Source organism: Streptomyces sp. NPDC045678, from assembly GCF_056432085.1.
Genome location: NZ_JBWKJS010000007.1, coordinates 246683 through 358716, shown reverse-complemented (window position 1 = coordinate 358716; position 112034 = coordinate 246683). Strand labels below are relative to the sequence as shown.

Here is a 112034-nt window from a genome sequence, read left to right as displayed (position 1 = left end):
GGGCAGCTCGACGTTGTCCTGCACGGTGCGCGAGGACAGCAGGTTGAAGTGCTGGAAGACCATGCCGATGCGGCTGCGGGCCCGGCGCAGTTCCTTGCCCGCGCGGGGGCCGCGGCCCGCAAGGGCGGTGAGGTCCTGGCCGGCGACGGTCACGGTGCCGGAGGTGGGGCGCTCCAGGAGGTTGACGCAGCGGATCAGGGAGGATTTGCCGGCGCCGGACTGGCCGATGACGCCGTACACCTCGCCCTCGCGGACGTGCAGGTCGACTCCGTCGAGAGCGGTTACTTCACGACCGCGTGAGCGGTAGACCTTGGTGAGGCCGGAAGTGGTGATCACAGGATTTCCGTCACTGTCGAGTGCGCGGCGCGGGGTGGCCGGGCACGGGGCATTCGTTCGGAACGCGGCACGGTTCTCGCGGTGGTGGTGCGGTGGAACCGGAGGACGTGTGCGCGGGGCAGGCTCGCTTCCTACGTCGACTTGTCGACTCCGTTGAGTACGACGGTTGTGTCGGTCAGGAGCGCGGCACAGCGGCTTCGCTTCGGGGCGCGAGGCTCTTCAGTGGTGCGGGGGCCCTCAGAAGGCGCACATTCGACACATACAACGAGCACCGGGCGTCGTGATCGCCTCGGTCGCAGGGGTGCGGCTGCTCGTCGTGGTCATGGGCCCAAGTAAAACACGCGTGTGGTCGCTGTCCACCATGGCTGTCCGGTATACGGACAGCGGTGGGACGGCCGCGGACGCCGGTGACGGGCGGTTCAGTCGGCGAGGACGATCTCCACGCCGCCCTCGGTGGCCTGCGCGGACACGGCGGAGAGGTCCTTGACGACGACGTCGGCGAGCTCGGCGGAGAGCTCGGACGCCCGGTGGGTTGTGGTCAACGCCACGGTCTTCATCCCGGCGGCCCTGCCTGCCTGCAGCCCCGCCGGGGCGTCCTCGAAGACGACGCAGCGGGCGGGGTCGACGCCGAGCTTGTCGGCGGCGAGGAGGAAGGGCTCCGGGTCGGGCTTGCCGCGCGTGATGTCGTCGGCGGCGATGACGAGGCCGGGGCGCAGGCCCACCTCGGCGAGCCGGGCCTCGCCCAGGGCGCGGGTCGCGGAGGTCACCACGGCCCAGCGGTCGGTGGGCAGGGACTCCAGGAGCTCGCGGGTGCCGGGCAGCAGGACGACACCGCCCGCGACGTCGGAGACCTCGAGCTCCTCGATGCGGGCGACGGCCTCGGCGATCTTCTCCGGCGGCAGCAGGTCGGCGGCGATCTCGGCGGCGGGCCGCCCGTGCAGCTCGACCGCGGCGAACTCCTCGGCGGTGATCCCGTACTCCTGCGCCCACCGCGACCAGCAGCGGTACACCGACTCCATGGAGGAGACGAGGGTGCCGTCGTTGTCGAACAGGAGCGCATCAGCATGGATCTTCATAGCCATCGAGCGTACGGGGCGCCTCCGGGGGCCGTGCAACGGGCCGAGGGCCGCGCGCACCGGGCCGAAGGCCCCGTAATAAAGTCACGGACATGCTTGTTGCCCTGACGATCGCGGTCTCCGTGGCCGCGCTCGCCCTCGCCGCATGGTGCGGTTTCGCCGCGTACCGCGACCAGCCGACCAAGGACTGGCACTTCATCGGGATGGGTGTCGTGACCCTCCTGGCCGCCGTCCAGCTGATCGCCGGCATCGTCCAGCTCGCGCGCGGCGAGCACGCGGACCAGGGCACGACGATCTTCGTGGCGTATCTGATCGGCGCGTTCGCCTGTGTGCCCGCCGCCGGCTTCATGTCCCTCGCCGAGCGCACCCGCTGGGGCTCCGTGACGGTCGCCGCGGGCGGCGTGGTCCTCGCCGTGCTCGAAGTGCGGCTCTACGACATCTGGGGAGGCTGAGGTGACGGTGACCGGAGAGAGCGAGTCCCCCGAAACCCGACAGAAGCTGATCACGGGCCCGGGCATCCTGCTGGTGTGGCTGTACGGCGTGATGGTGGTCGGCGCCGTGTCCCGCTCGGCCGTGCAGATCTCCACGGACTTCGACAAGGCCCCGCTCGCCTACTCGCTGTCCGCGGTCGCGGGCCTCGTCTACGGCTTCATCACGTACTCGCTGGTGCGCGGCGGGTCCACGGCCCGCACGGCGGCGCTGGTCTGCTGCGCCGCCGAGCTGGTGGGCGTGCTTGGCGTGGGCACGTGGACGCTGGTGGAGCCGTCCGCCTTCCCGGACGCCACGGTGTGGTCGGACTTCGGGATGGGCTACCTCTTCATTCCGGTGATCCTGCCGGTGACGGCGATCTTCTGGCTCAACAAGGCGCGGAAGGCTTCCCCGGGCGCTGGGCGCTAGGCGCTGGCCACATACGTTCCCGCGGCCGCCTCCTTCGCGAACGTCAGCACCGTGAGCCGGTCGTCCACGCGCCGGCTGCTCACGGCCGCGTACCCGTGCTTCCTGTAGAGCTGCAGGTTCTGCTCGCTGCGGTGCCCCGAGGACAGCTGGAAGCACTTGGCCGCGCCCTCGGCCCCGAGCCGGCCCTCGATCGCGTCGAGGAGACGGCCGCCCAGGCCGTGGCGCTGCATCCTGGGGTGGACGATGAGCTTGCCGATCCGCGCCGTGCCGTCGGCGCCGACCGTGCCGCGCACGGAGGCCACCACCTCGGTGCCGAGCCGGGCGACGAGGACGGTGCCCGCGGCCAGTTCCCCCCTGAGGGACTCCAGGGACTGCGTCAGGGGTTCGATCGAGTAGTCGCCGTAGATCTCGGCCTCGCTCTGGTAGCAGAGGTACTGCAGTTTGAGGATCTGCTCCGCGGCGTCCTGGTCGTCCGCCGCCGCCACCGAGATGGTCACGCTCATGCCCATGTGTGCATGCCTCCCGCTCACCTGCTCCACCGGTTGTCTAACGCTCCATTCCCCACGGTGCAGGAGCCGCAACCTCCGCCGCCAGCATTCTGCGCAGGCATCCCAGGCAACGGGAACGTTCAGGCCCCAGACTCCCCTGTGACATTCCCAACTCCCCTGCGATTTCGCGGTAGGTGAGGTCCTTGGGGGACAGCAGTGCGGCCATGAGGCCGGGGCAGCGTCCGGGCAGCCTGCGCACGGCGGCGTGCAGGGTCCGGTTCCGGTCGGCGGACAGGGCGCGCTCCTCGGGGCCGCGCTCGGTGTCGTCGGCGGGTTCGGTGGCGTACGCCGCTTCCTGACGGCTCGTGCGTTGGGTGAGGCGCGCCTCGGCCTGTACGGCGCCGCGCAGCCACAGCGCGGGGTCGGCGGGCGGCCCGTCGGATTCCAGGCGCTCCAGGAGGCGGAGCCAGACGGCCTGTTCGAGGTCTCCGGGGTCCGTGCCGGAGCCCAGCGCCTCGGCGGACGCCTCGGCGGCGAGGAGCGGGCGCAGGGTGGGGATGAGCGTGGGGACGGGGTCGTACGTCATGCACGGCGGGACGCGGCCGCTCCGGTACGAGGTTTCCGGAGCGGCCATGTCTCACCCCAACCGGGGCCGGGGCCTCACCGGTTGACGAAATCCGCGGCCGCGAGCAGGGCGGTGTCGCAGTTGTCGGAGAAGATCCCGTCGATGCCCGTCTCGAAGTACGCCTTGAAGGCGCCGAAGGCGTCGCCGTAGGCGTTCGGGTCGGTGCCCTTCCTGAAGTTCGCGGGCAGGAAGGTGTTCTCGTTGCGCATCGTGTACGGGTGCAGGATCAGGTCCGCGGCGTGCGCGTCCTCGACCAGGGTGGTCGGGGTGCCGAGGCTGCCGTCGGCCTTGCGCGGGATGACCAGGTCGAGGGTCGGGCCGATGCCCTGCGCGAAGCCGGCCATCCAGCGCAGGCCCTTGGGCGTGATCAGGTCGGCGACGGTGCGCGGGTCGCCCGCCTCGACGAAGTCCCAGGGGCGGGAGCTCGCGGTCGACAGGAGCACGACGCGCGGCGCGGAGACCAGCTTGGCCAGCCGCTGGATGCTGGAGGGCTCGAAGGACTGCAGGAAGTTCGCCGCGTTCTTCTTGTGACGGCCGTAGCGGCGCAGGAGCTTGGCGAGGGGCTCCTCCAGGCCGAGGCCCAGCTTGCGGAAGTAGGTGGGGTGCTTGGTCTCGATGTGCAGCCAGACGGGCCTGCCGCGCTTGCGGCCCTCCTTCTCGGCCCATCGGAGGACCTCTTCGAGGGTGGGCACGTCCCAGCGGCCGTCGTAGAGGGTGTTGCGCTGACGGGTGCCGGGGATGCGCTCCTTGGCGCGCAGCGTCTTCAGCTCGGCGAGCGTGAAGTCCTCCGTGAACCAGCCGGTGAGCGAGGTGCCGTCCACGGACTTGGTGGTCTTGCGGGACGCGAACTCGGGGTGCGCCGAGACGTCCGTCGTCGCGGTGATGTCGTTCTCGTGACGGCAGACGAGGTGCCCGTCCTTGGTGGGCACCACGTCCTGCTCGATGACGTGCGCGCCCATGTCGAGGGCGAGCTGGTACGAGCCGAGGGTGTGTTCCGGCCGATAGCCGCTGGTGCCGCGGTGCGCGACGACGGTCGGTACGGGCAGGGACGCATATCCGCCATGTCCGCCGTGCCCGCCGTGTCCACCGCCGTGCCGCTCGTCGGCTCTCGCCACGCCGGGCAGCCCGACGGCGGCGGCGCCCGCACCGGCGATCGCCGCTCCCAGTAGCGCTCGGCGCCCCCGGCTCGTCCCCGGCTGCTGCTGACCCGAATCCTGCGTCGCCATTGGCGCTCCTCCCGATGTCCCGCTGCCTTGCACCTGACAAAGCGGGACCGATCGTAGGTGGCCGGGAGTGACGTGTGGGAGACCCTGGAGGGAACGGCGGGATGACGTGGCGTGGCGAATGGGCGCACGATGGGGACGGGTGCCGGTGTTCGGGGGTCGCCACGCAGAGCGAAGGGCGCGCGTGACAAGGACCACTACTTCGGGCCACGCCCGCCCCTTGGGGATACGGTCGTCACACAGGCGACAACCCCGGGCAACACGGCACAGAATCAGGTCAACACTGTGTATCGGGTCCATGAACCCGATGTGCAAAGGGCGGTGGCCCACGAGTACCGTACTCACCTGCACTTACTCGTCGTCGACCCGTTGACACCGGAGGGCCTGTTGTCCCGTCTAGCGCTCATCAAGGCAGTGCTCGGACCGTTCTTGCGCCTGATGTTCCGCCCACGGGTAGAAGGCGCCGAGAACATCCCGGGGACCGGGCCCGTCATTCTGGCCGGAAACCACCTGACGTTCATCGACTCGATGATCCTGCCGCTCGTGACCAACCGGCCGGTGTTCTTCATCGGCAAGGACGAGTACGTCACCGGCAAGGGCTTCAAGGGCCGCCTCATGGCGTGGTTCTTCACGGGCGTCGGCATGATTCCCGTGGACCGCGACGGTGGGCGCGGTGGTGTCGCGGCGCTGATGACGGGGCGGCGCATCCTCGACGACGGCAAGATCTTCGGCATCTACCCCGAGGGCACGCGCTCCCCCGACGGGCGGCTGTACCGGGGCCGTACGGGCATCGCGCGGCTCACCCTGATGACGGGTGCGCCCGTCGTCCCCTTCGCGATGATCGGCACGGACAAGCTCCAGCCGGGCGGCAAGGGGCTTCCCCGGCCGGGGAAGGTGACGGTCCGCTTCGGCGAGGCGATGGAGTTCTCGCGGTACGACGGGATGGACCGTGACCGGTATGTGCTGCGGGCGGTGACGGACTCCGTGATGACGGAGGTCATGTTGCTGTCGGGGCAGGAGTATGTGGACATGTACGCCACGAAGGCGAAAGCGGCGTAGCCGCCCGTAGCTGGTCTTTTCGGTGCGCCCGCGCCGGGGCTGGGGTCATTCCCCGGCGCCGGGGCGGGCGTTCCTGTTTTCCTTGCTCGGCACGAGGGTGGCTATTTCGTCATCTGCGGACCGGTGGGGGCTGATCGCGCAGTTCCCCGCGCCCCTTAAAAACCCCCGCAGCACCCGGCGACGGACGGACCCCCTCAGCACCGCGGGGAACTGCGCGACCAGCCCACCGCGGCCCGCGGTCGACAGCGGCGGCCGGGTGTATCAGGGGCGCGGGGAACTGCGCGACCAGCCCCTACCGGCCCGCAGTAAAGGGGACCGGCTCCGCGTCAGCGGTTAGTGGTCGGGGCTTGGGCCGTCTTCCAGTTTCTGGTTCTTCAGGAGGAACCACGCTGCCGCCGCCGTGGCCAGGAGGACCGCCGCGCCCACTCCCGCCGCCAGGCGCAGGCCGTCGACGAAGGCCGACTGGGCGGACGAGAGGAGTACGTCCGCCTGGGCGGAGGGCAGGGACGCCGAGGATTCCACCGCGCCGCCCAGCGACTCGTGCGCCGCCGACGCCACGTCCGTCGGCGTGCCGGGCGGGGCCGTGAAGTCGCGGTAGACACCGGTGACGATGGAGCCGAGCAGGGCGATACCGAGGGCCGCGCCCAGCTCGTACGCCGTCTCCGAGACCGCGGAGGCCGCACCCGCCTGCTCCTTGGGGACGCTGGAGAGGATGACGTCGGCGGTGACGGTGAACGAGAAGCCCGCGCCGATGCCCACGACCAGGAGCGCCGCACCCAGGAGCGGATAGCCCGTGCTCTGGTCGAGTGCCGTGAGCGCGGCGAGGGAGAGGCCCACCGCCGCGAGGCCGCCGGCGACGACCATCCGTACGGAGAAACGGCGGGCCACCATGCCCGCGATCAGGCCCGCGCCCACCGCGCCCACCGCCGCGGGCAGTTCGGCCAGACCCGCCTCGAACGGCCGCCTCCCCTGCACGAGCTGCAGGAACTGGGAGAGGAAGAAGACCAGGCCGGAGAGGCCGAGGACGGTGAGCAGGTCGGCGAGGACCGCCCCGGAGAACCCGCGGTTGCGGAAGAGCCGCATGTCCAGGAGCGGCGCGGGAAGCGTCAGTTGGCGGCGTACGAACCAGACGAGCGCGGCGACGCCCACGACCGCCGTCGCGGCCACGTCCCAGCGCAGCCCGTGCGCGGCAGCCTCCTTGATGGCGTACACGACGGCGATCATGCCGATGAGGGAGAGCAGGACGCTGCCCAGGTCCCAGGGGCCCGGCGCCGGGTTCTTGGACTCGGGCAGGAACTTGATGCCGACGAGGACCAGCACGGCCATCACGGGCAGGTTGATCAGGAAGACCGAACCCCACCAGAAGTGTTCGAGCAGGAAGCCGCCGACGACGGGCCCGACCGCGGCGCCCGCGGACGCCATGGCGCCCCAGATGCCGACGGCGAGGCTGCGCTCGCGCGGGTCGTGGAAGATGTTGCGGATCAGCGCGAGCGTCGACGGCATCAGCGTCGCACCCGCGACACCGAGCAGCGCCCGGGCCACGATCATCATCTCGGGACTGGTGGCGTAGGAGTTCAGGACCGACACCGCGCCGAAGGCGACCGCTCCGGTGAGCAGCAGCTTCTTGCGGCCGATGCGGTCGCCGAGGCTGCCCATGGAGACGAGCAGACCGGCGATGACGAAGGAGTAGACGTCACCGATCCACAGCAGCTGCGTGCCGGACGGCTTGAGGTCCTCGCTGATGTACGGCGTCGCCAGGCCGAGCACGGTCGCGTCGACGGCGACGAGGAGCACGGCCAGCGCGAGTACGGCCAGGGCGAGCCAACGGCCCGGGCTGCGCTCGACCTCGGGCGCCGCGGCCTCCTTGTGGATGCTGCTCATGATTCCACTCTCCGCTGTGCGCCGCCGATCAGCAGCTCGGCGATCATGTACGAGAAGTCCTTGGCGGCCACTCGGCCGTCCTGGACGGCCCACGCGCCGGAGCCGATGAGGCCGTAGAGCGCCTCGGTGAGCCAGACGGGTGTCAGGTCGATACGGAACTCTCCGTTCTCCTGACCGCGCCGGAAGAGTGAGGCGAACCGCTCGTCGATGTGGGACCAGCCGTCGTGCTGCGCGTCGCCCTCGAAGAGCTGGTTCTCGGTGTAGAGGAACGCGAGCAGGCCCGCGGCGGGCTCGATCTCCTTCACCAGGCGCCGCAGCGCGTCACCGGCGCCGTCCTCGTCGAGCCGGGCCCGGACGAGGGCGGCCTCACACTCCTGGAGGCCGAGCTCTTCGAGGGCGCGCACGAGGGCGTCGCGGCCCGCGAAGTGGCGGTGGAGGGTCGCCCTGCTGATGCCCGCGGCACGGGCGACCTCGTCCATGGTGGAGGTGGCTTTGCGGGTGAGCAGGGCCGCGGCGCTGCGCAGGACCTGGTCGCGATCGACTGACATGAGACAAGCATAAGCAGTGTGAGACATCCACGTCTCACGGGTTCTTCACGGTGGCCCCTTCCGCTCGGGACCGCCCCGTCAGTTCCAGGGCAGCCGCGCGCGTCCCTCCCAGTACGCCGCCGGGTCCTGCACCAGCCCCACCAGCCGCTCCACCTGGCCGGCGTCGAGGTCGACGGCCGCGGCGTGCAGGTTGGAGACCAGCTGGACCGAGGTGGCCGCCCCGGAGAGGACCACGCCCGCCCACGGTTCGGCCAGCAGGACGGCGAGCGCCACCGCGTCGCAGCCCAGGCCCGTCTCCTCGGCGACCTCGCGCAGCGCGGTGGGCGCGTACGGACCGGCGAGGCGGCCGTTGGCCAGGCCTTCCTTGACGAGGACGGTGAGCCCCGCGTCGTGCGCCTCGGCGAGCGCGGGCCCCGCGGAGGTCTCCAGGATGTTGTACGTCGCCTGGACGGTGCGGAAGAGCGGCTCGCCGTCGACGGTCACCTCGAGGGCGGCGCGGATCGCCGCGGCCTGCTCGGGGCCGCTGACGGAGAGGCCGACGGTGACGCCCTCCGCCGCGAGCCCGGCGAGGCGGGCGTGGAGTTCCTTGTCGGTGAGCGCCGGGCTCTCGGGCGTCACGGAGTGCACCTGGTAGAGGTCGAGCCGGTCGCCGAGGAGCTCGGCGGTCTCGGCGCGCTGCCGGTCGTACGCCGCCGGGCTGTGGTCCTTGACCTCGTGCGGGCCCTCGGCGTCGGTGCGCCAGTCCGCCGTGTACGTGTAGCCCCACTTGCTGCCGATGACGACGTCGCGGACGTCCGGCCTGGACTTCAGCCAATCGCCGAGGAATTCCTCGGAGCGGCCGTACGAGCGGGCCGCGTCGATGTAGCGGACCCCCGACGCGTAGGCGGCGTCGAGGAGTTCGAGGGCGCGCGCCCGCAGGGCCTCGACGGTGCGCTCGTGCGGCAGGTCGGTGTCGCGGCCGAGCGTGATGTAGCCGGGCCTGCCGACGGCGGCGAGACCGAGCCCTATGTGCGCGGTCGGGGTCGTGGCTTCGGCCAGCCTGGCGAAGGGCATCGCGGGCTCCTCGTTGTTGGGGTTTCCCGGTTGTAGGGGGTTCCCGTCAACGTAACCCGCGATGCCCGTTTCTCACCTGCGGGCGCCCGCCCACTCCTTCTGGATCGACAGGTCCGCCTTGACGTCGGCGAGCTGGTCGGCGACGGCCGAGGGGGCGGTGCCGCCGCGGCCGTCGCGGGAGGCGAGCGCGCCCGGCACGTTCAGGACGGTGCGCACCTCGGGGGTGAGGTGCTCGGAGATCTTCGCGAACTGGTCGTCCGTGAGGTCGTCGAGCTCCTTGCCCTCGGCCTCGGCGACCTTCACGCACTCGCCCGCGACCTCGTGCGCGACGCGGAACGGCACGCCCTGCTTGACGAGCCACTCGGCGATGTCGGTGGCGAGCGAGAAGCCGGCCGGGGCCAGCTCCTCCATGCGCTCGCGGTGGACGGTGAGCGTCGCCATCATGCCGGTGAAGGCGGGCAGCAGGATCTCCAGCTGGTCGCAGGAGTCGAAGACCGGCTCCTTGTCCTCCTGGAGGTCGCGGTTGTACGCGAGCGGGAGGGCCTTGAGGGTCGCCATCAGGCCCGTCAGGTTGCCGATGAGGCGGCCGGACTTGCCCCGCGCCAGCTCGGCGATGTCCGGGTTCTTCTTCTGCGGCATGATCGACGAGCCGGTCGAGAAGGCGTCGTGGAGGGTGACGAAGGAGAACTCCTTCGTGTTCCAGATGATGATCTCCTCGGCGATCCGGGAGAGGTTCACGCCGATCATCGCGGTGATGAAGGCGAACTCCGCGACGAAGTCGCGGGAGGCCGTCCCGTCGATGGAGTTGGCCGACGAGCCGTGCTCGAACCCGAGGTCCTTGGCGACCGCCTGCGGGTCCAGGCCGAGCGAGGAGCCTGCCAGCGCGCCGGAGCCGTACGGCGACACGGCCGTCCGCGCGTCCCACTGCCGCAGCCGCTCCGCGTCCCGGGACAGGGACTGGACGTGCGCGAGGACGTGGTGCGCGAAGAGGACCGGCTGGGCGTGCTGCAGGTGTGTGCGGCCCGGCATGGCGACGTCGGGGTGCGCCTCGGCCAGCCCGACGAGCGCGCCCTGGAGGTCGGCGAGCAGGCCGCCGATGATCCGGGCGTGGTCGCGCAGGTACATCCGGAAGAGCGTCGCCACCTGGTCATTGCGGGACCGTCCGGCCCGCAGCTTGCCGCCGAGGTCCGGGCCGAGCCGCTCCAGCAGGCCGCGCTCCAGGGCGGTGTGCACGTCCTCGTCGGCGATGGTGCCGACGAACGAGCCGTCGGCGACGTCGGCCTCCAGGCGGTCGAGCCCGTCCAGCATGCCGGTGAGCTCGTCCTCGGTGAGCAGGCCCGCCGTGTGGAGCACGCGCGCGTGGGCGCGGGATCCCGCGATGTCGTACGGGGCGAGGCGCCAGTCAAAGTGGACCGATGCCGACAGCTTCGCGAGGGCCTCTGCGGGTCCGTCGGCGAACCGTCCGCCCCAGAGCCGGACGTCACCACCGTTGTTGCTGCTCACTGCACGTGCTCCTCAGGCTGTTGCTGAAAACTGTTACGGGAATTGCGGGTTGCGCCGTGCGGCGATCTTCGCGGAGAGGCCGAAGATCTCGATGAAGCCCTGCGCCTTGGACTGGTCGAACGTGTCGCCCGAGTCGTAGGTGGCGAGGTGGAAATCGTAGAGGGATTCGCTGGACCTGCGGCCTGTCACGACGGCGCGTCCCCCGTGCAGGGTCATCCGGATGTCGCCGGTGACGTACTGGTTCGCCTCGTTGACGAAGCCGTCCAGGGCCCGCTTGAGCGGGGAGAACCACAGGCCGTCGTAGACCAGCTCGCCCCAGCGCTGCTCGACCTGCCGCTTGTGGCGGGCGAGTTCGCGCTCGACGGTGACGTTCTCGAGCTCCTGGTGGGCGGTGATGAGGGCGAGGGCGCCCGGAGCCTCGTACACCTCGCGGGACTTGATGCCGACGAGGCGGTCCTCGACCATGTCGATCCGGCCGACGCCCTGCGCGCCCGCGCGCTCGTTGAGCCGCTGGATCGCCTGGAGGACGGTGACGGGTTCCCCGTCGACGGCGACCGGCACGCCGGCCTCGAAGGAGATGACGACCTCGTCGGGCTCGCGCGGCTCGGCCGGGTTCGCGGTGTACGCGTAGATGTCCTCGATCGGCGCGTTCCAGATGTCCTCCAGGAAACCCGTCTCGACGGCGCGTCCGAAGACGTTCTGGTCGATGGAGTACGGGGACTTCTTGGTGGTGGCGATCGGGAGCTGCTTCTCCTCGCAGAAGGCGATCGCCTTGTCCCTGGTCATCGCGTAGTCGCGGACGGGGGCGAGGCACTTGAGACCGGGGGCGAGGGCGACGATGCCGGCCTCGAACCGCACCTGGTCGTTGCCCTTGCCGGTGCAGCCGTGGGCGACGGTGCCGGCGCCGTGCTTCTCGGCGGCGGCGACCAGGTGCTTGACGATGGCGGGGCGCGAGAGGGCGGAGACCAGCGGGTAGCGGTCCATGTAGAGGGCGTTGGCCTTGATCGCCGGGAGGCAGTACTCCTCGGCGAACTCGTCCTTGGCGTCGGCGACCTCGGCCTCCACGGCTCCGCAGGCGAGCGCGCGCTTGCGGATGACGTCGAGGTCCTCGCCGCCCTGGCCGACGTCGACGGCGACGGCGATGACGTCGGCGCCCGTCTCCTCGGCGATCCAGCCGATGGCGACGGAGGTGTCCAGACCGCCCGAGTAGGCGAGTACGACGCGCTCGGCCATGGGGCCCTCCCTGCGTGTGGTGCGTATGCGTGCTCCGCTATGCATGAGTATGCAGTCCACCGTATGTTTCGTCAACGCGATGACTCGTGGTGAATCGCTCGCGGTGGATCGCTCGCGGCAGATCGTTAGACAGCCGAAGGACCTCTGGTCGATAATCCGCAGCCATGGGAAAGACTCACGAGCGCATAGACGGCAGGCTCCGCACGTTCATCGAGGAACAGCCGATGTTCTTCACGGCGACCGCGCCCCTCGCCGACGACGGCACGATCAACCTCTCCCCCAAGGGCCTCAAGGGCTCCTTCGCGGTCGTCGACGAACGGACGGTCGCCTACCTGGACTTCGCGGGCAGCAACGCCGAGACCGTCGCCCACCTGCGGGAGAACGGCCGCATCACGCTCATGTGGTGCGCCTTCCAGGGGCCGCCGAACATCGTGCGGGTGCACGGCCGCGGGGAGCCCGTCTTCCGCGACGACCCGCGCTTCGCGGAACTCCTCGGCCACTTCCCCGGCATCGACCCGACACCGCACGGGCTGCGCGCCGTCATCGTCGTGACGGCCGACCTCATCCGCGACAGCTGCGGATACGCGGTGCCCTTCATGACGTACGACGACGACCGCGACATCCACGGCAAGCGGTTCGCGCGCGAGGACGACGCGTCGCTCAGCGCGTACTTCACCAAGAAGGACCACATCGCCCAGAGCATCGACGGACTCCCCGGACTCCCCCTGCCGCTGCCGCCCACCCCCACCCCGGCCGAACCCGGGCGCATCCCCCCGACTCGGCCCACCGGCGTCCCGGGCGACGGCGTTCGAGGTGGGCACGGAGAACTCGGGGCGTATCGGGCGCGGCGGTCCGAGCGGTCCTGAGCCGGGGCAGCGCGTCAGGAACCGGGAACGCCCGTGTGCCACCTCCCGGCGGGAGGGTGCAACACGGGCTTCGACGTGTCCGAGGGCGCGGGGTCGGGGTTCTTCAACGGCTTGCGCAGCCAGTCCCCGTCGCGGCAGACCATGCTGCGCGGAGGGGTCCGGATGACCCACTCGTCCTCGTCGACACAGGGCTCGTCCTCGCTCGGGCCCGGTGGCCACACCCACTCGCGCTCGTCACCGTGCGGAGAGCACTTCAGCGGGGACCCGTGCCGGGTCACCCCCCAGCTGTCCCGCGGCGCGCAGGTCGGCCCTCCCCAGCCCTTCGACCGTTCGAAGCGGGGCGTCATGGTGACGGTGGGCGTCGGGGGCGGCGTGGGCCGCTCGCGGCAGCCCGTCGGGTGGCCGGCAGGCGGGGTGCCCTCGATGTCGGTGAAGGACCCGTAGCACTTCATCTCGAAGCGGCCGCCGTTGCCACCGGACGCGGAGGGCTCCGCGTCACCGGCACGGGCGGCGGGGGTGCCGCCGCCCGTGCCGCAAGAAGTGACCACCAGCAGCGCGGCACCGCAGGCGACGGTGAGGAGCGGCAAGGAACGCTGACGTCGTCCACTCATGCGGTGCACGGTAGGGCGTGGGGCGTACGGAACAGAAGGGTGTCACCGGCCGATGGCGCAGGGCGCGAACGGGCTTGGCCCTAGTGCTCGTTGGAGGCCAGCCGCAGCAAATGGTCCGCCAGCGCCTGGCCTCCCGCCGGTTCCCTGCTGATCAGCATCAACGTGTCGTCGCCCGCGATCGTGCCCAGGATGTCGTGGAGTTCGGCCTGGTCGATCGCGGAGGCCAGGAACTGGGCCGCGCCCGGTGGGGTGCGCAGGACGACGAGGTTGGCCGAGGCTTCCGCGGAGATCAAGAGTTCCGCGGAGAGGCGGCGCATCCGTTCCTCCTTGGCCGACTCGCCGAGCGGTGCGCGCGGGGTGCGGAAACCGCCCTCGCTCGGGACCGCGTAGATGAGGTCGCCCTCGGCGTTGCGGATCTTCACCGCGTTCAGCTCGTCCAGGTCGCGGGAGAGCGTCGCCTGGGTGACCGTCAGGCCGTCGTCGGCGAGCAGCTTCGCCAGCTGGCTCTGGGAGCGCACCGGCTGCCGGTTGAGGATGTCCACGATCCGGCGGTGACGTGCGGTGCGGGTCTGTGGCACGGCGGGACCCGCGTGGTCGGCATGCTCGTTGCCTTGCGCCTGGCTCATCGTCGTCTCATTCTCCGGATCGTTCGTCCCCGTCGGCTTCAAGAGCCTTGCCCAGGATGCCGGGCAGGGCCCCGAGGAACGCGTCCACCTCTTCGTCGCGCACGTTCAGCGGCGGCATCAGCCGTACGACATCGGGGGCGGGCGCGTTCACGAGGAAGCCGGCGTCCTGAGCCACCTGCTGCACCCTCGGCGCGAGCGGCTCGGTGAGCACGATACCGAGCAGGAGGCCCGAGCCCCTTACATGCCGTACGAGCGGGTGTCCCGGTGACTCGATTCCGTCGCGCAGCTTCTCGCCCGCGCGCTTGGTGTTGTCGAGGAGCCCCTCCGCCTCGATGGTGTCGATCACGGCGCGGCCCGCGGCGCACGCGACGGGGTTCCCGCCGAACGTCGTGCCGTGGTGACCGGGCTTGAAGAGCTCGGCGGCGGCGCCGAACGCGACGGTCGCGCCGAGCGGGAGACCGCCGCCCAGACCCTTCGCGAGCGTGACGACGTCCGGCTGTACGCCGTCGTGCGCCAGGTACTCGAACCAGTGGCCGGTGCGGCCGATTCCGGTCTGCACCTCGTCGAGGACGAGGAGCGTTCCGGTGGCCTCGGTGATCTCCCGGGCCGCCTTGAGGTAGCCCGCGGGCGGCACGACGACACCGTTCTCGCCCTGGATCGGCTCGATGATGACGAGGGCGGTGTCGGTGGTCACGGCTGCGCGGAGGGCGTCCACGTCGCCGTAGGGGACGTGCGTGACCTCTCCGGGCAGCGGTACGAACGGCTCCTGCTTGCCGGGCTGTCCGGTGAGGGCGAGCGCGCCCATCGTGCGGCCGTGGAAGCCGCCCCGGGTGGCGACCATGTGCGGGCGGCCGGTCAGCCTGCCGAGTTTGAACGCACCCTCGTTGGCCTCGGCGCCGGAGTTGCAGAAGTACACGCGGCCCTCGCGGCCGAAGAGCTGCAGCAGCTTCTCGGCGAGCGCGACGGGCGGCTCGGCGACGAAGAGGTTGGAGACGTGGCCGAGGGCGCCCATCTGGGCGCTCACGGCCTCGACGAGCGCCGGGTGCGCGTGGCCGAGCGCGTTGACCGCGATGCCGCCGACGAAGTCGAGGTACTCCTTGCCGTCGGCGTCCCACAGCCTGGTGCCCGCGCCGCGCACCAGCGGCAGCCTCGGCGTGCCGTAGTTGTCCATGAGTGCGTCCCGCCAGCGCGCGGTCAGCTCCTGGTTGCTCATGACTCCCCCTCCGTACCGGTGCCGGTGTCGTCGTCGTGGTCGGGCACGACCATCGTGCCGATGCCTTCGTCCGTGAAGATCTCCAGCAGGATCGAGTGCTGGACGCGCCCGTCGATCACGCGGGCCGTCTCGACGCCGTTGCGCACGGCGTGCAGGCAGCCCTCCATCTTGGGGACCATGCCGCTGGCCAGCTCGGGCAGGAGCTTCTCCAGCTCCTTCGCGGTGAGGCGGCTGATGACCTCGTCGGAGTTCGGCCAGTCCTCGTAGAGGCCCTCGACGTCGGTGAGGACCATCAGGGTCTCGGCACCAAGCGCCGCAGCGAGTGCCGAAGCCGCCGTATCAGCATTGACGTTGTAGACATGGTGATCGTCCTGGGAACGGGCGATCGAGGAGACGACCGGGATGCGGCCGTCGGCGAGCAGCGCCTCGATGGCGCCCGTGTCGATCTCGGTGATCTCGCCGACCCGGCCGATGTCGACCAGTTCGCCCTCGATGCGGGGCTGGTGCTTGGTGGCGGTGATGGTGTGGGCGTCCTCGCCGGTGAGGCCGACGGCGAGCGGGCCGTGCTGGTTGAGCAGGCCGACGAGCTCGCGCTGCACCTGTCCAGCGAGCACCATGCGGACGACGTCCATGGCGTCCTCGGTGGTGACGCGCAGGCCCGCCTTGAACTCGCTGACGATGCCGTGCCGGTCGAGGGCCTTGCTGATCTGCGGTCCGCCGCCGTGCACGACGACGGGCTTGAGGCCCGCGTGGTGCAGGAAGACGACGTCCTGGGCGAAGGCGGCCTTGAGCGCCTCGTCGACCATGGCGTTGCCGCCGAACTTGATGACGACGGTCTTGCCGCGGTGCCGGGTCAGCCAGGGGAGTGCCTCGATGAGGATCTGGGCCTTGGGGAGCGCGGTGTGCTTGCGCGCGGTGGGAGTGCTCATGAGCTGTACGCGCTGTTCTCGTGGACGTAGTCCGCGGTGAGGTCGTTGGTCCAGATCGTCGCGGACTCGGTGCCGGCCGCCAGGTCGGCGGTGATGACGACCTCGCGGTAGCGCATGTCGACGAGCTCGCGGTCCTCGCCGACGGAGCCGTTCTTGCAGACCCAGACGCCGTTGATGGCGACGTTCAGCTGGTTCGGGTCGAAGACGGCGGAGGTGGTGCCGATGGCGGAGAGCACCCGGCCCCAGTTGGGGTCCTCGCCGTGCAGGGCGCACTTGAGGAGGTTGTTGCGGGCGATGGAACGGCCCACCTCGACGGCGTCGGCCTCGCTCGCGGCGTTGACCACGTCGACCTTGATGTCCTTGCTCGCGCCCTCGGCGTCGCCGATGAGCTGGCGGCCGAGGTCGGCGCAGACCTCGCGGACGGCGTCGGCGAACTCGGCGTACTCCGGGGTGGTTCCGGCCGCTCCGGAGGCCAGCAGCAGCACGGTGTCGTTGGTCGACATGCAGCCGTCGGAGTCGACGCGGTCGAAGGTGAGCCGGGTGGCGTCGCGCAGCGCCCGGTCCAGGACGTCGGCGTCGACGTCGGCGTCGGTGGTGAGCACGACGAGCATCGTGGCGAGGCCGGGGGCGAGCATGCCCGCGCCCTTCGCCATGCCGCCGACGGTCCAGCCGTCCTTGGTGACCACGGACGTCTTGTGCACGCTGTCGGTGGTCTTGATGGCGATGGCGGCCTTCTCGCCGCCGTGCGCGGAGAGTTCACCCGCGGCCTTGTCGACGCCCGGCAGGAGCTTGTCCATGGGGAGGGTCACGCCGATGAGTCCGGTCGACGCGACGGCGACCTCCCCCGCGTTCACGGAGAGCACGTCGGCGACCTTCTCGGCGGTGGCGTGCGTGTCCTGGAAGCCCTGCGGTCCCGTACAGGCGTTGGCGCCACCGGAGTTGAGGACGACGGCGGAGACGAGACCGCCCTTGAGTACCTGCTCCGACCAGAGGACGGGGGCGGCTTTGACGCGGTTGGAGGTGAAGACGCCCGCGGCGGCCAGGCGGGGCCCGGTGTTGACCACGAGGGCCAGGTCCGGGTTGCCGTTCTCCTTGATGCCGGCGGCGATGCCCGCCGCCGTGAATCCCTTGGCTGCCGTCACACTCACGGCGCGACTCCGATCGTAGTGAGCCCGGTGGCCTCGTCGAGGCCGAGGGCGATGTTCATGCTCTGCAGGGCGCCGCCCGCGGTGCCCTTGGTGAGGTTGTCGATGGCGCTGATGACGATGACGCGCCCGGCCGTCCCGTCGTAAGCGACCTGGATCTGCACGGCGTTCGAGCCGTACACGGAGGCGGTGGCGGGCCACTGCCCCTCGGGGAGGAGCCGCACGAACGGCTCGTCGGCGAACGCCTTCGCGTACGCCTCCCGCACGGACTCGGCGGTGACGCCGGCCTTGGCCTTCGCGCTGCAGGTGGCGAGGATGCCGCGGGGCATCGGCGCCAGGGTCGGCGTGAAGGAGACGGAGACGGGGGTGCCCGCGGCGGCGCTGAGGTTCTGGATCATCTCGGGCGTGTGCCGGTGGGCTCCGCCGACGCCGTACGGGGACATGCTGCCCATGACCTCCGAGCCGAGGAGGTGCGGCTTGGCCGCCTTGCCCGCGCCGGAGGTGCCGGAGGCCGCGACGATCACCGCTTCGGGCTCGACGAGGTCCGCGGCGTACGCGGGGAAGAGCGCGAGGGAGACGGCGGTGGGGTAGCAGCCGGGCACGGCGATGCGGCGGGTGCCCGCCAGCGCGGCGCGGGCATCCGGCAGTTCGGGCAGGCCGTAGGGCCAGGTCCCGGCGTGCGGGCTCCCGTAGAACTTCTCCCAGTCGCCCGCGTCCTCCAGCCGGAAGTCCGCGCCCATGTCGACGACGAGGACGTCCGGGCCGAGCTGCTCGGCGACGGCGGCGGACTGCCCGTGGGGCAGCGCGAGAAAGACGACGTCGTGCCCTGCGAGGACGTCCGCCGTGGTCGGCTCCAGAACCCGGTCGGCGAGCGGCAGCAGGTGCGGCTGCAGCGCGCCCAGGCGCTGGCCCGCGTTCGTGTTGCCGGTGAGGGCACCGATCTCGACCCCGGGGTGCGCGAGCAGCAGACGCAGCAGTTCGCCGCCCGCGTACCCACTCGCTCCTGCCACTGCTGCGCGTACCCTCATGGAACCCTCCTCTTGGATGGCATGACTATACGTATCACCGAAGTTTTATGCAATCCGGGTGGGGGGACGGCGGTTCTGCTCGGCGACCGGGACGGGGTACGTCGGGAGCCGCCAGTCGCCGCCGCGGTCCTGCTTGGACCACCGCGCGACCAGGTCGGGGACGCGGAGGAAGCAGGCGAGCGCGGTGGCCGTCTGGAAGGCGCTGATCACGCGTCTGCCCATGGGCATGCCCACGCGCAGCAGGCGCGGGTTCACCTCGGCCTGGATCTCGTCGACGAAGGGCCGCAGTACGCGGTCGTAGTTCGCCAGGGCGGTGGGCAGGTCGTCGGCGTGCCGGTTGATCTCACCGGCCAGGACGTAGGCGCCGACCAGGCCGCCGGAGACGCCCATGCCGCTGTAGGGGGAGGCGCAGTGCGCGGCGTCACCGGCCAGGACCACGCGCCCCTTGGACCAGATGTCGGTGCGCACCTGGGCGATCTCCTGGGAGTAGAAGAACGGGCTCGTCCGCATGCCCTCGACGAACCGTTCGGTCTGCCATCCGGCATCGCGGAAGCGGTCGGCCCAGAACTTCTGCTGCCGGTCGAGGGGAGCGCGGTGGATCTCGGAGGCTTCCACCGACTCCTCGCGCATCACGAAGTACACCTGGGTCTCCGTCGCGTTGTGGCTGCGCCGCATGATCTGCCGGCCGCCCGGGACCATGCAGGTGTCGCGGATGTTGGTGTCGGAGGCGATGCGCGGGACGAACCAGTACGCCATGTGGATGCCGATGCGCCGGTACGGGTCGAAGCCCTCCGGCAGGAGCGCCCGGCGGACGCGTGAGCCTTGGCCGTCCGCGCCGATCAGCAGGTCGTACCCTCCGGAGGTTCCGTCCGAGAAGTGGACGGTGACGTGGCGCTCGTCCTGGTCGAAGCCGTCGACGCTCTTGCCGAAGACGTGCTCGGCGCCGTCCCTTGCCGCGTCGTGCAGGATGCGCACCAGGTCACCGCGCATGATTTCGTACTCCGAGGTGAGGGTCTGGCGGCCCCGGCCGGAGGTGTTCGCCATGATCGTCGCCCTCGGTTTCCCGTGCGAGTCGACGAACGCGACACCCGCCTCGTCCACCAGCCGACTGCGCACCGCGTCCAGCAGCCCCATGCGTTCGACCGCTTCGACGCCCTGCCCGCGCAGGTCGATCTGGGCGCCCGAGGCGCGCAGCGCCGGGAAACGCTCGACGACCGTCACCCGGTGACCGCCGCGGGAGAGCCAGAAGGCCAGCGCCTGTCCGGCGACGCCGCCACCGGCGACCAGAACCCGCAGTGGAGGCTTCGTGATCTCGTCCGTCATGACGGCCACCCCGAATTCTATCGGTGATTGATTCCTCTTCAGAGTCATCTATCACCGATAGAATGTCAACGTGACCAAGATGAACCGCGAGACCGTCGTCGCCGAGGCACTGGACCTGCTCGACGAAGTGGGCCTGGACACCGTGAGCACCAGGCGGCTGGCCAGACGGCTCGGCGTCGAACAGCCGTCGCTCTACTACCACTTCCGGACCAAGAAGGACCTCCTGACGGCCATGGCCGAGGCCGCCATGACCCCTCACACCACCGCGCCGCTCCCGACACCCGAGGACGACTGGCAGGAGTGGTTCCTGGAGAACTCGCGCAGGTTCCGGCGCACCTTGCTGCTGCGCCGCGACGGCGCACGTCTGCACGCCGGCAGCACTCCGACCGGCGACCTCGACCGGATCCGGCACAAGATGAACTTCCTCGTCACCTCCGGCGTACCCGAGAAGGACGCACAGATGGCGATGCTGGCCGCCGGCCGGTACACGGTCGGCTGCGTGCTGGAGGAACAGGCGGACGCGGGCCCGCAGGCGGACCTGCCGGCCGATGTCCCGCTCCTCGACCACGAAGCGGCATTCGAGGCGGGCCTCGCCCTCATCTTGGGCGGCCTCCTACAACGCACCGCCCCGGCCGACTCCACGGTCCACCCTGAATCCGAACGCTGATCGCCAAACCATTGGCCGACAGTGCCGACCGAAACGCCGAGTCACACGTCACGACAGGATCTCGACGTACCCGGATGTTCCGTGGACGCGGATGCGCTGGCCGTCCCGGATCAGTCGGGTGGCCTTCTCCACGCCCACGACCGCGGGCAGGCCGTACTCCCTGGCGATCACCGCGCCGTGGGTCATCAGGCCGCCCACCTCGGTCACCAGGCCCGCGACGGCGACGAACAGCGGCGACCAGCTGGGGTCGGTGAAGGTGGTGACGAGGATGTCGCCCGCTTCGAGGTCGGCGTCCGCGATGTCGAGGATGACGCGGGCCCGCCCCTCGACGGTCCCGGCGGAGACCGCGAGGCCGGTGAGGGCGCCTTCGGGCACGTCGTCGCGCCGGTACGCGCCGGAGAGGGCCACGCCGTCCGAGGTGAGGACGCGGGGCGGCGTGAGCTCCTCGTGCCACCGGAAGTCGTCCTTGCGCCGCTGGACGAGTCCGGCGTCGGCCGTCCGGTGCGTGCGCACCACGTCGTGGAGTTCCTGGAAGGTGAGGTAGAAGATGTCCTCCTTCTCGGCGAGCACACCCGCCCGCACCAGGCGTTCGGCCTCGCCCAGCAGGGCCTGCTTGTAGACGAAATAGCGCTGGATGATGCCGTACTTCGGGTACTCCCGGTACCCGATGAAGGTCCTGACCCGGTCGATCATCCGCTTGGTCTCGTCGGCCTTCGACTCCCCGTCCGGCAGGGCCCGCAGGCGCGTCAGCACGTCCCGTTCCTTCTCCGCCGCCTTCCGCCGCCCCTCCTCGAAACGGAGCGCGGCGGCGCCGGGGCCGAAGTTCCTGACGTTGTCGAGGATCACCGGGACGAGTGCGGTGGGGCGTTCGCGCCACCGTGGCCTCGTGATGTCGATCTCGCCGACACAGCGCGCGCCGTACCGGTCGAGGTAGGCCTCGATGGCGTCCCGCGTCGCGGCCCCGCCCGGGAGCGCCGCCAGTTCGTCGCTCTCCAGGAAGCCCTCGTCCTCGACGCCCTTCAGATACGCCACGACCTCCGGGTACGGGCGGATCGCGTCCGCGACGTCGAGCAGCGCGAGGCCCATCTCGGACGTGATGTTGTCCGGGGCGGACAGGGTGAGCGTGTCGGCCGCGTTCGTCTCCCCCAGCCACTCCTGGAGCTTGTCGTTGAGCCACCAGGTGGCATTCATGCCCGCCATGAGCGCCTGGAAGCTCAACGGGTCGCCGAGGACTCTCTTGTGCTCCACGAAGGCGTCGGCGAGGAAATCGAACAGCTCGGGACCGGTCTTCGTGCGGATGTCGCGCTCCAGCGCGGCGACGGACGCCTCGCTGCGCGCGATCAGCTCGGTGACGATGGCCGGGTCGGGCGCGGTCGCGGAGTCGGGCGCGGTCGTCGGCGGGGTGGCGGCGGGCGGCGGGGTGGCGGCCGCCGGGCTCCCGGGCGGCGGCTCCGCCTCGTCCGGGAGCGGCGGGGCGGCGAAACCTCCGCGGTCGATGACGGTCTCCAGCGCGTCCCTGGTCAGCGGATCGCCCTTCCCGATGACGTCGAGGAGGGCGGCGCGGGTGTCGGGCGCGGCCAGGCGCGGGGTCACGTCGACGAAGAGCCGTCCCCCGGCCTCGTACATGTCGGCCATGGCCGTCCGCTGCCACATGGAGTACCCCAGGGGCTTCATGGCGTCGGTCATCATCTGCTGGTGGCCGACGGAGACGTAGACGCGGCTCTCCCGGCCGCTGCCACCGTCGGGGTCGCGCTCGGGGACGGGGAAGAGCGTGGTGACCGGTCGGCTCTGCACGATCTGGAAGCCGTCGTCGGCCAGGCACCACTCGATGTCCTGCGGCCGGCCGAAGTGCGCTTCGATCCGCCGCCCGATCCGTTCGAGCTCCACGACCTGGTCGTCCGTCAGCGACGGCTCCTTCTGCCGCCGTGCGTCGACCGCGACTTCCTCTGTGCCACCGGCGGGCAGCGCGTACACGGCTCGCTCCTTGGCGGCAATGGTCCTCTCGACGACTCCGCCGTCCCGCACCGTGAAGACGTCCGGGTTCACGAGGCCGGAGACGAGAGCCTCGCCGAGGCCGAAGCCGGCGTCAACGGTGGCGGTCGTCCGGTCGCCCGTGACGGGGTCGGCCGTGAAGAGGATGCCCGCGGCGTCCGGGAAGACCATCCGCTGTACGACCACGGCCATGTGGACCGTGCGGTGGTCGACGCCGTTGCGCCTGCGGTAGACCACGGCTCGTTCGGTGAAGACCGAGGCCCAGCAGCGTGTGATGTGCCGCAGGATCTCCGCCGCCCCCACGATGTTGAGATACGTGTCCTGCTGGCCGGCGAACGAGGCTGCCGGCTGGTCCTCGGCGGTCGCGCTGGACCGTACGGCATAGGCGGCCCGCTCCCCGGTACGGGCGAGTGCGCGGGTGACCGATTCCGCGAGGCCGTCCGGGAGTGCGGTGTCCTCGATGACCCGGCGGATCTCCGCGCTCAGCGTCCGGATGCCCTCCTGGTCGTCCGGGCTCAGCCCCGCCAGCCGGTCGAGCCGGTCGTCGAGAGAGGGCGTCTGCGCGACGATGCGCTGGTACGCGTCGGTCGTCACGCAGAAACCGGCCGGCACGTGGACGCCGCCGATCCGTGCCAGTGCGCCCAGATGCGCGCCCTTTCCGCCGACACTGGCGGTCTGTCGCTCGTCGACCTCTGCAAGGTCGATCACGTACTGCGTGCCCATCGTTCGGCGCCCCGTTTCCGCAGGTAGTGGCTTTGGCCGACGATTGTGCGCCGTACCCGGGGCCTTGTGGCAAGCCCCCCAGGACGCTATAAGTTGATAGTGGCAAGGAGAGCTCTCTCTCCTTGCCTTTTTTGTTTTCCGGGTCGCCGACGACGGAGCCCGATTCCGCCGCGCCGAGGCCCGGCATCGCGCATGGCGCCATAAATCCTGAGCAGTGGCACCACATGTGTGCCATGATGGCACCACAGGGCGACACGACGGATCGCCACGGGGTGGGGGGCAGGACATGGCATCGACAGAGCACGCGGAGAGACAGCACGGGACGGCGCCCGGCGCCTTACGCGCCTTCGCCCGCTTCGTGCTCTGCGGCGGCGGAGTCGGACTCGCGTCCAGTTTCGCCGTGGCGGGCCTCGCCCTCTCGCTTCCGTGGGCCGTGGCCAACGCGCTGGTCACCGCGGTCTCCACGGTGCTGGCCACCGAGCTGCACGCCCGCTTCACCTTCGGTGCGGGCGGCCGGGCGACCTGGCGCCAGCACGTGCAGTCGGCCGGGTCCGCGGCGGCGGCGTACGTGGTGACCTGCGCGGCGATGCTGATCCTGCAGCAGTTGGTGGCCGCGCCCGGCGCGATGCTCGAGCAGGTCGTCTATCTGTCCGCGTCCGCGCTCGCCGGGGTCGCGCGGTTCGCGGTGCTGCGCGTCGTCGTCTTCGCCCGTGGCCGCCGCCCGCGGACCACGCCCGACGACGCGGCCCGCCCCGCATCCGCATCCGTGCCCGTGACCGTGCCCGCGCCCCGCGCCGCCGTCCCGGCCGAGACGGCGGCGCTCTGCCCGGCGGCCTGACCGGGCCGCCACCCGGCCACCCGGCTCAGACCGCGGACCTCGACTCCGCGGGACGCCGGCGCAGCGCCGGTGTCGTGAGCGAGGGCGGGGCCCACCGCGGATCCGTGACGTTGGGGCGCGCGGTCGAGACGCAGGTCACATTCCGGCGTGTCACAGGGGGGTCGGCTGTCTCGTCCCAGGGGTGTAGAGGCCGGAGGTCGGCAAGGGCCGCCGGGAATCGTCACCGTAGGGAGCACAGCATGGACGCGCGACTGAACTACATGAGCCGGCCCAATGCCGGAAAGGCCATGAAGTACTTCCTGTCGGGGGTCAAGGCGCTGCAGGACTCGACGCTGCCCCCGGCGACGCAGGAGCTGGTGGCGCTGCGGGTCAGTCAGATCAACGGCTGCGCGGGCTGCATCGACATGCACACCAAGGAGGCCGCGCTGGCGGGTGAGACCTCGCTGCGGCTGAATCTCGTGGCGGCATGGCGCGAGGCCACCGTGTTCACCGAGGCCGAGCGTGCCGCGCTGGAGCTGGCGGAGGAGGGCACCCGGGTCGCGGACGCGGCCGGCGGGGTCGGGGACGAGGTGTGGGCCCGCGCCGCGCGGCACTACGACGAGGACGAGCTCACCGCGCTGGTGGTCCACATCGGGTTCATGAATATGGTGAACCGGCTGAACATCATCACGCGGCAGCCGGCGGGTGATTACGTGCCCGGTCAGATGCACTGACCGGGGCGGACAGGGACATCGATGGGGGCCATATGAGCAAGGTCGAGGAGTTCGAGGAGCTGCGGCCGCTGCTGTTCTCGATCGCCTACCGGATCCTGGGGAGCGTGGGCGAGGCCGAGGACGCGGTGCAGGAGACCTGGCTGCGCTTCGACGGCTCCACGACCCGGCCGGCGTCGACCAAGGCGTACTTGTCCGCCGCGGTCACGCGGGTCTCCATCGACGTGCTGCGGTCGGCGCGGGTGCGGCGGGAGCAGTACGTCGGCCCCTGGTTCCCCGAGCCGCTCCTGAACGATCCGTACCAGGATCCGGCGCGGGCGGCGGAGCTCGCCGAGTCGGTGTCGATGGCGGCGCTCGTCCTGCTGGAGCGGCTCAGTCCGCTGGAGCGGGCCGTGTTCGTGCTGCGGGACGTGTTCGGCTTCGAGTTCGACGAGGTCGCCGGGGCGGTGGAACGGTCCCAGGCGGCCTGCCGGCAGCTCCTCGTGCGGGCGCGGCGGCACATGCGGGCGGGGCTGCCACGGTTCGCGGCGGCACACGAGGAGCGGGAGAAGCTGGCGTCCCGCTTCTTCGACGCGCTCAGCGAGGGCAACGTCGCCGGGCTGCGGGAACTGCTCTCCGCCGAGGTGTCGATGATCGGCGACAGCGGCGGCAACGGCCCGCAGCTGTCCAAGCCGCTCACCGGCCCGGTCAGCGTGAGCCGGATGCTGGCGATGGCGTTCCCGCGGATGGCGGGGATCGGCGTGACGTACGAGACGTACGAGATCAACAGCCGGCCCGGCGCGGTCTTCCGCGACCGTGACGGCAAGGTCGTCCACACGCTGAGCCTCGACGTGGTCGACGGGCGGATCCAGATGATCCGTCTCGTCGTCAACCCCGACAAGCTGCGGCACCTGGGGCCGACGGCGGACATCTGGGCCATCGACCGTGCGACGCGGCACGCGCACCGGCTCCCGCGGTCGGAAAAGTCGGGACAGCCGGAACAGTCGGAACAGTGGGAACAGTCGGAACCGAGAGAAGAGGTATGACGGTCTTGAGCGGTGCGCGGCGCGTCGCACGGGCCGGTGCCGCACTGGTCGCCATCGTCGCCCTCGGCCTGACGGCCGGCTGCGCGGACGAGAACGGGGGCGACAGCGCGCAGGGCGGGCTCGGTGCCGATCAGCGGCGGCGGGCGGACCAGCTGGTGAGCGTCTTCGAGAACGGCACCACCAAGATCCAGTACGCGTACGCGGAGAACCTCGGCGACGGCCGGGGCGTCACCGCGGGCCGGGCGGGCTTCACCACCGGCGACGGTGACGCGCTCGAAGTCGTCCGGGCCTACACGAAGCGGGAGCCGGACAACCCGCTCGCCCGCTTCGTCCCCGGTCTGGAGCGCGAGGCCGGCGGGGAGGGTTCGGGCGGATCCGGCCCGTTCCCCGACGCCGGGTTCATCGCCGCCTGGAAGCGCGCCGCCGCCGACCCCGTCTTCCGCGACGTGCAGGACGCCCAGGTCGACGAGCGCTACTTCACGCCCGCTGCCCGGGCCGCCGAGAAGGCCGGTCTCCGCAGCCCGCTCGCGCTCGCCGAGCTGTACGACGCCTCGATCCAGCACGGGAACGGCCCCGACCGCGACGGGCTGCCCGCCCTGATCAAGCGGACGACGGCCGAGGCGGGGCCGCCCTCGGAGGCGGGCGAGAAGGCATGGCTCGACACCTTCTTCGACGTACGCGTCGACGATCTGACCCATCCCGCGAACCCCGGCACCGCCGAGGAGTGGCGCAGGTCCGTAGACCGCGTCGAGGCGCTGCGCCGGATCGCGAAGAGCGGCAACCACGACCTCGACGGGCCGTTCGAGGTCACCGCGTTCGGCAGTACCTACACCATCACGTGACGGCGGCCGGAGCCGTCGGCAGCCGGTCCGCGAAGCGGCGCACCGCGTAGGTGAAGGCGTCCGGCTCGTCGAAGTTCGCGAGGTGTCGTGCGCCGGGGATCAGCTCGATACGGGCCTGCGGATGGGCGCGGGCGAACGCCGCCTCGCCGGACCGGAAGACGGTGTCCTTCTCTCCGTTGAGGATGAGGACGGGCGCAGCGACGTGCCGCATCGCGCTCGCGTCGAAGCGGCCGATGACCTCGCCCCAGGCGTCCGGCAGCGTGTGGAACGCGTAGCCGGAGCGGATGGTGTCCGCGACGACCTCCGGCGGGTACAGGCGTCGCAGCAGGCGGTCGTTCCACCGGGCCAGCCGGTCCTCGGGCAGCCGGGGGACGAGTCCCGCGGCCCACCGGTACGGCGTCGCCCAGGCGCCCCGGGTCGAGGCGCTCGCGCCCGCGAGGACGAGGCCGCACAGCCGGTCCGGGTGGCGGCGGGCGAACTCCAGCGCGGCGTACCCGCCGAGGGAGTGGCCGACGACCAGGGCGGGTCCGCGGCCGAGCGCGTCCACCGCGGACGCGATGATCTCCGCTGCCGCGGCGAGGCTCCAGGGCTCCGCGGAGCGGGCGCCGTGACCGGGCAGATCGACCGCGGCCACGGGGAAGTCGTCCCGCAGCGCGGCCAGTTGAGGGCTCCACTGGCCCGCGTTGAGGCGGGTTCCGTGGACGAGGACGATGGGCGGTGCGTCAGCCGCACCTCTCACGTCGGCCACACCGCCAGTGCCGACCACACCGCCGGTGCCGGCCACGCCCCCGGTGCCGCTCCCGTCCGTCCCGTCCGCCGTCGTCTCCTCGGACCCCACGGCTCCCCCGCCTTCCCCCGCGCTCTCCCCCGATCAGCCGGGAACCGCTCAGTCGCGCGGGTCCTCGCCGCGTGCCGCCCGCTTCTCCGCCTGCTCCGCCTGCTTCTCCTTGATGCGTACCGCGTCCTTGCGCACCTCGGCCTGCGTGGCGCGCTCCTGCCGCAGCCAGCCGGGCTGCTCCTCCTTCAGCGCGTCGATCTGCTCCGTGGTGAGCGGCTCGGTCACTCCGCCGCGCGCGAGGCCCGCGATGGAGACGCCGAGCTTGGCCGCGACGACGGGGCGCGGGTGCGGGCCGTTGCGCCGCAGCTCCTGGAGCCACTCGGGCGGGTCGGCCTGCAGCGCGTTGAACTCGCTGCGCGAGACGACGCCCTCCTGGAACTCGGCGGGCGTGGCCTGGAGGTACACACCCAGCTTCTTCGCCGCGGTCGCGGGCTTCATGGTCTGGGTGGTCTGGTGCGACGTCATGGGTCCAGGGTATCGACCATGTGGGCCGGTCCCGACCACGGCGGGTAGCCTGGCGAGGTGACAGGCTCGGAAGTATCCCCTTCGTTCCGGCTCGCCTACGTCCCGGGGGTGACGCCCGCCAAATGGGTGCGTATCTGGAACGAGCGGCTGCCCGACGTCCCGCTGGCTCTCCTCACCGTGACCGCGGCCGAGGCGCCCGACGTGCTGCGTGCGGGTGGCGCCGACGCCGGTTTCGTACGGCTGCCCATTGACCGTACGGACCTCAGCGCGATCCCCCTCTACACCGAGACGACGGTCGTCGTGATTCCCAAGGACCACGTCGTCGCCGCGGTCGACGAGGTGTCCGTCGAGGATCTCGCCGACGAGGTCGTGTTCCACCCGCTGGACGAGACGCTGGAGTGGGAGCGGCGGCCGGGTCTGCCCGCGTACGAGCGTCCCGCGACGACGGAGGACGCGGTGGAGCTGGTGGCGGCGGGGGTGGGCCTCCTGGTCGTACCGCAGTCGCTGGCCCGCCTGTACCACCGCAAGGACCTCACCTACCGTCCGGTGACGGGTGCCCCGGAGTCGCGCGTCGCCCTGTCGTGGCCGGAGGCCGAGACCACGGATCTGGTCGAGGACTTCATCGGGATCGTCCGCGGCCGGACGGTCAACAGCTCCCGGGGCCGCGCCCAGACCCCGCCGCAGGGCAAGGGCTCCGGCACGGACAAGGACGTGGCCAGGGCGAAGGCCGCCCGGGCGGCCCAGGCGAAGCGGAAGCCGGGCGCATCCGGCAAGCCGAAGGGCAAGGGCGGCGGGCAGGGGGCTCGCTCCACGGGCGCCCCCAAGCGCGGCAAGCCCCGCCGCCGCTCCTGAGGCCCGTGTCGAAGTCCCGTCGCCCGCCCGGAGGGCGGGCAACGACGTACTGGGCGACTATGCGGCGGCGACAGTGCTGGTGGGCGCGCTCGTCCTGCGGGTGCGGGACGTGTGACGGGACGACGAGGAGGGGCCTCCCGCCGTCGTGGCGGGAGGCCCCTCCTCGTGATGCTGCGCTACGGCAACGTCATGGACGTCATGGACGCCCTGGACGCCCTGGACGTCAGCCCAGGATCGACAGGGCCTGGTTGAGCGTCGCGGACGGGCGCATGACCTTGGAGGCCTTCTCCGCGTCCGGCTGGTAGTAGCCGCCGATGTCGGCCGGCGAACCCTGCACGGCGATCAGCTCGTCGACGATGGTCTGCTCCTGCTCGCCCAGCGTCTTGGCCAAGGCCGCGAAGGCCTCGGCGAGCTGCGCGTCGTCGGTCTGCTTGGCCAGCTCCTGCGCCCAGTACAGGGCGAGGTAGAAGTGGCTGCCGCGGTTGTCGATGCCGCCGAGGCGACGGCTCGGCGACTTGTCGTTCTCCAGGAACGTCGCCGTGGCGCGGTCCAGGGTGTCGGCGAGGATCTGCGCACGGGCGTTGCCCGTGGTGGTGGCGAGGTGCTCGAAGCTGACCGCGAGGGCGAGGAACTCGCCCAGGCTGTCCCAGCGCAGGTAGTTCTCCTTGACCAGCTGCTGGACGTGCTTCGGGGCGGAGCCGCCGGCGCCCGTCTCGAAGAGGCCGCCGCCGTTCATCAGCGGGACGACCGACAGCATCTTGGCGCTGGTGCCCAGCTCCAGGATCGGGAAGAGGTCGGTGAGGTAGTCGCGCAGGACGTTGCCGGTGACGGAGATGGTGTCCTCGCCGCGGCGGATGCGCTCCAGGGAGAACGCGGTCGCCTCGACCGGCGCCATGATCCGGATGTCCAGGCCCTCGGTGTCGTGGTCGGCGAGGTACCGCTCGACCTTGCCGATGAGCACGGCGTCGTGGGCGCGGGTGTCGTCCAGCCAGAAGACGGCCGGGTTGCCGGTGGCGCGGGCACGGGTGACGGCGAGCTTCACCCAGTCCTGGATCGGCAGGTCCTTGGTCTGGCACATGCGGAAGATGTCACCGGCGGCGACGGTCTGCTCCAGGACGACGTTGCCCGCGCCGTCGAGAACCCGCACGTTGCCCGTGGTGGGGATCTCGAAGGTCTTGTCGTGGCTGCCGTACTCCTCGGCCTTCTGCGCCATGAGGCCGACGTTCGGGACGGAGCCCATCGTCGACGGGTCGTAGGCGCCGTTGGCGCGGCAGTCGTCGAGGACGACCTGGTAGATGCCCGCGTAGCTGCTGTCCGGCAGGACCGCGAGGGTGTCGTGCTCCTCGCCGTCCGGTCCCCACATGTGGCCCGAGGTGCGGATCATGGCCGGCATGGAGGCGTCGACGATGACGTCGCTCGGGACGTGCAGGTTGGAGATGCCCTTGTCGGAGTCGACCATGGCGAGCTCCGGGCCCTCGGCGAGCTCGGCCTCGAAGGACGCCTTGATCTCCGCGCCCTCGGGCAGCGACTCCAGGCCCTTGAAGATGCCGCCGAGGCCGTCGTTCGGGGTCAGGCCCGCGGCGGCGAGGGTCTCGCCGTGCGCCGCGAAGGTCTTCGGGAAGAAGGCGCGGACCACGTGGCCGAAGACGATCGGGTCGGAGACCTTCATCATCGTGGCCTTGAGGTGCACGGAGAAGAGGATGCCCTCGGCCTTGGCGCGGGCGACCTGCTCCTTGAGGAACTCGCGCAGCGCGGCGACGCGCATGACGGAGGCGTCGACGACCTCGCCCTCGAGGACCGGTACGGACTCGCGCAGGACGGTGGTGGAGCCGTCGTCACCGGTGAGCTCGATGCGCAGCGAACCGGCCTCGGTGATCACCGCGGACTTCTCGGTCGAGCGGAAGTCGTTCTCGCCCATGGTGGCGACGTTCGTCTTCGAGTCGGCCGTCCAGGCGCCCATGCTGTGCGGGTGCGCCTTGGCGTAGTTCTTGACCGACGCGGGGGCGCGGCGGTCGGAGTTGCCCTCGCGCAGGACCGGGTTGACGGCGCTGCCCTTGACCTTGTCGTAGCGGGCGCGGATGTCGCGCTCCTCGTCGGTCTTCGGGTCGTCCGGGTAGTCGGGGAGCGCGTAGCCCTGGCCCTGCAGCTCGGCGATCGCGGCCTTGAGCTGCGGGATCGAGGCCGAGATGTTGGGCAGCTTGATGATGTTCGCCCCGGGCGTCTTGGCCAGCTCGCCGAGCTCGGCGAGGGCGTCGGAGATGCGCTGGCTCTCCTCCAGGCGCTCCGGGAAGCTCGCGATGATGCGCCCCGCGAGCGAGATGTCGCGGGTCTCCACGCCGACACCGGCCGTCGAGGCGTAGGCCTGGACCACCGGCAAGAACGAATGGGTCGCCAGGGCCGGGGCCTCGTCAGTGTGGGTGTAGATGATGGTCGAGTCAGTCACCGGGTGCTCCGCTCCGCGTCTGCAACATTGCTCGACATCAAGATATCTCCTACCCACCCCCTTACCGACAGTGCCTTCCGGTCCGTTCTTCGTAGACACTGTCTACGAGGTGTAGTAGACAGCGTCTATGACCGAACAGGCCGAAGAGGACGCCGGGCTGCGCGCCCGGCTCGTGGACGTGGGCGTCGAGCTCGTGGCGACGCGGGGGGTGCAGGCGCTGACCCTGCGGGAGATCGCGCGCAGGGCGGGCGTCTCGCACGGCGCGCCCCGGCGCTACTTCCCCACGCATGTGTCGCTGCTCTCCGCCATCGCGCGGCGGGGCTTCGGGGAGCTGGCCGTCGACGTGGGGAAGGCCGTGGGCGACGGGCCGGACGACGGCGCCCGCGCGCGGCTGCGTGCCTTGAGCCGCGCCTACCTCGACTTCGCCGTGACCCACCGCGGCATGTTCGAGCTGATGTTCCGCCACGACCTGCTGGAGAGCAATCGGCTCGGCCTGCGCGAGACCAGCCTCCCCCTCTTCGACGTCCTGGTCGGCCTGGTCGCCGAGGCCCGCCCCGCGTCCAGCGCCGGAGCGCGGGTCGTCGCGGGCGCGCTGTGGGCGAACCTGCACGGCATCGCGCAGCTGTGGGAGTGGGGGAGCCTGCGTCTGGCGACGGGCGAGGACGACGTGGAGGCGCTGCTCGACGCGACGCTGGACGCGCACCTCGGGCCGGAGGCGTCATGACTGCGAGGACCACGAGGGCGGCGAGGACGGCGGGGACCGCGAGGACCGCGAGGACGGCGAGGGGCGCTAGGACGGCGGGGACCGCAGGGACCGCGAGGTCCGGCAAAGCGACGGGCACACCGGATACGGAGACGCCGGACACGTCGATCCGGACCACGGGGGTCCAACGCCACGTCACCCTCGCCTGCAGCGTCGTCGGAGCGATGATCGTCGCCCTGGACGGCACCGCGCTGACCGTCGTCCAGCCCGCTCTGCAACGCGACCTCGACGCCTCCTTCGCCGAGGTGCAGTGGACGAGCACCGGCTATCTGATCGCCGTGGCGAGCCTGCTCGTCTTCGCCGGGCGGCTCGGCGACCGGTACGGACACGGGCGGCTCTTCGCCGTCGGAACGCTCGGTTTCGCGGCCGCGTCGGCGGGCATCGGGCTCGCGTCCGGCGTCGGCTGGGTGATCGCGCTGCGCGTGGCCCAGGGGGTCTTCGGGGCGCTGCTCCAGCCCGCGACGCTCGGGATGCTGCGGGCCGCGTTCCCGCCCGACCGGCTGGGGATGCCGATCGCCCTGCGGATGAGCGCGATCGGCCTGGCGGCGGCGACGGGGCCGCTGGTCGGCGGGGCGCTCGCCACGCACCTGGGCTGGCGGTCGGTGTTCTTCCTGAGCGTGGTGCCCGCGGTGGCGATCGGCGTACTCGCGCTCGTGGTACGCGTACCGGCAGCACGCCGGGAGGCTCCCGCGCCCGGGCTCGACCTGCCCGGCGCGGGGTTGCTCGCGGTGACGCTGGCCTGCCTGGTGCACACCCTCGTCACCGTGCCGGAACACGGGTGGACGGCGGCCGCCGTGGCGGGCCTCGCGGTGGCGGCGTTCGCGGGCGGCGCGTTCGCGCGGCACGAGCGGCGTGCCGCGAGCCCGCTGGTGCCGCCGCGCCTGCTCCGCTCGGCCGGGGTCGGCTCCGCGCTCGGCATCCTCGCCGCGGCGTCCGCGGCGATGTTCGGGGCGCTCTTCGTCGGCACGTACTTCCTTCAGGACGTCCTCGGCCTCGACCCGCTGGACTGTGCGCTGAGGGCGCTGCCGCTCGCCGTGATGATGGTGGTGAGCGCGCCGCTCGCGGCCGTGGTGCTGCGGCGGCAGGGACCACGGCGGACGATCACGGCGGCGATGACGGTGCTCGCTGCCGGGATCCTTGCCCTGTCGCGCCTGGACGCGGCGTCGGGACCGGTGGCGACCGGCGCGGGGTTCCTGCTGGTCGGGGCGGGGTTCGGGACGGTGATGGTCGCGGCGACGGCCGTGGTCGTACGCCATGCTCCGGTGGCCGACGCGGGGGTGGCCGGGGGTCTCCAGCAGACGGCGATGAACGTGGGCCCCACGGTGGGGATCGCCGTGGCGACGACCTTGATGACCGCGCTCGCGCCGCGTACGGGGGAACGCGGTTCCCCGTGGCCGGACGGCGCGTTCCTCTCCGCGATGGCCCCCACGCTCACGACGCTGGCGGCGGTGGCCGCGCTCGGCGCCTTGGCGGCGACGCGGCTGCCACGGCGAAACGCGGCACGACCCGAGCGCGCGGCGTCCGGGGCGTAGGGCCTGGGCGCGGCATCCGGGGCGTCGGGCCGAGCAGGCCGAGCACGCGGGGTCCGGGGCGTAAGGCCTGGGCGCGGCATCCGGAGCATCGGGCCTGGGCGCGGCATCCGGAACGTCGGGCCTGGGCGGGCAGCCCGACCACGGGCTTCCACGCGATGCCGCCGCACCTCCGCTCACACGACGCGGTTCCCGAGTTCCGGGCGAGGGCCGACTCCCGGACGGCCGACAGGCCTGCCGACGCGGCCCGGCCGCCCGTCGGCACCCGACCGCGCGGCGCCGGGGGGGGCGTAGAGCCCGGCAAGTAGAGCCCGGGGCGTAGAGCCCGGCACGCGGGGCCCGGGCGGGACGTACCGCCCAGGCCCCCGCCGGAGTTGCCGACCCCGCGGGGCGTCCGGGCGAACCCTGCGATTCTCCCGGCCCGGAGCTCGGCACGCCCCGGGCAGATAGCGCCTGGCACCTGGCATCTGGCACATGGGGCGGGGCGGCACGGACCTCCTGCCGCCCGGCCCCTTCCTCACGCCCCCGCGACCAGCACCTCGTCCACCATCCGAAGCGCCGCCCGCGCCTGCCGCTCGTGCGTCTCGGCGTTGTCGAGGCGCAGCGTGAACGCCGCGCCGGCCACCGCCGTCGCGCCGTCCGGGGTCACACCGGCCTCGCTGACGCAGCCGAGGCTCGTACCGCCGTGGAACCAGACGCCGTCCTCGCGGCCGGCGAGGGGGCGGCAGGCGATGCCCAGGCCGTAGCGGACGCCGTCGGCCGGGATCCAGTCCCGGACCGGCACCGTCGACTTCATCGCCGCCAGCTGGGCCGGGCGCAGCAGCCGGCCGCCCAGCAGCGCGCGCAGGAAGACGCCGTGGTCGTGCGTCGTCGAGATGAGGCAGCCGTCCGCGCCGCCGCCGAAACCGAGGGTGGTCTCGGTGGGACGCGTCTCCTCCGGAAAGTACGTGTAGCCGGTCGCCGTCGGTTGCGGCACGTACGGCGAGGTGCCGGGCACGAACGTGTGGCGCAGGCCGAGCGGTTCGATGATCCGCTCGTGGACCTCCTGGGCCCAGGGGTGCCCGGTGACCGCCTCGACGAGCATCCCGGCGACGACGTAGTTGGTGTTGGAGTACCCCCAGCGCCGCTCCTCCGCCGGGTCGCCCGCGTCGGGCAGCCACTGCGGCGGCTTGTCGAGGGCCACCGCCAGCTGCTCCTTCGGGGTCTGCGAACGGAAGCGGTTGCGCCGGTACGCGTCGGGGGTGAAGTCGCCGCTCTCCGCGGTGATGTACTCGTTGAGGCCGCTGGTCTGCCGCAGCAGGTTGGTGACGGTGATCCGGCGGCCGTCGTTGCCGTGCCCGCGGATCGCGCCGGGCAGCCGGTGCTCCACGGTGTCCGTCAGCTTCAGCCGTCCCTCTCCGACGAGCTGGAGGACGACGGTCGCCGTGTACGTCTTGGTGTCGCTGCCGATGCGGTAGTACGCGCCCCAGGGCACCGGGCCCTTCGCGGGGGCGTCGAGGTCGGCGACCCCGGCGCGTGCGGTGGTGCGGCCGCGCGCGTCCTGCACCTCGGCGAGGACGCCGCTCGCACCGGTGACGCGGATGGCGTCGACGCCGCGCTGGAGGGCGCGCCCACGCGGGCCGTGCGGGGTGCGCGGGGCAGCGGTGGCGGGGACCGCGGCCGCTGCCGTGAACAGTGCCGCCGCCGCGGCCGTGAGGCCGGTGCGCCTGCTGATCTCGTTCACTGGTTCTTCTCCGTCCTCGGGTCCGGCTTCGCGCAGGTGACGTCCGCCGTGGGCAGCTCGCCGTCGCGCAGGTAGGTGTTCACGGCGTCGTCGGCGCACGGGACCGGGGTGAGGCCTCCGGTGCCGCGTCCGTAGACGCCGTGCGAGCGGATGTCCGCCGTGACGAGGCGGGATCCCTTGAGTTTCCGGTGCAGGGCGAGGGCGCCCTCGTACGGGACGTTGTTGTCGTACTTGGCCTGGAGCAGCAGGACGGGCACGTCGTTGTGGATCTTCGTGCCGGGTTCGCGGGGCTCCGTCCCCCAGAACGCGCAGGGGGCGATCATTCCGTTGACGTACGGCCCGAAGACCGGCTGGGTGGCACGGCTGCGCTGCATGTTCTTCCAGTACGTCTCGGGGTTCTTCGGCCAGCCGCCCGCCGGCCAGCCCCCGTCGCCGCACATGAAGATCGCGCCGCCCGTCATGCTGTCCGCCAGCCCGGGGGACGAAAGGAGGTCGAGGAGTCCGCTCAGCGCGGGCCCCGGTTCGAACTCCTCGCCCGCGGCGGCCTTCTTCAAGTCGTCGACGACGCTGACGAGTTGCGGGTCGTTCTCCTCGTGCTGCACGAGCTGCTTGAGGAGCAGGCGCAGCAGCGGGGCGTGGAGGCGTACGTCCTTCACCGGGACGGGGTGCCGCTCGGCCCTCGCCAGCAGCTCCAGGACGTCGGAGCGCACGTGGCCGCCGAGTCCGTCGAGCGCCGCCTCAGCGGGTGCGCCCGATCGCTGGAACAGTTCGTACTGGCTGGCCGCCGGGTCGGTCGAGGAGTCCAGGACGACGCGGTCGCTCCGGCGCGGGAACAGCTGGGTGTAGACGGCGCCCAGGTCGGCGCCGTACGAGATGCCGTAGTACGACAGTTTGCGCTCGCCGAGCGCCGCGCGGATGGCGTCCATGTCGCGGGCGACGTTCCTGGTCGAGGCGTGCGGCAGCAACTCGGCGTTGTCGCCGTGCTCCTGGCACCTGCGTGCGGTGTCGCGCGCGGACCGCACCGAGGCCTTGAAGTCCCGGCGCGGGGTGGTGGTTTCGGGCGGCGGCGTGGGCTGCGGTGCCGTGCCGCAGGTGACGGGGGTGCTCTCGCCGAGGAAGCGCGGGTCGAAGCCGATGAGGTCGTAGCGGTCGGCCACGTCCTTCAACGCGGGGCGCAGCGCCAGGGTGTTGGCGAGTCCCGTGCCGCCGGGCCCGCCGGGGTTGGAGAGCAGGATGCCGCGCCGCTCCCCCGGCGACTTCGCCCTGATGCGGGAGACGGCGATGTCGATCGTACGGCCGCGGGGGTCCGCGTAGTCGAGGGGGACAGCCACCTTCGCACACTGAGCGCCCGCCTCGTTCAGCTCCTTCTGGTCCGCGGAGCAGGGGCCCCAACTGACGGACTGCCGGGGGGCCTTGGGTGCTCCGGCCCCGGGGAGATCCGCGGCGGCCCCCGGGCCCGCGAGCAACCCGACGAGGCCCAGGCCCGCGGTGACTGTTGACACGACGCGCATCGTGCTCCTTGGTTCGGTGGGAAGTGATCACCACGTTAGGAACGCGCGCGGCGCCGGACCATCGGGCTACCGGGCCGGACCGCCCGGGGGAAACCCCCCGCAAGGACCGCCGGTTCTCCGTACGCCCTCGCGTGAACCCCCGGTTCCCCGTACGCCCTCGCCTTGACCTGGAGTCCGCTCCAACTCCTAGTGTCGTCAGCGATCACCGGGCACACCCCGCATCCCACACCCCACATCCCTGGAGGTACCACCATGACCAGCCTTCCCGGCCCCCTCCCCACCCGCCGCCTCGGCGCACTGACCGTCTCGGCGCAGGGCCTCGGGTGCATGGGCATGAGCCACGGCTACGGCGCGTCGGACGACGCGCAGTCCATCGCGACGATCCACCGGGCCCTCGACCTCGGCGTCACGCTGCTCGACACCTCCGACTTCTACGGCAGCGGCCACAACGAGGAGCTCATCGGGCGCGCCCTCGCGGGCCCGCGACGCGAACGGGCCGTCGTGGCGACGAAGTTCGGCTTCGCCAACCGGCTCGGCGAGCCCACGCTCATCCGCGGCGACGCGGCGTACGTACGGCAGGCCTGCGACGCGTCGCTGCGCCGTCTCGGCGTCGACCACATCGACCTGTACTACCAGCACCGGGTGGACACGACCGTGCCGATCGAGGAGACCGTCGGCGCGATGGCCGAGCTCGTCGCGGCGGGCAAGGTGCGGCACCTCGGGCTCTCCGAGGCCGGCGCGCGGACCCTGCGGCGGGCGCACGCCGTGCATCCCATCGCGGCGCTGCAGAGCGAGTGGTCGCTGTGGACCAGGGACCTGGAGGCGGAGATCGCGCCGGTCTGCCGTGAGCTCGGCATCGGTCTCGTCCCGTTCTCACCGCTCGGACGGGGCTTCCTCACCGGCCGCTACACCTCGGTCGACGGGCTGCCGCAGGACGATGTGCGCCGCACGCAGCCCCGCTTCGCCGCCGGCAACCTGGAGCAGAACCTGTCCATCGTGGAGACCCTCGATGCGCTGGCCGCCGAGAAGGGCGTCACCGCGGGGCAGCTCGCGCTCGCCTGGGTGCAGCACCGCGGCGCCGACGTCGTGCCCATCCCCGGCACGCGCCGCGAGAAGTACCTGGAGGAGAACCTCGGGGCGGTCGCGATCGAGCTGTCCGCCGACGAGCTGGCCGCGATCGACGCGGCGGCACCGGCGGGCCGCGTGGCGGGCACGCGGTACGACGAGCGCAGCCTGGCCGTCGTGGACAAGTAGACGAACCGTCGCGAGTAGGCAGACAAGAAGACAAGTAGCCTGCACGCATGACCGTGCCCCCGCCGTCGGACCTCAGATTCCACGCCGTTCCCGACGTCCTCGCCCACCTCGCGGGCGAGTGGGACGTCGAGCGCACCGTCCGCGACTTCGCGGACGGCTCCGAGGGCCGCTTCAGGGGTACGACGCTCTTCTCGCCGCTGCCCGCACCGGACACCGGCGGGCTCCTGCACCACGAGTCCGGCACGTTCACCTGGCACGGGGTGGGGCGCCCCGCCGAGCGCACGCTCCGCTTCCTGCCCGGCGCGGAGCCGGGCACCGCGCGCGTGGAATTCGCCGACGGCCGCTTCTTCCACGACCTCGACCTGCGCACGGGCCGCTGGACGACGGACCACCCCTGCGTGGACGACCTCTACCGCGGTGAGTTCGAGGTGACCGGCACGGACCGCTGGCGCAGCCGGTGGCGGGTCGGCGGCCCCGCCAAGGACCTGCTGCTCGTCACGGAGTACCGACGCGCACCATCCACTCCTCGGGCGCCGGAAGGGCCGTGAAGCCGACCTTCTCGTAGACGCCGTGCGCGTCACCCGTGGCGAGCAGCGTCCTGCGCAGCCCGAACGGTTCCAGGTGCGCGCAGACCGCGGTGACGAACGCGACGCCGATGCCCTTGCCGCGTACGTCCGGGGAGACGTACACGTCGCAGAGATAGGCGAACGTGGCGCGGTCGGTCACCACGCGCGCGTACGCGACCTGCTCCCCCGAAGCCTCGTCGTACACCCCGAAGTTGAGCGACCCGGCCATCGCCGTGTCGTGCTTGTCGCGAGGGCGTCCGATGGCCCAGTACGCGTCGGTGGAGAGCCAGTGGTGAACGAGGGCGGCGTCGATGCGGGCGGCGTCGGCGGACATCTCGTAGCCGCCGGGCAGCGCGGTGCTTTCGGTCATGCGGGCGAGCCTCGCAGCGCGACTCGGGACAGTCGACTCCTTTTCACCTGGTGGGGCGGCCGGGGAGGCGGAAACGGTTGAGTGAAGAACCCTGCGGACGTTGGTCCGAGGAGACCGACCGCGTGTTGCGGGCGGCCGGCCGGCGTCCCGGGCGGTCCGTGCCGACGGCCGGGTGGGAGCGAGCCCTGGACGAGCGCGGCGGCTTCCGGATGCATGAGGCGGCACGGCTCTTCCTCGCCGAATTCGGGGGTCTGGCGAGCGAGGAGCGGGGCCCGGGACGGACGATGGCGCGCATGGGCTTCCGGCTCGACCCCCTCGCGGCCGAATGGGACGACGAGATCTTCGACGTGCTCAACGAGGAAGCGGGGGCGTATCTGTATCCCGTGGGCGAGGCCGATCGCCGCAACAGCTATCTGGGAGTCGCGCCGGACGGCAAGGTCTACATCGGCATGGACAGCGTCACGCCGCTCGCCGGCACCGCCGACGAGGCGCTGGAGAAACTCGTCGAGGGGATCCGGTGAACGCGCGCGGTCAGGGGCGTCGCAGCGCCTCGTCGCAGGCCGTCCGCAGTCTGCGTACCCCCTCCGTGATCTCCCCCACCCCGGGGACCGCCGCGAAGCTCAGCCGGACGTGTGCGGCGGGCGGTTCGGCCGCGAAGTAGGGGCGGCCCGGCGCCACCGCCACGCCCGCCCGGAGTGCGGCGGAGGCGAACGCGGCCTCGTCGGCGCCGTCGGGCAGCCGCACCCACAGGTGGTAGCCGCCCGCCGGGATGTGCTCCACCGTGAGCTCGGGCAGCCGCAGCCGCAGCGCCGCCGACATGGCGTCCCTGCGCTCCTTCAACTCGCCCGCGACCGCCCGCAGATGGCGCGGCCAGGCCGGTGAGCCCACCAGTTCGAGCGCCGCTTCCTGGAGGGGGCGTGGCACGAAGAAGTGGTCGACGACCTGGATGGCGCGCAGCCGTTCGAGTACCGGGCCGCGGGCGGCGAGCGCGCTGACGCGGAAGCTCGGCGAGGTGGCCTTGGTGAGCGAGCAGACGTGGACGACGACGCCGTCGTGGTCGTCGGACGAGAGCGGGCGCGGCAGCGGCCCCGCGTCCTCGTGGACGAGGCGGCGCACGAAGTCGTCCTCGATGACGAACGCGCCGGCCTCGCGGGCGATGCGCAGCACCTCGGGGCGGCGCTCGGCGGAGAGCACGGCGCCGGTCGGGTTCTGGAACAGCGGCTGGCAGACGAAGACCCGGGCGCCCGTCGCACGGAACGCGGCCTCCAGGAGCCGGGGCCGCACCCCGTCCGTGTCGACGGGCACGGGCACGGGCCGCAGTCCCGCCGCCCGCGCGATGGCCAGCATGCCGGGGTACGTCGGGGACTCGACGAGGATCGGCGCCCCGGGCGGGGCGAGCGCCCGCAGTGCGGTCGTCAGCGCGCTCTGGCCGCCCGCCGTGATCAGCACCTCGGCGGCCGTGATGGCCCCGCCGATCCCCCGCGCGAACCATTCGCGCAGCTCGGGCAGGCCGTCGACGGGCGGCCTGCCCCATGCTCCGGGCCGCCGTCCCGCGCGGGCGAGGGCCGCCGCCATCGCCTGGCCGGGTTGCAGTGCGGGGTCGAGATAGCCGCCGTTGAACTCGATGACGCCCGGCGGCGGGGCGGCGAGCGTGGCCAGGACCCCGGTCGCGTCGACCGAGCGCGGCACGAGTTCCGTGGCGGCGTCGGCGCTCAGCGTGACCTCCTGCCACGAGGTGTCCCCCGCGGGGGCGGCGGGCGCCGTCGGCTCGGCGCGGAAGACGCCCGCGCCGGGGCGGGTGACGACGAGGCCTTCGGCGGCGAGCTGCGCGAGGGCCCGCGACACGGTCACGGGGCTCACCCTGAACCGCTCCACGATCGCCCGGCTCGACGGCAGCTTCCCACCCGGAGAGTAGCGGTCCAGCTCGCTCCGCAGCCGTTTCGCCAGTTCGCCCACACTGCTACTGTCATGCATGACAGCACAGGATAGCGCTACTCGCCCGACCCGGATAGCGGTCCCCACCTCGGACGCCACAGCGCGCACCGTGACCGCACCTCAGCCCGCGGCAGGTACGCACCGCACCGGCACCCTGATGGCCGCCCTCGGCGTCATCGCCTTCTCCCTCACCTTCCCCTCCACGGCATGGGGCCTCGAAGGCATCGGCCCGTGGAGCTTCGTGACCCTGCGCGGGGTGCTCAGCGCGCTCGTCGCGGGCGGCTGTCTGCTCGCACTGCGCATCGCCGTCCCCGACCGCCGCCACTGGGCGGGTCTCGCCGTAGTCGGCGCCGGTGTCGTCGTCGGCTTCCCGCTGCTCACCACGCTTGCCCTGCAGACCTCCACCACCGCCCACGCGGCCGTGGTCGTCGGCCTGCTCCCCCTCACGACGGCGGTCTTCTCGGCGGTGCGCACGGGCGCCCGCCCGTCGCGCACGTTCTGGGCGGCGGCGCTCGCCGGGGCCGCGGCCGTCATCGGGTTCACCGTGCAGCAGAGCGGCGGCGCCCTGTCCACGGCCGACCTCTACCTCTTCGGCGCGCTGCTGATCTGCGCGGCCGGCTACACCGAGGGCGGCCGCCTGGCCCGCGAGATGCCCGGCTGGCAGGTCATCGGCTGGGCGCTGATCCTCTGCCTGCCGCTCAACATCGCGGGCGCGGCACTGGCGCTGCCCCACGAGTCCTTCCACCTCGCCGGGCACAGCACGGCGGGCCTGCTCTACGCGGCGCTCGGCTCGCAGTTCCTCGGCCTGGTCGTCTGGTACCGGGGCATGGCGGCGATCGGCGTCCCCAAGGCCAGTCAGCTGCAGCTCGCCCAGCCGCTCCTGACACTGGTGTGGTCGGTGTTCCTGCTCGGCGAGCACCTCACCGTCGCCGCGCCCCTCACGGCGGCCGCGGTCCTCGTCTGCATCGCGGTCACCCAACGGGCCCGCGGCTGACGGGCTGCGCACCGGACAGGTCCCAACTCCCGGCACTCGTCGTACACTTGCGGCCACAGATCGCGACCGCAGAGCGGGACGAGGGGGCACTCCAGATGCGTGCAACCGTAGGCGACGAGCTGGTGGTGCACGGCAGGATCGTCGGGCAGCACGACAGGATCGCGCAGGTCGTCGAGGTGCTGGGGGCGAACGGCGGCCCGCCGTACCGCGTCCGCTTCGAGGACGGCCACGAGACCGTGATGTCGCCGGGTCCCGACACCGTCGTACGGCATCAGGACCCGACTCCCTGAGCCACGGGGATCAGCGCGGCGGCTTCGCCGGCTTCTGATAGTGGTCGGCGACCACCCGCGCCATAGCGCCGATCTTGTCGACGCCGACCTCCTTCGCCGAGAAGTAGACGTGCCCGCGCACCTCGTGGAAGCCCTCGGCGTACGTGAGGTGCCGGGACAGCTCCGCCGGGTCCTGCCAGGCGGCGGGCTGCGCCGGGTCGCCCGCCTTGTACAGGGCCTCGCCGATGTAGAGGTTCACGCCCGTGCCGCGCACGACGTCGTTCCACCACGGGATGAGCTTCACGTAGTCCGCGGCGGGGAAGCCGATGTTCCAGTACACCTGCGGGACGATGTAGTCGATCCAGCCCTTCTTCACCCAGCCGCGGGTGTCCGCGTACAGATCGTCGTAGGTCTGCACGCCCGCCCGGGTGTCCGATCCCGTCGGGTCGGTGGCGATGTTGCGCCAGACCGCGAAGGGGCTGATCCCGAACTGGGTGCGCGGCCGCGCCTTCTTCACCCGCCGGGCCATCTCGCGCACCAGCCGGTCGATGTTGTCCCGCCGCCACGAGGCCCGGTCGGGGAAGCCGCTGCCGTACCGCTCGAAGGCGTCGTCGTCGTCGAAGACCTGGCCCGCGACGGGATACGGGTAGAAGTAGTCGTCCCAGTGCACCGCGTCGATCGGGTAGCGGCGCACGGCGTCGAGCATCGCGTCCTGCACGAACCGCCGCACCGCGGGCAGCCCCGGGTTGTAGTACAGCTTCCCGCCGTACGGCACGGCCCAGTCCGGATGCACCCGAGCGGGGTGCGTGGCCACCAGACGGGACGGGTCCGTGTGGTTGGCGATGCGGAACGGGTTGAACCAGGCGTGCAGCTCGAGGCCCCTGCGGTGCGCCTCGTGGACGGCGGTGCCCAGCGGATCCCAGCCCGGGTCCTTGCCCTGGACGCCGGTCAGGTACTCCGACCACGGTTCGTAGGGCGATGGCCACAGGGCGTCCGCGGTGGGGCGCACCTGGAAGACCACCGCGTTGAGTCTGCGGTTCACGGCCGAGTCCAGAAAGGCCAGCAACTCGCTGCGCTGCTGGGCCGCCGGAAGGCCCGGCTTGGACGGCCAGTCACGGTTCACGACGCTCGCCAGCCACATGCCGCGCAGTTCGCGGCCGTCCTTCGGGCGCCGGCCGGAAGCGGCGACCGCGTCCCCCGCCGTCGCCAGGCCGGCCGCCGTCGCGACGGCGATCACGGAGAAACCCCGACGTGACATACGCCTCATCTGCATGCCCCCTGAGCTCGCTGTGCACCGGCACCCCTTGCCGGTTGGGCACAGCATGCCCGACCCGGCCCGTCATGGCGCCCTCATTGCGGAGTAACGTTCACGGCCGAGGCAGGCACCGCATCCGCACACGGGGGGTCCTGCCGGCCCCGTTGATCAGCGAAAGGCACGAGGTGACCGACTCCATGACCGATATCGCACGCGTCGGAGTGGTGGGCTGTGGCCAGATGGGCGCCGGAATCGCAGAGGTCTGCGCCCGCTCCGGACTGGACGTGAAGGTCGCGGAGACCACCGGCGAAGCCCTGGAGATCGGCCGTACGCGGCTGTACAACTCCCTCTCCAAGGCGGCCGAGCGCGGCAAGATCTCCGAGGAGGAGCGCGACGCGACCCTGGACCGCCTGAGCTTCACCACCGACCTCGGCGAGTTCTCCGACCGTGACCTGGTCATCGAGGCCGTCGTGGAGAACGAGCAGGTCAAGACCGAGATCTTCCAGGTGCTCGACCAGGTGGTGACCCGGCAGGACGCGATCCTCGCCTCCAACACCTCCTCCATCCCGCTGGTGAAGCTGGCCGTCGCGACCTCGCGTCCCGACCAGGTCATCGGCATCCACTTCTTCAACCCGGCGCCGGTGCAGCAGCTCGTCGAGCTCATCCCGGCGCTGACCACGTCCGAGGGCACGATCAGCCGTGCCCAGGCCGTGGTCGAGAAGATCCTCGGCAAGCACGCGATCCGTGCCCAGGACCGCTCGGGCTTCGTGGTGAACGCCCTGCTCATCCCGTACCTGCTCTCCGCCATCCGGATGTTCGAGTCGGGCATCGCGAGCCGCGAGGACATCGACAACGGCATGGAGATGGGCTGCGCCCACCCGATGGGCCCGCTCAAGCTCTCCGACCTGATCGGTCTGGACACGGTCGCCTCGGTCGCCGACTCCATGTACGCCGAGTACAAGGAGCCGCTGTACGCCGCTCCCCCGCTGCTGCAGCGGATGGTGGACGCGGGCCGCCTCGGCCGGAAGTCCGGCTCCGGGTTCTACACGTACGCCTGACGTCCCGTACGCCATGCGGCGTACGCGGGGATCACTCCCCGCACGAACACGCTCTGTACCCGACGGGCCCGGCACTCCTCCGAGTGCCGGGCCCGCGGCGTTCACACAGGGTGCGCGCGGCGGGCTCGAATATGCCCATCGCACACTCTCCCACCCAGCCCACCACGCGAGTTGACTGCCTGTGCGGATGAAGGGGGGACGCGCCACTACAGAGAGGAGTGGACTCGTGACCATCGACGGCGAGAGTGCCGTGGTCCCGGAAGAACTCGCTGAGTTACGCCGTAGCCTGGAGGTGGGCCTTGCCCGCGTCGACGGACGGCTGGCGTTGCTCAGTCAGCACGACGAACAGACCGCCAAGAACGTGGAGACCATGGAGGCCCGGGTCGCCGCGCTGGAGAACACACGCTGGCCCCTGCCCACGATCGTCGCTCTCGCGGCGGTCGCGGCAATCGCGGTGTCGGTCTGGCAGGCGCTCGGCCATTAGCTAGCGCGCGTCCTGGCCGAGGCGCAGATGGTGCAGGAGGAGGAGCGCCGCGGCCATGTTGGCGGCCGGGACCTCTCCACGGGTCACCATGTCGGGAACCAGTTTGAGCGGGACCCACTCGCGGCGGTCCGACTCGAAGTCGTCCTCGGGATGGCCGATGTACGTCCCTTCGTCGGACCAGTAGATGTGGTGCTTCGCGTCAGTGAGCCCGTTGGACGGCTCGACGCTCATGAGGTGCCGCAGCGGGCCCGGTCGCCACCCGGTCTCCTCCTCCATTTCGCGTGCCGCGGCGCACGCGATGTCCTCGCCGTCCTCGACGACGCCTGCCGCGAGTTCCCAGCCCCAGCTGTCGGTGATGAAGCGGTGCCGCCACAGCAGGAGCACTTCGTTGGCGTCGTTGACGACGGTGGCCACGGCGACGGGCCGCAGCCGTATGAGGAAGTGGTCCAGGTGCCGGCCGTCGGGCAGCTCGACATCCGCGAGATTGACGGTGAACCACCGATTTCCATACACAGTTTGTTCGCTCTGTTTCGTCCACTGCACGGTTCTGCCACCTTCCGATCGGTAGATGGCAATATCGCAGCAGACAAAACTCATGAGCAGCGTGTGCGCACCCCGGAACGGTGCGTGTGCGCGCCGCCGGACCGGCGGCGCCCGGAGCGCGTCACAGCGGCACGCGCAGCGCCCCGGCGATGAGCTCCGCCGCCTCGGCCGTGCCCGCGCAGTCGCTGCGGACCAGGTGCTCGCGCACCGCGCGCAGCCGGTCGCGCAGCCGCTGGGACTCCATTCCCCGGGCCTGTTCTGCCATTTCCACGGCCGTGACCACCGCCTCGTCGGTGTTGCCCTGGCGCAGTTCGATCTGGCTGAGCATGGCCAGGCGGTGCACCCGCCCCCGGTCGTGCGCCGGAGTGTCCACGGCCGCCGCGGCGTGCTCCCGGGCGCTGGCGAGATCACCCAGACTGAGCAGCGCCTCCGCCACTTGCACGTTGACCAGGCCGGGCTGGACATAGCCCGTCTCGTCCGGCTCGCGACCACGCAGGATCCGATCGGCCGCTGCCTCCGCACGCCGGATGCAGGACAGCGCGCTCCTGCCGTCGCCCAGGTGCGCGTACGCCTTGGCCTGCATCGCGTACAGGTCGGAGGCGAGGGCCGGGGTGAGGTTGCGCCCGGCGGCCCGCAGCGCGGCCTCGGCGAACGCCACCGCCTGGCGGTACTCGCGCATGAACAGCGACTGGTTGACGAGGAGCGCGATCACATACGCGCCGAGCCCGGTGTCGCCGCTGGCCTTGGAGAGGCGCAGCGCCTGGTGGAAGTAGCGCTGGGCGAGGCCGTGCGCGTCGGAGTCATAGGCGCAGATGCCGGCGATGGCGACCAACCCGCCGGTGGAACGGTGCAGTTGGCGGCCCATCTCGTCGGTGTAGCTGCCGCGCAGCAGGGGCGCGGCCTCGGCGTTGAGGAAGCCGACGATGCGGGAGCGGGTCGCGATGCCGCCGGTCTTGCGGTACATCTGCTCGTAGTGGGCGCGGGCCGCGCGCATCATCTCGATGTCGGCCGTCCTCACCGGGTGCCGGCCGCCGCGTGACACGTCGACGTCCTCGGGCGGGTTCTCCCACTCCCAGACCGGCATCACGGCGGGCGTTCCCGTGACGGCGGGCGCCCCGAGCAGGTGCGGGCGCTGCTGTTCGTCCGAGCGCCACAGCGCGGTGGCCCGCTCCACGAAGCCGGAGAGGGTGGACGCCGTCGTTCCGGAGCGGGCGGTGGGCACACCGGGCAGGCCGAGGCCGATGTCGTCCAGGGTGACGGGGCGGTGCAGCCGGGCGGCGAGCACTTCGCAGATCAGGTCCGGCACCTGGCCGCGCGGCCGCTGGCCCTTCAACCAGCGCGACACGGCCGTGTGTTCGTAGCGGAGCGCGAGTCCTCTGGCCCTTCCGGCCTGGTTCACGTGTGCGGCGAGTCCCGCGTGGGAGATGCCGGCTTCGTCGAGGATCGCGTCGAGCAGGGTGTTGGGCTGCATGGATGCCCTCCGGTGGCTCTGTGCTGTTCAGATTAATGGAGGCCCCTTCACACGGGGTGTGAACGGAGTGCTCGGATCCGGGGGGTGTGCGCTCTGCCGCATGGGGTGTGGGATCGCTTGACTGAGATGCCTCATCAGTTAAGGAGGCCGGCCGGGTCGCCGAGCTCCCCCCTCTTACAGTGCGGCGGCCCTCATCGGCGCCGTTCGTCCCGCCGTCTGCCCGACAACTCCATGGCGGGGCGGGCGGCGCATGCCGCCTCCCGTTGCTGCGGAGGAACCCTCGTGCGGTCGTTGCGCAGCACGAGCAGCGCCGCGTCGTCGGACGGCAACAGGCCGGTGTGGCGCAGGAGTTGGGCGTAGACCGCGCGGATGACGCCCTGCGGGGAGACCGGCGGGACGCGGGCCGCCTCGGTCAGCGCGGACCGCAGCGGGAAGAACGTCCCCGCGGCGTCGCGGGCGTCCTCCATGCCGTCCGTGTGCAGGGCGAGTGCCTCGCCGGGCAGCAGGCGTCCGCAGTCGAGCACCGGCAGGTCGGCGGGGAGCGGGAAGGGCCCGAGTGGCGGCAGCGGGTCGCTGTCCATGAGGGGCCGCGCGGTGCCGCTGAGCAGATGGGGCCAGGGGTGGCCGCAGTTGAGGGCAGAGATCCCGCCGTCCCGGTCGATCTCCAGGAGCAGGACGGTGACGAACTCCTCGGCCACCGGGGTCTGCGGCGGGGCGCCGCCGCACGCCGGGTGCTCGGCCCGCGCGCGCTCGCGCAGGTGCCGGCCGAGGGTGCGCTCCAGGCGGCGCAGCACCAGGGAGAGTTCCGGCTCGTCGTGCGCGGCCTCGCGGAAACTGCCGAGCACGGCGGCGACGGTCCCGATGGCGGCAAGACCGTGGCCCCTCACGTCGCCCATGACGACGCGCACGCCGTGGTCGGTGGCCGCCACCTCGTACAGATCGCCACCGACGGAGGCGCCCCGGGACGCGGAGAGCCGCCCCGCGGCGAGAGCGAGGCCTTCGACGCGGGGCGGCAGGGGGCGCAGGAGTACGTTCTGCGCGGCGCCTGCGACCTCGCGCATCTGCCGCAACTCCCTCAGCAGCGCCCGCCGGGCGTGGAATATCAGCCCGGTCCCGACGGCGAAGAAGACGGCGCTGCTGACGATCCGCGCCCCCATGCTCTCCTCCTGGGCGAGCGGGCAGGCCAGTTTGTACGTGATGGCGACGGCACCCCACACCGCGGGCAGGCCCAGCGTGAGCACGCGTCGGACGCCTTGACGCTCCAGCACCCGGGCGAGCGGCCGGGCCGCCGTACCCGGCCTCCTCAGACGGATCATGCCGATGCCCCCCCATAGGCCCGGTCCAGCGCGCAGGCCGACCCCTACGGCCGGACTGATTGTGTCGACCGCATGGGCCGATCGGACCAGGGTGCCCAATGAAGTCACTCAAATGAGTGAGGGGCTTACCCGGTGGTCCGGATAAGCCCCTCTTTGCGCCCCGTGTGCGCCTGTTATCGCCTACGGACAGTCACTACGCTCCGCGCAGCACCGCTCCCGTCCGCTCGGCCGCCAGCGCGACCGCCGCGTCGCGGGCCGCGGAGGCCTCGTCGACGGTCAGCGTGCGGTCGGCCGCGCGGAAGCGCAGCGCGTACGCCAGGGACTTCTTGCCCTCGCCGAGCTGCTCGCCCTCGAAGACGTCGAACAGCCGGATGGACTCGAGGAGTTCACCCGCGCCGCCGCGGAGGTAGTACTCGACCACGGCGGCCGGCACCTCCTTGTCGACGACCAGCGCGACGTCCTGCGTGGCCACGGGGAAGGTGGAGATCCGCGGTGCCCGCAGCACGCCTTCCCGCGCCTGCTCCAGGCGGTCGAGGTCGAGCTCCATCGCGCAGGTGCGCGCGGGCACGCCGAGCGCCTTGACGACGCGCGGGTGCAGCTCACCGGCGTGGCCGACGGAGACGATGTCCCCGTCGACGACGACCTTCAGCTCGGCGCAGCGGCCGGGGTGCCACGGCCCGTACTGCCCCTGGTCGACGATGAGCTCGACGCCGGCCTCACGGGCGATGGTCCGCGCCGCCTCGACGGCGTCCGCCCAGTCGGCCGGGCGGCCCTTGCCCCACCAGCCGGCCTGCTCGCGGGCGCCCGCGAGGACGACGGCGGCGTGCCGGGGCTGGACGGGCAGCGCCGCGGTGAGGGACGCGATCTCCTCGTCGGTGGGACGCCGGTCGACGGGCAGGCGCCCGGCGATCTTCAGCTCGTCCTGCGGATGGAACACCAGACCGGTCTCGAAGAGCGCCAGGTCGTGCGAGCCGCGCCCGTCGTTGCGGCGCAGCGCGGACAGCAGGCCAGGCAGCAGCGTCGTGCGGAGCGCGGGCTCCTGGTCGGAGAGCGGGTTGACGAGCTTGACCACACGGCGGTTGGGGTCGTCCGCCGCCAGGCCCAGCTGGTCGAAGACGCCCTCCCCGAGGAACGGGTAGCTCAGCGACTCCACGTAGCCCGCACCGGCCAGCGCACGGCCGACGCGGCGGTGCAGCCGCTGCCGCTCGGTCAGGCCGCGGCCCGCGGGGGGCTTCGGCAGGGTCGAGGGCAGGTTCTCGTACCCCTCGAGGCGGATGACCTCTTCGGCGAGGTCGTTCGGCTCGGCGAGGTCGGGGCGCCACGACGGGACGGTGACCGTCAGGTCGTCCTGGCCGTAGACGTCGCAGCCGACCTCCTGGAGGCGGCGTACGACGGTCTCGCGGCCGTAGGCCACACCGGCGACCTTGTCCGGGTGGTCGGCGGGCATCGTGATCGTACGCGGCGCCGTCGGCGCGATGACCTCGGTGACGCCGGCCTCGGCGCTGCCGCCCGCGAGGAGCACGAGCAGGTCGACGGTGCGCTGCGCGGCGGCGGCCGCGGCCTGCGGGTCGACGCCGCGCTCGAAGCGCTTGGACGCCTCGGAGGCCAGCTTGTGGCGGCGCGCGGTGCGGGCGATGGAGATCGCGTCGAAGTGCGCGGCCTCGACGACGACCTCGGTGGTGCCGCGGACCTGCCCGGTCTCCGGGTCCGTCTCGGAGTCGGCGATCTCGGTGTTCGCGCCGCCCATGACGCCCGCGAGGCCGATCGGGCCGCGGTCGTCGGTGATGACCAGGTCACCGGCGTCCAGGACGCGCTTGGTGCCGTCGAGGGTGGTGAACTTCTCGCCCTGCTCGGCCCGGCGCACGCCGATCGTGCCCTGGATGCGGGAACGGTCGTACGCGTGCAGGGGCTGGCCGAGCTCCATCATCACGTAGTTGGTGATGTCGACGGCGAGCGAGATCGGGCGCATGCCGACCTTCTGCAGACGGCGCTGCAGCCAGATCGGGGAGCGCGCCTCGGGCTGGAGACCCGTGACGGTGCGCGCGGTGAAGCGGTCGCAGCCGATCGGGTCGGCGATCTTGACCGGATAGCCGAAGGAGTTCGGCGCGGGCACGTCGAGGAGCGCGGGGTCGCGCAGCGGCAGGCCGTACGCGATGGCCGTCTCGCGGGCGACGCCTCGCATCGAGAGCGCGTAGCCGCGGTCGGGCGTGACGGCGATGTCCAGGACCTCGTCGACGAGCTCGAGGAGCTCGATGGCGTCGGTGCCGGCCTCGTGCTCGGGCGGCAGGACGATGATGCCGCCGCTGCCGTCGTCGCCCATGCCCAGCTCGTCGCCGGAGCAGATCATGCCGTGCGAGGTCTTGCCGTACGTCTTGCGGGCGGCGATGGCGAAGTCGCCGGGCAGGACGGCGCCGGGCAGGACCACGACGACCTTGTCGCCGACCTGGAAGTTCCGGGCGCCGCAGACGATCTCCTGCGGCTCGCCGGTGCCGTTGGCGGTGCCGACGTCGACGGTGCAGAAGCGGATGGGCTTCTTGAAGCCCTCCAGCTCCTCGATGGTGAGGACCTTGCCCACGACGAGCGGGCCCTTGAGGCCCGCGCCGAGCTGCTCGACGGTCTCGACCTCGAGGCCGACCTCGATCAGCTTGGCCTGCACGTCACGGCCGGTCTCGGTGGCGGGGAGGTCGACGTACTCCCGCAGCCAGGAAAGCGGGACCCGCATCAGATCTCCATCCCGAACGGCCGGGTGAACCGGATGTCACCCTCGACCATGTCTCGCATGTCTTCGACGTTGTGGCGGAACATCAGCATCCGCTCGATGCCGAACCCGAAGGCGAATCCGCTGTACTTCTTGGGATCGACGCCGCAGGCGGTGAGCACCTTGGGGTTGACCATGCCGCAGCCGCCGAGCTCGATCCAGCCCTCGCTGCCGCAGGTGCGGCAGGCGCGGTCGGGGTTGCCGACGGACTCGCCGCGGCACACGTAGCAGACCATGTCCATCTCGGCGGACGGCTCGGTGAACGGGAAGTAGTTCGGCCGCAGCCGGGTCTTCATGTCCGGTCCGAAGAGCGCCTGGACCATGTGGTCGAGGGTGCCCTTGAGGTCGGCCATGGTGAGGCCCTCGTCGACGGCGAGCAGCTCGATCTGGTGGAAGACCGGGGTGTGCGTGGCGTCGAGCTCGTCCGTGCGGTATACGCGGCCGGGGCAGACGATGTAGACCGGCGGCTCGCGGCGCTCGAGGAGCGCGCGGGCCTGCACCGGGGAGGTGTGCGTGCGCAGCACGACCCCGGACTCGTCGCCCTGGGCGCCCTCGGGCCCCTGGACGAAGAAGGTGTCCTGCATCTGCCGGGCCGGGTGGTCGGGCGTGAAGTTCAGGGCGTCGAAGTTGAACCACTCCGCCTCGACCTCGGGACCCTCGGCGACCTCGTAGCCCATCGAGACGAAGACGTCGGCGACGCGCTCCATCATCGTGGTCAGCGGGTGCCGGGCGCCGGCGGCCGTCCTGTCGTACGGCAGCGTGACGTCCACCGCCTCCTCGACCAGGACGCGGGCGTCGCGCTCGGCCTCGAGCTCGGTCTGGCGGGCGGCCAGCGCCTTGCTCACGGCGCCGCGCGCCATGCCGACGCGCTTGCCCGCCTCGGCCTTGGCCTGCGGGGGCAGCGCGCCGATCTCGCGGTTGGCGAGCGCCAGCGGCGACGTGCCGCCGGTGTGCGCGACCTTGGCCTCCTGGAGCGCTTCGAGGGAGTCCGCGGCGGCGAGGGCGGCGAGCGCCTCGTCCCGCATCCGCTCGATCTCTTCAGGTTTCAGTGCCTCGACCTCAACAGGGTCGTACGACTTGTTCGGTGCCGACATCTCTTCCCGTGCTTCCGGTTGGCTGGCGGATGGGTCCCCGTCAACGACTCGGAGACAAGCTGTCCCAGGTGTGGGGACACAAAGTGCCAACGACCGAGTCTAACGGGGGTGCGGTGAACGAATGAGCCCGCGGGCTGCTCAGGGCGTCCTCGACAGGGTCACTGGAGATACGCCGGGGCCCCCACGGGCAACGTAAATCGGAATCGGGCGCCGCCGCCGGGTGCGCGGCCGACGGTGATCGTCCCGCCGTGCACTTCCACGATGCCCTTCACGATGTACAACCCCAGTCCCGTCCCGCCGCGCTTGCTGCCCCGCCAGAAGCGGGTGAAGACGCGGCCCATCGACTCCTCCGGAATGCCGGGACCTTCGTCGCTCACGGTCACGGCGGTCTCGGCGCCGCCCCGCTCGCGCGCGGACGAGGAGGGCGCCACCTCGATGGTGACGGTTCCCTCGCCGTGCCGCACGGCATTTTCCAGCAGGTTGCTGAGCACCTGGTCGACCTTGTCGGGGTCGGCCCAGCAGTCGGGCAGCGGCCGCTGGACGCGGACGAGGAAGCGGTCGGCGTCCTGGCCCGCGGCGACGTGCGCCTGGATGTGGCGTCCGACGGCCGCGCCTATGTCGACGGGCTGGCGGCGCAGCTCCAGGCGTCCCGAGTCGATGCGGGAGATGTCGAGGAGTTCGGCGATCAGCCGGGTGACGCGGTTCGCGTCGGCGTCGACGGTCTCCAGCATCAGTTTCTTCTGGTCGTCGGTGAACCGCTCCCACTTGGCGAGCAGCGTCGCGGTGAACCCCTTGACGGAGGTGAGCGGCGAGCGGAGTTCGTGGGCGACCGTGGCGATCAGCTCGGCGTGGCTGCGCTCGGTGCGGCGGCGGGCCTCGGTGTCGCGGAGGGAGACGACGACGCGGCGGACGGGCCCGGTGCGGGTGGTGCGGACGTAGCGCGCGGAGACGAGGACTTCGCGGCCGCCGGGCAGGAGGAGGTTGCACTCGGGCTGGCCGACACGGATGGCGAGGCCGCCGTAGGGATCGGTCAGCTGCCACCAGCGGCGGCCTTCGAGGTCTTCTAAGGGGAGCGCGTGCTCCAGGGGCGTGCCGAGGGCGTCGGCCGCCGGTACGGCGGTGATCCGCGCCGCCGCCGCGTTGAAGCAGATGATGTGGCCCGTCTCGTCCGCGACGACGAGCCCGTCGGGGAGCTCGTCGGGGTCGAGTCCCAGGCCGCCGAGGTCACCGGGACCGCCGTGGTCCGCGCGAGCACGGACGAGGTCCTGTACCCCCGGTGCTCTGCTCGTGCCCACACTCATTCCCCGTACCCCACCTCTCGGACCTGTCGGGGCCCCCGAGCCCGTCACACTACTAGCTCCATGTGACGGAGCGGACCCCCTCAGCGAGTACTGGAGGCGCGCTGGGCACGGGCCGAGGCATAGAGGCACACGGCGGCGGCCGTCGCGAGGTTGAGGCTTTCGGCTCTGCCGTGGATCGGAACGCGCACCACGGCGTCGGCGAGTGCGCGGGTCTCCTCCGGCAGCCCCCACGCCTCGTTGCCGAAGATCCAGGCGGTCGGGGTGCCCATGGTGCCCTTGTCGAGCTCCGCGTCGAGGTCGTCCTCACCCGCCCCGTCGGCGGCGAGGATCCGTACGCCCGCGTCCTTGAGCCCCCGCACGGCCTGCTCCACGGGTACGCCCACGGCGACCGGCAGATGGAAGTGCGAGCCGACCGAGGCGCGCACCGACTTGGGGTTGTAGAGGTCCACGGAGGCGTCCGTGAGGATCACGGCGTCGGCGCCCGCGGCGTCGGCGCAGCGCAGCACGGTCCCGGCGTTCCCGGGGTCGCGGACGTTCGACAGGACGGCGACGAGCCGGGGCCCGGCGGCGAGGATCTCCTCGAAGGGCACGTCGAGGAACCGGCAGACGCCGACGAGACCCTGCGGGGTGACGGTGGTGGAGATGTCGGCGATGACGTCCTCGTCGGCGAGGTGCACGCGGGCGCCGGCGGCGCGGGCCTCCCCCACGATGTCGGCGTACCGCTCGGCGGCGTCGACGGTGGCGAACAGCTCGACGAGCGTCTGCCCGTGCCCGGCGGCCTCCCGCACGGCCTGCGGCCCTTCGGCGAGGAACAGCCGCTCCTTGCCCCGGAAGTTCCGCTTGGCCAGCCGTCGCGCGGCACTGACGCGGGGCGACTTGGGGGAGATCAACTCAGGAGCGGCGGGCATGGACTCACCTTCGGCATGGGGACGGCGGGGGCGCCCCTTCAGGGGCGCGGGGGAACTGCGCGCTCAGCCACAGCAGACCCGCGGACGGCGGACAACAGAGGAGGGCGGACGAGAGCCCGAACAGAATCGGACCCGCAAGCCAGACGGCTTACGGGTCCGAACATCACGCTCAGCGCGGGCGTCAGGCGGCCTTGGGGGCGTTGACGTCCGACGGCAGCGCCTTCTGCGCAACCTCGACGAGCGCGGCGAACGCGTTCTCGTCGTTGACGGCCAGCTCCGCGAGGATCTTGCGGTCCACCTCGATGTTGGCGGCCTTCAGACCCTGGATGAAGCGGTTGTAGGTGATGCCGTTGGCGCGGGCAGCGGCGTTGATGCGCTGGATCCACAGCTGACGGAAGTCGCCCTTGCGCTTCTTGCGGTCGTTGTAGTTGTAGACCAGGGAGTGGGTGACCTGCTCCTTGGCCTTGCGGTACAGGCGCGAACGCTGGCCGCGGTAGCCGCTGGCCTGCTCGAGGATCGCCCGACGCTTCTTGTGGGCGTTGACTGCCCGCTTGACGCGTGCCACTTGTTAACTCCTTGTAGCGGGGCCGTGGTTGGACTCACACGACCCGGTATCGATTGGGTCCCGGTCAGAGGTCAGGTGCCGTGTCCGGCACCCGAGCTCACTTGCCGAGAAGCTTCTTGATCTTCTTGGCGTCGCCCGGGGCCATCTCGGCGTTGCCGGTGAGGCGACGCGTCAGACGGGACGACTTGTGCTCGAGCAGGTGGCGCTTGCCGGCGCGCTCACGGAGCACCTTGCCGGAGCCGGTGACCTTGAAGCGCTTGCTGGCACCGCTGTGCGACTTGTTCTTCGGCATAGCGCCGTTCTCTCCTCGTCAGTGGCACTCCGATGCCCGGTCGTGAAACCGGGCATCCGGGAGCCATATGTGTCAGTTGCAATCCCCTGGGCCTGCGCCCCGGGGATCAGGCCTCGGCGGGAGCTTCGGCCGGGGCCTCGGCGGGAGCCTCGTCGAGCTCCTCCCCCTCGGCGGAGTTCTGCGAGCGGCCCGGGTTGGCCTTCGCGTCCGCCTTGCGGGCCGCCTGGGCCTCACGGGCCTCGGCCATCGCCTCGGTCTTCTTCTTGTGCGGACCGAGAACCATGATCATGTTTCGGCCGTCCTGCTTCGGGTTCGACTCGATGAACCCGAGGTCCTCGACGTCCGAAGCGAGGCGCTGCAGCAGTCGGAAGCCCAGCTCGGGGCGGGACTGCTCGCGACCACGGAACATGATCGTGATCTTGACCTTGTCGCCCTGCTTGAGGAACCGGACGACGTGACCCTTCTTGGTGTCATAGTCGTGCGGGTCGATCTTCGGCCGGAGCTTCATCTCCTTGATGACCGTGTGCGCCTGGTTCTTGCGCGCCTCACGGGCCTTCATGGCCGACTCGTACTTGAACTTGCCGTAGTCCATGAGCTTGCAGACCGGCGGACGCGCGGTCGCGGCCACCTCGACCAAGTCAAGGTCGTACTCCTGTGCAAGCTCCAGGGCCTTGGCAAGCGGAACAATCCCGACCTGCTCGCCGCTGGGACCGACAAGTCGCACCTCGGGAACGCGAATCCGGTCGTTGATGCGGGGCTCGGCGCTGATGGATCCTCCTCGGTAGCACCACGCGACCGTCTGGCGGACAGCCGCGTTACGTCTGTTGACTGGACCAACCGTGCGGAGCCATAAAAAATGCCCCGACCGATCACAGAAGGGGCTCCATGTACTACCGGAGCACCTCCGCGGTGATCGCGGGGCGCACATCGGGCGACCCGAAGCCTCGAGGACTTCGGCCGCCTGACCGGTGACCCGCCGCTCCGGGGAGCGGTCAGGTGGGAGATCGGAGCCTCCACTTGTGGGCCGGATCCTTGCGTTGACACGCGGGCATCCAGCCGGTCGTTACACAAGGTTAGCAGCTCCCCGGGGGTGGGGCGAACCGCTGTGCGCAACCGCTCCCGCGGCTCGGGCGGTCCGGGGCTCGGCTTATCGTGTGGGACATGAGCGACACGACCCCCACCCCCGAGTCCGCGGCCCCCGGGCCCGGCTCTCCCGACTTCGACACCCTGACCCGTGACATCGCGGACGTCCCCGCGGTCGAGGTGATCACCACGGTGGCGGTCCACCTGATGAGCGCCGCCGCGGTGAACCTCGGTCTCGCCGAGGGCGGCGAGGGCCACAAGGACCTGGACGAGGCCCGCAAACTGATCCACTCGCTGGCCGGGCTGCTCGACGCGAGCGCCACCGAGGTCAGCTCGTTCCACGCGGCTCCGCTGCGCGACGGCCTGAAGTCGCTGCAGCTGGCGTTCCGCGAGGCGTCGGTGGTGCCGGACGAGCCCGGTCAGGGCCCCGGCGAGAAGTACACGGGCCCGGTCTTCGGCTGAGCCCGGGGCCTCACACCGTACGTACGTAGAGGGGCTCGCCCGGCGGCGTCGCCTCGGCCGGCAGAAGTGCCAGGTCGAGGCCGCGCACCAGGCGGGCCCTCAGTGTTTCGTCGGCGGCGATCCGGCGGGCCACGCGCTGGGCGGCCTCGGCCCCGTCCGCGGCGGGGTCGAGGACGAGGGCGAGGGTGCCGTCCGCGCTGCCGGGGCCGAGGTGGGCGCGGAGCACGGCGGACTCGGCGGCGACGGCGGCGCGGACCGCGTCGGTGACGGCGGGGTCGGCGAGCGGGTCGGCGCTGGCACGGCCCTCGGCGAGGGCGAGCAGCGCGGAGCGGCCGAGTTCGTAGGGGACGGGCCCGGCGAGGTCGAGGACGATGGTGTCGGCCTGCTCGTGCGCGGCGGCCTGCAACGCCTGGTGGAGCGGTACGGCGACGGGACGGGCGGCCGGGTCCCACAGCGCCAGGGCCTCGATGGAGGTGAAGGCGGGCAGCGCCTTGCGGTCACCGGCCTTGAGGGTGGGCACCGCCATGTCGCTGGTCTTCTCGCGGCGCAGCCCGTTCTCGTCCTCCTCGACCTCACCGAGCACGGCGACGACCGGGACGAGGAGCCGGGCCCCGACAAGAGCTTCCAGGACGGGCCCGTGGGCCGTACGGTCCGCGGCCCAGCCGGCGAGCGCGGCGGCCAGCCGGGGATCGGCGGTCCCGTCGTCGTCGGAGAAACCGGGGTCGGGAATGTTCTTGTTCGCCATGTTCGCCACGGTGTCGACCCTACAGAGTGGCCGTGCCGGCCCGGTGAGCCGCCCGGCCCCGCCCGGTCAGGTGCGGCGGGACGTCCTCGGCCTGGTGCGCCAGAGATGGACCGCCAGGGCCAGGAGGGCGATGCCGAAAGCGCCGGCGGTGGGGCCGAGCCAGGCCGCGGGGCCGTCGTCGGGCGCCGTTTCGTCCGGGCCGCCGCCGAAGTACTTCGTGCCGTACGTCGCCGTGCGCTGCCCCTGCGGCTCGATCCGCCCCGCGCGCTCCAGCGCGGCCGCCGGGTCGATCTGGCCGAAGCCCCGGGAGTCGTCGCGACCGCCGGACGGGGCGTCGCGGGCCGTGTCCTCCAGGATCTGTTTGATCTGCGCGGGCTTCAGGCCGGGGTGCGCGGCACGGATCAGGGCGACGGCGCCCGACACGAAGGCGGAGGCGGCGCTGGTGCCCCAGCCCTCGTAGTACTTGCGGTCGGGATCGGCGATGACGATGTCGTCGCCGGGCGCGGCGACGGTGGCGTACCAGCGGCGGGTGGAGAACGAGGCGCGGGCGCCGTTCTCGTCGACGGCCGTCGCGGCGATCACGCCGGGGTAGGCGGCCGGGTACGAGATGTGGTCGCCGCGCTCGCCGCCGTTGCCCGCGGAGGCGACGACGGCGACGCCCTTCTTCAGGGCGTACTGGACGGCGGTGTCCTCGTCGGGCTCGGGGTGGGCGGACTTGGAGTCGTCGCCGAGGGAGAGGTTGATGACGTCCGCGCCGTGGTCCGCGGCCCACCGGATGCCGTCGGCGAGGGCGTTGCCGCGGGTGTTGCGGGCCTTCTTGCGGGCGGGGTCGCCGTCCTCGAGGATCACGCGGACCGGCAGGATCTTCGCCTCGGGCGCGATGCCGAGCACGCCGTCCGCGCGGCCCTCCCCGTGTCCGTGGCCCGCGATGATGCCGGCCATGGCGGTGCCGTGCCTGGCCCAGGGGCGGTCGCCGCGGCCCGCGCCGAAGCCGACCATGTCCGTGCCCTTGAGGACGTTGCCCGCGAGGTCCGGGTGCTCGGCGTCTATGCCGGTGTCCAGGACGGCGACGGTGATGCCCCGGCCCTTCGTGGTCTGCCACGCCTGGCCGGTGTGCATGGCGTCGAGGGCCCACTGCTGGGCGCGGATGCCGTCGTCGGCGTGGGCGGTCGTGGCGGTGACGGGTACGAGGGTCAGCGCGGCGGCCAGGCCTGCCGCGACCACCGGGCGACGCGCCCTCTTCCCTCCCCTTCCTCCCGCGGAGCCCCTCACGACGACTTCTCCGCGGCCGCGATGGTCTTGCGCAGGCCCCGCTCGACGCGGTCGGCGATGCCCTTCGCCTCGTGGCCGAGGCCGGACTGGGCGGGCGCCGACGTGGTGTTGCTGCCCATGGCCTCGGTGGCGGGTTCGGGGTCCGTGACGGCGCGGCCGTCGGCGAATCCGGAGACGGCGTACGCGACGACCGGCGCGTCCGGCAGTACGGACATGGTCCAGGACGCCCGCTGCGCGTCGCCGAAGCCCTCGGCGGAGGTGCCCTTGGCGGCGTAGGCGCGGGGCATGAGGTCGGGGCGCCGGTCGAGCCCCTCCTCCGTGAAACGGTTCCGCAGGGTCTGCATGGCGTCGGCGTCGGCCTTGGTGAACAGCAGGCCGACGGTGGTGACATGGCTGCGGGTCGCGTCCGCGTAGGTGGCGCGGAGCAGACGCAGGCAGCCGACCGGTGCGAGCACCTTGCTCAGCAGCGGGTCGAAGGCGTCTGTGCAGCCGCTGTCCGGGGCGATGGCGATACGGGTCCAGGAGCGGTCGGCGCCGCCTGGGCCCGCGCCCTCGCCCTCGAGCTCGGGCGGGAAGAGCCGGTCGACGGGGACGCTGTGCCAGAGCGCGCCGGTGACGGTGTACGCGCTGCGCGTGGTGCCGCCCGCCACGGACTCCCCGGTCAGCCAACTCCCGGTCGCCGCCCCGCCGATGAGGCCGAGTCCGAGCACGACGCAGACCGCGGCGGCGGCCGCGCGGGGGCGCGCCCAGGTGGCGATGGGGCGCAGCCGGGTGGTGGTGTCGTCGTACATCGCGGGCCGCGCGAACGACACGAAGGGCCGCCCCGCACCGGGTCCCGGCGACAGGTCGACGACGCCGACGGCCCGACGCGCGGCGGTGGCCCGGGCGGCCGCCTCGCCGTCGGCACGCGTGGGCGACTCGTCCGGAACGGGGCGCGGTCGGGTGGTGGTCTCCTCCTGCGACACGTCGGCCGCGGGGCTCGTCCGGATGGCCGGAACGGTGTCGGGCCGCCCGGGAAGAACCGGCCCCGGGTCCTCGGCCGAGGTCAACACGTCGGACCGGTAGGGCCGTTGGCCCTCCTTCTCCCCCGGCGGCTCGGCCGGCAACGTCGGGCTGCCCTCGACGCGCGTACGCGACGCCGCCACGCCGGGCGACGCGACCGACTCCGCATCCACCGAAACAGCACCACTCACCCCGCCTTTCCGGGGCACGGGCACGCCATCGGCCCCTCGCGCCGCGGAGACGCGCGGCGGCGTGGTCGGACGCGGGGGTGCGTCGTCGGACCCGCGCGGCGCGGACGGGGCCGGCGGCGGGGCGTCGGGCAGGCGGGCCGAGGACGGTGCGGGACGGGACAGGGTGCCGCCTGTACCCGTGCAGGACGTTGCCTCGGCGGGCTGCGTGGTCGGACGCGGGGGCGCGTCGTCGGGCCCCCGCGGCGCGGACGGGGCCGGCGGCGGGGCGTCGGGCAGGCGGGCCGAGGACGGTGCGGGACGGGACGGGGTGTCGCCCGTACCCGTGCGGGACGTTGCCTCGGCGGGCTGCGTGGTCGGACGCGGGGGCGCGTCGTCGGGCCCCCGCGGCGCGGACGGAGCCGGCGGCGGGGCGTCGGGCAGGCGGGCCGAGGACGGTGGGGGCGGGAGGGGGGACGTCGCGCCGGAGGCCTCGCGTTCCGCGCGGGCCTTTTCGAAGGGGGCCAGCAGGTCGTGTATGCGGGCAGCCCGGCTGGGCTCAGACTCGCCGCGGGAGGGTGCGAGCACCCAGTCCTGGTCGACGGGTGGCCGGACGTCGGGAAAGCGGGCGGACGCCGCGGGCGGCGGGTCGGCCGCTTCGTCGGACTGGTCCGTGGCGGTGGCCGACGGGACCGAGGGACGGGCCGACGGGGCCGAGGGACGGGCCGGTGGGGTCGTGGGGCGGGGCGGCGCGGCGGGACGCGGCGGAACGGGGCTGCCAGGCGCCTCCGTGCTCATGCTCCCCCCGTTTCCTCGCGCTCGGCCGGCCGGAGCGCTCGGCGGGCGAGGCTCCGTGCGCACCGCTCGGCCAGGCTCCGTGCGCGTCACTCTACGGGCAGACACGGGGCATACGGGAACTCGGTCCGCACCCCCGGGCGATCTGCCCGGATCATCCCCCTACCCTCGGGTAATCGTGTCTGGCAGGCTTCGCCCATGACTGCCCGTGCCGCAGACCGTGCCGCTCACCGCGCCACCGACCGGGCCCGTTACGACCGGGCCACCGCACACCTCGACGCCCCCGTCGCCATCGTCGACCTGGACGCCTTCGACGCCAATGCCGACGATCTGGTGCGAAGGGCCAAGGGCAAGCCGATCCGGGTCGCGAGCAAGTCCGTGCGCTGCCGCGCCCTGCTCGAACGGGTCCTCGCGCGCGACGGTTTCGCCGGGCTCATGTCGTTCACGCTCGGGGAGTCGCTGTGGCTGGCCCGCTCCGGCTTCGACGACGTGCTGCTCGCCTACCCCTCGGCGGACCGCGCCGGGTTCGCGGAGCTGACCGCCGACCCGAAGCTCGCGGCCTCGGTGACCGTGATGGTCGACGACCCGGCCCAGCTGCGGCTGATCGACGAGGCCAGGGACGGCGGGACCGAGGAGGTGCGGGTCTGTCTGGAACTGGACACCTCGTTCAAGGCGCTGGGCGGCACGGTGCGGATCGGCGCGCTCCGCTCGCCGCTGCACTCGCCCGTGCAGGTCGCCGCCCTGGCCCGCGCCGTCGAACGGCGCCCCGGCTTCCGGCTGGTGGGCGTCATGGCGTACGAGGGCCACGTCGCCGGCGTGGGCGACGCGGTCGAGGGGCACCCGGCGCGCTCGCGCGCGGTCCGCATGATGCAGACCGCGGCCCGCAAGGAGCTCGCCGCGCGCCGCGCGGAGACGATCGCCGCGGTGCGGGCGGTCGCGCCGGGCCTGGAGTTCGTGAACGGCGGCGGTACCGGCAGCGTGCAGCACACCGCGGCCGAGCGGGCGGTCACGGAGATCGCCGCGGGGTCGGGGCTCTTCGTGCCGCGGCTCTTCGACAACTACACGTCGTTCAGGGGGCGTCCGGCCGCGCTGTTCGCTCAGCCCGTGGTGCGCCGGCCCGGCGCGGGGACCGTGACGGTGCTCGGCGGCGGCTATCCGGCGTCGGGCGTCGCGGGCACGGACCGCTCGCCGGAGCCGTACCTCCCCGAGGGGCTGCGGTACGACGCGCAGGAGGGCGCGGGCGAGGTGCAGACGCCGCTGCACGGGCCCCCTGCGGACGACCTGCGGCTCGGCGACAAAGTGTGGTTCCGGCACGCCAAGGCCGGAGAGCTGTGCGAGCGGTTCGAGACGCTGCACCTGGTCGAGGGCGACCGCGTGACGGGGAGCGTCCCGACGTACCGCGGCGAGGGCCACACGTTCCTCTGACCCGGCCCCCGGCTGCGTACCCGCGTATCCGCGTATCCGCGTACCCGCGTACCGCTACGGCGTCGGTTCGACGTCGTTGCCCACGCCGCCGCCCGTCGCGCTGTCGTCGACCGAGCGGATCCCGTCGGTGATCTCGTCGAGGACGGAGACGGGCGGCGCGCCGTCGCCCGCGCCGACGTTGAAGCGGACCATGACCATCGACTCGGAGCCGACGCTCGACGCGAAGGACAGCGACTGCACGTATCCGCCGTCGCCCTTCGCCGTGTGGACGCGCCAGCGCACGAAGTACCCGGTGCGGCCCGCGACGGCCACCTGGCCTTCCTTGACCTTCTCGTGGCGGGTGATGCCGCCGTAGGGCCGGTTGTCCAGCTTGTCCTTGTCGTAGGCGGCGTCCGCCGCGTCCTCGATGTCGCCGAGGGCGAGGGCCTTGGGGTCCGTCTCGTCGGTGCCCGTGACGGTGGTCGACGTGACGGTGCCCTCGCGGCAGAGCCCGGAGTCGCCCGGGCAGTCGACGATGTCGGGGGTCTGGATGGTGGCGCCGCTGCCGAAGGAGTCGTCGTCCTTCTCCCAGCCCTCGGGCACGGGGAGCGTGATGCCGTTGAGGTCGTCGACGAGGGTGTCCGGGTCGGGGTCGGCGGTCGGCGACTTCGACTCCTCCTTCTCCGACGCGACCGGCGTCGGGCCGCCCTTCGCGGACGCGCTCGGCGCCGGTGTGCCGCCCTGCGGGTCGTCGTCGCCCCCGGTGAGGGTGACGGCGCCCGCGACGATGGCTCCGACGAGGACGACCCCGGCGACGCCCAGCGCCACGCCCTTCGCCCGGCCTCCGCCGCCGCCCGACGTCACCGGCATGACCGACGTCGTGGCCTGCGGCGGCCCGAACCCCTGCTGTGCCGGGGCGGCTTGGACGTACTCCGGCGTCCGCCGGTGCTCGGTCCAGGCGGAACCGTCCCACCAGCGCTCGACGGACGGCTGGTGCGGGTCCGGGTACCAGCCGGCGGGGGTCGACATGCTCATCCCGGCACTCTAGGACGTGCCACGAAGATCAGTACACCGAGTCCTGCTGGTCGGGAACGACGGAGCCGTCCTCCCGCAGCACAGGGCCCTTGTTCCCGTCGTGCTCGTTGTACGCGGCGGTCGAGCAGGGGTAGGTGCCGTCCTTCTGCGGCAGCGGCTCGATGAACATGGGGTTCACGACCCAGCGGCCGTCCTCGTTGTCGTACGCACGGCACATGAACTCGCTCTTGTTGCGGTTCAGGACGAGGTGCGCGCCCGTGGCGTCGCCGACGAACGTCACGTCCGTGTCGGCGTCGCCGCCGCCGAGGGCGATGCGGTGCCCGAAGTCCTGCTTGTCCCAGGCCTTCTTGCCCTTGATCTTGAAGATCTCCTGGTTGATCCAGCAGCGCTTGCCGTCGATGTACGGGATGGCCTCGCCCTTGTTGACGGGGACGCCGCCGCAGCCCTGGTTCCAGGTGGTGATGCGGCCCTTGCGGTCGAGGACCGAGCGGATGGCGACCGTGTGCTTGCGGTCGATGCCCACGCCCCCCTTGCCGGAGGCCCAGACCTCGGTGACCGGCTCGGAGCCCGCCGAGACGATGTAGACGTCGAAGCCGGCCTTCTTGAGGGTGCGGATCAGGTCGCGCTGCTGGTCGTAGTAGCGGACGTAGCCGGGGATCTCGTGCGTCCCGACGGTCTGCGTCGCGCCGATGGGCGCGGCGAGAGCCTCCTTGCGGGCCTTCGCGGCGTACGACTCCAGCTCGGGGACGGTGTGCCCGGCGAAGAGCTGCGGCACCCAGGCGTACTGCGGGACGGTGTGCCGGTGGTCCCACTCCCCCGCGAACGCGGCGGCGCCGCTCATCGTTCTGCCGTCCTCGCGGACCTCGAAGATCTCGTCGGCGCAGGCGGCGTTCCTGGAGGTGGGCAGCGGCTTGCCGACGGGCACCTTCGTGCCGCACGCCTCGGTGAGCGCGCGGTCCGCGTCGTCGGTCATCCACTTGCTGGTGGACTTCCAGCTCTTGGGGCGCAGGATCTTGTCGTGCCGCAGCGACCAGGCGATGGTCGCGTCGGTGACGTCGTTCTTCGTGATGGTGTTGTCCCAGTCGAACGCGGCGACCGGGCGCTTGTTCTTGCCGTGGCCCAGGCCCGGGTTCGCGCAGGTGCCGCGCTCGTCGATGGTCCGCTGGAGCTTGGCGCGGTTGTTTCCGTACCACTCCAGCTTCTTCGACAACTGCGGGCAGTCGCCTCCCGCGGTGCGGGAGTTCGCGGGGTGCGCGGCCGTGGCGGCGGCCGCGGGGAGTGCTGCGGGCACGGCCGCCAGGGTGGCGGCCGCGGCCAGAGTCAGCGCCAAAATGTTTCTGTTACGCATGTGAGTGGACCGTACATCAGTCCTGTGAGCCTGACGACGGTGTCGACGTCGCGTGCACCGTGTCCTTCTGATCGGGGATCACGGAGCCGTCCGTACGGCGCACCGGGCCCTGTCCGCCGTCCCGTTCGATGTATCCGGTGGAGGCGCAGGGGTAGGGGTCGGCCTTGCGTCCCTTCGGTTCGATGAACATGGGGTTCACCAGCCAGCGCCCGTCGCCGTTCTCGTAGGCGCGGCACATCAGTTCGTTCTTGTTGCGGTTCAGAACGAGCCTGAGGCCGGTGGCGTCGCGCAGGAAGGAGACGTCCGTGTCGGAGTCGCCCGCCGCGAACACCTGGCGCTTCGCTGCCGGTTGGACCTTCTCGGCCGCCGCGCCGCGCACGCCGAGGATCTCCTTGTTGATCCAGCAGCGCTTGCCGTCGACGTACGTGATCATCGAGTCGTCACCGTCCCGTACGGTGCCGCAGCCCTTGAGGTGCGCGGTCAGCTTCCCGCGCGCGGTGACGTTGCGGATGCCGAGGGTGTGGCGGGCGTCGATGCCCACGGCCCGCCCCCACACCTCGGCGACCGGCTCGGGCGACGCCGAGACGATGTGAACGGCGAAGCCGGCCTTCTTGAGGGTGCGGATCAGGTCGCGCTGCTGGTCGTAGTAGCGCACCCAGCCGGTGACCTGGTGGGTGCCGACCTTCTGTACCGCTCCGACCGGTGCGGCGAGGTTCTCCTTGCGGGCGGCGGCCGCGAACTGCTTCACCTGGCGCGTGGACCAGCCGCGGGTGAGCTGGGCGAGCCAGGCGTACTGCGGTTCCATGCGGCGGTGGTCGAAGCCGGCGAAGGCCGCCTTGCCCGCGGTCGTGGTGCCCTCGCTGTAGACGGAGAGGATCTCGTCGGCGCAGGCGGTGTCGCGGTGGGTGGGCAGGGTGGTGCGGGTGGCGGGGCAGGCCTTGGTGAGGGCCTTGGCCGCGGGGTCGGTGAGGTAGCGGCTGGTGGTGTGCCAGTCGCCGCGCTCGGGCGTGCGGATCCTGCCGTTGCGCAGCAGCCAGAACATGGTGGCGTCGCCGATGTCGTTCTTGATGACGGTGTTGTCCCAGTCGAAGGTGGCGACGGGCTTGGCGCCGCCCCTGCTGCCCCCGCCTTCACCGCATCTGCCGTACTGGTCCATCATGCGCTGGATCCGCGCCTTGTTCTTGCCGTACCAGCCCGCGGAGACGGTCAGCGTGGGGCACTTGTCGGCCTTCGGCCGGGCGTGCTGCGTTGCTTCGGCGGTGGCCTGGACGCCGAGGAGACCGGTTCCGGCGACGGCCAGCACGGCGGCTGCGGCGGTGCAGCGGCGCTTGAGGTTCATGTACACGCTCCCGTGTCTACGCAGGTCAGCCGGGCGTCGCGCGACGCCCGGCTGACGGGGTGGTGGCTGGAGGGTGAACTGCAGGAACCGACCTACAGCGGCGTGACGTACGCCCCCGTGAGGCCGCCGTCGACGAGGAAGTCCGTCGCGTTCACGAACGAGGAGTCGTCGCTGGCGAGGAACGCCACCGCGGACGCCATCTCCTCGGCCTCGGCGAAGCGGCCCACGGGAATGTGCACGAGACGGCGGGCGGCACGCTCGGGGTCCTTGGCGAACAGCTCCTGGAGGAGCGGGGTGTTGACCGGCCCCGGGCAGAGCGCGTTGACGCGGATGCCCTCGCGGGCGAACTGCACGCCGAGCTCGCGGGACATGGCGAGGACGCCGCCCTTGGACGCGGTGTAGGAGATCTGCGAGGTCGCCGCGCCCATCCGGGCCACGAAGGACGCGGTGTTGATGATGGAGCCCTTGCCCTGGCGGCGCATGTAGGGGATGGCGGCCTTGCAGCACAGGTACACGGAGGTGAGGTTGACGTCCTGGACGCGCTTCCAGGCCTCCAGGCCGGTGTCCAGGATGGAGTCGTCGTCGGGCGGCGAGATGCCCGCGTTGTTGAACGCGATGTCGACGGATCCGTACGTGTCGAAGGCCGTCTTGAACAGCGCCTCGACCTGTTCGGCGTCGGTGACGTCGACCTTCACGAAGGTCCCGCCGACCTCCTCGGCGGCGGCCTTGCCCGCGGTCTCGTCGATGTCGCCGCAGACGACGTTGGCGCCCTCGGAGGCGAGGCGGCGCGCGGTGGCGAGGCCGATACCGCTGCCGGCGCCGGTGATGACGGCGGTACGGCCCACGAGGCGGCGGCAGATGTTCTCTGTCATGGGGTCAGGCCTCCGTGCTGATGAAGACGTTCTTGGTTTCGGTGAATGCGGCGAGCGCGTCGGGGCCGAGCTCGCGGCCGAGCCCGGACTGCTTGTAGCCCCCGAAGGGGGTCCAATAGCGCACGCTGGAGTGCGAGTTGACCGACAGGTTGCCTGCCCTGACCGCCCCGGACACGCGCAGGGCGCGGCCGACGTCGCGCGTCCAGATGGAGCCGGACAGGCCGTGGTCGGTGGCGTTGGCGAGGCGGACGGCGTCGGCCTCGTCGTCGAAGGGGATGACGACGGCGACGGGCCCGAAGACCTCTTCCGTGGCCACCGGGGCGTCCGGGGCGACGTCGGTGAGCAGCGTCGGCGGGAACCAGAAGCCGGGGCCCTCCGGTACCGTGCCGTGGATGCCGTCGCCGGGGGTGACGTAGGAGCGGACGCGGTCCAGCTGGGTCCTGGAGATCAGCGGGCCCATCTGGGTCTTCTCGTCGGACGGGTCGCCCACGACGATCGACTCGACCGCGGGCGTGACGACCTCCATGAACCGGTCGTACACCGAGCGCTGGACGAGGACGCGGGTGCGGGCGCAGCAGTCCTGGCCCGAGTTGTCCAGGTACGACATGGGGGTGGCCAGCGCCGCCGCTTCCACGTCGGCGTCGGCGAAGACGATGTTGGGGCTCTTGCCGCCGAGTTCGAGGGTCAGGCGCTTCACGCGGTCGGCGCACCCGGCCATGATCCGCTTGCCGACGCGGGTGGAACCGGTGAACACGATCTTGGCGACGCCGGGGTGCTCGACCAGCGCGTTGCCGGCGACGGCGCCCTCGCCGGGCAGGACCTGGAAGAGGTCTTCGGGCAGGCCTGCTTCGAGGGCGAGTTCGGCGAGGCGGAGCGCGGTGAGCGGGGTGGTCTCGGCGGGCTTGAGGAGCACCGCGTTGCCCGCCGCGAGCGCGGGGGCGGTGCCCCACGCGGCGATCGGCATCGGGAAGTTCCAGGGGGCGATGACGCCGACGACGCCGAGGGGTTCGAGGACGGTGACGTTCAGGCCGCCCGCGACGGGGATCTGCCGGCCGTTGAGGCGTTCCGCTCCCCCGGCGGCGTAGTCGAGGAGGTCGCGGACGTTGCCGGCCTCCCAGCGGGCGTTGCCGATGAGGTGGCCCGCCTCTCGGACCTCCAGCTGTGCGAGTTCTTCGATGTGTGCGTCGACGGTGGTGGCGAAGCGGCGCAGGAGGCGTGCGCGGTCGGCGGGTGCGGTGGCCGCCCACTTCTCCTGGGCCCCGGTGGCCCGTGCGACGGCGGCGTCGACGTCCGACGCGGTGGCGGCCGGGACGGACGCGACGACCTCTTCGGTCGCCGGGTTGAGTACCTGCAGCAAGTCGTTCCTCACATGCGTTCGAAGGAGCGGCGGAGCTCCCAGTCGGTCACCGCGGAGTCGAAGGCCTGCAGCTCGACCCGCGCCATGTTGCGGTAGTGCGCGACCACCTCGTCACCGAAGGCGGCCTTGGCGATGGGGCTGTTCTCCCAGAGCTCGGCCGCCTCGCGCAGGGTGGTGGGGACGTGCTCGTACTCGCCGGTGTAGGCGTTGCCGGTGCACTCCTCTGGCAGTTCGAGCTTCTGCTCTATTCCGTACAGGCCCGCGGCGACGAGTCCCGCGACGGCGAGGTGCGGGTTGACGTCTCCGCCGGGCAGCCGGTTCTCGAACCGCATCGAGCGGCCGTGGCCGACGACGCGGAGCGCGCAGGTGCGGTTGTCGTGTCCCCAGGCGGCGGCGGTCGGCGCGAACGTGCCGGGCTGGAACCGCTTGTAGGAGTTGATGTTGGGGGCGTAGAGGAGGGAGAAGTCGCGGAGCGCGGCGAGCTGGCCCGCGAGGAAGTGCCGCATGACGGGCGACATGCCGCCGGGGTCGTCCGCGGAGCCCGCCATGACGTTGGTGCCTTCGGCGTCCTGCAACGAGAGGTGGATGTGGCAGGAGTTGCCCTCGCGCGCGTTGAACTTGGCCATGAAAGTGAGGGAGACACCTTCCTGGGCCGCGATCTCCTTGGCGCCGGTCTTGTAGATGGCGTGCTGGTCGCAGGTGACGAGGGCCTCGTCGTACTTGAACACGATCTCGTGCTGGCCAGGGTTGCACTCGCCCTTGGCCGACTCGACGATCAGCCCGGCGGCCGCCATGTCGTTGCGGATGCGGCGCAGGAGGGGTTCGATGCGGCCGGTGCCGAGGACCGAGTAGTCGATGTTGTACTGGTTGGCGGGCGTGAGGTCCTTGTACCCGGCGTCCCAGGCCTGTTCGTAGGTGTCCTTGAAGACGATGAACTCGAGTTCCGTGCCGACGTGCGCGGTGTAGCCGAGCTCCGCCAGGCGCTCCAGCTGGCGGCGCAGGATCTGCCGGGGCGCGGCGACCACGGGCGAGGAGTCGTTCCAGGCGAGGTCCGCGATGAGCATCGCGGTGCCCTCGTTCCAGGGCACCCGGCGCAGGGTGGAGAGGTCGGGGTGCATGGCGAAGTCGCCGTAGCCGCGGTCCCAGGAGGACATCGCGTAGCCGTCGACGGTGTTCATGTCGGCGTCCACGGCGAGGAGGTAGTTGCAGCCCTCCGTGCCGTGTTCGAGGACCTCTTCGAGGAAGAAGCGGGCGGCGAACCGCTTGCCCTGGAGCCGTCCCTGCATATCGGGGAAGGCCAGGACGACAGTGTCGATCTCGCCGCTCGCGACGAGGGCCTTCAGCTCCTCGACGGCCAGCGGGGGTGTGCGGTCTGCCACGGGAAAAGCCTCCTTGGGTCAGCCGGGAGCCATAAGGTATTGCCGAGAACCATTGCTTGGGAAGGGGGTACGGAGATGTCGCACCCGGAAGAGGGCACGGCGGCGTCCGCGCCGGACGACGAGCGCCTGACGGCGGTGCTGCGTCCGGTGCGGGCGGGCAACGGCTTCGAGGAGGCCCTGGAGCAGATCCTCCAGGTCGTCCGCCTCGGCCTGGTGCCCGGCGGCGAACGCCTACCGTCGGAGCGGGAGCTCGCCGACCGCCTCGGCATCAGCAGGGTCACGCTGCGCGAGGTCCTGAAGGTGCTGCAGGACCAGGGCCTGGTCGAGTCGCGGCGCGGGCGGTACGGCGGCACGTTCGTGCGGCCTCGCCCCGAGGCGCCGGGCGAGGACGAGCTGCGCCGCCGCATCAAGGACGTCGACGTCGAGGACGCGCTGCGCTTCCGCGAGGTCCTCGAGGTCGGGGCTGCCGGGCTGTGCGCGGCGCACGGCCTGACCGGCGAGCAGGCGGACCGGCTGCGCACCGCGCTGGCCAGGACGCACGACGCGCCCCTCGCCGAGTACCGGCGCCAGGACACCCTGCTGCACCTCACGCTCGCCGAGCTGTGCGGGTCACCGACGCTCACCGCGCAGTACGCGGCGGTCCGTGCGACCGTCAACGACCTCCTGGACTGCATCCCGCTGCTCGTGCGGAACCTGGAGCACTCGCAGCGGCAGCACACGGCGCTCGTCGAGGCGGTGCTCGACGGGGACGCGGACGGCGCGCGGGAGATGATGCGGGAGCACTGTTCGGGGACGGCGGCGCTGCTGCGGGGGTTCCTGACGTGAGGCGGTATTAACCACCGGGTAACGCACGGGTCTTGCTTTCTCCCACCCGGCACGGCAAAGGTATGCATCCGTTCCATTGAGTCGCCCCGCCTGCCGAGGAGCCGTGCCATGACCATGGATGCCACCCCACCGAACCCGGCCCCGCCCCCAGCCTCCGCCGAGCCGGCGGACGACTATCTGGAACGCAGGACGCTGCGCAGGGGCAGTGCGGGCTGGCTGCTGCTCACCGGCCTCGGCGTCGCCTACGTCGTCTCCGGCGACTACTCGGGGTGGAACTTCGGCCTCGCCGAGGGCGGCTTCGGCGGCCTCGGGATCGCCATGGCACTCATGGGCGTCATGTACGCGTGCATGGTCTTCTCGCTCGCCGAGCTCTCATCCGTCTTGCCGACCGCGGGCGGCGGCTACGGCTTCGCGCGGCGGGCGCTCGGCCCGTGGGGCGGCTTCCTGACCGGTACGGCGATCCTCATCGAGTACATCCTCGCGCCGGCCGCGATCTCCATCTTCATCGGCGACTACGTCGAGTCGCTCGGCCTCTTCGGCCTCAGCTCCGGCTGGCCGGTCTACCTCGTCTGCTTCGTGATCTTCATCGGGATCCACCTGTGGGGCGTCGGCGAGGCGCTGCGGTTCAGCTTCGTCGTCACCGGCATCGCGGTGGCGGCGCTGCTGGTCTTCGCGGTCGGCGCGTTCATGGACTTCGACGCGTCCAAGCTGAACGACATCCCCGTGGAGGCGGACGCCTTCGGCGCCAACTCATGGCTGCCGATGGGCCTGTTGGGCATCTGGGCGGCGTTCCCCTTCGGCATGTGGTTCTTCCTGGGCGTGGAGGGCGTACCGCTGGCCGCCGAGGAGACCAAGGACCCGGCGCGCACCCTGCCCCGCGCGATCCGCTGGTCGATGGCCATCCTCGTCGTCCTCGCGCTCCTCACCTTCTTCGCCTCGTCCGGCGCGCGGGGCGCGAACGCGATCCAGGACGCCGGCAATCCGCTGGTGGAGGCGTTGCAGCCGGACGGCGACGCGACGGCGCTCAGCCGCATCGTCAACTACGCGGGCCTCGCCGGCCTGGTCGCCTCCTTCTTCTCCCTCATCTACGCGGGCTCGCGCCAGCTCTTCGCGCTCTCCCGGGCCGGCTACCTCCCCCGCTTCCTCTCGCTCACGAGCAGCCGCAAGGCCCCCTACCTGGGTCTCCTCGTCCCGGGCGCCATCGGCTTCGGCCTGGCCGCGGCGACGGGGGACGGCGCCCGGATGCTGAACGTCGCGGTGTTCGGCGCGACCATCTCGTACGCGCTGATGTCCCTCTCGCACATCGTCCTGCGCCGCCGCGAGCCCGCCCTCGACCGCCCCTACCGCACCCCGGGCGGCATCCTGACGTCGTCCGTGGCGCTGGTCCTCGCCTGCGCGGCGCTGGTCGCGACGTTCCTGGTGGACGTGACGGCGGCGCTCATCGCCCTCGGGGTGTACGTGGTGGCCCTCGCCTACTTCGGCGTCTACAGCCGCAAGCACCTGGTGGCGCGCGCACCGGAGGAGGAGTTCGCGGCGCTGGCGGCGGCCGAGGCAGAGTTGGAACGCGACTGATCAGCACGGACCGAGCACGACGTCGAAGGAGAACGGTGAGGGAGAACGCAGTGACCGGCGGCAAACCGCTGATCGGGGTCAGCACCTACCTCGACCCCTCGGTGAGCTGGGGCGTGTGGCGGCTGCCCGCGGCCCTGCTGCCGGCCGGGTATCCGCGCCTCGTACGGGCGGCGGGCGGCCTCACCGCGATGCTGCCGCCCGACGACCCCGCGCACGCCGCCGAGGTCGTCGCCCGCCTGGACGGCGTGGTCGTCGCGGGCGGCCCCGACGTGGCGCCCGAGCGGTACGGCGCGCCCCGCGAGGAACGCACGGGGCCGCCCGCACCGGAGCGGGACGCGTGGGAACTGGCCCTGATCGAAGCCGCGCTGGCCTCCGGAACCCCGCTGCTCGGCATCTGCCGAGGCATGCAGCTCATGAACGTGGCGCTCGGCGGGACACTGATCCAGCACATGGACGGCCACGTCGAGGGGATCGGCGTGTTCGGCACGCACACGGTGAAGCCGGTCCCCGGCACGCTCTACGAGTCGATCGTGCCGGACGCGTCCACGGACGTCCCGACCTACCACCACCAGGCGGTGGACCGCCCGGGCAGGGACCTGGTGGTGTCGGCGTACGCGGAGGACGGCACGATCGAAGCCGTCGAACTCCCCCACCCGGCCTGGGCGCTCGGCGTGCAGTGGCACCCGGAGATGGGCGAGGACACCCGCGTCATGGCAGCGCTGGTCCGAGCCGCTTCCTGAGCCAGGCGACGGCCGCCGCGCCCTGGGCGGCCTGGAAGGCGCGCAGGGTCGGCAGCCCCGGCGGGTCGGGCTTCAGGGATCCTCGTACGAGATAGCTCGCGAAGGCGGCGAGCGTGGCGGTCACGCCTCGCGGATCCGCGTCGCGGCCCACGGGGTGGGCGGTGAACACGTCCTCCGGGTCGGGCCCGCCCTGCGCCCGTACGCACGGCAGCATGAAGAGCAGGTCGAGCCAGGGAGCGGCGCGCACGGCGTGCGGCCAGTCGACGAAGACGACTCGCCCCTCCGGGGTGATCAGCATGTTGTCGGCGCGCAGGTCGGCGTGGGCGAGGGTGTCCCCCGCGGCGGCCCCGGCCCAGGGGGCGGCCAGCTCGGCGAGCGCGCGGAGGTTCCGGCGCACCCACGGATCGAGCCGCTCATCGGCCCCGCCGTCGGCCTCGATCAGCCGCTCCCATCCTCGGAAGCTCTCCCTCTCCGTGTCCACGACGGACCGCGCCTCGATGGGCGAGGGCGTCAGCGCGTACGACAGCTCCGTCACCGCGTCGAGCACGAGGGCGAACTCGTCGGCACGCCAGGGCACATGGGGCTGGCGGCCGTCGATCTCCTCGAAGGCGAGGGCGACCCAGACCCCGTCGTCGTGGGAGGCGAGGAGCCGGGGCGCGGGCACGTGGTCCGGCAGGGCGGCGGAGTGCCGGGCCTCGGCGCGGTGCAGCTTCGGGCTGCCGGGGTTCGCCTCGGCGCTGACGGCCTTGACGAAGGCGCGCCGCCCGTCGCCGAGCCGCACGCGCGCCGCGACGCCGGGCGAGAATCCGCCGCGCTGTGTGACCGCCTCGACCACGGGCGCGCCGAGCGCCGCCTCCAACTCTCCCCGTACGCGGGCGGGGAGCCGCTCCCAGGGGGCGCGTACGCCGGTGGCCGGGGGTGCGGTGGGCAGCACGCCCTACTCCCCCTCCGTCGCCGTGCGCGCCACCAGGCGCTCGTACCGCTGCCGGGCCGCCTGCGGGGTGCCGAGGCCGAGGCCGAAGGCGATTTCCGGCCAGGTCATGCCGCGGCCGCGGGCCATCTGGAGGAGGCCGGTCTCCAGTTCGTCCATCTCGCCGCGGGCCGCCGGGAGGAGGGTGAGGGCGGCGGTGATGTCGGCGTGGTCCACGTCCGGTTCGCCGTCAACCGGCTTCGCGGCGCCGCTGAGCAGGAACGACACGATCCGGACCGCCTCGTGCGGGCCGAGGACGGTGGGGTGGACCTGCCGCTCGCGCTGGGCGTCGTCGGCCGCGTGGCGCTCGGCGATGCGCAGGAGGGAGGCGTACGCGCGCCGGGCGCGGGCCTCGTCCGGGTGGGGAGGCGTGAAGGGATCGGCGCCTTCAGGGAGTTCAGGGTGCGTCATGCGTCCAGCATGCGACGCCACACGATCCATGGTCAACAGATTATTGTGAACGGTTTGTTTACTTCGTGCGGGTCAGGGACAGGAGGTCCCGCCCCGGCCCCGCCGGACGGTGACCCGTCGACCACACCGCCCGCAGCTCCCTGCGCAGCCGCACCTCCGCCACGGGGATCTCCACCAGGCGCCGGGCCGCCAGCTCCTCCCCCACCGCGAGCTCGCTCAGCACCGACGGACCCGCGCCGCTCACCGCGGACGCCTTCACCGCCGTCGTCGACGACAGCTCGATCAGCGGGCGGGCGAGCCCCCCGAGCGCCGCGTCCAGGACCTGGCGCGTGCCCGAGCCCTCCTCGCGCAGGATCAGCGGCGTCGCCGCCAGCTCGTCCGCGCCGAGCGGCTTCCCGCGCCGGGCCCACGGGTGCCCCGGCGCCGTCACGACGACCAGGCGGTCGTGGGCGATGACCACGCCGTCCAGCCCGCCCGGCACGGCGAGCCCCTCGACGAAGCCGAGGTCCGCCTCACCGGCGAGGAGCCGGGACGCGACAGCCGCGGAGTTCCCCGCGAGCAGCGACACCGCCGTGTCCGGGCGCTGGGTGCGCAGGGCGATCAGCCAGCCCGGCAGCAGATACTCGGCGATCGTCATGCTGGCCGCCACCCGCAGCCGCGAGTCCCGCCGCACGCGCAGCGCCTGCGCCCCCGCGTCGAACGCCTCCGCCGCCTCCACGATCCGCCCCGCCCAGTCCGTGACCAGCGCGCCCGCGTCCGTGAGGCGCGAACCGCGGGGCGACCGGTCGACGAGGGCGACGCCGAGCTGGCGCTCCATGGCCCGCACCCGGCTGCTGGCGGCGGGCTGGGTGATGCCCAGCTCCCGCGCAGCCCGCCCCAGACTGCCGAGTCGGGCGACGGCCAGCAGCAGCTGGAGCGCCCCGAGGTCGGGCACGCGGTGTGCCAGTGAGGCCTCGGGGACGGCGGACGGCTCGGGGGACGCGGGGGACGTACTCATAAAGTCAGCTTATGCCCCCATAGAAGGGTGCTCCCTGGTGGCCGACCCCCACCCTGCACGACCGTGGACCCATGGTCACCACCGCACATCCCGCCGCCTCCGCCGGCGCCTCCCCGACGGCCACCGCCACCCGCCTCACCGCCGTCCGCCACCTCGGACCGAACTGGTACGCCTCCGTCATGGGCACCGCCATCATCGCCAACGCGGGCACGACGCTGCCGTACCGGTTCGCGGGGCTCCGCACGGGCTGCACGATCGTGTGGGCACTGTCCTCCCTGATGCTCGCCGTCCTGCTCACCGCCCGCGCCGCGCACTGGGTCCACCACCGCGACCAGGCCCGCGCCCACCTCCTGGACCCGACCGTCGCACCGTTCTACGGCTGCCTGTCGATGGCGCTGCTCGCGGTCGGTGGCGGCACCCTGATCGTCGGCAAGGACTGGATCGGCACGGACGCGGCCGTCGCGATCGACACGGTGCTGTACACCGCGGGCACGCTCATCGGGCTCGCCGCCGCCGTCGCCATCCCCTACCTGATGGTGGTCCGGCACCGCATAGCCGCGGACCAGGCCTCCCCCGTGTGGCTGCTGCCCGTCGTGGCCCCCATGGTGTCGGCGGCCGTCGGCCCGCTGCTCATCCCGCACCTGCCCGCGGGCCAGGCCCAGCAGACGATGCTGTACGCCTGTTTCGCGATGTTCGGCCTGAGCCTGCTCGCCAGCCTGGTGATGCTGCCGGTGATCTTCGCCCGCCTGGTGACCGCGGGCCCGCTGCCCCTGGCCCTCACCCCCACCCTGTTCCTGGTGCTCGGCCCGCTCGGCCAGTCGACGACCGCCACCAACAAGTTCGCCGACTTCGCCCCGCACGTCGTGTCGGCCCCCCTCGACCGGGGTTTCCTCGTCTTCGCCGTGCTCTACGGCGTGCCGGTGATGGGCTTCGCCCTGATGTGGCTGGCGCTGGCCGGGGCGATGGTGGTGCGCGCCCGACGACGCGGCATGGGGTTCGCGATGACCTGGTGGGCGTTCACCTTCCCCGTCGGCACCTGCGTGACCGGCGCGGAGGGCCTCGGCACACACACGGGCCTGGTGGTCTTCGACTGGCTCGCGACCGCCCTGTTCGTGCTCCTCGTGACCGCCTGGGCGGTGGCCCTCGCCCACACCCTGCGGGGCGTCGTCAGCGGACGGCTGCTCGCAGCGCCCCGCTGAGCTCGGCACGAGCCTCCACCAGGGACGGCCCGTACCAGGTGAGCGGGCGGCCCCCGACCAGCGCGACCGGTGTGTCCGGGAACGCCTCGGGGCCGTCCTCGCGCGTGAAGCGGTACGGCTCGTCGGGCAGGACCACCAGGTCGAGGTCCGCCGACGTCAGCTCCTCGATCGGTATGCGCGGGTACCGCTCGGTGTGGTCCGCGTACGCGTTGTCGACGCCGAGGCGCGCCAGGACGTCCCCCGCGAAGGTGTCGCGGCCGAGGACCATCCACGGCCGGCGCCAGACGGGGACGGCCGCCCGCAGCCGGGCGGCCGGGCGCGGGACGTCCCGCCACGCCGCCTCGGCCTCGTCCAGCCACCGCGGGCGCCCCGCCCCGCAGGCCGCGAGGACCCGCGCCAGCTCCCGGAAGGCCTGGTCCAGCGTGCGCACCTCGGTCACGAGGACCTCGATGCCCGCCGCACGGAGCTCCGCCAGGTCGGGGGCGCGGTTCTCCTCCTCGTTGGCGATGACCAGGTCGGGCGCGAGGGCGACGACGCGCGGCACGTCGGGGTTCTTGGTGCCGCCCACCCGGGTGACGTCGAGGCCGGCCGGGTGACTGCACCAGTCGGTCGCCCCGACCAGCGCGCCCGGCACGGTGACGGCGATCGCCTCGGTCAGCGAGGGCACCAGCGAGACGACCCGCAGCGGGCCACGCGCGCGTGACACGTCAGCGCCCCTTGTCGTCCACGGCCTCGATGTGGTCCCCCACGGCGACCACCAGGACCCGGGTGTCCGGCACGGTGGCCCGCCAGCGGTGCCGCACCCCGCCGGTGAGGAACAGCGTGTCGCCGCGCCCGAGGCGGTAGGCCCGGCCCTCGGCCTCCATCTCCACGGCGCCCTCGACGACGTACATCAGCTCGTCGTTGCGGTGCTGGAACTCGCGTCCCTCGTCGTGGTCGCCGATGAATTCCAGGGCGTGCAGCTGGTGGTGGCCGCGGGTCAGCTCGCGTACGCGCGCATCAGGGGTGGAGCCCTCCAGGTCCGTGTCGTCGCCCGCGCACACCACCTCGACGGTGCGGGCGGGGTCGGCGGCGGCCAGGAGCTCCACGTCGGTGGTGCACAGGGCGTCGGCGACGCGCTGCAGCGAGCGCATGCTGGGCCGGGCCCGCTCGTTCTCGATCTGGCTGAGGAAGGGCACGGAGAGGCCGCTGCGCTCGGCGACGACCGCGAGGGTGAGCTCCAGCTGCCGGCGGCGCCGCCGCACGGCCGAGCCCACCCGGAGCGTCTCCTTGTGCTCGTCCATCGCCTCGACTCCCTTCAGCGCGTCGGCCCGCTCTCAACCCTGAGGGGTTTTCTGCACCCTACGCATGTTCGCCAAACGGTTTTGCCCCGTTGCCGAGACCGCCTTCTACAGCTCGTGCCAGTAGAGCAGTTGTCCGGACTCGCCGGGGGCGGAACCCTCGGTCGGCACGAACACACTGAGGAGCAGGGCGGGTTGGCCGCGCGGGTCGGTGAGCAGGGTCGCGGAGGGGTTGGCGAAGGCGTGGCTGCCGCCGTGCGTCCGGATGTCGAGGCGGTCGGCGCGGCCACTTGAGGGGTCGTACGCGTACGTGCTCCAGCTGCCGAAGTCGCCTCGCCGCCCCTGCCCCTCGATGAGGACCACGGGCTGTCCGCCGAGCCGCAGGGGCGCCCGGTCGCCGATGTTGCCGCCGTTGCCCCACGCGTGCACGGCGCGGTCCAGGCGGCGGTCGGGCTCGGCGTGCCAGTGGCGGAAGCCGGTGAGGGTGGCGCGCAGCTGGCGGTCGGTGTCACAGCCCGCGCGGTAGTGCCCGGTGAGGTGGATGGTGGCGCCGCGGACGGCGGTGATGCTGGGGGTGCCCTCGGCGCAGCGGGAGAGGGTCAGCGGTGCGTCGTAGGCGCGGTGGGCGCGTCCGTCGAGGAGCGCGGTCAGGTCCGCGTACGCGCGTACGGCGATGTGGTTGCGCGGGTCCTTCTCGTACGCGAGGACGTATCCCCCGCGGCCGTCGGAGGCGAGCGAGGCCTGGTGGGTGCCGGGGCCGAAGTCGTGGCGGCGGTGCCAGTGGCGCAGGTCGGCGGAGGTGGCGACGGCCGCGTGGAAGCGGCCGTCGGGCAGGAGGGTGTGGTAGACGGCGAGGTAGGTGCCGTCCTGGGCCTGCGCGATCTGCGCGGCGTCCATGGTGCGGCCGGTGTGGTCGCGTGCGTCGTAGCGGTGGCCGTCGGCGGCGGTCACGTCCTCGGCCAGGGCGGCCAGGCGGGCGGTGCCCGCGGAGGCGGGGGCGGCGTCGGCCCGCGCGAGCTGCGCGACGAGCAGGGCGGCGACCAGGGCCGGTGCGGCGGCCGCGACGAAGAGCGCGGCCCTGGGCTGCCTTGCGTTCACGGGCGGATTCTCACGTTCAGATGTTCGAGACGGGGGTCCGGTCGAGCGTAGGGACTCGACGGCCCCGCGGGAACGCCGGAGGGGGTGGGCTTCGCCACAAGGCGAGGCCCACCCCCAGGAGTGCGGCGGCGTGCGGCCCCTGCACGGCCGTCACTTCACAGCCGGCTACTTCACGGCCGTCATCTTCTCCTCGAAGCCCGGGTTCTTCTTCAGCCAGGCGTCGACGGCCTCGGGCTCGTTGTTCTTGCCCGCCTTGTTGATCTCGTTCTCCAGGCTCGCCAGTTCCTTCTCGCTCATCTTGAAGTTCTTGAGCCACTTCGTGAGCTGCGGGTACTGGTTCGGGAAGTCCTTGCTGGAGAGCGACCGGATCGTGTTGCCCTTGCCGAAGCCGCCCTTGGGGTCCTTCAGCTTCGTCAGGTCGTACTCGCTGTACGCCCAGTGCGGCGACCAGAGCAGAACCGCGATCGGCTCCTTCTTCGCGTACGCGGTCTTCAGCTCGGAGAGCATCGCGGGGGTCGAGCCCGCGGCGATCTCGTACTCGTCCTCGAGGCCGTAGCCCGGCAGGACCTTGTCCTTGAGGGCCTGCATCACGCCGGTGCCCGGCTCGATGCCGATGATCTTGCCCTTGAACTTGTCGCCCTTGCCCTTGAGGTCCTCGAGCGACTTCACGTCCTTGACGTAGGACGGGACGGCGACTTCGAGGGAGGTCGGGCTGTACCAGGAACCGAGGTCCTTCAGGTTGGCCTTGTTCTTGTCCCAGTACGTCTTCTGCGCGGTCGGCAGCCAGGCGTCCAGGTTGAGGTCGAGGTCACCCTGCGCGAGACCGGTGTAGGCCGGGCCGACGTCCGCAGGCGTCAGCTCCATCTTGTAGCCGCGCTTCTCCAGGACGCGCTTCCACAGGTTGGTGACGGCGACGTTCTCGTCCCAGGCGAAGTACGCGGCCTTCAGCGGGCGCTTCTTCTCCTCGCCGCCGGAGTTCTTCGGCAGCGGGGCGACCTTGTCGACGACCTTCGGGTTCCTCTTCAGCCAGGCGCGCACGGCGTCCTGCTGCTTGCCCTTGCCGGCCTTGTTGATCTCCGCTTCAAGGCTGGTGAGCTGCTTCTCGTCCATCGAGAAGTTCTTGAGCCACTTGGCGACCTGCGGGTTCTCCTTCGAGAAGCCCTTGCGCGCCAGCGAGTGCACGCCGTCGCCCTTGCCCCAGGCACCCTTCGGGTCCTTGAGCTTCTTCAGGTCGAAGTCGTTGTACGCCCAGTGCGGCGACCACAGCGGGACGACGATCGGCTCCTTCTTCGCGTACGCCGCCTTCAGCTCGGACAGCATCGCGGTGGTGGAGCCGTCGACGACCTTGTACTCCTTGTCGAGGCCGTACTCCTTGAGGATCTTGCTCTTCAGGAGCTGCATCTCACCGGCGCTCGGCTCGATGCCGGTGATCTTCCCGTCGAACGTGCCGCCCTTGCCCTTCAGGTCGGCGAGCGAGTTCACGTCCTTCATGTACGACGGGACGGTCAGCTCCAGGGACGTCTGGTCGTACCAGGCGCCGAGGTCCTCCAGCTGCTTGCCGTACTTCTTCATGTACGTGGCGTGCGTCGTCGGCAGCCACGCGTCCGTCTGGAAGTCGACGTCGCCCTGGGCGAGCGAGGTGTAGAGCGGGCCCGCGTCGAGGAGGCTGGCGTTCACCTTGAAGCCGCGCTGCTCCAGGATCTCCTTCCAGAGGAAGGTGGAGGCGATGCCCTCGTCCCAGTTGATGTAGCCGATGTTGATTTCCTTGCCCTGGCCGACGTTGTCGGAGTCGGCCACGGGCTCGGACTTGGTGCCGCCGAAGATGCTCATGCCGCCCGCGACGAGCGCGAGGACGACGACGCCGACCATCGCGACGACCGGCCGGGGGCGGTAGTTCCAGATGTTCAGGCCCTGCGCTGCCCGCAGCTTGGCGAGCGCGCGACGGCCGAGCGGCGAGACCTGGCCGCCCAGACCGCTGGTGACGCGGTCCAGGTAGATGGCGAGGATGACGATGGAGACGCCCGCCTCCGCGCCGAGACCGACGTCGAGCTGGCCGATGGCCGCGTTGACGTCCGCGCCGAGACCCGGGGTGCCGACCATGCCGGTCAGCGCCGCCATGGAGAGGCCGAGCATGATGACCTGGTTGACACCGGCCATGATCGTCGGGAGCGCGAGCGGCAGCTGGACGCGGAACAGGGTGTTGCGGGGCGTGGTGCCGAACGCGTCGGCGGCCTCGACCAGCTCCTTGTCGACCTGCCGGATGCCGAGCTCGGTCATGCGGACACCGGGGGCGAGCGCGAAGACGATCGTGGCGACGATGCCCGCGGGGGCACCCATGCGGAAGAAGAGCAGCGCCGGGATGAGGTAGATCATCGCGGGCAGCGTCTGCATGAAGTCGAGGACCGGGCGGACGATGCCGCTGACCGTCTTGGAGCGGGCCGCCCAGATGCCCACGGGCACGGCGATGACCAGCGCCACGAAGGTCGAGACGAGCACCAGGGCCAGCGTCATCATCGCGTTGTCCCACAGCTCCAGGGACACGATGAAGGCGAAGCCGGCGAAGGCGAGGACGCCGCCGAGCAGGCCGCGCAGCCAGAACGCGATGACGGCGAGGATGCCCGCCATCAGCAGCGGCTCGGGCCCCGAGAGGACGTCGAAGACGCCGTCCCACATGTTCTGGAAGATCGTCTTGATGAACGAGAACAGCCAGTCCATGTGGGTTCTCAGCCACTCGACCGAGTCATTGACCCAGTCGCCGAAAGGAATCCTAGGCACCGCTGCTCACCTTGCCCGCGTTCTTGCCGCCCTTGTCCTGGGCGTCGCCCTCGGCCTGGGCGGGTATGGAAGCCGGTTCCTTCATCGGCTCGCCGAGCACGGCGAGCAGCCTGGCGCGCGGCACGACGCCGACGAGCTCGCCGTCGGCGTCGGTCACGGCGACCGGCGTCTCGCTGGTGGAGCAGGGCGTGAACAGCTCGATGATCGGAGTGTCCTCGGCGACCGTCGCGGGTGCGTCGGCCCGGACGAAGTCCTTGTCGGGGTCGGCCATGATCGCGCCCGCCGTCAGTACGCGGGAGCGGTCGACGTCCTGCGTGAACGCGGCGACGTAGTCGTTGGCCGGGGTGACCAGGATGTCCTCGGAGTTGCCGATCTGGACGATGCGGCCGTCGCGCATGACGGCGATCTGGTCGCCCAGGCGCATGGCCTCGTTGAGGTCGTGGGTGATGAAGACGATGGTCTTCTTCAGCCGCTTCTGGAGCACGAGGAGCTGGTCCTGCATGTCGCGCCGGATCAGCGGGTCGAGCGCGCTGAACGACTCGTCCATGAGGAGCAGGTCGGCGTCGGTGGCGAGCGCGCGGGCGAGGCCCACGCGCTGCTGCATGCCGCCGGACAGCTCGTCGGGCCAGGACTTCTCCCAGCCCTTGAGGCCCGCGAGCTCCAGCGCCTCGGTGGCGCGCTTCTCGCGCTCGGCGCGGGGCACGCCCTGCACCTCGAGGCCGTAACCGGCGTTCTCCAGGACACTGCGGTGCGGGAAGAGCGCGAAGTGCTGGAAGACCATGCTGATCTTCTTGGAACGCACCTCCCGCATCTCGCGGGCGCTCAGCTCGGTCAGATCCTGACCGTCGAAGCGGACATGGCCGGCCGTCGGCTCCGACAGTCCGTTGAGCATGCGCAACAACGTGGACTTGCCGGATCCGGAGAGACCCATGACGACGAAGATCTGGCCCGGCTCGACCTCGAAGGACGCGTCGATGACGGCAGCGGTGGTGCCGTTGGCGCGCAGCTCCTCTCGGTCGGCTCCGTGGCGGAGTTGCTCCACCGCGTCATCGGGTCGTCTGCCGAACACCTTGTACAAGTGCTCGGCCTGCAGCCTGGACACATACACCTCTCGGGTCGAACCAAGACGGCCCGCCTCCCCCGCCGGCGGGCCGTGGAGCGGCACGAGGTCTGCCCGCTTACCGATCGAAAAGTTGAATATGCGACCGGGTCCGCTCCGGGTGCGCACCTGCCCACGCTTATCCGAACCAAACCGAGGAGTGACTCACGTCACAGCCGTTGCGCTGTGGGCACGGTGAGGCGCGATACGCAACGCGGCCACACCGTCGTACGCAGCACGTTCGCACTGTCGGTGCCGTGCGGCATGATGCGCGATGTGACTCAGCGAACACGACGGCTCATGCTTCTCGACACGGCTTCCCTCTACTTCAGGGCGTACTTCGGAGTCCCGGAGTCCGTGAAGGCCCCGGACGGCACTCCGGTCAACGCCGTGCGCGGGCTGCTCGACTTCATCACGCGGCTCGTCCAGGACCACCGGCCGGACGAACTGGTCGCCTGCATGGACGCCGACTGGCGCCCGCACTGGCGGGTCGAGCTCATCCCCTCGTACAAGGCGCACCGCGTCGCCGAGGAGGTCGAGAGCGGCGCGGACGCCGAGGAGATCCCGGACACCCTCTCGCCGCAGGTGCCCGTCATCGAGGAGGTGCTCGACGCGCTCGGCATCGCGCGCGTGGGCGTCGAGGCGTACGAGGCGGACGACGTGATCGGCACGTTCACGGCGCGCGCCACCGGCCCCGTCGACATCGTCACCGGCGACCGCGACCTCTACCAGCTGGTCGACGACGAGCGCGGTGTCCGCGTCCTCTATCCCCTCAAAGGCGTCGGCACCCTCCAGACGACGGACGAGGCGTGGCTGCGCGAGAAGTACGGCGTGGACGGACCGGGCTATGTCGACCTGGCGCTGCTGCGCGGTGACCCGAGCGACGGGCTGCCGGGCGTCCCCGGCATCGGCGAGAAGACGGCGGCCAAGCTCCTGGACGCCTTCGGTGACCTGGCCGGGATCATGGCCGCGGTCGACGACCCGAAGTCGAAGCTCACCCCGTCGCAGCGCAGGCGGCTCGACGAGTCGCGCGCGTACGTGGCGGTCGCGCCGAAGGTCGTACGCGTGGCGGACGACGTCCCCCTGCCGCCCGTGAACCTCGCCCTCCCGAGCACGCCCCACGACCCCGCCGCCCTCGACGAACTGGCGGCCCGCTGGGGCCTGGGCGGCTCGCTGCAGCGACTGCTCTCCGTCCTCAACCCCTGAGGTGTTAGCTTAGGTAAGCCTAAGTAATTGTGGATCAGGGGAGGCCGTCGCCATGGCAGAACGTCCGGCACGCAAAGCACCGAAGGCCCATGTCGCGCAGGTCGTCCGCACGGAGCGGCTGACCCCGCACATGCAGCGAGTCGTTCTCGGCGGCGAGGGCCTCGCCGCGTTCACGGCCGGCGAGTGCACCGATCACTATGTGAAGCTGCTCTTCGACGTGGCGGGCGTCACCTACCCCGAGCCCTTCGACATGCAGCGGATCCGCGAGGAGTTCCCGCGCGACCAGTGGCCGGTCACCCGCACGTACACGGTGCGCTCGTGGGACCCGGAGGCCCGCGAGCTCGCCCTCGACTTCGTGATCCACGGCGACGAGGGCCTCGCCGGCCCGTGGGCCCGCGACGTGCAGCCGGGCGCCACGGTGCGCTTCCTCGGCCCCGGCGGGGCGTACGCCCCCGCCCCGGAGAGCGACTGGCACCTCCTGGCCGGCGACGAGAGCGCACTGCCCGCCGTCGCCGCGGCGGCGGAGGCGCTGCCCAAGGGTGCGGTCGCCCGCATCTTCATCGAGGTCGAGGGCCCGGACGAAGAGCAGAAGATCGCCTCGGACGCGGAGATCACCTGGCTGCACCGCGGCGACCGCCCGGTCGGTGAGCTCCTCGTCGAGGCCGTCCGCTCGCTGGAGTTCCCGCCGGGCGAGGTGCAGGCCTTTGTCCACGGCGAGGCAGGCTTCGTGAAGGAGCTCCGCCGCTACCTGCGCGTGGAACGCGAGATCCCCCGCGAGCGCCTGTCCATCTCCGGCTACTGGCGCCTCGGTCACAACGAGGACGGCTGGCAGGCATCGAAGCGGGAGTGGAACGCGCAGGTGGAGGCGGAGCAGGAGAAGGCGGCCTGAGACACGGGGAGGGTGACGCGCTCGTCCACGTCACCGCCCGCGTCACCGCCCGCGAATAGACCTCACCTCGAAGCCGCAGGGGCGTCCGGGTCGGCCGAAGAATCCCCGTGCCTCGGACGTCCCCCGCACGGCGGCCTCACCCCGACGCGCCCGCCCCCTCACCCCTGATCCGCGCATGCAAATGCATGTCGTGCCAGCCGTCCTCGTGCAGCAGTGCGCTGCGCTTCGTGCCCTCCGCCGCGAAACCCGTCTTCAGGGCCACACGGCACGACGCCTCGTTCGCCGTCGAGTGGGTCAACTCCAGGCGGTGCAGGCCCACCTCTTCGAACGCCCACGCCGAGAGCGCCTCGACGGCGCGGGGGGCGACACCGCGGCCGCGGGCCGACGGCATCGTCCAGTACGCGACCTCCGCCTGACCGTCGGCGAGCACGATGCAGCGCAGCGCGACCCTGCCCACGACCTCGTCGGTCCCGGCGTCGGCGATCGCCCAGTACGCGTCGCGCTCGTCCGCCCACGCCTTCTGCCAGCCCTCTATCCAGCCGCGCACCTCGCTCTCGGAATCGGCCACCCGCGCGTGCCAGCGCTGTATCACGGGGTCCTGGAACGCCTCGTACACCGCGGGCACGTCGGCGATCGACCAGGGGCGAACGAGCAGGCCGCCGGGGGCAGGGAGCGACGGCTGCGTGCGGCGGGCGAGCGTACCGGCCGCGACGATGTCGGAGATCTTGAAGGGCATGGGCGCATCGTGTCAGCGGGGACACGGGTGACGGCAGTGGTTTTCCGGGGCGCACATGAGCCTGTGGGACCCGAACCCGCGCGCCCCGCACACACGCCCGCCCCAGAAGATCGGCGAACACCCCGGCGGCCTCCGCCCACGGCCCCCGTGACCTGCGACGCCCCGTACGCTGACCCCCTGATGAGACGCAAGCGCCGCCTTCCGCCCGCCCCGCTCCCCCAGCGCGACGGCATCGACCCCGTCCGGGTCGCCCTGCCGGCCGACGGGGCGTGGCCGACCGTGCGCGCCCATCTGGTGGAGCGGCTCCCGGTCGGGCCCGGCGTCGTCGACGCGATGGTGCGGGACGGCCGGATCGTCGGCGCGGACGGCGAACCGGTGACCCCGGACACCCCGTACCGGCCGGGCGCCTCCGTCTGGTTCCACCGGGACCTGCCCGCCGAGGTGCCGGTCCCCTTCGCCCTCGACGTCGTCCACCGCGACGAGCACATCGTCGTCGTGGACAAACCGCACTTCCTCGCGACGATGCCCCGCGGCAGCCACGTCACCCAGACCGCCCTCGCCCGGCTCCGCACGGAACTCGGCATCCCGACACTCGGCGCCGCCCACCGCCTGGACCGGCTGACCGCCGGACTGCTCCTGTTCACGGTGCGGCCCGAGGAACGCGGCGCGTACCAAACCCTGTTCCGGGACCGCCGCGTGCACAAGGAGTACGAGGCCGTGGCCCCGTACGACCCGGACGTGCCGCTCCCCCGCACCGTCCGCAGCCACATCGTGAAGGAGCGCGGGATCATCGCCGCGTACGAGGTGGCGGGCGCCGAGCCCAACAGCGAGAGCCGCGTCGAACTCGTCGAGCACCGCGCCGGCCTCGGCCGCTACCGCCTGACCCCGCTCACCGGCCGCACCCACCAACTCCGCGTCCACATGAACGCGTTGGGCCTGCCGATCCTCGGCGACCCCGTCTATCCGGTCGTGGCCGGGCCCGGGGAGCCGGGTGACTTCCGGCGGCCCCTGCAACTCCTGGCGCGTGTCCTGGAGTTCACGGACCCGGTCACGGGTGCCGTCCACCGCTTCACCAGCGGGCGGACACTGGGCGCCTGGGAGGCGTACGACACCTGGGCGCGGTAGCCGTCACCGCGGAACCGTCAGTAGCCGCGCCACCAGACGAGGAAGCGCTGCCACGCGCCCTTGGGGCGAACGGCCTCGGGAGCCGTGGCCGGAGCCGACACCGACGACGGCGGGGCGGCCGGAGCGGCGGGCGCCGCAGGACGCGGTGCCGGGGACGACACCTGCCAGTCCCTGCGCTGGGGCGGCAGCTGCGCCGACGGCCGGGCCGTGACGTCCTGCGGCGGGCGCGGCGCGAACTTGACCGGCAGCTCCACGAGGTGCCGCGACATGATCGACGACGTCCACCGCAGATCCCGCTCGTCGATGGAGAGTTCGACGTCCGGCAGGCGCATCAGGAGCGCGTCGACGCCCGTGTCGGCGATGGCGCGGCCGATGTCCTGCCCCGGGCACTCGTGCGGCCCGCCGCTGAACGCGAGGTGCGAGCGGTTGCCCTGCATGTTGGCGGCGAGGTCGGGCCGGACGACCGGGTCGACGTTGCCCGGCGCGATGCCCAGGATCAGGCCGTCGCCCGCACGGATGCGCTGACCGCCGAGCTGGGTGTCCTGCTTCGCGAAGTAGCCGACCATCGCGCTGAACGGCGGCTCGTCCCACAGGGACTGCTCGACCGCCTCGGGAACCGTCATCTGCCCGCCGCTGAGCTGCGCCCTGAAGCGCGGGTCGGTGAGGACCATCCGCACGACGTTCGCGATGAGGTTGGCGGTGGCCTCGTACGCGGCGATGAGCACCAGCCGCAGGTGCGCGGCGACCTCGTCGTCGGTGAGCTGTGCGGGATGGGCGATGAGGCTGCTGGTGAAGTCCTCCTCCAGGTTGGCGCGGCGCCGCGCCACCAGCCCCATCAGGACCTCCATCACGTACGCGTTGCTCGCGATGGCGGTCTCGGTGCCCTTGATCATGTCGCGGGCGGACTGCACCATCCGTTCGTTGTACTCCTCGGGCATGCCGAGGACGTGGCACATCACCATCATCGGCAGGTGCTCGGCGAACTGGCTGACGAGGTCGGCGCGGCCGTCCTGACAGAAGTCGTTGAGCAGGTGGTTCGTATAGCGGTTGATGTAGCGGCGGATGCCCCGGTGGTCGATGCCGGACATGGCGCCGGTGACCGCGCCGCGCAGCCGCTGGTGCTCGTCGCCCTCGACGAAGCTGCACATCGGCTGCCAGGTGAAGACGGGTGCGAGCGGGTGGTCGAGGCCCGCGCTGCCGTCCTGCACGGCCCGCCAGCTGCGCGAGTCGCGGGTGTACTGCGAGGGGGTGCGGACCATGTGGAGGTTCTCGCTGTGGCCGAGCACCACCCACATCGGCACGTCGTTGTGGATCAGCACGGGCGCGACCGGGCCGTGCTCGGCGCGCAGCTTCTCGTACAGGCCCGCGAGGTCGGCGTCCGCCTCGGGGCCGTAGATGCGGCGCAGACCGCCGGGGCCCAGGCCGTGGGCGGGGCAGCCGGGCGGTGCGGCACCGAGGTCGTCGGTGCCGGCCCAGGGGGAAGGGGGAGGGGTCGTCACGGTCGTCGCTCCGGATTTCGCTGAGGGGGGTGCGGGTGGCTGGGTACGGGCGGGGGCACGTCAGACGCGGGCCACGGTCAGGGAGTGGAGGTAGCGCATCAGGGTCATCAGGACGTCCCGGCTCGATTCCTTGCGGCGGGCGTCGCACGCCATGATCGGCACGATCGTCTCCAGGTCGAGGGCCCTGCGCAGGGTCTCGACCGGGTGGTGGGGCGCGTCCGGGAAGTCGTTGACGGCGACGACGAACGGCACGCCGCGCTCCTCCAGGCGGCCGATGACGTCGAAGCTGACCTCCAGGCGGCGGGTGTCGATGAGCACGACCGCGCCGAGCGCGCCCTCGAAGAGGCCGTTCCACAGGAACCAGAAGCGTTCCTGGCCGGGGGTCCCGAAGAGGTAGAGGACGAGTTCCTCGGAGATGCTGATGCGGCCGAAGTCCATCGCCACGGTGGTGGCCGTCTTGGATTCGGAGCCGTAGTTGTCGTCCACGCCGATGCCCGCCTGGGTCATCGTCTCCTCGGTGGTCAGCGGGCGGATCTCGCTCACCGACCCGACCATCGTCGTCTTGCCGACCCCGAACCCGCCCACGATCACGACCTTCACGGCGGCCGCGGCCGTGTGCGGCAGGACGTCCTCGCTGCGGGGCCCGGTGATGGTGTCCGTGTTCCTAGAGTTTCTGAAGTCCATGCATCACCGCTTCGAGGAGGGATCGGTCGGGGAGCGCGGAGCGGACGACGGGGGCGCGCGCCTGCACCAGGTCGGTCGCGAGTAACTCCGTCAGGACGACGGTGACGACGGAGAACGGCAGCGACATGTAGGCCGACAGCTCGGCGACGGACAGCGGCGTCGTGCACAGCCTCAGGACCGCCGAGTGTTCCGGCTGCGCCATCGGGGACGCCTCGCCCTGCGCGACGATCAGGGTGACGAGGTCGAGCGGTGCGCGCTCGGAGTCCTCGCCCGTGAGGATGTACAGCCGCTCGGGGTTCTCGGGGCTGCGCCGTTCCCGTTGGGGAGGTTCGCCCGGCGGCGGGACATCGCCCTGTTGCGGGCCGCGTGGGGAGTCTTGCGGAGGAGTCATACGGCCTGCCCGTCACGCCGGGGCGGGCTGGTCAGGTGCGCCCCGATGCGTACGACGAGGTCACGCATGCGGGTGCCGATGAGGCCCGCGTCGACGGTCTCGTCGGCGAGCACGGCGAGGTAGGCGCCCGCGCCCGCGGCCATCAGGTAGAAGTAGCCGCCGTTGATCTCGATGATGACCATCTTCATGCCGCCGTCGCTGTGCGGGATCTCGGTGGCGACGGCCGCGGCCAGGCTCTGCAGGCCGGCGCAGGCCGCGGCGATGCGGTCGGCCGCGTCGGGGTCGCCGCCGTAGCGCGCGATGCGCAGACCGTCCGCCGAGAGCACCACGATCTGCCTGGTCTGCGGCACTCCGTCGGCGAGCTCCTTCAGCATCCAGTCGAAGTTGGCGCGTTGCTGGATCACTGCCAGTCCCTCTCGTCGGCGCTGCCGTGGTTGTTCTGGGTCGTTCCTCGCGGAGGGTGGGAGCCGTCCGCGGCGGTTCCCTCCGCGGTGGCCGCGTGCGGGGGCAGCGGGTCGGGTTCGGCCGGGTCGCCCTTGACGCCCTTCATGAACGCCTCGATCCACAGGCCCGGTTCGGGTTCCTCCCGCTTGGGCGCCGCGGGGGGCGGTGCGGTGGCCGCGGCGTGGGCCTCGGCGACGCGCTGGGCCTCGGCCTCCTGGGCGTACCGCTCGGCGAGGGAGATCTTGACGCGGCTGCGGCGCTGCGGCAGGCCGCCGTCCGTCCATTCGGTGACCTCGGGGACGTCGTCCTCCATGGTCGCGGTGAGCGGGGAGCGCAGCGGCGGGCCCGCGGTGACGACGCGGGGCTTCTTGCGGCGGATGTTGCGGGCCGGCTCCTCGATGGTGCGGCCGCTGTTGTCGACGCGGGGCACGGCGGAGGCGCCGATGCCGTGCGCGAGGCCGGGCGCGGGCCCGGTGGTCATCATTTCGCGCGGCACGATGAGCACCGCGCGGACCCCGCCGTAGGCGGACTGCCGCAGGGAGACCTGGAGGTTGTACATCTGCGAGAGGCGGCCCACGACGGCCATGCCGAGGCGGGGCGTCTCACCGAGGTCGTTGAGGTCGATGCCGGCCTGGGCCTGCGCCAGCATGCGTTCGGCACGGGTCCGCGCCTCCTCGCTGAGGCTGACGCCGCCGTCCTCGATCTCGACGGCGATGCCGGTCTGCACCTCGACGGCGGTGACGTGCACCTTGGTCTGCGGGGGCGAGTACCGGGTGGCGTTGTCGAGGAGTTCGGCACAGGCGTGGATGAGCGGTTCGACGGAGGTGCCGAGGATCGCGACGTCGGCGATCGAGTGCAGTTCCACGCGCGGGTAGTCGAGGATGCGGGACATCGCGCCGCGCAGCACGCTGAACAGCGGTACGGGCTTGGGCCACTGGCGGCCCGGGCGCGCGCCGCCGAGCACCGCGATGGAGTCGGCGAGCCTGCCGATCAGCGCGGTGCCGTGGTCGATGCGCAGCAGGTCGTCGAAGACCTCGGGGTTGCGTCCGTGGAACTCCTCCATCTCGCGGAGTTCAGCGGCCTGCTGGTGGACGATCGACTGGACGCGCCGGGCGATGTTCACGAAGGCGCGCTGCGCGGATTCACGCATCGCTTCCTCGCGGTCCAGCATTTCGAGGACGGAGCGCAGCAAGTCGCGCTGCGATGCGGGGAGTTCGCTGTAGACCTCGTTCTTGTCGACGACGTTGCGGATGACTTCCGCGGGCGATTCGCCCTGCCGCAGCCGCCAGAGCGCGTCGGGCAGGAGCTCCCTGCCCAGGCGCACGGTCTCGTCGTCGTGGGATGCGATGCGCCGTTCGAGGAAGGCGAGCCGCTGTGCGTACTGCGTGCGCTGCCCCCGGATGGTCCGGCCGCGGCGCACCGCTTCGGCGCCGACCGCGATGACCATGAGGGTCGCGACGGCGCCGCACCAGGTGACGGCGGGCCGGGCCGGCGGTGCGACCGAGGCGACGGCGGCTCCGGTCGCCGCCGCCATCAGCATGGCGGGCAGCAACAACACGCGCGCGTAAGGGACTTCTCGGCCACCGGGAGGCGATTGAACACTCACCATGTATGCCCTCTGAACACTCGTCTTGGGGGGATGTGACGTCTGGGGGAACGACAGAACATAGGGGGGATGACGAAACGTACGATCGAAAGTTTTGGGAACAAGCGCGCGAATCAGTCGCAACTCGTTCAACTCGCCGCGCTCCGGGCGAGCTTAGTCCGCCGGAATCATCGTCGAGTCATATTCGGCAACCCTCTGCAGAGGGCCCGCCGGGAGGCATACACTCTGCCCTTTTGCACAGCTGGCGACTGTTCGAACACATGGAGTGACGCCTCGAAAACGTCGTGAACGCCGAACGGGCGCGCCCCACGACCGACTTGGTCGAGGAACGCGCCCGTGGCGCGGCAGGGGCCGGACTCAGCCCACCGAGCTGTACGCCACCACACCCCGCAGGAGCTGATCGACGGCCTTGCGGGCGTTCTTCGCGACCGTGCTGCCCTCGCGGGGAGCCGCGGCCGAGATCTGCCCGAGGACGTCGATGACCTGCTTGCACCAGCGCACGAAGTCACCGGCCGGCATCTCCGCCTCGCGCAGCACCTCGTCAAGGCCCTTGTCGTTGGCCCACATGTACGCAGCCCAGGCGAAGCCGAGGTCGGGCTCCCGCTGGCCGACGCCCTCCGTCTGACTGATCTTGAACTCTTCCTCAAGACCGTCGAGACGGCCCCAGATGCGCACCATCTCGCCGAGCGCCGCCTTCGCCGCGCCGGACGGCACCTTGGGAGCCAGCGCGTCGTCCCCGACCCGCGACTCGTACACCAACGCCGAGACGCACGCGGCCAGTTCGGCCGGGCTGAGCCCCTCCCACACGCCGGCCCGCAGGCACTCACTGGCCAGCAGATCCAGCTCCCCGTACAACCGGGCGAGCCGCTTGCCGTGCTCGGTGACCTCGTCGCCCCGCAGATAGTCGAGCTCGGTCAGGAGCGCGACGATCCGGTCGAAGGTGCGGGCGATCGTGTTCGTACGCCCCTCGATGCGGCGCTCCAGCTGCGAGGTGTCGCGCTTGAGGCGGTGGTACCGCTCGGCCCAGCGCGCGTGGTCCTCGCGCTCGTCGCAGCCGTGGCAGGGGTGCGCGCGCAGCTCCGCGCGCAGGCGGGCGATCTCCTGGTCGTCGGCGGCCGTCGCGCGGCCCTTGCGGTGCCGTTCCGGGACGATGTGCCCGGCCTTGGTGCGCAGCGCGGACGCCAGATCCCTGCGGGACTGCGGGGAGCGCGCGTTGAACGACTTCGGAATGCGCATCCGCTCGAGCACCTCGACCGGCACCGGGAAGTCCATGGCCGCGAGCCGCTTGACCTGCCGCTCGGCCGTGAGGACCAGCGGGCGCGGCCCGTCGACGTGGTCGAACCCGCGGTGGCCGTTGGCCCGCCCCGCGGGCAGCCCCGGGTCGAGGACGAGCGCCAGGCCCGCGTACTTCCCCGTGGGCACGTGGATGACGTCCCCCGGCTTCAGCTTCTCCAGAGCGGCGGCAGCGGCGGCCCTGCGCTGGGCCGCGCCCTGCTTGGCGAGCTCGTTCTCCCGGTCCTTCAACTCGCGGCGCAGTCGCGCGTACTCGTCGAAGTCGCCCAAGTGGCAGGTCATGGAGGCCTTGTAGCCCTCGAGGCCTGCTTCGTTCTTCTGCACCTGCCGGGAGATGCCGACGACCGACTTGTCGGCCTGGAACTGCGCGAACGACGTCTCCAGGAGCTCGCGCGAACGGTGCCGCCCGAACTGCTCGACCAGGTTCACCGCCATGTTGTACGACGGCTTGAAGCTGGACCGCAGCGGATACGTGCGCGTGCCCGCGAGGCCCGCCAGATGCTCGGGGCTCATGGCGCGCTGCCAGAGCACCACCGCGTGCCCCTCCACGTCGATGCCACGACGCCCGGCACGGCCCGTCAACTGCGTGTACTCACCCGGGGTGATGTCGGCGTGCTGCTCGCCGTTCCACTTGACGAGCTTCTCCAACACCACACTGCGGGCAGGCATGTTGATGCCCAGCGCGAGGGTCTCGGTGGCGAAGACGGCCTTGACCAGGCCGCGCACGAACAGCTCCTCGACGACCTCCTTGAAGGTCGGCAGCATGCCCGCGTGGTGCGCCGCGATGCCGCGCTCCAGGCCCTCCAGCCATTCGTAGTAGCCAAGGACGTGGAGGTCCTCGTTCGGGATCGAGGACGTGCGCTCCTCGACGATCCCGCGGACCGTCATCCGCGCCTCGTCGTCGTTCAGCCTGAGCCCCGCGTACAGACACTGCTGGACCGCGGCCTCGCAGGCGGCCCGGCTGAAGATGAACGTGATGGCGGGCAGCAGACCCTCGGCGTCGAGCCGCTCGATGACCTCGGGCCGGCCCGGCGTCCAGATCCGCGACCGCTGCCGGCGCTCCCGCTCGCGGTCGGCCTCGCGGACCATCTTGCCCTTGCGGCGGTCGCGCGGGTTGTACGACCGGCTGGCCTCCATCCGCGCCATGCGTGTCAGGTCGGGGTTGACCGCCTTCCGCCGGCCCTCGCCCTCCTCGAAGAGGTCGTACATCCGGCGCCCGGCGAGCACGTGCTGGAACAGCGGCACGGGCCGGTGCTCGGAGACGATCACCTCGGTGTCGCCGCGGACCGTGTCGAGCCAGTCGCCGAACTCCTCGGCGTTCGACACCGTGGCCGACAGGGAGACCAGCGTCACCGACTCCTGGAGGTGGATGATCACTTCCTCCCAGACGGCGCCGCGGAAGCGGTCGGAGAGGTAGTGCACCTCGTCCATGACCACATAGCCGAGGTTCAGCAGCGACTGAGAGCCCGAATACAGCATGTTCCGCAGGACTTCGGTGGTCATGACGACCACCGGGGCGTCGCTGTTGACGCTGTTGTCGCCGGTGAGCAGGCCGACCTTGTCCGCGCCGTACCGCTTGGCGAGGTCGGAGTACTTCTGGTTGGAGAGCGCCTTGATCGGCGTGGTGTAGAAACACTTCTTGCCCTGCAGCAGGGCGAGGTGCACGGCGAACTCGCCGACGATCGTCTTGCCCGAGCCCGTGGGGGCGGCCACGAGCACGCCCTTGCCCGCCTCCAGCGCCTGGCACGCCTCGATCTGAAAGGGGTCGAGGCCGAATTCGTACATCTCGCGGAAGGACGCGAGTGCGGTGGCCTGCTCGGCAGCGCGCTTGCGCGCCGCCGCGTACCGCTCGGCCGGTGAGAGGTCCTCTGTCATCGTGCTTTCGAGACTACCGGCCACCACTGACAACGGACGATCATTATTGAAACGGGGGCGGAACGTGCCAGCTCACACGGCGTGCGCCGCGGCGCTCACGGCCCGAGGACGCGCACGGCTCCCGGCACGCACTCCGCGGTCAGCGGCAGCGCGCCGAGCGGTTCCCCGTCCGCGTAGCCCGTGATGCCGGGTGCGGCCAGCTCGACCCGGGCCGCGCGGTGCACGCTGACCTTCGGATGGTCGAGGTGCGTTCCCCTGTAGACCCGCGGGAAGACCTTGAGGAGCGTCGTCCGGCTGCAGTCGCCGACCACGGTGACATCGAAAAGACCGTCGCTCATGTCGGCCCCGGCGCAGATCCGCATGCCGCCGCCGTACGACGTTCCGTTGCCGACCGCGACGAGCGTGGCCTCGACCTCGTGGACGCCGCCGTCCAGCGTGATGCGGTACGGGATCGGGCGGAACGCCGCCAGCTCCGCGACCATCGCCAGGTCGTACTTGAAGCGCCCGGTGGGCCACCGCATCCGGTTGCCGCGGTCGTTGACCCGCGAGTCGAAGCCGGAGGCGAGCACGGTCCCGAACCACGTCCCGCCGACCCTCCCCAGGTCGACGTCACGCGCGCGTGCCCCCTTCAACGCCTCGGCGACGAGCTGCCCGGCGGCGGCGGGCTCGCGCACGGGCAGGCCGAGGGCCCGCGCGAAGTCGTTGCCGGTCCCCACGGCGATCACGCCCAGCGGGGTGCGCGTCCCGGCGACCGCCTGCAGCGCGAGGCTCACCATGCCGTCGCCGCCGACGGCTATGAGCGCCCCCGTGCCGCCCTCGACGGCCGCACGGGCCCGCCGCAGCGCGTCGGGGGCGTCCTCACCGATGACCGTTCGCACGGAGAAGCCCCGGGCCCGCAGAGCGGAAGCGGCCGGCTGCGCCGCGTGAGCGCCCCGGCCGCGGCCCGCGGTGGGATTGACGAAGAGGGTGATGTCGCTGGTCACTAGGGGTCCCCCCGGACGGAGTGTGAGGGAGGACCCTACAAGATCAGGTCACGTCGTCGAAACCGTTCACCCGCTGGTCGCTCCGCCCGGTGCCCGCCTGCTCGGGCAGCGCCCGGGGCGGCCGCACCGACTCGACGTCGCCGACGGCCTGCGGTGTCAGGTCGAGGTCGGACGCCTCGTCGTCGTCGAGCTCGGCGTCGGGGTCGTTGCGACGGCGGCGCTTGTCGTTGAGGAACGAGATGCCGACCGCGATGAAGTACAGGACGACGATCGGGCCCGCGAGCGCGATCATGCCGACCGGGTCGGTCGTCGGGGTCGCCACCGCGCCGAAGATGAAGACACCCATGACGACGCCGCGCCACCAGGTGAGCATGCGGCGGCCGGTCACCACGCCCGTCATGTTCAGCATCACAAGGAGCAGCGGGAGCTCGAACGAGGCACCGAAGACGAGGACCATCCTGACGGTGAAGTCGAGGATCTTGTCCATCGGCAGCAGGTTCGCCGCGCCGTCGGGCGTGATGCCGAGCAGGACGCGCATGCTGACGGGGAGGATCGTGTAGGCCAGCCAGGCGCCTCCGAAGAAGAGCGGCACGGCGGCGGAGACGAACCAGTACGTGTACTTGCGCTCGTTCTTGTGCAGTCCCGGCGCGACGAACGCCCACAGCTGGTACAGCCAGACCGGGCTGGAGACGATTATGCCGACCATGAGGCTGACCTTCACCGTGGTGGTGAAGGGCGAGAGCAGGTCGTTGAAGGTCACGGTCGCGCAGTGGCCACCGGTCTGCTTCATGCCCGGCTCGCAGCGCGGCACGGGATCAGCCAGGAACTCCATCAGCTCCTGGCTGTAGAACGCCGCCACGATCGACACGACCGTGATGGCGAGGAGCCCCTTGGCGAGCCGGTTGCGGAGCTCGCGAAGGTGCTCCGCGAGGGACATCCGCCCCTCGGGGTCCTTCTCCTTCTTGCGGGCAGACTTGAGCAACCCACGTCCTCATCTCGTGCGGCAGGCCGGCCGTCGGCGCCGGCCTTGGATCAGCGCTGCGTCGTACGGTCGGTCGGCTCGGTGACCGGGCGCGAGCTGGTCACGTCGCCGGGGGCAGCCTGAATCGTGCGCTTCTGGACGGCCGGGTCGCTCGGCGGGTCGGCCGGAGCGGCGGTGTCGTCCTTGCTCTCGGACTTCATGGCCTTGGCCTCGCTCTTGAGGATGCGGGCCGACTTGCCGAGGGAGCGCGCCATGTCGGGCAGCTTCTTGGCACCGAAGAGCAGGACGATGACGACGAGGATGAGGATGATCTCGGTGGGGCCGAGCCTACCCATAGCTGTTTACCTTCTTCACCGAGGCGACAGGAGTCTGGTTGCTCGGCAGACCGGACATATATCCGATCTCCCGCGCTGGCAGCGATCGTAACCCCCCGGGGTAAACGCTCGGCAATCCCCGCGCATACTCCGAGTACGGCCCCCGCCTCGATCCCGGGCCGTATTCGCAGCGTACCCGTCCACCTCGGGGAGTTGACAGGCCGCGGACGCTAAAGAGCCCCGCGGCCCGCACGGGCCACACCGGCCGCTGCCCTCTCCAGGTCCTCCGCCGCCCGGTTGATCTGCCGTGTGGTCTCGGTCACTTGACGAGCCAGACGCTGTGCCTCCACAAACACCTTGATCGCCAGTACGCCGAGGACGGCGAGGCCCAAGAAGCCCGCCGCGATCGCGAGCATCGCCCAGAACATGCGCCGAGCCTAGACGGTCGAGTGCAGGCGCAGCGTCCGCACCCCACCACCGGTGAGGAGTTCGACGATCCGCTCCCCCGCGGGCTTGCGCACCGCGGCCTCGCACTCCGGGCACGTGAACGAGTAGAAGGTGGTGCGGGCGCTCGCGCCGATCGCGAGACGCAGCGCGCCCGCGGACAGCTCGAAGCGGGCACGGCAGTCGGGGCAGGCGGCCGTGAAGAGGACGGGGGCGGCGGCCGGCCGCGGCTGCGACGGCACCCCCGGAAGTCCGGACATCGTCGGTGTGCTCAACGCCCCGCCTCCTGACCGTCGTGTTCCTCGTACGCCGCCGGTTCCCGCTCGTACGCGTCGAGGGCCTCGCGGGCCGCCTCCCGCGCACTGTCGGCGAGCTGGGCCGGGGACACGATCCGCCCGTCCCTGCCGAGCCGCAGCGCGAGCCGCCGCAGCGAGGTGGGGTCCGGCGTGCGCAACGTGATCCGCAGGCCGCCGTCAGGCAGCTCCTCGGCGCTGTCGTGCGGGTAGTACTCGGCGACCCAGCGGCCGCCGGGGCCGACCTCGACGACGACCTCGGGGTCTTCGGCGGCGGGCTGCACCAGTCCTTCGGAGAGGTCGCGCAGCTCCACCTCGGGCGGCGCGGACGGCTCGTCCAGGATCTTGATCTCGGCGACCCGGTCCAGGCGGAAGGTGCGCCTGGCCTCGGAGCGGCGGCACCACGCCTCTACGTAGGTGTGGCCGACGCTCACCAGCCGGATCGGGTCGATCTCCCGCTCGGTGAGTTCGTCGCGCGCCGGCGAGTAGTAGCGGATCCAGAGCCTGCGCCGCTCGGAGATGGCCCGGTCGACGTCGGCGAAGACGCCGCCCTCGGACTCGAACGTCACCGAAAGTCGGGAGCTGGCGCCCGCCGCCTCACCGGCCGCGGTCTCCAGCTTCGCGGTGGCGCGCAGCAGCGCGAGGCGGTCGCTCTCGCGCAGGCCGGGCAGTGTGGACACGGCGCGGGCCGCCACCAGCAGGGCGGTCGCCTCGTCGGCGGCGAGCCGCAGCGGCGCCGCCACGTCGTCGGGGTTGTGCCACCAGATGCGGTCGCCGTCGGTGTCGATGTCCAGGAGGTCACCGCCGCGGAAGCTGGTGCCGCACAGCGGCAGCACGTCGAGGTCGGAGATCAGCTCGTCCGTGGTGATCCCGAAGGCACGGGCGACGTCGCCGACGTGCGCTCCGGGGCGCTCACGCAGATAGGTCACCAGCGACAGCATCCGCCGCGTCTGGTCGATGGCGTTCGAGGCCATTGCTCTCCGCTCCCCCTCAGCCCTTGGCCACGGCACGCAGCCGGTCCACGACGTCGGCCCGCAGCTCGGCGGGCTCGAGGACCACCACATCGGGCCCGAACTCCACCAGCCACGCGTCGAGGCCGTGGCCGTACGGAATCTCCAACTCGTCCCACCCGTCGTCGCCCTTCCGCGCCGCGACGGCCTTGGCGCGCAGCGGGTAGCCGGCGTCCGTGCGCAGCCGGATCAGGGCGGTGCGGTCGGCGGTCTCCCCCGCCCAGCTCGCGACGGTCTCGCGGACCGTGACGACGTCCGGGACGTCGGCGGTGTACTTCCCCGCGCGGGCCCGCACCTTCCCGGTGATGCGGGAGAGCCGGAACACGCGCTCGGCGCCCCGGTCCCTGTCCCAGCCCGCCAGGTACCAGTGGCCGCGCCAGCACTCCAGGGCCCACGGCTCGACGTGGCGCTGCTCGGGCCGGGCCGCGGTGGCCTTGCGGTAGTCGAAGACGACGGGACGACGGTCCCGGCAGGCGAGCATCAACGGCTCGAAGGACGCCTCGTGCGCGGGGATCCGAGGCTCCAGGGCGCCGTGCCCCCCGTACGGGTCGACGTCCTCGGGCAGTCCGGCGGCGCGCAGCTTCTGCAGGGCGCCGCTGGCGGCGCCGGCGAGGCGGGCCTGCTGCCAGACCTTCGCGGCCAGGCCGAGCGCCGCGGCCTCCTCGGCGTCCAGGGTGATGGCGGGCAGGCGGTTGCTGTCGCGGCGGGCGAGGTAGCCGACCTCCCCCTCGAGGTTCTCCACGGTCTCGATGACCAGACCGAGCTCGCGCAGATCGTCCTTGTCGCGCTCGAACATCCGGTTGAAGCTGTCGTCGGACCCCGCCTCCAGATAGGCCTCGATCGACTCACGCAGCTCCCGCTTGCTGAGCGGCCGCCGGGTCCCGAGCAGGCACAGCGCAAGGTTCATCAGCCGCTCGGCCTTGGCAATGGCCATCGACGCCCTTTCTCGGCTGTTCAGATTGTGCTTCCGACCGATGACCGTACCGCCCCGGGGTGTCCGGGCAAAAGCCGAGGGCCCATGCCGGACAGGCATGGACCCTCGGCGAAAGGATCAGGTCACAGACGTCCTCAGACGGAGACCAGATCGCAGACGAAGATCAGCGTCTCGCCGGGGGCGATGCGGCCGCCACCGGCGCCGCGGTCGCCGTACGCGAGGTGGGCCGGGATGGTCAGCTCACGCCGGCCACCGACCTTCATGCCCTGCACGCCCTGGTCCCAGCCGGAGATGACCTGACCGGCACCGAGCTGGAACTCCAGCGGGTTGCCGCGGTTCCAGCTCGCGTCGAACTCCTCGCCCGTGCTGAAGGCGACGCCCACGTAGTGGACCTTGACGAAGTCGCCCGCCTTGGCGACCGCCCCGTCACCCTCCCAGATGTCCTTGATCTGAAGCTCGGCCGGCGGCTCGCCGACCGGGAAGTCGACCTCGGGCTTGTCAATGCTCACGAAAATGCTCCTGCTTTGATACGAAAGGTCAGCGCGGACAGTCTTACATCCCTGAGGACGTCACATCTTCGCCAGGATGTCCACGGTGAAGATCAGGGTGGAGTCCTTCTTGATGGAGCTGCCCTGCGGCGGCTGGTCCCCGTACCCCAGCTCCGGCGGGATCACGATGAGGACGCGGCTGCCGACCTTCTTCCCGGTCAGACCCTGCGCCCAGCCCTTGACGACCTGCGCCAGCTGGAACGACGCGAGCTGCTTGCGCTTGTACGAGGAGTCGAACTCCTTGCCGTCGGCCCACAGCACGCCCTTGTACTGGCACAGGAGGCTGTCGGTCTCCTTGACCTCGTCGCCGTCGCCCTCCAGGACGTACGACGCGACGAGCTTCTTCGGCGCGGCCGTCTTCGGAACGTCGACGGAAGGAGCCTTGCCGTCGGTGTTCGTGCCGACCTTGGGCAGGTCCTTGTTGGACTGCGCCACCTCCTTGCCCTTCGCGGAGCTGGTGGCGGAGAAGGTGCCCACGAGGTCGACGACGAACACGAGGGTGTCCGAGCCCTTGATGCCGGCCTGCTTGTTGCCCTCCTCGCCATACCCCATCTTCGGGGGGATGGCGAGCTCCACACGGCTGTCGAGCTTCTTGCCGACGAGCGCCTGGTCCCAGCCGGGGATGACCTGACCGGTGCCGATCGGGAAGACCGTGGGGTTCCCGCGGTCGTACGAGTTGTCGAAGACCTTGCCCGTCGCCCAGATCTGGCCGAGGTAGTTGGCCTGCAGATAGTCGCCCTTGACGACCTCCTTGCCCTTGCCCTCGATGAGGGTCTTCACGGCGAGGTCGGAGGACGGCTTGCCCGAGCCCTTGGCGACGGTCGGCTTCTCACCGAACTTCGTACCCTTCGTGATCTCGGGCAGCGGCCCGTCCACGATCTTCGCGGTCGGCGGCGCCGACGTGGCGTTGGTCGGGCTGTCACTGGGCTTGGACTTGGCCTTGTCGGCCTTGTCGTCACCACAGCCTGCCAGCGTGAGCAGGCCGGCCGGGACGGCAAGAAGAAGTGAGCGTCGGCGCACGGTGGGGGCCTCGTATCGGTCGATCTTGTGGGTTGGCGTGCGCGCAACTCTACGGCGTGAGAAGGGCGCCGCACGAGGAACGTACGGCGCCCGTGTTGCGTTCCCGCAACGCCACACAGGACGTTGGGGCCACATGGGTCACATGCCGGCGATCAGCTTCTCCACCCGGTCGTCCACGGACCGGAAGGGGTCCTTGCACAACACCGTGCGCTGTGCCTGGTCGTTGAGCTTGAGATGGACCCAGTCCACCGTGAAGTCACGGCGCTGCTCCTGGGCCCGCCGGATGAAGTCGCCACGCAGCCGCGCCCGGGTCGTCTGCGGCGGCACCGACTTGCCCTCGAAGATCTTCAAGTCGTTGCAGATCCGGGCGGCTTGCCCCTTCTTCTCCAGGAGGTAGTACAGCCCCCGCCGACGGTGGATGTCGTGGTACGCGAGGTCTATCTGCGCCACCCGCGGATGCGACATGGTCATGTTGTTCTTCGCCCGGTACCGCTCGATGAGCTTGTACTTCATGACCCAGTCGATCTCGGTGCCGATGCGGTCGAGGTCCTCCGACTCGATCGCGTCCAGCGTGCGGCCCCACAGCTCCAGGACCTGCTCGACGGTGCCCGTGCGGATGCCCCGCCGGTCGACGAAGTCCACCGCCTTCTCGTAGTACTCGCGCTGCACCTCGAGAGCCGAGGCCTCACGGCCGCTGGCCAGACGCACCTTGCGGCGGCCCGTGATGTCGTGCGACACCTCACGGATGGCCCTGATCGGGTTCTCCAGAGTGAGGTCCCGCATGACCGTGCCCGCCTCGATCATGCGCAGCACCAGATCGGTGGCGCCGACCTTGAGCAGCATGGTCGTCTCGGACATGTTCGAGTCACCCACGATGACGTGGAGCCTGCGATACCGCTCGGCGTCCGCGTGCGGTTCGTCGCGGGTGTTGATGATCGGCCGGGAACGGGTGGTCGCGGAGGACACCCCTTCCCAGATGTGCTCGGCACGCTGACTCACGCAGTACACGGCGCCGCGCGGAGTCTGCAGCACCTTGCCCGCGCCGCACAGCAGCTGCCGGGTGACGAGGAACGGGATGAGGATGTCCGCGAGCCGGGAGAACTCCCCGTGACGGGCCACCAGATAGTTCTCGTGGCACCCGTAGGAGTTTCCCGCCGAATCGGTGTTGTTCTTGAAAAGATAGACGTCGCCCGCGATTCCCTCCTCGTGCAGGCGGCGCTCGGCGTCGACGAGCAGGCCTTCCAGAATGCGCTCACCGGCTTTGTCGTGGGTGACCAGCTCGGTCACGTTGTCACATTCCGGTGTCGCATATTCCGGATGTGATCCCACGTCAAGATAGAGGCGGGCGCCGTTCCGCAGAAAGACGTTGCTGCTGCGGCCCCATGACACAACACGGCGGAAGAGGTAGCGCGCCACCTCGTCAGGCGACAGACGGCGCTGTCCCCTGAACGTGCATGTGACGCCGTACTCGTTCTCCAGCCCGAAAATGCGGCGGTCCATGACTGAACATTACGCCTGATGCGGGGCACTGAAACCGGGTTCGGCAGCACCGTTTCGATCATTTTCCGATGAACCCGCAACAACCCCCGAATCTCCGGCCGCTACGAGTACCCGCGCCGTCGCCAGCAGAACCACCAACGCGGCCACTCCGGCCAGCCCCGGCACCGCGAACCCCCACGCCGTCCCGCCCCACTCGACCACCGGACCCGCCACCGCCGTCCCCAACGACGCCCCCACCGTGAACGTCGTCACCAACCACGAGAACGCCTCCGTCACCGTCCCACGCGGAGCATGCCGGTCCACGATGATGAACGCACACGCGAGCGCCGGCGCGAGAAACACACCCGCGAGCGCCGTCAACGCCGTCATGGCGACCGCCCCCGGAGTGAGCGTCAGCGGCCAGTAGAAGACAGCCAGCAGCGCCACCAGAACACTCAACCGCCTCTCCGGCACACCACTCCACTGCCGCGCCCCGTAGACGGACCCGCCCACCAGCGCACCGAGCCCGAGCGCCGCCATCATCCACCCGTACACCGCGTCGCCGCCGTTCCCATCCGCGTACGACACCCCCGCGACCGTGATGGAACCCAGCGCCATCCCGATGAACAGGAACGCGCCGAGGAGCGCGAGCAGACCGCGCGAGCGCAGCGCCCCGAGCCAATGCGCCTCCCTGGGCGCCGAACGCCACGCGCGCGAGGGCCGGGACACCACTACGGAGAGGGCACCCAGCACACCCACCACGTTCACGACGAGCAGCGCCGCCCGCTCATCCCACAGCGCCACACATCCGGTCACCAGCAACGGGCCGACGGTGAACATCACTTCCTGGGCTATCGCGTCCATCGCGTACGCGGTGTGGACCTGCTCCTCCTTGCCGAGGACGCTCGGCCACAGGGCCCGCAGACCACCCTCCAGAGGCGGCGTGAACAGCCCCGCGACCGCCACCGCCCCATAGGCGAGCGCCAGCTGATCCGGCCCCGTGAAGGCGAACAGCGCCATACCGAGCGCGGAGAGCAGCGCGGCGGGCAACTGGACACGCGGCTGTCCGTGCAGGTCGACCAGGCGCCCGAGCAGCGGCTGACCGACCGCGTTCGCCACGCCGTACACCGCCGCGAGCGCACCCGCCAGGCTGTACGTGCCGCCCTCGGCCCGGATGAACAGCACGATCGCGATCGCCGCCGTCGCGTTCGGCAGCCGGCCCACCAGCGTCCCGGCCAGCAGCCGCGTCGCATACCGCGTCCGGAGGATCTCCGCGTATCCCGCAGCCATGCTCTCCCACCCTCCCCCCGCACCGCCGAGCCGGGGTTTTACGTATAACGTCCGGCGTCATACGTACCATGAGCCCAGTCCGCGGGTCCACCGCAATCCCGCAGCACGGACCAACCCCGCACCGCGGACACAAGCCGGGAGGCGACAGTGACCGGACCACTACAGGAAGCCGGGGCCCCACGCCCCACCAGCCGCGACGTCGCCCGCGCAGCCGGCGTCTCCCAAGCCACCGTCTCCCTCGTACTCGGCGACAAATGGCGCGGCCGCGTCGCCGAACCCACCGCCCAACGCGTCCGCACCGCCGCACGCGAACTCGGCTACCGCCCCAACCTCGCCGCCCGCAACCTCCGCCTCGGCCGCACCAGAACAGCACTCCTCGTCGTCCCCGAACTCACCAACGAGTTCTTCGCCCACGTCTACACCGGCGTCGCCCGCATCGCCGCCCGCCACGGCTTCGGCGTCGTCCTCTACCCCTCCCCCGACGGCATCGGCCCCGCCCGCGACCCCTTCGCCTCCGCCCGCGCATCCCTCGACGGCGTCCTCGCCTCCTCCATGGCCTCCGACGCCCTCGCCACCATCCGCGGCGACGACCTCCCCCTCGTCATGCTCGACAGCGACCCCGCGGGCAGCCTCGGCGCCGCCACCGTCAACCTCGACCTCGCCGACGGCATGCGCCAAGTCACCGAACACCTCCTCACCCTCGGCCACCGCGACTTCCTCCACCTCGCCGCCGACGTCGACTCCTGGACCTTCGACGTACGCGCCGAAGCGTTCGCCCGCACCCTGCGCGGCACCCACACCGCCGTACGCCGCGTCGCCGCCCCACTCAACGTCGAAGGCGCCCGCGCCGTCGCCGAAGCCGCCCTCTCCGGACCCGGCCCCCGCCCCACCGCCGTCGTCTGCGACGACGACTTCCTCTCCGCCGGCGCCTGCAAAGCAGCACGACGGCTCGGCCTGCGCGTCCCCGAGGACGTCTCCGTCACCGGCTTCGACGACCTCACCCTCGCAACCGCCGTCGAACCCGAACTGACCACCGTCCGGCTCCCCGCCGAACGCTTCGGAGAACGCGCCATGGAATCCCTCGTCGCCGTCCTCGAGGGCCGCGAACCGGACGCCACACCCCTCCCCGTCGAACTGGTCGTCCGCGGCTCCACCGGCCCCGCACACTGACCCAGCACATGAAAAAGCGCCCCGCGCCCCGGCCCTCAGGCCGGAACGCGGGGCGCACGCCCGCACGGACTACTCGATGTCGCCGCCCGACTTCGGCACCGACCCCGCATCCCCATCCGTGTCCGTCGGCGCATCCGTCGCACCGCCCTCATCGAGCAGCCGCGACAACTGCCGACCCACGATCCGCTTGAACTTCCGCTTCTGAGGCCGCGTCCGGTCCAGAACCGCCACCTCCAGCCGCTCCGCGGGAATCTCCCGCTCACTGCCATTGGTGTCGCGGGACAACGCCTGCACCGCGAGCTTCAGCGCCTCCGCCAACGTCATCCCGTCCTGATGACGCTGATCCAGATAGCTGCTGATCTGCTCGGCGTTACCACCGACCGCGACCGAACCGTGCTCATCCACGATCGACCCGTCGTGCGGCAGCCGATAGATCTGGTCACCGTCCGGCGTCGTACCGACCTCGGCGACGACCAGCTCCACCTCGTACGGCTTCTCCGCGTTGCTGGAGAAGATCGTGCCGAGCGTCTGCGCGTACACGTTCGCCAGACCACGAGCCGTCACATCGTCACGGTCGTACGTGTAACCACGAAGATCGGCGTAACGCACACCACCGATCCGCAGATTCTCGTACTCGTTGTACTTACCGGCGGCCGCGAAGCCGATCCGGTCATAGATCTCGCTGAACTTGTGCAGCGCACGGGACGGGTTCTCGCCGACGAACACGATGCCATCGGCAAACTGCATCACGACAAGGCTGCGGCCACGGGCGATGCCCTTCCGGGCGTATTCCGCCCGGTCGGCCATGGCCTGCTGGGGTGAGACATAGAACGGCGTCGACACCGGATCCGTCCCTTTCTGTCAAAAAACTTCAGTCAGTGGCGAATTCGGAACGCTCAGAGCAACGCGGCCCGCGGACCGTCCGGCTGCTCCAGACGCTTCTCCAGGATCGAACGCGCAATGGCCGACGACTCGTCATCCGTCAGCCTGCGGAACCCCTCGTCGGAAATCACCGTGACGATGGGATAGATACGCCGCGCCACGTCAGGACCACCCGTCGCCGAGTCGTCGTCCGCCGCGTCGTACAACGCCTGAACGACCAGCGTCGTCGCCTGCTCCTCCGTCAGACCGTCGTGGTAGAGCTTCTTCATCGCACCGCGCGCGAAGACCGAACCCGAACCGGTCGCCGCGAAACCGTGCTCCTCCGAACGCCCACCCGTGACGTCGTACGAGAAGATACGACCCTTCTCGCGGTCCACGTCGTACCCCGCGAAGAGCGGCACCACGGCGAGACCCTGCATGGCCATGCCGAGGTTACTGCGGATCATCGTGGAGAGCCGGTTCGCCTTGCCCTCCAGCGAAAGCGTGGCCCCCTCCACCTTCTCGAAGTGCTCCAGCTCCAACTGGAAGAGCTTCACCATCTCCACGGCCAGACCCGCCGTACCGGCGATGCCCACCGCCGAGTACTCATCGGCCGGGAACACCTTCTCGATGTCGCGCTGCGCGATGACGTTGCCCATCGTCGCCCGCCGGTCGCCGGCGAGGACGACACCGCCGGGGAACGTCACGGCCACGATCGTCGTGCCGTGCGGCGCCTCGATCACGCCCTGCGTGGGCGGCAGTTGACGGTTGCCCGGCAGGATCTCGGGCTGGTGCTCGGACAGGAAGTCCATGAACGACGACGAACCAGGCGTCAGGAAGGCAGCCGGTAGACGCCCGGTGCTACGAGGATTGGCTTCCACGAGTTTCCTTCCAGGTAAGCGGTGGCTCGGCGGGTCTTGTCGGGGTCGTCCCCCAACTTGCCGATGCCCGAATTGCAGTTGAAGCACAGTACGCCTCGGACTTTACCCGTCTCATGGCAGTGATCCACATGGACTGCGGGGGCACTGAGGCAGATCACGCAGAGCCCCCTTTGCGAGGCGATCATCTCGTCGCGTTCGGCTTCGGTCATGCCGTACTGCCGCTTCAGGTGCCCCTCCCGCCCCTGGATGGCCCGGCACGCCTTGCAGCGCGTCGACAAGCCATCCGAGGCGGTCGTGTTCCGGTGCCACTCACCGTGAGGCTTGATCTCGCCGCAAGTGCGGCACAGCTTGCGCCCTGCGGGTACCTCGACCTTTTCGCGCACGGTCTTGCCCAGCGCCGCCCTGCGGCGGCGGTAATGCGCGGCGCTGTACTCCGCCACGCACTCCCGGCAACGCGTCTGAAGTCCATCACGCCGATTCCTGTCAGCCGCGAAGCACTCTGTTGCCAGCGTCCGCCCACAGCCCGCGCAGCACTTTCGAACTCCAGAATCGGACATACCTGTCATTGTCCGCCTTTTTGCACGAAACTCCGCACGAAGTCCTCGGCATTTTCCTCGAGTACATCGTCAATTTCGTCAAGAACCGAGTCGACGTCGTCGCTCAGCTTTTCCTGCCGCTCCTTGAGGTCCTCCGAAGCCTGCGCGTCCTGCGTCTGCTCCTCGGTCTCCTCGGTGGGACGCGTCGCCTTCTGCTGTCCGCCGCCGGTGTCCTTGGTCGCCATCTACCTCACCCCGCTCGCTCGGTTAGACGTTCTTGATCAGACCCTACGCTTCGGGTCCGACATCGGCCCCGCAGTTCGTTCAACGTGCGGGACCCACCTGTGTGATTCCCCCGCGGATGACCTTTCAGCCGCCCGAGAGGACCCGAACCAGGTCCTCTGCCGTGCGGCAGCGGTCCAGGAGTTCCTTGACGTGGTTCCTCGTGCCGCGCAGGGGCTCCAGCGTGGGGACCCGTTGCAGAGAGTCACGGCCCGGGAGGTCGAAGATGACCGAGTCCCAGGACGCCGCGGCCACGTCGTCCGCGTACTGCTCGAGGCAGCGGCCGCGGAAGTACGCGCGCGTGTCCTCGGGCGGCTTCGTGGTGGCCCGGTCGACGTCCGCCTCGTCGAGGAGCCGCTTCATCTTGCCTCGGGCGACCAGGCGGTTGTACAGGCCCTTCTCGGCCCGTACGTCCGCGTACTGGAGGTCGACCAGGTGGAGCCGTGCGGCGTCCCAGTCGAGGCTGTCGCGCCGGCGGTAGCCCTCCATGAGTTCTCGCTTGGCGACCCAGTCGAGCTCTCCGGAGAGGCTCATCGGGTCACTCTCCAGGCGGCCGAGGACGTCTTCCCAGCGGCTCAGTACGTCCTTGGTCTGGTCGTCGGCGTCGGAGCCGTACCGCTCCTCGACGAATTTGCGGGCCAGCTCGAAGTACTCCATCTGGAGCTGTACCGCGGTGAGTGACCGTCCGCTGCGGAGCGTGACGAGGTGCTTGAGGGACGGGTCGTGCGAGACCTGGTGCAGGGTGCGCACGGGCTGGTCGACCGCGAGGTCCACCGCGATGAAGCCCTCCTCGATCATCGCGAGGACGAGGGAGGTGGTGCCGAGCTTCAGGTACGTCGAGATCTCGGAGAGGTTGGCGTCGCCGATGATGACGTGGAGCCTGCGGTACTTCTCGGCGTCCGAGTGGGGTTCGTCGCGGGTGTTGATGATGGGGCGCTTGAGAGTGGTCTCGAGGCCGACCTCGACTTCGAAGTAGTCGGCGCGCTGGCTGAGCTGGAAGCCGTGTTCGTGGCCGTCCTGGCCGATGCCGACGCGTCCCGCTCCGGTGACGACCTGGCGGGAGACGAAGAAGGGGGTCAGGTGCCGCACGATGTCGGAGAAGGGGGTTTCCCGCTTCATCAGGTAGTTCTCGTGCGTGCCGTAGGAGGCGCCCTTGTTGTCGGTGTTGTTTTTGTAGAGGTGGATCGGCTGGGCGCCGGGCAGTGCCGCGGCGCGTTCCGCGGCCTCGGCCATGATGCGTTCGCCGGCTTTGTCCCAGAGGACGGCATCCCAGGGGTTGGTGATCTCCGGGGAGCTGTATTCGGGGTGTGCGTGGTCGACGTAGAGGCGTGCGCCGTTGGTGAGGATGACGTTGGCGAGGCCGATGTCCTCGTCGGTGAGCTGGCTGGAGTCGGCGGCCTCGCGGGCGAGGTCGAAGCCCCGGGCGTCCCGCAGCGGGTTCTCTTCCTCGAAGTCCCAGCGGGCGCGTCGCGCCCGGTGCATCGCCGCGGCGTAGGCGTTGACGATTTGGGACGAGGTGAGCATGGCATTGGCGTTGGGGTGGCCGGGGACGGAGATGCCGTACTCCGTCTCGATGCCCATTACTCGCCGTACGGTCATGCGGCCCTCCTTGCCCGGCGGCGCTCCCGTTCGGGAACGGCGCTCAAGTACCGCTGGTGCTCCGGTGCGTGTGCGGTGCCCGTCCCCGCACTGCGCGACTCGGCGGTACCGAAGAGCCTAGAACGCCTTTGCGCTGGTGGGGAGATCATTGCTGTCATTGAAAAACAGACGGCTGCGGGTACCCGTGAAGGACACCCGCAGCCGCCCTGTGTTCTACAGGTATTGACCGGTGTTGGCCACCGTGTCGATGGAGCGTCCCGTGTCCGCGCCCTGCTTTCCGGTGACGAGGGTGCGGATGTACACGATCCGTTCGCCCTTCTTTCCGGAGATCCTGGCCCAGTCGTCGGGGTTGGTGGTGTTGGGCAGGTCCTCGTTCTCCTTGAACTCGTCGATGCAAGCCTGGAGGAGGTGAGCGACCCGGAGGCCCTTCTGGTTCGCTTCGAGGAAGGCCTTGATGGCCATCTTCTTGGCGCGGCCCACGATGTTTTCGATCATGGCGCCGGAATTGAAGTCCTTGAAGTAGAGGACTTCCTTGTCTCCGTTTGCGTACGTCACCTCGAGGAAGCGGTTCTCCTCGGACTCCGCGTACATCTGCTCGACGACGGATTGGATCATGCCGTGCACCGTGGCGCGCCGGTCGGCGCTGTGCTCGGCGAGGTCGTCGGAGTGCAGGGGGAGGCGTTCGGTGAGGTACTTGGCGAAGATGTCCTTGGCCGCTTCGGCGTCCGGGCGCTCGATCTTGATCTTGACGTCGAGTCGTCCGGGGCGAAGGATCGCGGGGTCGATCATGTCCTCGCGGTTGGAGGCGCCGATGACGATGACGTTCTCCAGGCCTTCCACGCCGTCGATCTCGGCGAGCAGCTGGGGGACGATGGTGTTTTCCACGTCGGAGCTGACGCCGGATCCGCGGGTGCGGAAGAGGGATTCCATCTCGTCGAAGAAGACGATGACGGGGGTGCCTTCGCTTGCCTTCTCGCGGGCGCGCTGGAAGACCAGGCGGATGTGTCGCTCGGTCTCGCCGACGTACTTGTTGAGGAGCTCGGGGCCCTTGATGTTGAGGAAGTAGCTCTTCCCCGCGGGCTGGCCGGTGACCTCGGCGACCTTTTTGGCGAGCGAGTTGGCGACGGCCTTCGCGATGAGCGTCTTGCCGCAGCCGGGGGGCCCGTAGAGCAGCACGCCCTTGGGCGGCCGCAGTTCGTGCTCCTTGAAGAGGTCGGGGTAGAGGTACGGAAGTTCGACGGCGTCCCGGATCATTTCGATCTGGCCGCCGAGGCCGCCGATCTTCTCGTAGCTGATGTCGGGGACTTCTTCGAGGACGAGTTCTTCGACCTCGCTCTTGGGCACGACTTCGTAGACGTAGCCGGAGCGGGGTTCGAGCAGGAGGGCGTCGCCGGGGCGGATGGTGACGTCGAGGAGGGGTTCGGCGAGCCGGACCACTCGTTCTTCGTCGGTGTGTCCCACCACCAGGGCTCGGTCGCCGTCCTCGAGGATTTCCTTGAGGGTGACGATGTCTCCGACGCTCTCGTACTCCATGGCCTCGACCACGTTGAGCGCTTCGTTGAGCATGACTTCCTGGCCGCGCCTGAGCTCTTCGAGCTCCACGCTCGGGCTGACGTTCACCCGGAGCTTGCGGCCCCCGGTGAAGATGTCGGCCGTGCCGTCCTCGTTCGCCACGAGGAAGACTCCGAAGCCGGCCGGTGGCTGTGCGAGCCGGTCGACTTCCTCTTTGAGGGCCACGATCTGGTCGCGGGCCTCGCGGAGCGTGTTGGCGAGCCGCTCGTTCTGTGCGGACACGCCGGCCAGGTTGGTCTGCAGCTCGACGATCCGCTCTTCGAGAATCCTCGTATGACGCGGAGAGTCGGCGAGCTTGCGTCGCAGGACGGCGATTTCCTGCTCGAGATAGGCAACCTGACCGGCAGGGTCTTCAGACCCTCGTCCCGGCCGGATGCCGCGGTTGATGTCGTCGTCGTGGGCTGCCACGGTCCTCACCTCCTCCAAGGGGAGCTGGACGCTTCCTGACCCTACCTGGGTGGGTGTCGATTGAAACCCCTAGATCACAAAGACAGTGGGGGTGTGTCCGATCTTCACCCTTGCGCTCTCCCTCACACCAGGGGAATACCCACCCAACAACATCGGAAAGCGGGCGGTTGTATCGTCGAAGTGTTCAACACCCGTCAGGGCTGGCCCGACTTGCTGCATTGTGGGGTCGCCCGGCGCTGAGACCGGCAGGAGAGATGACCGTGCGGCACGAGGCCGAGACCGGCAGTGAGGGCCACGATCTGGAGGTCTGGATCGACCAGGACCTCTGTACCGGGGACGGCATCTGTGCGCAGTACGCGCCCGAGGTCTTCGAGCTGGACATCGATGGTCTGGCGTATGTGAAGAGTGCCGACGACGAGCTGTTGCAGGCTCCTGGGGCCACAACGCCCGTGCCGTTGACGCTCCTCAACGATGTGGTGGACTCGGCCAAGGAATGTCCCGGGGACTGCATCCACGTGCGTCGTGTTTCGGACAGCGTCGAGGTGTACGGCCCCGACGCGGCCTGATTTCACCCCTGCGGCGGTGTCATACGCTGCGTGCTCCTGCGGGGGTGGTCCGCTCGAACGTGCCGTCCTTCCACTGCCACTTGGCCTTGTCCTTCCGGTCGGGGCAGCAGCGGGGCACGTCGGGTGAGGAGTAGCCGAGCAGGGTGGCGGTGACGGTGCCGTCGCGCAGGGCGAGGCCGGTGGCGTTCTGGCGGTCCTTGGGGTCGACGAGGGTGGCGACCACGCGGGGTTTTCCGGTTCGTGGCGCGGTGATGACGTAGATCCCGTCGGGCGGGGTGCCCGAGCCGGCTTCGCAGTGGACGACGGCGACGGTTTCGGGCCTGCCGTCGCCGTCGAGGTCGCCGGAGGCCTTCTTCTTCACCACGGGTTCGACGGGACCGCAGGCGATCGGGAGGTCGACGGCGGCGGGGTCGGGTGCGGGGGCCGGGGCGCCGGCGGCGGCTCTGGAGTGTGTCTTGGGGCCGGTCTGGGCCGCGGTGGCGGCGTCGGGCTGCAGGACGGCGGAGCCCGCGACGACGGCGGCGAGTGCGGCCGCGGTGGCCAGCCAGTGGATGGGGCGGGTGGTGGTGTGTGCCAGTTCCGGGACCGCGGGGTGCTGCACGGGGAAGGGTCTCCTGTGAGGGCTGTGCCGACGGGGAGGTGGCCAGCATCGTGCCATACGTCACAGTGAGGTGGAACACCGGGGTCCGGTGGTTCTCGCGGTTCTTCCGGTACGGGGCTGGTGTCCTGTCAACGAAACGGCGCCGGGGGGGGGGGGGGGGGGGGGGGGGGGGGGAGGGGGGGGGGGGGGGAGGGGGGTGGGGGGGGGGGGGGGGGGGGGAGCAGGGAGGGGTGGTATTGGGGAGCGGATAACGCGGCCATGCGGAGGTGG

108 protein-coding genes (1 of these 108 cut by a window edge) are annotated in these 112034 nt (G+C 71.3%); 30 read left to right on the top strand and 78 right to left on the bottom strand.

The features are described 5' to 3' along the window. Together AC07DO_RS25695 and AC07DO_RS25690 are read right to left on the bottom strand one after the other, a co-directional pair. On the bottom strand, positions 1-336 hold the beginning of the coding sequence (locus AC07DO_RS25695; protein WP_479062948.1) for a methionine ABC transporter ATP-binding protein. The gene continues 723 nt to the left of window position 1, outside the view; only the first 336 of its 1059 coding nucleotides appear in the window; the start codon lies at positions 334-336; its stop codon lies beyond the left edge, outside the window. Between the two features lie 419 nt (positions 337-755). Continuing rightward, complete coding sequence (locus tag AC07DO_RS25690) at positions 756-1412, bottom strand: HAD family hydrolase (RefSeq protein WP_479062947.1); 657 nt, start codon at positions 1410-1412, stop codon at positions 756-758. A 92-nt stretch (positions 1413-1504) separates the two neighbouring features. On the opposite strand from AC07DO_RS25690, the gene AC07DO_RS25685 reads away from it, so the two are divergent. Further along, the gene (locus AC07DO_RS25685; RefSeq protein WP_479062946.1) at positions 1505-1864 is read left to right on the top strand and encodes a hypothetical protein; all 360 of its coding nucleotides are present in this window, start codon (positions 1505-1507) and stop codon (positions 1862-1864) included. A gap of 7 nt (positions 1865-1871) precedes the next feature. Beyond that, positions 1872-2309, top strand: a complete 438-nt coding sequence (locus AC07DO_RS25680) for a hypothetical protein (RefSeq protein WP_479063265.1) — start codon at positions 1872-1874, stop codon at positions 2307-2309. Here AC07DO_RS25680 and AC07DO_RS25675 read toward each other — a convergent pair. From AC07DO_RS25675 to AC07DO_RS25665, 3 genes are all read right to left on the bottom strand, one after another. Continuing rightward, the gene (locus AC07DO_RS25675; RefSeq protein ID WP_479062945.1) at positions 2306-2818 is read right to left on the bottom strand and encodes a GNAT family N-acetyltransferase; all 513 of its coding nucleotides are present in this window, start codon (positions 2816-2818) and stop codon (positions 2306-2308) included. The two genes, AC07DO_RS25680 and AC07DO_RS25675, sit on opposite strands and share 4 nt — an antisense overlap. Positions 2819-2855: 37 nt before the next feature. After that, complete coding sequence (locus AC07DO_RS25670) at positions 2856-3383, bottom strand: sigma-70 family RNA polymerase sigma factor (RefSeq protein ID WP_479063263.1); 528 nt, start codon at positions 3381-3383, stop codon at positions 2856-2858. A 74-nt stretch (positions 3384-3457) separates the two neighbouring features. Then, positions 3458-4648 (bottom strand): glycerophosphodiester phosphodiesterase, encoded by a 1191-nt coding sequence (locus AC07DO_RS25665; RefSeq protein ID WP_479062944.1) that lies wholly within the window; start codon positions 4646-4648, stop codon positions 3458-3460. 366 nt (positions 4649-5014) lie between these two features. Here AC07DO_RS25665 and AC07DO_RS25660 point away from each other — a divergent pair, with 366 nt between their 5' ends. After that, positions 5015-5704 (top strand): lysophospholipid acyltransferase family protein, encoded by a 690-nt coding sequence (locus AC07DO_RS25660; protein WP_479063261.1) that lies wholly within the window; start codon positions 5015-5017, stop codon positions 5702-5704. A gap of 333 nt (positions 5705-6037) precedes the next feature. Here AC07DO_RS25660 and AC07DO_RS25655 read toward each other — a convergent pair whose 3' ends face one another. The 5 genes from AC07DO_RS25655 to AC07DO_RS25635 all read right to left on the bottom strand — a co-directional run bounded on the left by AC07DO_RS25655 (position 6038) and on the right by AC07DO_RS25635 (position 11922). Beyond that, the gene (locus tag AC07DO_RS25655; protein WP_479062942.1) at positions 6038-7585 is read right to left on the bottom strand and encodes an MFS transporter; all 1548 of its coding nucleotides are present in this window, start codon (positions 7583-7585) and stop codon (positions 6038-6040) included. Next, positions 7582-8133 carry a TetR/AcrR family transcriptional regulator gene (locus AC07DO_RS25650; protein WP_479062941.1) on the bottom strand — a complete coding sequence of 184 codons (552 nt, stop codon included), beginning with the start codon at positions 8131-8133 and terminating at the stop codon, positions 7582-7584. The genes AC07DO_RS25655 and AC07DO_RS25650 overlap by 4 nt, the downstream gene beginning before the upstream one ends. 78 nt (positions 8134-8211) lie before the next feature. Continuing rightward, positions 8212-9186: an aldo/keto reductase gene (locus tag AC07DO_RS25645; protein WP_479062939.1), complete on the bottom strand. Its 975-nt coding sequence runs from the start codon at positions 9184-9186 to the stop codon at positions 8212-8214. A 72-nt stretch (positions 9187-9258) separates the two neighbouring features. After that, positions 9259-10689, bottom strand: a complete 1431-nt coding sequence (gene argH / locus AC07DO_RS25640) for an argininosuccinate lyase (protein WP_479062937.1) — start codon at positions 10687-10689, stop codon at positions 9259-9261. 33 nt (positions 10690-10722) lie between these two features. Next, complete coding sequence (locus tag AC07DO_RS25635) at positions 10723-11922, bottom strand: argininosuccinate synthase (protein ID WP_479062935.1); 1200 nt, start codon at positions 11920-11922, stop codon at positions 10723-10725. A gap of 164 nt (positions 11923-12086) precedes the next feature. Between AC07DO_RS25635 and AC07DO_RS25630 the strand changes: the two genes are divergently transcribed. Next, entirely contained in the window at positions 12087-12788 is a 702-nt protein-coding gene (locus AC07DO_RS25630) for a pyridoxamine 5'-phosphate oxidase family protein (protein WP_479062933.1), read from the top strand. Between the two features lie 14 nt (positions 12789-12802). On the opposite strand, the gene AC07DO_RS25625 is transcribed toward AC07DO_RS25630, so the two are convergent. The 7 genes from AC07DO_RS25625 to AC07DO_RS25595 all read right to left on the bottom strand — a co-directional run bounded on the left by AC07DO_RS25625 (position 12803) and on the right by AC07DO_RS25595 (position 19663). Further along, positions 12803-13399, bottom strand: a complete 597-nt coding sequence (locus tag AC07DO_RS25625) for a hypothetical protein (RefSeq protein ID WP_479062931.1) — start codon at positions 13397-13399, stop codon at positions 12803-12805. A gap of 80 nt (positions 13400-13479) precedes the next feature. Beyond that, positions 13480-14025: an arginine repressor gene (locus AC07DO_RS25620; RefSeq protein WP_479062929.1), complete on the bottom strand. Its 546-nt coding sequence runs from the start codon at positions 14023-14025 to the stop codon at positions 13480-13482. Positions 14026-14032: 7 nt separating this feature from the next. Then, positions 14033-15238, bottom strand: a complete 1206-nt coding sequence (locus tag AC07DO_RS25615; protein ID WP_479062927.1) for an acetylornithine transaminase — start codon at positions 15236-15238, stop codon at positions 14033-14035. Next, a complete protein-coding gene (argB, locus tag AC07DO_RS25610) occupies positions 15235-16167 on the bottom strand; it encodes an acetylglutamate kinase (protein ID WP_479062926.1) in 933 nt (310 codons plus the stop codon). Before argB ends, AC07DO_RS25615 begins: the two co-directional genes overlap by 4 nt. Then, positions 16164-17315 (bottom strand): bifunctional glutamate N-acetyltransferase/amino-acid acetyltransferase ArgJ, encoded by a 1152-nt coding sequence (gene argJ / locus AC07DO_RS25605; protein WP_479062925.1) that lies wholly within the window; start codon positions 17313-17315, stop codon positions 16164-16166. Before argJ ends, argB begins: the two co-directional genes overlap by 4 nt. Further along, the gene (gene argC / locus AC07DO_RS25600) at positions 17312-18340 is read right to left on the bottom strand and encodes an N-acetyl-gamma-glutamyl-phosphate reductase (protein WP_479062923.1); all 1029 of its coding nucleotides are present in this window, start codon (positions 18338-18340) and stop codon (positions 17312-17314) included. Before argC ends, argJ begins: the two co-directional genes overlap by 4 nt. Before the next feature lie 45 nt (positions 18341-18385). Then, positions 18386-19663: an FAD-dependent monooxygenase gene (locus tag AC07DO_RS25595; protein ID WP_479062922.1), complete on the bottom strand. Its 1278-nt coding sequence runs from the start codon at positions 19661-19663 to the stop codon at positions 18386-18388. A gap of 79 nt (positions 19664-19742) precedes the next feature. Here AC07DO_RS25595 and AC07DO_RS25590 point away from each other — a divergent pair, with 79 nt between their 5' ends. Continuing rightward, on the top strand, positions 19743-20330 hold the full coding sequence (locus tag AC07DO_RS25590; protein WP_479063259.1) for a TetR/AcrR family transcriptional regulator C-terminal domain-containing protein: 588 nt from the start codon (positions 19743-19745) through the stop codon (positions 20328-20330). A gap of 48 nt (positions 20331-20378) precedes the next feature. Here the strand turns inward: AC07DO_RS25590 and rph are convergent, their stop codons facing one another. After that, positions 20379-23045 carry a rifamycin-inactivating phosphotransferase gene (gene rph / locus AC07DO_RS25585; RefSeq protein WP_479062920.1) on the bottom strand — a complete coding sequence of 889 codons (2667 nt, stop codon included), beginning with the start codon at positions 23043-23045 and terminating at the stop codon, positions 20379-20381. Between the two features lie 286 nt (positions 23046-23331). Between rph and AC07DO_RS25580 the strand changes: the two genes are divergently transcribed. The 4 genes from AC07DO_RS25580 (at position 23332) to AC07DO_RS25565 (ending at position 26460) form a co-directional block, all read left to right on the top strand. Then, positions 23332-23883: a GtrA family protein gene (locus AC07DO_RS25580; RefSeq protein ID WP_479062919.1), complete on the top strand. Its 552-nt coding sequence runs from the start codon at positions 23332-23334 to the stop codon at positions 23881-23883. A 239-nt stretch (positions 23884-24122) separates the two neighbouring features. Next, complete coding sequence (locus AC07DO_RS25575) at positions 24123-24596, top strand: carboxymuconolactone decarboxylase family protein (protein WP_479062918.1); 474 nt, start codon at positions 24123-24125, stop codon at positions 24594-24596. Positions 24597-24628: 32 nt separating this feature from the next. After that, on the top strand, positions 24629-25618 hold the full coding sequence (locus AC07DO_RS25570) for an RNA polymerase sigma-70 factor (RefSeq protein WP_479062915.1): 990 nt from the start codon (positions 24629-24631) through the stop codon (positions 25616-25618). After that, entirely contained in the window at positions 25615-26460 is an 846-nt protein-coding gene (locus AC07DO_RS25565) for a chitosanase (protein WP_479062913.1), read from the top strand. The genes AC07DO_RS25570 and AC07DO_RS25565 overlap by 4 nt, the downstream gene beginning before the upstream one ends. Here the strand turns inward: AC07DO_RS25565 and AC07DO_RS25560 are convergent. Next, complete coding sequence (locus AC07DO_RS25560) at positions 26453-27199, bottom strand: alpha/beta fold hydrolase (protein WP_479063258.1); 747 nt, start codon at positions 27197-27199, stop codon at positions 26453-26455. The two genes, AC07DO_RS25565 and AC07DO_RS25560, sit on opposite strands and share 8 nt — an antisense overlap. Positions 27200-27346: 147 nt before the next feature. Beyond that, complete coding sequence (locus AC07DO_RS25555; RefSeq protein WP_479062912.1) at positions 27347-27763, bottom strand: DUF5997 family protein; 417 nt, start codon at positions 27761-27763, stop codon at positions 27347-27349. A gap of 57 nt (positions 27764-27820) precedes the next feature. Between AC07DO_RS25555 and AC07DO_RS25550 the strand changes: the two genes are divergently transcribed. After that, a complete protein-coding gene (locus tag AC07DO_RS25550; protein ID WP_479062910.1) occupies positions 27821-28615 on the top strand; it encodes a LysR family substrate-binding domain-containing protein in 795 nt (264 codons plus the stop codon). A 223-nt stretch (positions 28616-28838) separates the two neighbouring features. Here AC07DO_RS25550 and AC07DO_RS25545 read toward each other — a convergent pair whose 3' ends face one another. Continuing rightward, positions 28839-31058, bottom strand: a complete 2220-nt coding sequence (locus tag AC07DO_RS25545; RefSeq protein WP_479062908.1) for an NADP-dependent isocitrate dehydrogenase — start codon at positions 31056-31058, stop codon at positions 28839-28841. 127 nt (positions 31059-31185) lie between these two features. On the opposite strand from AC07DO_RS25545, the gene AC07DO_RS25540 reads away from it, so the two are divergent. Then, complete coding sequence (locus tag AC07DO_RS25540) at positions 31186-31782, top strand: TetR/AcrR family transcriptional regulator (protein WP_479062906.1); 597 nt, start codon at positions 31186-31188, stop codon at positions 31780-31782. Between the two features lie 203 nt (positions 31783-31985). Beyond that, on the top strand, positions 31986-33353 hold the full coding sequence (locus AC07DO_RS25535) for an MFS transporter (protein ID WP_479062904.1): 1368 nt from the start codon (positions 31986-31988) through the stop codon (positions 33351-33353). Positions 33354-33867: 514 nt separating this feature from the next. On the opposite strand, the gene AC07DO_RS25530 is transcribed toward AC07DO_RS25535, so the two are convergent. Together AC07DO_RS25530 and AC07DO_RS25525 are read right to left on the bottom strand one after the other, a co-directional pair. After that, positions 33868-35073: a serine hydrolase domain-containing protein gene (locus tag AC07DO_RS25530; protein ID WP_479062902.1), complete on the bottom strand. Its 1206-nt coding sequence runs from the start codon at positions 35071-35073 to the stop codon at positions 33868-33870. Beyond that, on the bottom strand, positions 35070-36584 hold the full coding sequence (locus tag AC07DO_RS25525; protein ID WP_479062900.1) for an alpha/beta hydrolase: 1515 nt from the start codon (positions 36582-36584) through the stop codon (positions 35070-35072). Before AC07DO_RS25525 ends, AC07DO_RS25530 begins: the two co-directional genes overlap by 4 nt. A 252-nt stretch (positions 36585-36836) precedes the next feature. On the opposite strand from AC07DO_RS25525, the gene AC07DO_RS25520 reads away from it, so the two are divergent. Both AC07DO_RS25520 and AC07DO_RS25515 read left to right on the top strand, forming a co-directional pair. Then, positions 36837-37838 carry an aldo/keto reductase gene (locus tag AC07DO_RS25520; protein WP_479062898.1) on the top strand — a complete coding sequence of 334 codons (1002 nt, stop codon included), beginning with the start codon at positions 36837-36839 and terminating at the stop codon, positions 37836-37838. 47 nt (positions 37839-37885) lie between these two features. Next, positions 37886-38386 carry a DUF6314 family protein gene (locus tag AC07DO_RS25515; protein WP_479062896.1) on the top strand — a complete coding sequence of 167 codons (501 nt, stop codon included), beginning with the start codon at positions 37886-37888 and terminating at the stop codon, positions 38384-38386. Here the strand turns inward: AC07DO_RS25515 and AC07DO_RS25510 are convergent. Then, entirely contained in the window at positions 38334-38774 is a 441-nt protein-coding gene (locus AC07DO_RS25510; protein ID WP_479062894.1) for a GNAT family N-acetyltransferase, read from the bottom strand. The genes AC07DO_RS25515 and AC07DO_RS25510 overlap by 53 nt on opposite strands. A gap of 77 nt (positions 38775-38851) precedes the next feature. On the opposite strand from AC07DO_RS25510, the gene AC07DO_RS25505 reads away from it, so the two are divergent. Further along, positions 38852-39295, top strand: coding sequence for an SUKH-3 domain-containing protein (locus AC07DO_RS25505; RefSeq protein WP_479062893.1), 444 nt, complete (start codon positions 38852-38854; stop codon positions 39293-39295). A gap of 10 nt (positions 39296-39305) precedes the next feature. Here the strand turns inward: AC07DO_RS25505 and AC07DO_RS25500 are convergent, their stop codons facing one another. Next, positions 39306-40748, bottom strand: a complete 1443-nt coding sequence (locus AC07DO_RS25500; RefSeq protein ID WP_479062891.1) for an aminotransferase-like domain-containing protein — start codon at positions 40746-40748, stop codon at positions 39306-39308. On the opposite strand from AC07DO_RS25500, the gene AC07DO_RS25495 reads away from it, so the two are divergent. Together AC07DO_RS25495 and AC07DO_RS25490 are read left to right on the top strand one after the other, a co-directional pair. Next, positions 40747-41703: a DMT family transporter gene (locus tag AC07DO_RS25495; protein ID WP_479062889.1), complete on the top strand. Its 957-nt coding sequence runs from the start codon at positions 40747-40749 to the stop codon at positions 41701-41703. The genes AC07DO_RS25500 and AC07DO_RS25495 overlap by 2 nt on opposite strands. A 95-nt stretch (positions 41704-41798) precedes the next feature. Then, the gene (locus AC07DO_RS25490; RefSeq protein WP_479062888.1) at positions 41799-41993 is read left to right on the top strand and encodes a DUF1918 domain-containing protein; all 195 of its coding nucleotides are present in this window, start codon (positions 41799-41801) and stop codon (positions 41991-41993) included. A 10-nt stretch (positions 41994-42003) separates the two neighbouring features. On the opposite strand, the gene AC07DO_RS25485 is transcribed toward AC07DO_RS25490, so the two are convergent. Beyond that, a complete protein-coding gene (locus AC07DO_RS25485) occupies positions 42004-43239 on the bottom strand; it encodes a glycoside hydrolase family 10-like protein (RefSeq protein WP_479062886.1) in 1236 nt (411 codons plus the stop codon). Positions 43240-43424: 185 nt separating this feature from the next. On the opposite strand from AC07DO_RS25485, the gene AC07DO_RS25480 reads away from it, so the two are divergent. Continuing rightward, positions 43425-44285, top strand: a complete 861-nt coding sequence (locus tag AC07DO_RS25480; protein ID WP_399536825.1) for a 3-hydroxybutyryl-CoA dehydrogenase — start codon at positions 43425-43427, stop codon at positions 44283-44285. A gap of 226 nt (positions 44286-44511) precedes the next feature. Continuing rightward, positions 44512-44769 (top strand): hypothetical protein, encoded by a 258-nt coding sequence (locus AC07DO_RS25475; protein ID WP_150165797.1) that lies wholly within the window; start codon positions 44512-44514, stop codon positions 44767-44769. On the opposite strand, the gene AC07DO_RS25470 is transcribed toward AC07DO_RS25475, so the two are convergent. The 10 genes from AC07DO_RS25470 to infC form a co-directional block, all read right to left on the bottom strand. After that, positions 44770-45312: an NUDIX hydrolase gene (locus AC07DO_RS25470; RefSeq protein WP_479062884.1), complete on the bottom strand. Its 543-nt coding sequence runs from the start codon at positions 45310-45312 to the stop codon at positions 44770-44772. It lies immediately after the preceding gene. A 121-nt stretch (positions 45313-45433) separates the two neighbouring features. Continuing rightward, on the bottom strand, positions 45434-46783 hold the full coding sequence (locus AC07DO_RS25465) for a transcriptional regulator (RefSeq protein ID WP_479062883.1): 1350 nt from the start codon (positions 46781-46783) through the stop codon (positions 45434-45436). A 191-nt stretch (positions 46784-46974) separates the two neighbouring features. Next, complete coding sequence (locus AC07DO_RS25460; RefSeq protein ID WP_479062881.1) at positions 46975-48099, bottom strand: PP2C family protein-serine/threonine phosphatase; 1125 nt, start codon at positions 48097-48099, stop codon at positions 46975-46977. A gap of 193 nt (positions 48100-48292) precedes the next feature. Beyond that, on the bottom strand, positions 48293-50821 hold the full coding sequence (pheT, locus tag AC07DO_RS25455; RefSeq protein WP_479062879.1) for a phenylalanine--tRNA ligase subunit beta: 2529 nt from the start codon (positions 50819-50821) through the stop codon (positions 48293-48295). Continuing rightward, on the bottom strand, positions 50821-51951 hold the full coding sequence (pheS, locus tag AC07DO_RS25450) for a phenylalanine--tRNA ligase subunit alpha (protein WP_479062877.1): 1131 nt from the start codon (positions 51949-51951) through the stop codon (positions 50821-50823). The genes pheT and pheS overlap by 1 nt, the downstream gene beginning before the upstream one ends. 158 nt (positions 51952-52109) lie before the next feature. Next, positions 52110-53252 carry a sensor histidine kinase gene (locus AC07DO_RS25445; protein ID WP_479062875.1) on the bottom strand — a complete coding sequence of 381 codons (1143 nt, stop codon included), beginning with the start codon at positions 53250-53252 and terminating at the stop codon, positions 52110-52112. 80 nt (positions 53253-53332) lie between these two features. After that, entirely contained in the window at positions 53333-54160 is an 828-nt protein-coding gene (locus AC07DO_RS25440; RefSeq protein WP_479062874.1) for a TrmH family RNA methyltransferase, read from the bottom strand. Between the two features lie 181 nt (positions 54161-54341). Beyond that, positions 54342-54725, bottom strand: coding sequence for a 50S ribosomal protein L20 (gene rplT, locus AC07DO_RS25435; protein ID WP_150165812.1), 384 nt, complete (start codon positions 54723-54725; stop codon positions 54342-54344). A 97-nt stretch (positions 54726-54822) separates the two neighbouring features. Next, positions 54823-55017: a 50S ribosomal protein L35 gene (gene rpmI / locus AC07DO_RS25430; protein ID WP_007829094.1), complete on the bottom strand. Its 195-nt coding sequence runs from the start codon at positions 55015-55017 to the stop codon at positions 54823-54825. 106 nt (positions 55018-55123) lie between these two features. Further along, on the bottom strand, positions 55124-55786 hold the full coding sequence (gene infC, locus AC07DO_RS25425) for a translation initiation factor IF-3 (protein ID WP_268775508.1): 663 nt from the start codon (positions 55784-55786) through the stop codon (positions 55124-55126). 392 nt (positions 55787-56178) lie between these two features. On the opposite strand from infC, the gene AC07DO_RS25420 reads away from it, so the two are divergent. After that, positions 56179-56562, top strand: coding sequence for a DUF1844 domain-containing protein (locus AC07DO_RS25420; protein WP_479062872.1), 384 nt, complete (start codon positions 56179-56181; stop codon positions 56560-56562). A gap of 10 nt (positions 56563-56572) precedes the next feature. Here AC07DO_RS25420 and AC07DO_RS25415 read toward each other — a convergent pair whose 3' ends face one another. From AC07DO_RS25415 to AC07DO_RS25405, 3 genes are all read right to left on the bottom strand, one after another. Then, entirely contained in the window at positions 56573-57307 is a 735-nt protein-coding gene (locus AC07DO_RS25415; RefSeq protein ID WP_479062870.1) for an SseB family protein, read from the bottom strand. 66 nt (positions 57308-57373) lie between these two features. Next, positions 57374-58531, bottom strand: a complete 1158-nt coding sequence (mycP, locus tag AC07DO_RS25410) for a type VII secretion-associated serine protease mycosin (protein ID WP_479062869.1) — start codon at positions 58529-58531, stop codon at positions 57374-57376. 44 nt (positions 58532-58575) lie between these two features. Then, positions 58576-60546 carry a hypothetical protein gene (locus tag AC07DO_RS25405; RefSeq protein ID WP_479062867.1) on the bottom strand — a complete coding sequence of 657 codons (1971 nt, stop codon included), beginning with the start codon at positions 60544-60546 and terminating at the stop codon, positions 58576-58578. Positions 60547-60741: 195 nt separating this feature from the next. On the opposite strand from AC07DO_RS25405, the gene AC07DO_RS25400 reads away from it, so the two are divergent. Further along, a complete protein-coding gene (locus tag AC07DO_RS25400) occupies positions 60742-61968 on the top strand; it encodes an amino acid deaminase/aldolase (RefSeq protein WP_479062865.1) in 1227 nt (408 codons plus the stop codon). A gap of 54 nt (positions 61969-62022) precedes the next feature. On the opposite strand, the gene AC07DO_RS25395 is transcribed toward AC07DO_RS25400, so the two are convergent. From AC07DO_RS25395 to AC07DO_RS25370, 6 genes are all read right to left on the bottom strand, one after another. After that, positions 62023-62982: a DUF2510 domain-containing protein gene (locus tag AC07DO_RS25395; protein ID WP_479062863.1), complete on the bottom strand. Its 960-nt coding sequence runs from the start codon at positions 62980-62982 to the stop codon at positions 62023-62025. 28 nt (positions 62983-63010) lie between these two features. Continuing rightward, positions 63011-64330: a haloacid dehalogenase-like hydrolase gene (locus AC07DO_RS25390; protein ID WP_479062861.1), complete on the bottom strand. Its 1320-nt coding sequence runs from the start codon at positions 64328-64330 to the stop codon at positions 63011-63013. A 16-nt stretch (positions 64331-64346) separates the two neighbouring features. Then, positions 64347-65669: a haloacid dehalogenase-like hydrolase gene (locus tag AC07DO_RS25385; RefSeq protein WP_479062859.1), complete on the bottom strand. Its 1323-nt coding sequence runs from the start codon at positions 65667-65669 to the stop codon at positions 64347-64349. Between the two features lie 92 nt (positions 65670-65761). After that, on the bottom strand, positions 65762-66541 hold the full coding sequence (locus AC07DO_RS25380; RefSeq protein WP_479062858.1) for a 3-oxoacyl-ACP reductase: 780 nt from the start codon (positions 66539-66541) through the stop codon (positions 65762-65764). Positions 66542-66545: 4 nt separating this feature from the next. Further along, positions 66546-67898 carry an aldehyde dehydrogenase family protein gene (locus AC07DO_RS25375; RefSeq protein ID WP_479062856.1) on the bottom strand — a complete coding sequence of 451 codons (1353 nt, stop codon included), beginning with the start codon at positions 67896-67898 and terminating at the stop codon, positions 66546-66548. A gap of 8 nt (positions 67899-67906) precedes the next feature. Continuing rightward, positions 67907-69277, bottom strand: coding sequence for a glutamine synthetase family protein (locus AC07DO_RS25370; protein ID WP_479062854.1), 1371 nt, complete (start codon positions 69275-69277; stop codon positions 67907-67909). Between the two features lie 75 nt (positions 69278-69352). On the opposite strand from AC07DO_RS25370, the gene AC07DO_RS25365 reads away from it, so the two are divergent. The 3 genes from AC07DO_RS25365 to AC07DO_RS25355 all read left to right on the top strand — a co-directional run bounded on the left by AC07DO_RS25365 (position 69353) and on the right by AC07DO_RS25355 (position 72414). Continuing rightward, entirely contained in the window at positions 69353-70102 is a 750-nt protein-coding gene (locus AC07DO_RS25365; protein ID WP_479062853.1) for a FadR/GntR family transcriptional regulator, read from the top strand. Positions 70103-70216: 114 nt separating this feature from the next. Continuing rightward, positions 70217-71674 carry an ethanolamine permease gene (eat, locus tag AC07DO_RS25360; protein WP_479063256.1) on the top strand — a complete coding sequence of 486 codons (1458 nt, stop codon included), beginning with the start codon at positions 70217-70219 and terminating at the stop codon, positions 71672-71674. 35 nt (positions 71675-71709) lie between these two features. Continuing rightward, the gene (locus AC07DO_RS25355) at positions 71710-72414 is read left to right on the top strand and encodes a gamma-glutamyl-gamma-aminobutyrate hydrolase family protein (protein ID WP_479062852.1); all 705 of its coding nucleotides are present in this window, start codon (positions 71710-71712) and stop codon (positions 72412-72414) included. On the opposite strand, the gene AC07DO_RS25350 is transcribed toward AC07DO_RS25355, so the two are convergent. Genes AC07DO_RS25350 through AC07DO_RS25340 form a run of 3 tightly spaced genes read right to left on the bottom strand, consistent with a single transcriptional unit; the run spans position 72383 to position 74792 of the window. Beyond that, positions 72383-73348 (bottom strand): aminoglycoside phosphotransferase family protein, encoded by a 966-nt coding sequence (locus AC07DO_RS25350; RefSeq protein WP_479062851.1) that lies wholly within the window; start codon positions 73346-73348, stop codon positions 72383-72385. The two genes, AC07DO_RS25355 and AC07DO_RS25350, sit on opposite strands and share 32 nt — an antisense overlap. 3 nt (positions 73349-73351) lie before the next feature. Next, positions 73352-73795, bottom strand: coding sequence for a DNA-binding protein (locus AC07DO_RS25345; protein WP_479062849.1), 444 nt, complete (start codon positions 73793-73795; stop codon positions 73352-73354). A gap of 58 nt (positions 73796-73853) precedes the next feature. Further along, positions 73854-74792: a LysR family transcriptional regulator gene (locus tag AC07DO_RS25340; protein WP_479062848.1), complete on the bottom strand. Its 939-nt coding sequence runs from the start codon at positions 74790-74792 to the stop codon at positions 73854-73856. A gap of 71 nt (positions 74793-74863) precedes the next feature. Here AC07DO_RS25340 and AC07DO_RS25335 point away from each other — a divergent pair, with 71 nt between their 5' ends. Further along, positions 74864-75991 (top strand): TDT family transporter, encoded by a 1128-nt coding sequence (locus tag AC07DO_RS25335; protein WP_479062846.1) that lies wholly within the window; start codon positions 74864-74866, stop codon positions 75989-75991. Here the strand turns inward: AC07DO_RS25335 and AC07DO_RS25330 are convergent. The 5 genes from AC07DO_RS25330 to AC07DO_RS25310 all read right to left on the bottom strand — a co-directional run bounded on the left by AC07DO_RS25330 (position 75960) and on the right by AC07DO_RS25310 (position 82246). After that, positions 75960-76676 (bottom strand): helical backbone metal receptor, encoded by a 717-nt coding sequence (locus AC07DO_RS25330; RefSeq protein ID WP_479063254.1) that lies wholly within the window; start codon positions 76674-76676, stop codon positions 75960-75962. The two genes, AC07DO_RS25335 and AC07DO_RS25330, sit on opposite strands and share 32 nt — an antisense overlap. A gap of 22 nt (positions 76677-76698) precedes the next feature. Then, complete coding sequence (locus AC07DO_RS25325) at positions 76699-77274, bottom strand: helix-turn-helix domain-containing protein (RefSeq protein ID WP_479062845.1); 576 nt, start codon at positions 77272-77274, stop codon at positions 76699-76701. Positions 77275-77379: 105 nt separating this feature from the next. After that, the gene (locus AC07DO_RS25320; protein WP_479062844.1) at positions 77380-78369 is read right to left on the bottom strand and encodes a hypothetical protein; all 990 of its coding nucleotides are present in this window, start codon (positions 78367-78369) and stop codon (positions 77380-77382) included. 165 nt (positions 78370-78534) lie between these two features. After that, on the bottom strand, positions 78535-81144 hold the full coding sequence (locus AC07DO_RS25315; protein ID WP_479062843.1) for an ABC transporter permease/substrate binding protein: 2610 nt from the start codon (positions 81142-81144) through the stop codon (positions 78535-78537). Next, positions 81137-82246: a quaternary amine ABC transporter ATP-binding protein gene (locus AC07DO_RS25310; RefSeq protein WP_479062841.1), complete on the bottom strand. Its 1110-nt coding sequence runs from the start codon at positions 82244-82246 to the stop codon at positions 81137-81139. The genes AC07DO_RS25315 and AC07DO_RS25310 overlap by 8 nt, the downstream gene beginning before the upstream one ends. 297 nt (positions 82247-82543) lie before the next feature. Here AC07DO_RS25310 and AC07DO_RS25305 point away from each other — a divergent pair, with 297 nt between their 5' ends. Together AC07DO_RS25305 and AC07DO_RS25300 are read left to right on the top strand one after the other, a co-directional pair. Then, positions 82544-83449, top strand: coding sequence for a 5'-3' exonuclease (locus tag AC07DO_RS25305; RefSeq protein WP_479062839.1), 906 nt, complete (start codon positions 82544-82546; stop codon positions 83447-83449). 52 nt (positions 83450-83501) lie between these two features. Further along, positions 83502-84338, top strand: a complete 837-nt coding sequence (locus AC07DO_RS25300; RefSeq protein ID WP_479062837.1) for a siderophore-interacting protein — start codon at positions 83502-83504, stop codon at positions 84336-84338. 136 nt (positions 84339-84474) lie between these two features. On the opposite strand, the gene AC07DO_RS25295 is transcribed toward AC07DO_RS25300, so the two are convergent. Beyond that, on the bottom strand, positions 84475-85074 hold the full coding sequence (locus AC07DO_RS25295) for a GNAT family N-acetyltransferase (protein WP_479062835.1): 600 nt from the start codon (positions 85072-85074) through the stop codon (positions 84475-84477). A 180-nt stretch (positions 85075-85254) separates the two neighbouring features. Between AC07DO_RS25295 and AC07DO_RS25290 the strand changes: the two genes are divergently transcribed. Beyond that, positions 85255-86199, top strand: coding sequence for an RluA family pseudouridine synthase (locus tag AC07DO_RS25290; protein ID WP_479062833.1), 945 nt, complete (start codon positions 85255-85257; stop codon positions 86197-86199). A 17-nt stretch (positions 86200-86216) separates the two neighbouring features. On the opposite strand, the gene AC07DO_RS25285 is transcribed toward AC07DO_RS25290, so the two are convergent. The 17 genes from AC07DO_RS25285 to AC07DO_RS25205 all read right to left on the bottom strand — a co-directional run bounded on the left by AC07DO_RS25285 (position 86217) and on the right by AC07DO_RS25205 (position 103288). Further along, positions 86217-87698, bottom strand: a complete 1482-nt coding sequence (locus AC07DO_RS25285) for a cytochrome P450 (RefSeq protein ID WP_479062831.1) — start codon at positions 87696-87698, stop codon at positions 86217-86219. A gap of 60 nt (positions 87699-87758) precedes the next feature. Further along, positions 87759-88382: a GTP-binding protein gene (locus AC07DO_RS25280; RefSeq protein ID WP_479062829.1), complete on the bottom strand. Its 624-nt coding sequence runs from the start codon at positions 88380-88382 to the stop codon at positions 87759-87761. Next, the gene (locus AC07DO_RS25275) at positions 88363-88773 is read right to left on the bottom strand and encodes a DUF742 domain-containing protein (RefSeq protein ID WP_479062827.1); all 411 of its coding nucleotides are present in this window, start codon (positions 88771-88773) and stop codon (positions 88363-88365) included. Before AC07DO_RS25275 ends, AC07DO_RS25280 begins: the two co-directional genes overlap by 20 nt. After that, positions 88770-89177, bottom strand: a complete 408-nt coding sequence (locus AC07DO_RS25270) for a roadblock/LC7 domain-containing protein (RefSeq protein WP_055556816.1) — start codon at positions 89175-89177, stop codon at positions 88770-88772. The genes AC07DO_RS25275 and AC07DO_RS25270 overlap by 4 nt, the downstream gene beginning before the upstream one ends. Then, a complete protein-coding gene (locus AC07DO_RS25265; protein WP_479062825.1) occupies positions 89174-90826 on the bottom strand; it encodes a sensor histidine kinase in 1653 nt (550 codons plus the stop codon). The genes AC07DO_RS25270 and AC07DO_RS25265 overlap by 4 nt, the downstream gene beginning before the upstream one ends. A 354-nt stretch (positions 90827-91180) precedes the next feature. Continuing rightward, positions 91181-93991, bottom strand: a complete 2811-nt coding sequence (locus tag AC07DO_RS25260; protein ID WP_479062824.1) for a DEAD/DEAH box helicase — start codon at positions 93989-93991, stop codon at positions 91181-91183. 95 nt (positions 93992-94086) lie between these two features. Next, positions 94087-94974, bottom strand: coding sequence for a diacylglycerol kinase (locus AC07DO_RS25255; RefSeq protein ID WP_479062823.1), 888 nt, complete (start codon positions 94972-94974; stop codon positions 94087-94089). 43 nt (positions 94975-95017) lie between these two features. Beyond that, positions 95018-95911, bottom strand: coding sequence for a twin-arginine translocase subunit TatC (tatC, locus tag AC07DO_RS25250; RefSeq protein ID WP_479063253.1), 894 nt, complete (start codon positions 95909-95911; stop codon positions 95018-95020). A gap of 95 nt (positions 95912-96006) precedes the next feature. Then, a complete protein-coding gene (tatA, locus tag AC07DO_RS25245) occupies positions 96007-96291 on the bottom strand; it encodes a Sec-independent protein translocase subunit TatA (RefSeq protein WP_150165866.1) in 285 nt (94 codons plus the stop codon). 209 nt (positions 96292-96500) lie between these two features. Continuing rightward, positions 96501-96698 carry a hypothetical protein gene (locus tag AC07DO_RS25240; protein WP_150219633.1) on the bottom strand — a complete coding sequence of 66 codons (198 nt, stop codon included), beginning with the start codon at positions 96696-96698 and terminating at the stop codon, positions 96501-96503. A gap of 9 nt (positions 96699-96707) precedes the next feature. Next, a complete protein-coding gene (locus AC07DO_RS25235; RefSeq protein WP_479063251.1) occupies positions 96708-96974 on the bottom strand; it encodes a hypothetical protein in 267 nt (88 codons plus the stop codon). 11 nt (positions 96975-96985) lie between these two features. Beyond that, complete coding sequence (locus tag AC07DO_RS25230) at positions 96986-97981, bottom strand: helix-turn-helix transcriptional regulator (RefSeq protein ID WP_479062822.1); 996 nt, start codon at positions 97979-97981, stop codon at positions 96986-96988. A 16-nt stretch (positions 97982-97997) separates the two neighbouring features. Then, positions 97998-98951 carry a helix-turn-helix transcriptional regulator gene (locus tag AC07DO_RS25225; protein WP_479062821.1) on the bottom strand — a complete coding sequence of 318 codons (954 nt, stop codon included), beginning with the start codon at positions 98949-98951 and terminating at the stop codon, positions 97998-98000. Between the two features lie 134 nt (positions 98952-99085). Further along, positions 99086-99460 (bottom strand): FKBP-type peptidyl-prolyl cis-trans isomerase, encoded by a 375-nt coding sequence (locus AC07DO_RS25220; RefSeq protein WP_268770236.1) that lies wholly within the window; start codon positions 99458-99460, stop codon positions 99086-99088. A 60-nt stretch (positions 99461-99520) separates the two neighbouring features. Continuing rightward, positions 99521-100519, bottom strand: coding sequence for an FKBP-type peptidyl-prolyl cis-trans isomerase (locus AC07DO_RS25215; RefSeq protein ID WP_479062820.1), 999 nt, complete (start codon positions 100517-100519; stop codon positions 99521-99523). A 138-nt stretch (positions 100520-100657) separates the two neighbouring features. Then, positions 100658-102019: a Pup--protein ligase gene (gene pafA / locus AC07DO_RS25210; protein WP_055567245.1), complete on the bottom strand. Its 1362-nt coding sequence runs from the start codon at positions 102017-102019 to the stop codon at positions 100658-100660. 9 nt (positions 102020-102028) lie between these two features. After that, complete coding sequence (locus tag AC07DO_RS25205) at positions 102029-103288, bottom strand: MFS transporter (protein WP_479062819.1); 1260 nt, start codon at positions 103286-103288, stop codon at positions 102029-102031. Positions 103289-103435: 147 nt separating this feature from the next. On the opposite strand from AC07DO_RS25205, the gene AC07DO_RS25200 reads away from it, so the two are divergent. Beyond that, complete coding sequence (locus AC07DO_RS25200; protein ID WP_479062818.1) at positions 103436-104458, top strand: LacI family DNA-binding transcriptional regulator; 1023 nt, start codon at positions 103436-103438, stop codon at positions 104456-104458. A gap of 69 nt (positions 104459-104527) precedes the next feature. On the opposite strand, the gene prcA is transcribed toward AC07DO_RS25200, so the two are convergent. The 6 genes from prcA to arc form a co-directional block, all read right to left on the bottom strand. Beyond that, the gene (gene prcA / locus AC07DO_RS25195; RefSeq protein WP_479062817.1) at positions 104528-105301 is read right to left on the bottom strand and encodes a proteasome subunit alpha; all 774 of its coding nucleotides are present in this window, start codon (positions 105299-105301) and stop codon (positions 104528-104530) included. A gap of 53 nt (positions 105302-105354) precedes the next feature. After that, positions 105355-106200, bottom strand: a complete 846-nt coding sequence (prcB, locus tag AC07DO_RS25190; protein WP_479062815.1) for a proteasome subunit beta — start codon at positions 106198-106200, stop codon at positions 105355-105357. Then, positions 106152-106757 (bottom strand): endonuclease VII domain-containing protein, encoded by a 606-nt coding sequence (locus AC07DO_RS25185; RefSeq protein WP_479062813.1) that lies wholly within the window; start codon positions 106755-106757, stop codon positions 106152-106154. The genes prcB and AC07DO_RS25185 overlap by 49 nt, the downstream gene beginning before the upstream one ends. A 5-nt stretch (positions 106758-106762) precedes the next feature. After that, positions 106763-106981 carry a ubiquitin-like protein Pup gene (locus tag AC07DO_RS25180; protein WP_150165888.1) on the bottom strand — a complete coding sequence of 73 codons (219 nt, stop codon included), beginning with the start codon at positions 106979-106981 and terminating at the stop codon, positions 106763-106765. A 124-nt stretch (positions 106982-107105) separates the two neighbouring features. Beyond that, positions 107106-108617 (bottom strand): depupylase/deamidase Dop, encoded by a 1512-nt coding sequence (gene dop / locus AC07DO_RS25175; RefSeq protein WP_479062811.1) that lies wholly within the window; start codon positions 108615-108617, stop codon positions 107106-107108. A 213-nt stretch (positions 108618-108830) separates the two neighbouring features. Then, complete coding sequence (gene arc / locus AC07DO_RS25170) at positions 108831-110597, bottom strand: proteasome ATPase (protein ID WP_479062810.1); 1767 nt, start codon at positions 110595-110597, stop codon at positions 108831-108833. A 254-nt stretch (positions 110598-110851) separates the two neighbouring features. On the opposite strand from arc, the gene AC07DO_RS25165 reads away from it, so the two are divergent. After that, complete coding sequence (locus AC07DO_RS25165; protein ID WP_150165892.1) at positions 110852-111163, top strand: ferredoxin; 312 nt, start codon at positions 110852-110854, stop codon at positions 111161-111163. 19 nt (positions 111164-111182) lie between these two features. Here the strand turns inward: AC07DO_RS25165 and AC07DO_RS25160 are convergent, their stop codons facing one another. Further along, positions 111183-111764 carry a hypothetical protein gene (locus AC07DO_RS25160; RefSeq protein ID WP_479062808.1) on the bottom strand — a complete coding sequence of 194 codons (582 nt, stop codon included), beginning with the start codon at positions 111762-111764 and terminating at the stop codon, positions 111183-111185. Positions 111765-112034: the final 270 nt, after the last annotated feature.

Coding starts and splice junctions, on each gene's coding strand:
- AC07DO_RS25690 (WP_479062947.1), bottom strand. CDS start 1,412: ATGAAGATCCATGCTGATGCGCTCCTGTTCGACAACGACGGCACCCTC.
- AC07DO_RS25685 (WP_479062946.1), top strand. CDS start 1,505: ATGCTTGTTGCCCTGACGATCGCGGTCTCCGTGGCCGCGCTCGCCCTC.
- AC07DO_RS25675 (WP_479062945.1), bottom strand. CDS start 2,818: ATGGGCATGAGCGTGACCATCTCGGTGGCGGCGGCGGACGACCAGGAC.
- AC07DO_RS25670 (WP_479063263.1), bottom strand. CDS start 3,383: ATGACGTACGACCCCGTCCCCACGCTCATCCCCACCCTGCGCCCGCTC.
- AC07DO_RS25665 (WP_479062944.1), bottom strand. CDS start 4,648: ATGGCGACGCAGGATTCGGGTCAGCAGCAGCCGGGGACGAGCCGGGGG.
- AC07DO_RS25655 (WP_479062942.1), bottom strand. CDS start 7,585: ATGAGCAGCATCCACAAGGAGGCCGCGGCGCCCGAGGTCGAGCGCAGC.
- AC07DO_RS25650 (WP_479062941.1), bottom strand. CDS start 8,133: ATGTCAGTCGATCGCGACCAGGTCCTGCGCAGCGCCGCGGCCCTGCTC.
- AC07DO_RS25645 (WP_479062939.1), bottom strand. CDS start 9,186: ATGCCCTTCGCCAGGCTGGCCGAAGCCACGACCCCGACCGCGCACATA.
- AC07DO_RS25635 (WP_479062935.1), bottom strand. CDS start 11,922: ATGGCCGAGCGCGTCGTACTCGCCTACTCGGGCGGTCTGGACACCTCC.
- AC07DO_RS25630 (WP_479062933.1), top strand. CDS start 12,087: ATGGGAAAGACTCACGAGCGCATAGACGGCAGGCTCCGCACGTTCATC.
- AC07DO_RS25625 (WP_479062931.1), bottom strand. CDS start 13,399: ATGAGTGGACGACGTCAGCGTTCCTTGCCGCTCCTCACCGTCGCCTGC.
- AC07DO_RS25620 (WP_479062929.1), bottom strand. CDS start 14,025: ATGAGCCAGGCGCAAGGCAACGAGCATGCCGACCACGCGGGTCCCGCC.
- AC07DO_RS25615 (WP_479062927.1), bottom strand. CDS start 15,238: ATGAGCAACCAGGAGCTGACCGCGCGCTGGCGGGACGCACTCATGGAC.
- argB (WP_479062926.1), bottom strand. CDS start 16,167: ATGAGCACTCCCACCGCGCGCAAGCACACCGCGCTCCCCAAGGCCCAG.
- argC (WP_479062923.1), bottom strand. CDS start 18,340: ATGAGGGTACGCGCAGCAGTGGCAGGAGCGAGTGGGTACGCGGGCGGC.
- AC07DO_RS25595 (WP_479062922.1), bottom strand. CDS start 19,663: ATGACGGACGAGATCACGAAGCCTCCACTGCGGGTTCTGGTCGCCGGT.
- AC07DO_RS25590 (WP_479063259.1), top strand. CDS start 19,743: ATGAACCGCGAGACCGTCGTCGCCGAGGCACTGGACCTGCTCGACGAA.
- rph (WP_479062920.1), bottom strand. CDS start 23,045: ATGGGCACGCAGTACGTGATCGACCTTGCAGAGGTCGACGAGCGACAG.
- AC07DO_RS25580 (WP_479062919.1), top strand. CDS start 23,332: ATGGCATCGACAGAGCACGCGGAGAGACAGCACGGGACGGCGCCCGGC.
- AC07DO_RS25575 (WP_479062918.1), top strand. CDS start 24,123: ATGGACGCGCGACTGAACTACATGAGCCGGCCCAATGCCGGAAAGGCC.
- AC07DO_RS25570 (WP_479062915.1), top strand. CDS start 24,629: ATGAGCAAGGTCGAGGAGTTCGAGGAGCTGCGGCCGCTGCTGTTCTCG.
- AC07DO_RS25565 (WP_479062913.1), top strand. CDS start 25,615: ATGACGGTCTTGAGCGGTGCGCGGCGCGTCGCACGGGCCGGTGCCGCA.
- AC07DO_RS25555 (WP_479062912.1), bottom strand. CDS start 27,763: ATGACGTCGCACCAGACCACCCAGACCATGAAGCCCGCGACCGCGGCG.
- AC07DO_RS25540 (WP_479062906.1), top strand. CDS start 31,186: ATGACCGAACAGGCCGAAGAGGACGCCGGGCTGCGCGCCCGGCTCGTG.
- AC07DO_RS25535 (WP_479062904.1), top strand. CDS start 31,986: ATGATCGTCGCCCTGGACGGCACCGCGCTGACCGTCGTCCAGCCCGCT.
- AC07DO_RS25525 (WP_479062900.1), bottom strand. CDS start 36,584: ATGCGCGTCGTGTCAACAGTCACCGCGGGCCTGGGCCTCGTCGGGTTG.
- AC07DO_RS25520 (WP_479062898.1), top strand. CDS start 36,837: ATGACCAGCCTTCCCGGCCCCCTCCCCACCCGCCGCCTCGGCGCACTG.
- AC07DO_RS25515 (WP_479062896.1), top strand. CDS start 37,886: ATGACCGTGCCCCCGCCGTCGGACCTCAGATTCCACGCCGTTCCCGAC.
- AC07DO_RS25510 (WP_479062894.1), bottom strand. CDS start 38,774: ATGACCGAAAGCACCGCGCTGCCCGGCGGCTACGAGATGTCCGCCGAC.
- AC07DO_RS25495 (WP_479062889.1), top strand. CDS start 40,747: ATGACAGCACAGGATAGCGCTACTCGCCCGACCCGGATAGCGGTCCCC.
- AC07DO_RS25500 (WP_479062891.1), bottom strand. CDS start 40,748: ATGCATGACAGTAGCAGTGTGGGCGAACTGGCGAAACGGCTGCGGAGC.
- AC07DO_RS25490 (WP_479062888.1), top strand. CDS start 41,799: ATGCGTGCAACCGTAGGCGACGAGCTGGTGGTGCACGGCAGGATCGTC.
- AC07DO_RS25485 (WP_479062886.1), bottom strand. CDS start 43,239: ATGAGGCGTATGTCACGTCGGGGTTTCTCCGTGATCGCCGTCGCGACG.
- AC07DO_RS25480 (WP_399536825.1), top strand. CDS start 43,425: ATGACCGATATCGCACGCGTCGGAGTGGTGGGCTGTGGCCAGATGGGC.
- AC07DO_RS25465 (WP_479062883.1), bottom strand. CDS start 46,783: ATGCAGCCCAACACCCTGCTCGACGCGATCCTCGACGAAGCCGGCATC.
- AC07DO_RS25460 (WP_479062881.1), bottom strand. CDS start 48,099: ATGATCCGTCTGAGGAGGCCGGGTACGGCGGCCCGGCCGCTCGCCCGG.
- pheT (WP_479062879.1), bottom strand. CDS start 50,821: ATGCGGGTCCCGCTTTCCTGGCTGCGGGAGTACGTCGACCTCCCCGCC.
- pheS (WP_479062877.1), bottom strand. CDS start 51,951: ATGTCGGCACCGAACAAGTCGTACGACCCTGTTGAGGTCGAGGCACTG.
- AC07DO_RS25445 (WP_479062875.1), bottom strand. CDS start 53,252: ATGAGTGTGGGCACGAGCAGAGCACCGGGGGTACAGGACCTCGTCCGT.
- AC07DO_RS25440 (WP_479062874.1), bottom strand. CDS start 54,160: ATGCCCGCCGCTCCTGAGTTGATCTCCCCCAAGTCGCCCCGCGTCAGT.
- rpmI (WP_007829094.1), bottom strand. CDS start 55,017: ATGCCGAAGAACAAGTCGCACAGCGGTGCCAGCAAGCGCTTCAAGGTC.
- AC07DO_RS25420 (WP_479062872.1), top strand. CDS start 56,179: ATGAGCGACACGACCCCCACCCCCGAGTCCGCGGCCCCCGGGCCCGGC.
- AC07DO_RS25415 (WP_479062870.1), bottom strand. CDS start 57,307: ATGGCGAACAAGAACATTCCCGACCCCGGTTTCTCCGACGACGACGGG.
- AC07DO_RS25405 (WP_479062867.1), bottom strand. CDS start 60,546: ATGAGCACGGAGGCGCCTGGCAGCCCCGTTCCGCCGCGTCCCGCCGCG.
- AC07DO_RS25400 (WP_479062865.1), top strand. CDS start 60,742: ATGACTGCCCGTGCCGCAGACCGTGCCGCTCACCGCGCCACCGACCGG.
- AC07DO_RS25395 (WP_479062863.1), bottom strand. CDS start 62,982: ATGAGCATGTCGACCCCCGCCGGCTGGTACCCGGACCCGCACCAGCCG.
- AC07DO_RS25390 (WP_479062861.1), bottom strand. CDS start 64,330: ATGCGTAACAGAAACATTTTGGCGCTGACTCTGGCCGCGGCCGCCACC.
- AC07DO_RS25385 (WP_479062859.1), bottom strand. CDS start 65,669: ATGAACCTCAAGCGCCGCTGCACCGCCGCAGCCGCCGTGCTGGCCGTC.
- AC07DO_RS25380 (WP_479062858.1), bottom strand. CDS start 66,541: ATGACAGAGAACATCTGCCGCCGCCTCGTGGGCCGTACCGCCGTCATC.
- AC07DO_RS25365 (WP_479062853.1), top strand. CDS start 69,353: ATGTCGCACCCGGAAGAGGGCACGGCGGCGTCCGCGCCGGACGACGAG.
- eat (WP_479063256.1), top strand. CDS start 70,217: ATGGATGCCACCCCACCGAACCCGGCCCCGCCCCCAGCCTCCGCCGAG.
- AC07DO_RS25345 (WP_479062849.1), bottom strand. CDS start 73,795: ATGACGCACCCTGAACTCCCTGAAGGCGCCGATCCCTTCACGCCTCCC.
- AC07DO_RS25340 (WP_479062848.1), bottom strand. CDS start 74,792: ATGAGTACGTCCCCCGCGTCCCCCGAGCCGTCCGCCGTCCCCGAGGCC.
- AC07DO_RS25335 (WP_479062846.1), top strand. CDS start 74,864: ATGGTCACCACCGCACATCCCGCCGCCTCCGCCGGCGCCTCCCCGACG.
- AC07DO_RS25325 (WP_479062845.1), bottom strand. CDS start 77,274: ATGGACGAGCACAAGGAGACGCTCCGGGTGGGCTCGGCCGTGCGGCGG.
- AC07DO_RS25305 (WP_479062839.1), top strand. CDS start 82,544: ATGCTTCTCGACACGGCTTCCCTCTACTTCAGGGCGTACTTCGGAGTC.
- AC07DO_RS25300 (WP_479062837.1), top strand. CDS start 83,502: ATGGCAGAACGTCCGGCACGCAAAGCACCGAAGGCCCATGTCGCGCAG.
- AC07DO_RS25295 (WP_479062835.1), bottom strand. CDS start 85,074: ATGCCCTTCAAGATCTCCGACATCGTCGCGGCCGGTACGCTCGCCCGC.
- AC07DO_RS25290 (WP_479062833.1), top strand. CDS start 85,255: ATGAGACGCAAGCGCCGCCTTCCGCCCGCCCCGCTCCCCCAGCGCGAC.
- AC07DO_RS25280 (WP_479062829.1), bottom strand. CDS start 88,382: ATGGACTTCAGAAACTCTAGGAACACGGACACCATCACCGGGCCCCGC.
- AC07DO_RS25275 (WP_479062827.1), bottom strand. CDS start 88,773: ATGACTCCTCCGCAAGACTCCCCACGCGGCCCGCAACAGGGCGATGTC.
- AC07DO_RS25265 (WP_479062825.1), bottom strand. CDS start 90,826: ATGGTGAGTGTTCAATCGCCTCCCGGTGGCCGAGAAGTCCCTTACGCG.
- AC07DO_RS25260 (WP_479062824.1), bottom strand. CDS start 93,991: ATGACAGAGGACCTCTCACCGGCCGAGCGGTACGCGGCGGCGCGCAAG.
- tatC (WP_479063253.1), bottom strand. CDS start 95,911: ATGTCCCTCGCGGAGCACCTTCGCGAGCTCCGCAACCGGCTCGCCAAG.
- tatA (WP_150165866.1), bottom strand. CDS start 96,291: ATGGGTAGGCTCGGCCCCACCGAGATCATCCTCATCCTCGTCGTCATC.
- AC07DO_RS25240 (WP_150219633.1), bottom strand. CDS start 96,698: ATGTTCTGGGCGATGCTCGCGATCGCGGCGGGCTTCTTGGGCCTCGCC.
- AC07DO_RS25235 (WP_479063251.1), bottom strand. CDS start 96,974: ATGTCCGGACTTCCGGGGGTGCCGTCGCAGCCGCGGCCGGCCGCCGCC.
- AC07DO_RS25230 (WP_479062822.1), bottom strand. CDS start 97,981: ATGGCCTCGAACGCCATCGACCAGACGCGGCGGATGCTGTCGCTGGTG.
- AC07DO_RS25225 (WP_479062821.1), bottom strand. CDS start 98,951: ATGGCCATTGCCAAGGCCGAGCGGCTGATGAACCTTGCGCTGTGCCTG.
- pafA (WP_055567245.1), bottom strand. CDS start 102,019: ATGGACCGCCGCATTTTCGGGCTGGAGAACGAGTACGGCGTCACATGC.
- AC07DO_RS25205 (WP_479062819.1), bottom strand. CDS start 103,288: ATGGCTGCGGGATACGCGGAGATCCTCCGGACGCGGTATGCGACGCGG.
- AC07DO_RS25185 (WP_479062813.1), bottom strand. CDS start 106,757: ATGTCCGATTCTGGAGTTCGAAAGTGCTGCGCGGGCTGTGGGCGGACG.
- AC07DO_RS25180 (WP_150165888.1), bottom strand. CDS start 106,981: ATGGCGACCAAGGACACCGGCGGCGGACAGCAGAAGGCGACGCGTCCC.
- dop (WP_479062811.1), bottom strand. CDS start 108,617: ATGACCGTACGGCGAGTAATGGGCATCGAGACGGAGTACGGCATCTCC.
- AC07DO_RS25165 (WP_150165892.1), top strand. CDS start 110,852: ATGACCGTGCGGCACGAGGCCGAGACCGGCAGTGAGGGCCACGATCTG.